General features: G+C 39.1%; 128 protein-coding genes, 1 tRNA gene, 2 other RNA genes and 1 riboswitch (1 of these 132 cut by a window edge). Of the genes, 78 read left to right on the forward strand and 53 right to left on the reverse strand.

All coding sequences use genetic code 11. The annotated features are described in order from the left end of the window. From priA to nadC, 4 genes are all read right to left on the reverse strand, one after another. Positions 1 to 1955, reverse strand: the 5' portion of a protein-coding gene (gene priA, locus GSF09_RS12840) for a primosomal protein N' (RefSeq protein WP_159802113.1). 493 nt of this gene lie to the left of the window's left edge; only the first 1955 of its 2448 coding nucleotides appear in the window; its start codon is at positions 1953 to 1955; the stop codon falls past the left edge of the window. Positions 1956 to 2058: 103 nt separating this feature from the next. After that, positions 2059 to 2490, reverse strand: a complete 432-nt coding sequence (locus GSF09_RS12845; RefSeq protein ID WP_159802115.1) for a DUF2147 domain-containing protein — start codon at positions 2488 to 2490, stop codon at positions 2059 to 2061. A gap of 18 nt (positions 2491 to 2508) precedes the next feature. After that, positions 2509 to 3435, reverse strand: a complete 927-nt coding sequence (locus GSF09_RS12850) for a YihY/virulence factor BrkB family protein (RefSeq protein WP_159802117.1) — start codon at positions 3433 to 3435, stop codon at positions 2509 to 2511. Next, positions 3435 to 4292 (reverse strand): carboxylating nicotinate-nucleotide diphosphorylase, encoded by an 858-nt coding sequence (nadC, locus tag GSF09_RS12855; RefSeq protein WP_159802119.1) that lies wholly within the window; start codon positions 4290 to 4292, stop codon positions 3435 to 3437. The genes GSF09_RS12850 and nadC overlap by 1 nt, the downstream gene beginning before the upstream one ends. A gap of 121 nt (positions 4293 to 4413) precedes the next feature. Here nadC and GSF09_RS12860 point away from each other — a divergent pair, with 121 nt between their 5' ends. Further along, positions 4414 to 4737: a hypothetical protein gene (locus GSF09_RS12860; RefSeq protein ID WP_159802121.1), complete on the forward strand. Its 324-nt coding sequence runs from the start codon at positions 4414 to 4416 to the stop codon at positions 4735 to 4737. 62 nt (positions 4738 to 4799) lie between these two features. Continuing rightward, the gene (gene rlmH / locus GSF09_RS12865; protein WP_159802123.1) at positions 4800 to 5273 is read left to right on the forward strand and encodes a 23S rRNA (pseudouridine(1915)-N(3))-methyltransferase RlmH; all 474 of its coding nucleotides are present in this window, start codon (positions 4800 to 4802) and stop codon (positions 5271 to 5273) included. Here the strand turns inward: rlmH and folP are convergent. After that, on the reverse strand, positions 5267 to 6094 hold the full coding sequence (gene folP, locus GSF09_RS12870; RefSeq protein ID WP_159802125.1) for a dihydropteroate synthase: 828 nt from the start codon (positions 6092 to 6094) through the stop codon (positions 5267 to 5269). The genes rlmH and folP overlap by 7 nt on opposite strands. A gap of 85 nt (positions 6095 to 6179) precedes the next feature. On the opposite strand from folP, the gene GSF09_RS12875 reads away from it, so the two are divergent. The 6 genes from GSF09_RS12875 (at position 6180) to GSF09_RS12900 (ending at position 11099) form a co-directional block, all read left to right on the forward strand. Continuing rightward, positions 6180 to 6716, forward strand: a complete 537-nt coding sequence (locus tag GSF09_RS12875) for a DUF1599 domain-containing protein (protein WP_159802127.1) — start codon at positions 6180 to 6182, stop codon at positions 6714 to 6716. Positions 6717 to 6742: 26 nt separating this feature from the next. Beyond that, complete coding sequence (locus tag GSF09_RS12880) at positions 6743 to 7840, forward strand: BT_3928 family protein (protein ID WP_159802129.1); 1098 nt, start codon at positions 6743 to 6745, stop codon at positions 7838 to 7840. A gap of 5 nt (positions 7841 to 7845) precedes the next feature. Further along, positions 7846 to 8922 (forward strand): ABC transporter permease, encoded by a 1077-nt coding sequence (locus GSF09_RS12885; RefSeq protein ID WP_159802131.1) that lies wholly within the window; start codon positions 7846 to 7848, stop codon positions 8920 to 8922. Between the two features lie 99 nt (positions 8923 to 9021). Then, entirely contained in the window at positions 9022 to 9522 is a 501-nt protein-coding gene (locus tag GSF09_RS12890) for a TlpA disulfide reductase family protein (RefSeq protein ID WP_159802133.1), read from the forward strand. Continuing rightward, the gene (tpiA, locus tag GSF09_RS12895; protein ID WP_159802135.1) at positions 9522 to 10277 is read left to right on the forward strand and encodes a triose-phosphate isomerase; all 756 of its coding nucleotides are present in this window, start codon (positions 9522 to 9524) and stop codon (positions 10275 to 10277) included. Before GSF09_RS12890 ends, tpiA begins: the two co-directional genes overlap by 1 nt. A gap of 162 nt (positions 10278 to 10439) precedes the next feature. Further along, entirely contained in the window at positions 10440 to 11099 is a 660-nt protein-coding gene (locus GSF09_RS12900) for an ElyC/SanA/YdcF family protein (RefSeq protein WP_159802137.1), read from the forward strand. A gap of 71 nt (positions 11100 to 11170) precedes the next feature. On the opposite strand, the gene glmM is transcribed toward GSF09_RS12900, so the two are convergent. Further along, entirely contained in the window at positions 11171 to 12562 is a 1392-nt protein-coding gene (gene glmM / locus GSF09_RS12905; protein WP_159802139.1) for a phosphoglucosamine mutase, read from the reverse strand. Positions 12563 to 12698: 136 nt separating this feature from the next. Here glmM and GSF09_RS12910 point away from each other — a divergent pair, with 136 nt between their 5' ends. The 3 genes from GSF09_RS12910 (at position 12699) to GSF09_RS12920 (ending at position 16195) form a co-directional block, all read left to right on the forward strand. Continuing rightward, the gene (locus GSF09_RS12910) at positions 12699 to 13298 is read left to right on the forward strand and encodes an ACP phosphodiesterase (protein ID WP_159802141.1); all 600 of its coding nucleotides are present in this window, start codon (positions 12699 to 12701) and stop codon (positions 13296 to 13298) included. A gap of 81 nt (positions 13299 to 13379) precedes the next feature. Then, complete coding sequence (locus tag GSF09_RS12915) at positions 13380 to 15200, forward strand: chloride channel protein (RefSeq protein WP_159802143.1); 1821 nt, start codon at positions 13380 to 13382, stop codon at positions 15198 to 15200. 83 nt (positions 15201 to 15283) lie between these two features. After that, complete coding sequence (locus tag GSF09_RS12920; RefSeq protein WP_159802145.1) at positions 15284 to 16195, forward strand: NAD(P)/FAD-dependent oxidoreductase; 912 nt, start codon at positions 15284 to 15286, stop codon at positions 16193 to 16195. Positions 16196 to 16292: 97 nt separating this feature from the next. Here GSF09_RS12920 and fsa read toward each other — a convergent pair whose 3' ends face one another. The 3 genes from fsa to ffs all read right to left on the reverse strand — a co-directional run bounded on the left by fsa (position 16293) and on the right by ffs (position 17966). Then, positions 16293 to 16949, reverse strand: coding sequence for a fructose-6-phosphate aldolase (gene fsa / locus GSF09_RS12925; protein WP_159802147.1), 657 nt, complete (start codon positions 16947 to 16949; stop codon positions 16293 to 16295). A gap of 46 nt (positions 16950 to 16995) precedes the next feature. Then, positions 16996 to 17802, reverse strand: coding sequence for an SDR family oxidoreductase (locus GSF09_RS12930; protein ID WP_159802149.1), 807 nt, complete (start codon positions 17800 to 17802; stop codon positions 16996 to 16998). A 65-nt stretch (positions 17803 to 17867) separates the two neighbouring features. Further along, positions 17868 to 17966, reverse strand: an RNA gene (ffs, locus tag GSF09_RS12935) — signal recognition particle sRNA small type. A 90-nt stretch (positions 17967 to 18056) separates the two neighbouring features. Here ffs and GSF09_RS12940 point away from each other — a divergent pair. Further along, a complete protein-coding gene (locus GSF09_RS12940; protein WP_159802151.1) occupies positions 18057 to 19109 on the forward strand; it encodes a glutaminyl-peptide cyclotransferase in 1053 nt (350 codons plus the stop codon). A gap of 44 nt (positions 19110 to 19153) precedes the next feature. On the opposite strand, the gene GSF09_RS12945 is transcribed toward GSF09_RS12940, so the two are convergent. Genes GSF09_RS12945 through GSF09_RS12965 form a run of 5 tightly spaced genes read right to left on the reverse strand, consistent with a single transcriptional unit; the run spans position 19154 to position 21685 of the window. Further along, positions 19154 to 19696, reverse strand: coding sequence for a DUF4252 domain-containing protein (locus tag GSF09_RS12945; protein ID WP_159802153.1), 543 nt, complete (start codon positions 19694 to 19696; stop codon positions 19154 to 19156). A 2-nt stretch (positions 19697 to 19698) separates the two neighbouring features. Continuing rightward, complete coding sequence (locus GSF09_RS12950; protein WP_159802155.1) at positions 19699 to 20223, reverse strand: DUF4252 domain-containing protein; 525 nt, start codon at positions 20221 to 20223, stop codon at positions 19699 to 19701. A 43-nt stretch (positions 20224 to 20266) separates the two neighbouring features. Further along, positions 20267 to 20740, reverse strand: a complete 474-nt coding sequence (locus GSF09_RS12955; protein WP_159802157.1) for a DUF4252 domain-containing protein — start codon at positions 20738 to 20740, stop codon at positions 20267 to 20269. Beyond that, positions 20737 to 21189 (reverse strand): hypothetical protein, encoded by a 453-nt coding sequence (locus GSF09_RS12960; protein WP_159802159.1) that lies wholly within the window; start codon positions 21187 to 21189, stop codon positions 20737 to 20739. The genes GSF09_RS12955 and GSF09_RS12960 overlap by 4 nt, the downstream gene beginning before the upstream one ends. Continuing rightward, a complete protein-coding gene (locus GSF09_RS12965; protein WP_159802161.1) occupies positions 21170 to 21685 on the reverse strand; it encodes an RNA polymerase sigma factor in 516 nt (171 codons plus the stop codon). Before GSF09_RS12965 ends, GSF09_RS12960 begins: the two co-directional genes overlap by 20 nt. A gap of 119 nt (positions 21686 to 21804) precedes the next feature. On the opposite strand from GSF09_RS12965, the gene GSF09_RS12970 reads away from it, so the two are divergent. Then, a complete protein-coding gene (locus GSF09_RS12970) occupies positions 21805 to 23256 on the forward strand; it encodes a S41 family peptidase (RefSeq protein WP_159802163.1) in 1452 nt (483 codons plus the stop codon). 71 nt (positions 23257 to 23327) lie between these two features. On the opposite strand, the gene GSF09_RS12975 is transcribed toward GSF09_RS12970, so the two are convergent. Then, positions 23328 to 24392 (reverse strand): YncE family protein, encoded by a 1065-nt coding sequence (locus GSF09_RS12975; RefSeq protein WP_159802165.1) that lies wholly within the window; start codon positions 24390 to 24392, stop codon positions 23328 to 23330. A 3-nt stretch (positions 24393 to 24395) separates the two neighbouring features. After that, entirely contained in the window at positions 24396 to 26231 is a 1836-nt protein-coding gene (locus tag GSF09_RS12980) for a TonB-dependent siderophore receptor (protein ID WP_159802167.1), read from the reverse strand. A gap of 30 nt (positions 26232 to 26261) precedes the next feature. Then, positions 26262 to 26472, reverse strand: a riboswitch (cobalamin riboswitch). Between the two features lie 54 nt (positions 26473 to 26526). On the opposite strand from GSF09_RS12980, the gene GSF09_RS12985 reads away from it, so the two are divergent. The 6 genes from GSF09_RS12985 (at position 26527) to GSF09_RS13010 (ending at position 30761) form a co-directional block, all read left to right on the forward strand. After that, a complete protein-coding gene (locus GSF09_RS12985; RefSeq protein WP_159802169.1) occupies positions 26527 to 27660 on the forward strand; it encodes an ABC transporter substrate-binding protein in 1134 nt (377 codons plus the stop codon). A 61-nt stretch (positions 27661 to 27721) separates the two neighbouring features. After that, positions 27722 to 28699, forward strand: coding sequence for an iron ABC transporter permease (locus GSF09_RS12990; RefSeq protein ID WP_159802370.1), 978 nt, complete (start codon positions 27722 to 27724; stop codon positions 28697 to 28699). A 1-nt stretch (position 28700) separates the two neighbouring features. Beyond that, a complete protein-coding gene (locus GSF09_RS12995; protein WP_159802171.1) occupies positions 28701 to 29486 on the forward strand; it encodes an ABC transporter ATP-binding protein in 786 nt (261 codons plus the stop codon). A gap of 66 nt (positions 29487 to 29552) precedes the next feature. Further along, complete coding sequence (locus GSF09_RS13000; protein WP_159802173.1) at positions 29553 to 29813, forward strand: hypothetical protein; 261 nt, start codon at positions 29553 to 29555, stop codon at positions 29811 to 29813. 1 nt (position 29814) lies between these two features. After that, a complete protein-coding gene (locus GSF09_RS13005; RefSeq protein ID WP_159802175.1) occupies positions 29815 to 30327 on the forward strand; it encodes a hypothetical protein in 513 nt (170 codons plus the stop codon). Positions 30328 to 30353: 26 nt separating this feature from the next. Further along, positions 30354 to 30761 (forward strand): hypothetical protein, encoded by a 408-nt coding sequence (locus GSF09_RS13010; protein WP_159802177.1) that lies wholly within the window; start codon positions 30354 to 30356, stop codon positions 30759 to 30761. 69 nt (positions 30762 to 30830) lie between these two features. Here GSF09_RS13010 and GSF09_RS13015 read toward each other — a convergent pair whose 3' ends face one another. Next, positions 30831 to 31367: a YceI family protein gene (locus tag GSF09_RS13015; protein ID WP_159802179.1), complete on the reverse strand. Its 537-nt coding sequence runs from the start codon at positions 31365 to 31367 to the stop codon at positions 30831 to 30833. Positions 31368 to 31641: 274 nt separating this feature from the next. Here GSF09_RS13015 and GSF09_RS13020 point away from each other — a divergent pair, with 274 nt between their 5' ends. Further along, entirely contained in the window at positions 31642 to 31779 is a 138-nt protein-coding gene (locus GSF09_RS13020; protein ID WP_159802181.1) for a hypothetical protein, read from the forward strand. 32 nt (positions 31780 to 31811) lie between these two features. Further along, positions 31812 to 32234 carry a hypothetical protein gene (locus tag GSF09_RS13025; RefSeq protein WP_159802183.1) on the forward strand — a complete coding sequence of 141 codons (423 nt, stop codon included), beginning with the start codon at positions 31812 to 31814 and terminating at the stop codon, positions 32232 to 32234. Between the two features lie 68 nt (positions 32235 to 32302). Here the strand turns inward: GSF09_RS13025 and GSF09_RS13030 are convergent, their stop codons facing one another. From GSF09_RS13030 to GSF09_RS13045, 4 genes are all read right to left on the reverse strand, one after another. Then, positions 32303 to 32743 (reverse strand): DUF6526 family protein, encoded by a 441-nt coding sequence (locus tag GSF09_RS13030; RefSeq protein ID WP_159802185.1) that lies wholly within the window; start codon positions 32741 to 32743, stop codon positions 32303 to 32305. A gap of 3 nt (positions 32744 to 32746) precedes the next feature. Next, the gene (locus GSF09_RS13035; RefSeq protein WP_159802187.1) at positions 32747 to 33364 is read right to left on the reverse strand and encodes an N-acetylmuramoyl-L-alanine amidase; all 618 of its coding nucleotides are present in this window, start codon (positions 33362 to 33364) and stop codon (positions 32747 to 32749) included. 70 nt (positions 33365 to 33434) lie between these two features. After that, positions 33435 to 34121 (reverse strand): HAD family hydrolase, encoded by a 687-nt coding sequence (locus GSF09_RS13040; RefSeq protein WP_159802189.1) that lies wholly within the window; start codon positions 34119 to 34121, stop codon positions 33435 to 33437. Positions 34122 to 34151: 30 nt separating this feature from the next. Beyond that, positions 34152 to 34523: a nuclear transport factor 2 family protein gene (locus GSF09_RS13045; protein WP_159802191.1), complete on the reverse strand. Its 372-nt coding sequence runs from the start codon at positions 34521 to 34523 to the stop codon at positions 34152 to 34154. 145 nt (positions 34524 to 34668) lie between these two features. Here GSF09_RS13045 and rmuC point away from each other — a divergent pair, with 145 nt between their 5' ends. From rmuC to GSF09_RS13060, 3 genes are all read left to right on the forward strand, one after another. Next, positions 34669 to 36072, forward strand: coding sequence for a DNA recombination protein RmuC (rmuC, locus tag GSF09_RS13050; protein ID WP_159802372.1), 1404 nt, complete (start codon positions 34669 to 34671; stop codon positions 36070 to 36072). After that, a complete protein-coding gene (locus GSF09_RS13055) occupies positions 36072 to 36623 on the forward strand; it encodes an acyl-CoA thioesterase (protein ID WP_159802193.1) in 552 nt (183 codons plus the stop codon). The genes rmuC and GSF09_RS13055 overlap by 1 nt, the downstream gene beginning before the upstream one ends. 127 nt (positions 36624 to 36750) lie before the next feature. After that, complete coding sequence (locus GSF09_RS13060; protein ID WP_159802195.1) at positions 36751 to 37323, forward strand: T9SS type A sorting domain-containing protein; 573 nt, start codon at positions 36751 to 36753, stop codon at positions 37321 to 37323. Between the two features lie 58 nt (positions 37324 to 37381). Here GSF09_RS13060 and GSF09_RS13065 read toward each other — a convergent pair whose 3' ends face one another. The 4 genes from GSF09_RS13065 to rpmH form a co-directional block, all read right to left on the reverse strand. Beyond that, entirely contained in the window at positions 37382 to 39394 is a 2013-nt protein-coding gene (locus tag GSF09_RS13065; protein ID WP_159802198.1) for an FG-GAP-like repeat-containing protein, read from the reverse strand. Positions 39395 to 39433: 39 nt separating this feature from the next. Continuing rightward, positions 39434 to 40522, reverse strand: coding sequence for a hypothetical protein (locus GSF09_RS13070; RefSeq protein WP_159802200.1), 1089 nt, complete (start codon positions 40520 to 40522; stop codon positions 39434 to 39436). A gap of 188 nt (positions 40523 to 40710) precedes the next feature. Beyond that, positions 40711 to 43563 (reverse strand): carbamoyl-phosphate synthase large subunit, encoded by a 2853-nt coding sequence (gene carB, locus GSF09_RS13075; protein ID WP_159802202.1) that lies wholly within the window; start codon positions 43561 to 43563, stop codon positions 40711 to 40713. Between the two features lie 152 nt (positions 43564 to 43715). After that, positions 43716 to 43877 (reverse strand): 50S ribosomal protein L34, encoded by a 162-nt coding sequence (rpmH, locus tag GSF09_RS13080; RefSeq protein ID WP_026979292.1) that lies wholly within the window; start codon positions 43875 to 43877, stop codon positions 43716 to 43718. 170 nt (positions 43878 to 44047) lie between these two features. Between rpmH and GSF09_RS13085 the strand changes: the two genes are divergently transcribed. Continuing rightward, positions 44048 to 44563 carry a DUF2892 domain-containing protein gene (locus GSF09_RS13085; RefSeq protein ID WP_159802204.1) on the forward strand — a complete coding sequence of 172 codons (516 nt, stop codon included), beginning with the start codon at positions 44048 to 44050 and terminating at the stop codon, positions 44561 to 44563. A gap of 161 nt (positions 44564 to 44724) precedes the next feature. After that, positions 44725 to 45423 (forward strand): redoxin domain-containing protein, encoded by a 699-nt coding sequence (locus GSF09_RS13090; RefSeq protein ID WP_159802206.1) that lies wholly within the window; start codon positions 44725 to 44727, stop codon positions 45421 to 45423. Positions 45424 to 45443: 20 nt separating this feature from the next. Here the strand turns inward: GSF09_RS13090 and GSF09_RS13095 are convergent, their stop codons facing one another. Next, on the reverse strand, positions 45444 to 46334 hold the full coding sequence (locus GSF09_RS13095) for a lytic transglycosylase domain-containing protein (RefSeq protein WP_159802208.1): 891 nt from the start codon (positions 46332 to 46334) through the stop codon (positions 45444 to 45446). Between the two features lie 55 nt (positions 46335 to 46389). Next, positions 46390 to 47052, reverse strand: coding sequence for an alpha/beta hydrolase (locus GSF09_RS13100; RefSeq protein WP_159802210.1), 663 nt, complete (start codon positions 47050 to 47052; stop codon positions 46390 to 46392). 117 nt (positions 47053 to 47169) lie between these two features. On the opposite strand from GSF09_RS13100, the gene GSF09_RS13105 reads away from it, so the two are divergent. From GSF09_RS13105 to GSF09_RS13115, 3 genes are read left to right on the forward strand one after another with little or no spacing between them, the layout of a single operon-like run. Then, on the forward strand, positions 47170 to 47892 hold the full coding sequence (locus GSF09_RS13105; RefSeq protein WP_159802212.1) for a pirin family protein: 723 nt from the start codon (positions 47170 to 47172) through the stop codon (positions 47890 to 47892). Positions 47893 to 47898: 6 nt separating this feature from the next. After that, positions 47899 to 48180: a GNAT family N-acetyltransferase gene (locus GSF09_RS13110; RefSeq protein WP_159802214.1), complete on the forward strand. Its 282-nt coding sequence runs from the start codon at positions 47899 to 47901 to the stop codon at positions 48178 to 48180. Further along, positions 48180 to 48815, forward strand: coding sequence for a class I SAM-dependent methyltransferase (locus tag GSF09_RS13115; RefSeq protein ID WP_159802216.1), 636 nt, complete (start codon positions 48180 to 48182; stop codon positions 48813 to 48815). The genes GSF09_RS13110 and GSF09_RS13115 overlap by 1 nt, the downstream gene beginning before the upstream one ends. Before the next feature lie 25 nt (positions 48816 to 48840). Here the strand turns inward: GSF09_RS13115 and mtaB are convergent, their stop codons facing one another. Next, the gene (mtaB, locus tag GSF09_RS13120; protein ID WP_159802218.1) at positions 48841 to 50193 is read right to left on the reverse strand and encodes a tRNA (N(6)-L-threonylcarbamoyladenosine(37)-C(2))-methylthiotransferase MtaB; all 1353 of its coding nucleotides are present in this window, start codon (positions 50191 to 50193) and stop codon (positions 48841 to 48843) included. An 86-nt stretch (positions 50194 to 50279) separates the two neighbouring features. Between mtaB and GSF09_RS13125 the strand changes: the two genes are divergently transcribed. From GSF09_RS13125 to GSF09_RS13145, 5 genes are all read left to right on the forward strand, one after another. Next, on the forward strand, positions 50280 to 51884 hold the full coding sequence (locus GSF09_RS13125; protein ID WP_159802220.1) for an ABC transporter substrate-binding protein: 1605 nt from the start codon (positions 50280 to 50282) through the stop codon (positions 51882 to 51884). A 76-nt stretch (positions 51885 to 51960) separates the two neighbouring features. Then, positions 51961 to 52383 carry a PepSY-like domain-containing protein gene (locus tag GSF09_RS13130; protein ID WP_159802222.1) on the forward strand — a complete coding sequence of 141 codons (423 nt, stop codon included), beginning with the start codon at positions 51961 to 51963 and terminating at the stop codon, positions 52381 to 52383. Positions 52384 to 52464: 81 nt separating this feature from the next. After that, positions 52465 to 53136, forward strand: a complete 672-nt coding sequence (locus tag GSF09_RS13135) for a response regulator transcription factor (protein WP_159802223.1) — start codon at positions 52465 to 52467, stop codon at positions 53134 to 53136. A gap of 2 nt (positions 53137 to 53138) precedes the next feature. Then, a complete protein-coding gene (locus GSF09_RS13140; RefSeq protein WP_159802224.1) occupies positions 53139 to 54407 on the forward strand; it encodes a sensor histidine kinase KdpD in 1269 nt (422 codons plus the stop codon). Positions 54408 to 54522: 115 nt separating this feature from the next. Further along, a complete protein-coding gene (locus GSF09_RS13145; protein WP_159802226.1) occupies positions 54523 to 54981 on the forward strand; it encodes a PepSY-like domain-containing protein in 459 nt (152 codons plus the stop codon). A gap of 33 nt (positions 54982 to 55014) precedes the next feature. Here the strand turns inward: GSF09_RS13145 and GSF09_RS13150 are convergent, their stop codons facing one another. The 3 genes from GSF09_RS13150 to GSF09_RS13160 all read right to left on the reverse strand — a co-directional run bounded on the left by GSF09_RS13150 (position 55015) and on the right by GSF09_RS13160 (position 57188). Further along, positions 55015 to 55659 carry a thermonuclease family protein gene (locus tag GSF09_RS13150; RefSeq protein WP_159802228.1) on the reverse strand — a complete coding sequence of 215 codons (645 nt, stop codon included), beginning with the start codon at positions 55657 to 55659 and terminating at the stop codon, positions 55015 to 55017. Continuing rightward, positions 55641 to 56819: a GlmU family protein gene (locus tag GSF09_RS13155; protein WP_159802230.1), complete on the reverse strand. Its 1179-nt coding sequence runs from the start codon at positions 56817 to 56819 to the stop codon at positions 55641 to 55643. Before GSF09_RS13155 ends, GSF09_RS13150 begins: the two co-directional genes overlap by 19 nt. A 114-nt stretch (positions 56820 to 56933) precedes the next feature. After that, entirely contained in the window at positions 56934 to 57188 is a 255-nt protein-coding gene (locus GSF09_RS13160; RefSeq protein ID WP_159802232.1) for a type B 50S ribosomal protein L31, read from the reverse strand. Positions 57189 to 57443: 255 nt separating this feature from the next. Between GSF09_RS13160 and GSF09_RS13165 the strand changes: the two genes are divergently transcribed. From GSF09_RS13165 to GSF09_RS13190, 6 genes are all read left to right on the forward strand, one after another. After that, the gene (locus GSF09_RS13165) at positions 57444 to 57974 is read left to right on the forward strand and encodes a DUF4199 domain-containing protein (protein WP_159802234.1); all 531 of its coding nucleotides are present in this window, start codon (positions 57444 to 57446) and stop codon (positions 57972 to 57974) included. A gap of 4 nt (positions 57975 to 57978) precedes the next feature. After that, positions 57979 to 58932 (forward strand): glycosyltransferase family 2 protein, encoded by a 954-nt coding sequence (locus GSF09_RS13170; protein ID WP_159802236.1) that lies wholly within the window; start codon positions 57979 to 57981, stop codon positions 58930 to 58932. Between the two features lie 60 nt (positions 58933 to 58992). Continuing rightward, positions 58993 to 60720, forward strand: a complete 1728-nt coding sequence (locus GSF09_RS13175) for a phospho-sugar mutase (protein WP_159802238.1) — start codon at positions 58993 to 58995, stop codon at positions 60718 to 60720. 4 nt (positions 60721 to 60724) lie between these two features. Continuing rightward, positions 60725 to 62560 carry an ABC transporter ATP-binding protein gene (locus GSF09_RS13180; protein WP_159802240.1) on the forward strand — a complete coding sequence of 612 codons (1836 nt, stop codon included), beginning with the start codon at positions 60725 to 60727 and terminating at the stop codon, positions 62558 to 62560. Positions 62561 to 62611: 51 nt separating this feature from the next. Continuing rightward, positions 62612 to 63241 carry an HAD family hydrolase gene (locus GSF09_RS13185; RefSeq protein WP_159802242.1) on the forward strand — a complete coding sequence of 210 codons (630 nt, stop codon included), beginning with the start codon at positions 62612 to 62614 and terminating at the stop codon, positions 63239 to 63241. Positions 63242 to 63312: 71 nt separating this feature from the next. Continuing rightward, positions 63313 to 64011 (forward strand): hypothetical protein, encoded by a 699-nt coding sequence (locus GSF09_RS13190; RefSeq protein ID WP_159802244.1) that lies wholly within the window; start codon positions 63313 to 63315, stop codon positions 64009 to 64011. On the opposite strand, the gene GSF09_RS13195 is transcribed toward GSF09_RS13190, so the two are convergent. The 3 genes from GSF09_RS13195 to GSF09_RS13205 are packed head-to-tail and all read right to left on the reverse strand — an operon-like array spanning position 64008 to position 68969. Continuing rightward, entirely contained in the window at positions 64008 to 64730 is a 723-nt protein-coding gene (locus GSF09_RS13195) for a hypothetical protein (RefSeq protein ID WP_159802246.1), read from the reverse strand. The two genes, GSF09_RS13190 and GSF09_RS13195, sit on opposite strands and share 4 nt — an antisense overlap. Before the next feature lie 47 nt (positions 64731 to 64777). Then, complete coding sequence (locus GSF09_RS13200; RefSeq protein WP_370516007.1) at positions 64778 to 67267, reverse strand: carboxypeptidase-like regulatory domain-containing protein; 2490 nt, start codon at positions 67265 to 67267, stop codon at positions 64778 to 64780. After that, positions 67251 to 68969: a M23 family metallopeptidase gene (locus tag GSF09_RS13205; RefSeq protein ID WP_159802248.1), complete on the reverse strand. Its 1719-nt coding sequence runs from the start codon at positions 68967 to 68969 to the stop codon at positions 67251 to 67253. The genes GSF09_RS13200 and GSF09_RS13205 overlap by 17 nt, the downstream gene beginning before the upstream one ends. A gap of 178 nt (positions 68970 to 69147) precedes the next feature. On the opposite strand from GSF09_RS13205, the gene GSF09_RS13210 reads away from it, so the two are divergent. The 4 genes from GSF09_RS13210 to rny all read left to right on the forward strand — a co-directional run bounded on the left by GSF09_RS13210 (position 69148) and on the right by rny (position 71520). After that, positions 69148 to 69438 carry a hypothetical protein gene (locus GSF09_RS13210; protein WP_159802250.1) on the forward strand — a complete coding sequence of 97 codons (291 nt, stop codon included), beginning with the start codon at positions 69148 to 69150 and terminating at the stop codon, positions 69436 to 69438. A 6-nt stretch (positions 69439 to 69444) separates the two neighbouring features. Next, on the forward strand, positions 69445 to 69741 hold the full coding sequence (locus tag GSF09_RS13215; protein WP_159802252.1) for a cell division protein ZapA: 297 nt from the start codon (positions 69445 to 69447) through the stop codon (positions 69739 to 69741). A 57-nt stretch (positions 69742 to 69798) separates the two neighbouring features. Next, positions 69799 to 69905, forward strand: a non-coding RNA gene (gene ssrS, locus GSF09_RS13220) — 6S RNA. 52 nt (positions 69906 to 69957) lie between these two features. Beyond that, the gene (gene rny / locus GSF09_RS13225) at positions 69958 to 71520 is read left to right on the forward strand and encodes a ribonuclease Y (protein WP_159802254.1); all 1563 of its coding nucleotides are present in this window, start codon (positions 69958 to 69960) and stop codon (positions 71518 to 71520) included. A 61-nt stretch (positions 71521 to 71581) separates the two neighbouring features. Here rny and GSF09_RS13230 read toward each other — a convergent pair whose 3' ends face one another. From GSF09_RS13230 to xerD, 3 genes are all read right to left on the reverse strand, one after another. Continuing rightward, positions 71582 to 71977, reverse strand: coding sequence for a response regulator (locus GSF09_RS13230; protein ID WP_159802256.1), 396 nt, complete (start codon positions 71975 to 71977; stop codon positions 71582 to 71584). Next, positions 71964 to 73475 (reverse strand): PAS domain-containing sensor histidine kinase, encoded by a 1512-nt coding sequence (locus tag GSF09_RS13235; protein ID WP_159802258.1) that lies wholly within the window; start codon positions 73473 to 73475, stop codon positions 71964 to 71966. The genes GSF09_RS13230 and GSF09_RS13235 overlap by 14 nt, the downstream gene beginning before the upstream one ends. Positions 73476 to 73551: 76 nt before the next feature. Continuing rightward, the gene (xerD, locus tag GSF09_RS13240) at positions 73552 to 74451 is read right to left on the reverse strand and encodes a site-specific tyrosine recombinase XerD (RefSeq protein WP_159802260.1); all 900 of its coding nucleotides are present in this window, start codon (positions 74449 to 74451) and stop codon (positions 73552 to 73554) included. 90 nt (positions 74452 to 74541) lie between these two features. Here xerD and GSF09_RS13245 point away from each other — a divergent pair, with 90 nt between their 5' ends. Next, the gene (locus tag GSF09_RS13245; protein ID WP_159802262.1) at positions 74542 to 75180 is read left to right on the forward strand and encodes a porin family protein; all 639 of its coding nucleotides are present in this window, start codon (positions 74542 to 74544) and stop codon (positions 75178 to 75180) included. 59 nt (positions 75181 to 75239) lie between these two features. On the opposite strand, the gene GSF09_RS13250 is transcribed toward GSF09_RS13245, so the two are convergent. Both GSF09_RS13250 and GSF09_RS13255 read right to left on the reverse strand, forming a co-directional pair. Continuing rightward, entirely contained in the window at positions 75240 to 75848 is a 609-nt protein-coding gene (locus GSF09_RS13250; RefSeq protein WP_159802264.1) for an outer membrane beta-barrel protein, read from the reverse strand. 155 nt (positions 75849 to 76003) lie between these two features. After that, positions 76004 to 76522, reverse strand: coding sequence for a porin family protein (locus GSF09_RS13255; RefSeq protein ID WP_159802266.1), 519 nt, complete (start codon positions 76520 to 76522; stop codon positions 76004 to 76006). Between the two features lie 257 nt (positions 76523 to 76779). Here GSF09_RS13255 and GSF09_RS13260 point away from each other — a divergent pair, with 257 nt between their 5' ends. From GSF09_RS13260 to GSF09_RS13275, 4 genes are all read left to right on the forward strand, one after another. Beyond that, a complete protein-coding gene (locus GSF09_RS13260) occupies positions 76780 to 77310 on the forward strand; it encodes a porin family protein (RefSeq protein ID WP_159802268.1) in 531 nt (176 codons plus the stop codon). A gap of 21 nt (positions 77311 to 77331) precedes the next feature. Beyond that, a complete protein-coding gene (locus GSF09_RS13265; protein ID WP_159802270.1) occupies positions 77332 to 77886 on the forward strand; it encodes a porin family protein in 555 nt (184 codons plus the stop codon). Positions 77887 to 78010: 124 nt separating this feature from the next. Next, positions 78011 to 78430, forward strand: coding sequence for a type II 3-dehydroquinate dehydratase (aroQ, locus tag GSF09_RS13270; RefSeq protein ID WP_159802272.1), 420 nt, complete (start codon positions 78011 to 78013; stop codon positions 78428 to 78430). A gap of 2 nt (positions 78431 to 78432) precedes the next feature. After that, complete coding sequence (locus GSF09_RS13275) at positions 78433 to 80880, forward strand: DUF5686 family protein (RefSeq protein WP_159802274.1); 2448 nt, start codon at positions 78433 to 78435, stop codon at positions 80878 to 80880. Between the two features lie 3 nt (positions 80881 to 80883). Here the strand turns inward: GSF09_RS13275 and GSF09_RS13280 are convergent, their stop codons facing one another. Both GSF09_RS13280 and GSF09_RS13285 read right to left on the reverse strand, forming a co-directional pair. Next, entirely contained in the window at positions 80884 to 81144 is a 261-nt protein-coding gene (locus GSF09_RS13280) for a hypothetical protein (protein WP_159802276.1), read from the reverse strand. 2 nt (positions 81145 to 81146) lie between these two features. Then, positions 81147 to 81932: an NYN domain-containing protein gene (locus tag GSF09_RS13285; RefSeq protein ID WP_159802278.1), complete on the reverse strand. Its 786-nt coding sequence runs from the start codon at positions 81930 to 81932 to the stop codon at positions 81147 to 81149. A gap of 111 nt (positions 81933 to 82043) precedes the next feature. Here GSF09_RS13285 and GSF09_RS13290 point away from each other — a divergent pair, with 111 nt between their 5' ends. Next, positions 82044 to 84518 (forward strand): DUF5686 and carboxypeptidase regulatory-like domain-containing protein, encoded by a 2475-nt coding sequence (locus GSF09_RS13290; RefSeq protein WP_159802280.1) that lies wholly within the window; start codon positions 82044 to 82046, stop codon positions 84516 to 84518. Between the two features lie 48 nt (positions 84519 to 84566). On the opposite strand, the gene murA is transcribed toward GSF09_RS13290, so the two are convergent. The 4 genes from murA to GSF09_RS13310 all read right to left on the reverse strand — a co-directional run bounded on the left by murA (position 84567) and on the right by GSF09_RS13310 (position 87290). Continuing rightward, positions 84567 to 85877 (reverse strand): UDP-N-acetylglucosamine 1-carboxyvinyltransferase, encoded by a 1311-nt coding sequence (murA, locus tag GSF09_RS13295; protein ID WP_159802282.1) that lies wholly within the window; start codon positions 85875 to 85877, stop codon positions 84567 to 84569. Between the two features lie 10 nt (positions 85878 to 85887). Continuing rightward, complete coding sequence (locus tag GSF09_RS13300) at positions 85888 to 86580, reverse strand: DUF4290 domain-containing protein (protein ID WP_159802284.1); 693 nt, start codon at positions 86578 to 86580, stop codon at positions 85888 to 85890. A gap of 9 nt (positions 86581 to 86589) precedes the next feature. Further along, positions 86590 to 86874: a DUF493 family protein gene (locus tag GSF09_RS13305; RefSeq protein ID WP_159802286.1), complete on the reverse strand. Its 285-nt coding sequence runs from the start codon at positions 86872 to 86874 to the stop codon at positions 86590 to 86592. 110 nt (positions 86875 to 86984) lie between these two features. Next, positions 86985 to 87290, reverse strand: a complete 306-nt coding sequence (locus tag GSF09_RS13310) for a hypothetical protein (protein WP_159802288.1) — start codon at positions 87288 to 87290, stop codon at positions 86985 to 86987. A 97-nt stretch (positions 87291 to 87387) separates the two neighbouring features. On the opposite strand from GSF09_RS13310, the gene GSF09_RS13315 reads away from it, so the two are divergent. From GSF09_RS13315 to GSF09_RS13330, 4 genes are all read left to right on the forward strand, one after another. After that, positions 87388 to 87996, forward strand: coding sequence for an alpha-ketoglutarate-dependent dioxygenase AlkB (locus GSF09_RS13315; protein WP_159802376.1), 609 nt, complete (start codon positions 87388 to 87390; stop codon positions 87994 to 87996). 137 nt (positions 87997 to 88133) lie between these two features. Further along, entirely contained in the window at positions 88134 to 88430 is a 297-nt protein-coding gene (locus GSF09_RS13320; RefSeq protein ID WP_159802290.1) for a hypothetical protein, read from the forward strand. Between the two features lie 81 nt (positions 88431 to 88511). Beyond that, the gene (locus tag GSF09_RS13325) at positions 88512 to 89456 is read left to right on the forward strand and encodes a 1-phosphofructokinase family hexose kinase (RefSeq protein WP_159802292.1); all 945 of its coding nucleotides are present in this window, start codon (positions 88512 to 88514) and stop codon (positions 89454 to 89456) included. 98 nt (positions 89457 to 89554) lie between these two features. Further along, the gene (locus GSF09_RS13330; RefSeq protein ID WP_159802294.1) at positions 89555 to 89785 is read left to right on the forward strand and encodes a hypothetical protein; all 231 of its coding nucleotides are present in this window, start codon (positions 89555 to 89557) and stop codon (positions 89783 to 89785) included. A gap of 63 nt (positions 89786 to 89848) precedes the next feature. On the opposite strand, the gene GSF09_RS13335 is transcribed toward GSF09_RS13330, so the two are convergent. Continuing rightward, entirely contained in the window at positions 89849 to 90343 is a 495-nt protein-coding gene (locus GSF09_RS13335; RefSeq protein WP_159802296.1) for a hypothetical protein, read from the reverse strand. Positions 90344 to 90578: 235 nt separating this feature from the next. On the opposite strand from GSF09_RS13335, the gene GSF09_RS13340 reads away from it, so the two are divergent. Beyond that, the gene (locus GSF09_RS13340; RefSeq protein ID WP_159802298.1) at positions 90579 to 91379 is read left to right on the forward strand and encodes an SRPBCC family protein; all 801 of its coding nucleotides are present in this window, start codon (positions 90579 to 90581) and stop codon (positions 91377 to 91379) included. A gap of 102 nt (positions 91380 to 91481) precedes the next feature. Here GSF09_RS13340 and GSF09_RS13345 read toward each other — a convergent pair whose 3' ends face one another. Continuing rightward, positions 91482 to 91622 (reverse strand): hypothetical protein, encoded by a 141-nt coding sequence (locus GSF09_RS13345; protein ID WP_159802300.1) that lies wholly within the window; start codon positions 91620 to 91622, stop codon positions 91482 to 91484. Between the two features lie 208 nt (positions 91623 to 91830). On the opposite strand from GSF09_RS13345, the gene GSF09_RS13350 reads away from it, so the two are divergent. From GSF09_RS13350 to GSF09_RS13370, 5 genes are all read left to right on the forward strand, one after another. Further along, complete coding sequence (locus tag GSF09_RS13350) at positions 91831 to 92370, forward strand: AAA family ATPase (protein WP_159802302.1); 540 nt, start codon at positions 91831 to 91833, stop codon at positions 92368 to 92370. A gap of 1 nt (position 92371) precedes the next feature. After that, on the forward strand, positions 92372 to 94264 hold the full coding sequence (locus GSF09_RS13355) for an ATP-dependent DNA helicase RecQ (RefSeq protein WP_159802304.1): 1893 nt from the start codon (positions 92372 to 92374) through the stop codon (positions 94262 to 94264). After that, a complete protein-coding gene (gene fmt, locus GSF09_RS13360) occupies positions 94264 to 95211 on the forward strand; it encodes a methionyl-tRNA formyltransferase (RefSeq protein ID WP_159802306.1) in 948 nt (315 codons plus the stop codon). The genes GSF09_RS13355 and fmt overlap by 1 nt, the downstream gene beginning before the upstream one ends. Before the next feature lie 188 nt (positions 95212 to 95399). Beyond that, positions 95400 to 95681, forward strand: a complete 282-nt coding sequence (locus tag GSF09_RS13365) for an HU family DNA-binding protein (protein ID WP_159802308.1) — start codon at positions 95400 to 95402, stop codon at positions 95679 to 95681. A gap of 113 nt (positions 95682 to 95794) precedes the next feature. After that, positions 95795 to 96355, forward strand: a complete 561-nt coding sequence (locus tag GSF09_RS13370; RefSeq protein WP_159802310.1) for a YqgE/AlgH family protein — start codon at positions 95795 to 95797, stop codon at positions 96353 to 96355. Here the strand turns inward: GSF09_RS13370 and GSF09_RS13375 are convergent. Together GSF09_RS13375 and GSF09_RS13380 are read right to left on the reverse strand one after the other, a co-directional pair. Next, the gene (locus GSF09_RS13375) at positions 96352 to 97191 is read right to left on the reverse strand and encodes an aminotransferase class IV (RefSeq protein ID WP_159802312.1); all 840 of its coding nucleotides are present in this window, start codon (positions 97189 to 97191) and stop codon (positions 96352 to 96354) included. The genes GSF09_RS13370 and GSF09_RS13375 overlap by 4 nt on opposite strands. A 54-nt stretch (positions 97192 to 97245) precedes the next feature. Then, positions 97246 to 97638, reverse strand: coding sequence for an START-like domain-containing protein (locus tag GSF09_RS13380; protein ID WP_159802314.1), 393 nt, complete (start codon positions 97636 to 97638; stop codon positions 97246 to 97248). Between the two features lie 151 nt (positions 97639 to 97789). On the opposite strand from GSF09_RS13380, the gene GSF09_RS13385 reads away from it, so the two are divergent. Both GSF09_RS13385 and GSF09_RS13390 read left to right on the forward strand, forming a co-directional pair. After that, positions 97790 to 97863 (forward strand) — tRNA-Met (locus GSF09_RS13385). 205 nt (positions 97864 to 98068) lie between these two features. After that, positions 98069 to 98287 carry a hypothetical protein gene (locus tag GSF09_RS13390; protein ID WP_159802316.1) on the forward strand — a complete coding sequence of 73 codons (219 nt, stop codon included), beginning with the start codon at positions 98069 to 98071 and terminating at the stop codon, positions 98285 to 98287. A 53-nt stretch (positions 98288 to 98340) separates the two neighbouring features. On the opposite strand, the gene GSF09_RS13395 is transcribed toward GSF09_RS13390, so the two are convergent. After that, on the reverse strand, positions 98341 to 98589 hold the full coding sequence (locus GSF09_RS13395) for a hypothetical protein (RefSeq protein WP_159802318.1): 249 nt from the start codon (positions 98587 to 98589) through the stop codon (positions 98341 to 98343). Between the two features lie 198 nt (positions 98590 to 98787). Between GSF09_RS13395 and GSF09_RS13400 the strand changes: the two genes are divergently transcribed. From GSF09_RS13400 to GSF09_RS13420, 5 genes are all read left to right on the forward strand, one after another. Then, entirely contained in the window at positions 98788 to 99045 is a 258-nt protein-coding gene (locus GSF09_RS13400) for a hypothetical protein (RefSeq protein WP_159802320.1), read from the forward strand. Between the two features lie 84 nt (positions 99046 to 99129). After that, complete coding sequence (locus tag GSF09_RS13405; protein WP_159802322.1) at positions 99130 to 99624, forward strand: lipocalin family protein; 495 nt, start codon at positions 99130 to 99132, stop codon at positions 99622 to 99624. Between the two features lie 89 nt (positions 99625 to 99713). Then, positions 99714 to 100169, forward strand: a complete 456-nt coding sequence (locus tag GSF09_RS13410; protein ID WP_159802324.1) for an NUDIX domain-containing protein — start codon at positions 99714 to 99716, stop codon at positions 100167 to 100169. A gap of 86 nt (positions 100170 to 100255) precedes the next feature. Beyond that, a complete protein-coding gene (locus GSF09_RS13415; protein WP_159802326.1) occupies positions 100256 to 100858 on the forward strand; it encodes a hypothetical protein in 603 nt (200 codons plus the stop codon). 223 nt (positions 100859 to 101081) lie between these two features. Continuing rightward, positions 101082 to 101312 carry a hypothetical protein gene (locus tag GSF09_RS13420; RefSeq protein ID WP_159802328.1) on the forward strand — a complete coding sequence of 77 codons (231 nt, stop codon included), beginning with the start codon at positions 101082 to 101084 and terminating at the stop codon, positions 101310 to 101312. Between the two features lie 58 nt (positions 101313 to 101370). Here GSF09_RS13420 and hisS read toward each other — a convergent pair whose 3' ends face one another. Next, a complete protein-coding gene (hisS, locus tag GSF09_RS13425; protein WP_159802330.1) occupies positions 101371 to 102738 on the reverse strand; it encodes a histidine--tRNA ligase in 1368 nt (455 codons plus the stop codon). Between the two features lie 120 nt (positions 102739 to 102858). On the opposite strand from hisS, the gene GSF09_RS13430 reads away from it, so the two are divergent. Further along, entirely contained in the window at positions 102859 to 104100 is a 1242-nt protein-coding gene (locus tag GSF09_RS13430; RefSeq protein ID WP_159802332.1) for an ABC transporter permease, read from the forward strand. A gap of 3 nt (positions 104101 to 104103) precedes the next feature. Here GSF09_RS13430 and prmC read toward each other — a convergent pair whose 3' ends face one another. After that, on the reverse strand, positions 104104 to 104949 hold the full coding sequence (gene prmC, locus GSF09_RS13435) for a peptide chain release factor N(5)-glutamine methyltransferase (RefSeq protein WP_159802334.1): 846 nt from the start codon (positions 104947 to 104949) through the stop codon (positions 104104 to 104106). A gap of 77 nt (positions 104950 to 105026) precedes the next feature. Here prmC and ribD point away from each other — a divergent pair, with 77 nt between their 5' ends. Both ribD and GSF09_RS13445 read left to right on the forward strand, forming a co-directional pair. Further along, the gene (gene ribD / locus GSF09_RS13440; protein WP_159802336.1) at positions 105027 to 106073 is read left to right on the forward strand and encodes a bifunctional diaminohydroxyphosphoribosylaminopyrimidine deaminase/5-amino-6-(5-phosphoribosylamino)uracil reductase RibD; all 1047 of its coding nucleotides are present in this window, start codon (positions 105027 to 105029) and stop codon (positions 106071 to 106073) included. Next, positions 106066 to 106683 (forward strand): HAD-IA family hydrolase, encoded by a 618-nt coding sequence (locus GSF09_RS13445; protein ID WP_159802338.1) that lies wholly within the window; start codon positions 106066 to 106068, stop codon positions 106681 to 106683. The genes ribD and GSF09_RS13445 overlap by 8 nt, the downstream gene beginning before the upstream one ends. Before the next feature lies 1 nt (position 106684). On the opposite strand, the gene GSF09_RS13450 is transcribed toward GSF09_RS13445, so the two are convergent. Then, positions 106685 to 107125, reverse strand: a complete 441-nt coding sequence (locus tag GSF09_RS13450; RefSeq protein ID WP_159802340.1) for a hypothetical protein — start codon at positions 107123 to 107125, stop codon at positions 106685 to 106687. A 93-nt stretch (positions 107126 to 107218) separates the two neighbouring features. On the opposite strand from GSF09_RS13450, the gene GSF09_RS13455 reads away from it, so the two are divergent. The 8 genes from GSF09_RS13455 (at position 107219) to GSF09_RS13490 (ending at position 113187) form a co-directional block, all read left to right on the forward strand. After that, positions 107219 to 107821: a YigZ family protein gene (locus GSF09_RS13455; RefSeq protein WP_159802342.1), complete on the forward strand. Its 603-nt coding sequence runs from the start codon at positions 107219 to 107221 to the stop codon at positions 107819 to 107821. Between the two features lie 37 nt (positions 107822 to 107858). Continuing rightward, positions 107859 to 108263, forward strand: coding sequence for a DUF2721 domain-containing protein (locus GSF09_RS13460; RefSeq protein WP_159802344.1), 405 nt, complete (start codon positions 107859 to 107861; stop codon positions 108261 to 108263). A gap of 78 nt (positions 108264 to 108341) precedes the next feature. Continuing rightward, the gene (locus GSF09_RS13465) at positions 108342 to 109247 is read left to right on the forward strand and encodes a DMT family transporter (protein ID WP_159802346.1); all 906 of its coding nucleotides are present in this window, start codon (positions 108342 to 108344) and stop codon (positions 109245 to 109247) included. Positions 109248 to 109267: 20 nt separating this feature from the next. Continuing rightward, entirely contained in the window at positions 109268 to 109621 is a 354-nt protein-coding gene (locus GSF09_RS13470; RefSeq protein ID WP_159802348.1) for a DoxX family membrane protein, read from the forward strand. A 114-nt stretch (positions 109622 to 109735) separates the two neighbouring features. After that, positions 109736 to 110008 carry a TIGR03643 family protein gene (locus GSF09_RS13475; RefSeq protein ID WP_159802350.1) on the forward strand — a complete coding sequence of 91 codons (273 nt, stop codon included), beginning with the start codon at positions 109736 to 109738 and terminating at the stop codon, positions 110006 to 110008. A 103-nt stretch (positions 110009 to 110111) separates the two neighbouring features. Beyond that, positions 110112 to 110408 (forward strand): hypothetical protein, encoded by a 297-nt coding sequence (locus GSF09_RS13480; RefSeq protein ID WP_159802352.1) that lies wholly within the window; start codon positions 110112 to 110114, stop codon positions 110406 to 110408. An 88-nt stretch (positions 110409 to 110496) separates the two neighbouring features. After that, a complete protein-coding gene (locus GSF09_RS13485; RefSeq protein WP_159802354.1) occupies positions 110497 to 112359 on the forward strand; it encodes a T9SS type A sorting domain-containing protein in 1863 nt (620 codons plus the stop codon). 99 nt (positions 112360 to 112458) lie between these two features. Next, complete coding sequence (locus GSF09_RS13490; protein WP_159802356.1) at positions 112459 to 113187, forward strand: DUF4369 domain-containing protein; 729 nt, start codon at positions 112459 to 112461, stop codon at positions 113185 to 113187. The last annotated feature ends 114 nt before the right edge of the window (positions 113188 to 113301 follow it).

Genomic DNA, 113301 nt, shown 5'->3' on the forward strand with positions numbered 1-113301 from the left:
GGCTGGTACAGCATATTGTCGGCATTCAATATGCCAACAAGCCCCACGTTATCAAAATGCAGCCCTTTGGCAAGCATTTGTGTACCAACTAATATAGCAACCTCCCTGTTTTTAAAGGCATCAATAATTTTTTCATAGCCAAATTTTCCTTTTGTGGTATCCTGGTCCATGCGCCAGGAATTTTTATCAGGGAACAGTTCCTTTAGCTCCAGTTCTATCTGCTCTGTCCCAAAACCTTTGGTTGAAAGGTCTGTTGAGTGGCACTGGTGGCAATGTGTGGGGTTGGCTATGGTATAGCCGCAATAATGGCAGCGTAACTGGCTTTTGTATTTATAATAGGTAAGGCTTACATCGCACTGCGGGCATTGCGGCACATGCCCGCACGTCATGCATTCCACCCAGGGGGAATACCCCCTCCTGTTCTGGAAAAGAATAATCTGCCTGCCTTCGCTTAAGGTTTCATTAATAGCATCAATCAAAGTATCGCTAAAATGCCCTGTCATGCGTTTACGCTTGTATTTATCCTTAAGGTCAACCAAAACAATTTCAGGCGGCATAACTTTGCCATAACGCTCCTTTAATTCTGCATAACCATATTTTCCATGTCCTGCATTGTAATATGATTCAATACTTGGTGTTGCAGAACCTAACAACACTTTGGCATCAAAAAAACCGGCAAGCACAATAGCAGCATCCCTCGCATGATAACGCGGTGCCGGGTCCTGCTGTTTAAAGGTCTGCTCATGTTCTTCATCAATAATAATAAGACCAAGATTATTAAAGGGTAAAAACAATGCCGACCGCGCACCAATGATAACCTTTGCTTTTTCGGAATTTTCAAGTACCTGCTGCCAGGTTTCCACCCGTTCGTTATTTGAATATTTGGAATGGAATACCGCCACCTGGTTACCAAAATAAGCAGTGAGCCGCACTACAAGTTGCGTAGTCAGTGCTATTTCGGGTAAAAGATACAACACCTGCTTTCCTTGCTTTATATATTCTTCTATAAGCCGTATATATATTTCGGTCTTTCCACTGGAGGTGATGCCATTAAACAAGGTAACCTGATGACTTTTAAAAGATGCTTTTATAGTTTCAAATGCTTCTTCCTGTTTCGTGCTTAAGCCAAAAGATGCCTGTTCCTCCTTCTCGAATTGCACGCGGTCTTCCTCAAGGTAATATTCCTCAAATATACCCTTATCAATCAGGGCTTTTATTACAGCGGCATTACTGCCTGAATCTGTCAAACGCTTTACAGTTACAGGCTTTTTTTCGGATGCCTGAAACTGGAAATACTGCAATACCGCTTCCCGCTGCTTTTGCGCACGGGATAGCATTTCCAGCAGGCTGTTAAGTTTTTCTTCCTGTAAAAATTCAGGCTGCAACCTTATGTAGCGTATTGTTTTAGGCCTGTATTTTTCATTTACCTCTTCCCTCAGGGCTATTGCTTTTTTATTTATCAGCCTGTTAATAACAGGTAATACTGTTTTTTTATTAAGCAGCGAAACTACTTCCTGTATGGTTAGCACCGGTTGTTTTTGCAATGCTTCATATACAAGGTATTCATCATCGGTAAACTGTGCTTCAACCGACTCAAAATCCTTTTGGGGTGTAATAACGGTTTCGCTTTCCAATAGCAATGCTGAAGGCAGTGCCGATTTATAAACCTCGCCAATAGTGCACATATAGTAAGAAGCTATCCATTCCCAATGCTGTAACTGCATAGGGGTTACTATTGGTTTTTCATCCAGTATCTGGTGGATTTCCTTAGCCTCATAAAGCTGCGGGGGATTGTGGTGCCTGCCCACTACAAGTGCAGTATATATTTTGTTTCGCCCAAAGGGTACTGCTACCCTCATCCCTTTTTCAAGCAGGTTGAACTCTGCCTCGTTTACGGCATAGGTAAACGGCTTTGGCAATGCTAAAGGAAGTATAACTTCTATAAAAAAGGGCATAACTATAATTTGAATTACAAAGATACTGTTTTGACAGCTATCCATTAAATAATAAAACACCCTGTACAGGGTGTTTTACCAGCTTGTTTGCTATATTTTAATATTATTTAACCCTGTACCAGGTTTGTGTCCTGCCCAGTAAAGATATGCCAAGATATCCCCTAACATTAAGCTTGTCCTTACCCTCCAGCTTAATGGTGCAGCTATACAGCTTGCCTTTATTTGGGTCAAGAATATCGCCATCGGTATATTCATCACCGTCTTTTGTCAGGCCTTTTATAATTACCAGCCCGTCAATTGGTTTGTCCTTGTCGGCACCTTTACACTTAGTGCACTTTGCGTTTTTCTTGGCCGGATTTAAAATTTCAACCACCTTGCCATACACTTTACCGTTTTGCTCATAAATCTCTACAATAGATTTAGCTTCCCCGGTTTCGTCGTCAATGGTTTTCCATTTTCCCGTAACATCCTGTGCCTGTGCCTGAACAATACCTGCAACGGCAACCATAAGCAGTGTTAAAAAATATTTCTTCATAATTAATTTGGTTTTTTGTTAAATATATAAATTTTTACGTTTCAATTTATGGATAAGTGCATTTAATTCGAATCCAAGTAATAAAATAAAACAGTTTATCCATATATATAACATTAATACAAGCAGCGTGCCAATTGAACCATACAGTTCATTATATTTTGAAAAACGCACTACATAAATACCAAAACCATAGGATGTTAAAGCAAACAATACCGTACTTAAAACCGACCCGTAACTGAAAAATGCAGCTTCGCTGGTTTCCTTTGCGGCAAATTTAAAAAGTATAGATGTACCTGTTAAAATCATGAGCACCAGGAACAGGTACCGTCCCCATTGCAGTAAATAAACATCGTCCCACAGGTAGCCCTTCTGGTTAAGGTTATGTATTATAACCTCAAAAACAACAATTGCGGCAACGGTTATTATCAGCAAAAGTGTAAACAGTAACGAAATACCAACCGATAATGCATACTGCCTTAAAAATGTGCGCTTAATGGTGATATGCATGCTGGACTGGAAACCGCTGAATATGGCGTTCATACCATTGGCCATTAAGAGCAAAGCCAAAAGGATACCCGTTGAAAGCAGGCTGCTGTTTTTATTTACCAATATATCGGCTATTATGCTGGCAATGGCATCATAGGTATTGGGTGGCACGTTATCGTGCACAAACTCCATAAAGTCATCCCTAAAGCCTTCCAGCGGGATATAAGGTATCAGGTTAAGCAGGAACAGCAGGAACGGGAACAGCGACATGAAAAAACTGAATGCAATAGCACCTGCCCTGTAAGAAACATCCCCTTTTACTATACCGGTAATATAAAGCTCGATAAGGTGGTATAAAGTAAGCCCTTCAGAATAAGGCAGCTTAATGCTTTTACCAAACCTTACAAGATATTTAATAACAGGTATCCGTTCCAGTTTATGTTCCAGTTCTGCCGGCATTAAAAGGCTTTTAAGCTTAAATCCATATTATAAACCGAATGTGTTACCGACCCTGAAGATATATAATCAACCCCGCACTCTGCATACTGGCGCATGTTGCTCTCATTAATACCTCCTGAAGATTCGGTAAGGCAAAAATCGCCTATCAAGGCTACTGCCTGCCGGGTTTGCTCATAATCAAAATTATCAAGCAGTATCCTGTAAACGCCCTGGTTTTTCATAATTTCCCGTACCTCATCAAGGCTGCGGGCCTCCACAATTATTTTCAGGTCCAGGTTGTTACCCTTTAAATAGCCAAGTGTTTGCTGAATGGCCTGTGTTATGCCTCCTGCAAAATCTATATGGTTATCCTTAAGCATAATCATATCATAAAGGGCAAAGCGGTGGTTTTCACCCCCGCCTATTTTTACCGCCCATTTTTCAAGCGCACGGATGCCGGGTGTTGTTTTGCGGGTATCCAGTATTTTAGTCCCGGTACCCTGCAAAATATCTACATACTTTTTCGTTTTTGTTGCAATGGCACTCATGCGCTGCATGGCATTGAGCACCAGCCTTTCGGATTTTAAGATACTTTGTGAGCTGCCTGAAACATGAAATGCTACATCACCATGTTTTACAGGCGAACCGTCTTCCATAAACACTTCAATTTTAAGGGCGGGGTCAACATAGTTAAAAACCTGCTTTGCAAAGTCAACACCGGCAAGTATTCCTTCGTCCTTTACCAGTAGTTTTGCCTTGCCTGTGGCATCGGCAGGGATGCAAGCCAGAGATGAGTGGTCGCCATCCCCAACGTCCTCACGTATGGCATTGGCTATAATTATATCAAGTTCTTTTTGAAATTGCTTTTCAGAAATCATTTATATGGCTTTTCGATAATATAAGCTAAGGTAGGGGATTTTTTTGGAAGAATAAAAATCCCTATTGTTGGGTATGGTTTAAAATACTTTATAAGGCTAATTTAATAGCAAATTTAAAACCATGAAAAATCTTAACTACCTCATTACTATGATTGTAATGTTATTTACAATTAATAGTTTTTGCCAAAGCGGATGGCAAAGCGGAAATTACTATTATGAAAGGGGTTCTTCTGAAATAATATGTGGAAATGCATACAGTGTTTACCGTACAAATGGAATAAATTACTGGTACGAATGGTGGAAAGACTGTCAGCAGCGGATGTGGCATCAACAGTATTATAGCGGCTATATATATTTGTGGGGATCACAAGGCTGGTATACACAATGGCAGGAAGGGTATTTTTGGTATTTTACCTGGAGAAACTTTTCTACGAGAATAAGCTGACTAATCTTTTATTCATTATTTAGCAGAGAATTGATACTTTTATCGTCTAACTTTTTTGCTTAATGAACATAAAACTACTCGCTATAGGAAAAACCGATAATAAAGCCCTGCAATCGCTTATGGACGATTACCAGAAAAGGCTTTCGCATTACATAAAGTTTGACCTTGAAATTATACCTGACATAAAAAATGTAAAAAACCTTAGCGAGGCACAGCAAAAAGAAAAAGAGGGCGAGCTGATACTCGCCAAGCTTACCCCTACTGACCAATTGATACTGCTTGATGAAAACGGTAAAAGTTACAGCAGTGTGGCATTTTCGGGAGAATTGCAGAAAAAAATGAATTCTGGTGTAAAGACGTTGGTGTATGTTATTGGCGGGCCTTATGGTTTTTCGGATGCTGTTTACAGCAAGGCACATGGAAAAGTGTCATTATCAGGCATGACCTTTTCGCACCAGATGGTACGCCTGTTTTTTATTGAGCAGTTGTACAGGGCTTTTACCATTTTAAGGAACGAACCCTACCACCATCAGTAATTGCTAAGGGCATTGTATATCTTTACAGCTTCTACTGCTTCCTTAACATCATGCACCCTTAAAATAGCTGCACCTTTGCTTAGAGCCAGTGTATTTAAAACTGTTGTACCGTTAAGTGCTTCATCCGGCGTTATGCCCAGCAGTTTGTATATCATTGATTTTCTGGATAGACCTGCCAGTATGGGCAATCCCGCTATTTTTAAAAGATCCAGCTTACCAAGCACCTCATAATTTTGCTGTAGTGTTTTGGCAAAGCCAAAACCGGGGTCTATTATTATATCATTAATTCCTGCTTCCCTTGCTGCACTTATCCTTTCCGAAAAATACAGCAGCATTTCCTTTACAATATCTTCATATTGCGTAAGTGTAACCATCGTTTGCGGTGTACCCCTCATATGCATCATGATATAAGGCACTTTAAACTTGCCCACTGCAGCCAGCATATTTTCGTCCAAAAGCCCCGCAGAAATATCGTTAATAATGGCAGCCCCTGCATCAATACAGGCTTTGGCAACATTTGCCCGAAAAGTATCTGCAGATATAATTGTATCAGGAAAATTTTTCAGTATGAGTTCTATAACAGGCGTTATACGTTTCAGCTCCTCTTCAGGGGTTACAAATTCAGCATTGGGTTTAGAGGAGTAGGCACCAACATCTATAAAAACAGCCCCTTCTGCAAGCATTTTCTCTGCCTGTTGCAGTAAAAGGCTTTCATTACTATGCCTGCCGCCATCATAAAAAGAATCGGGAGTGCAGTTCAATATCCCCATCACACGGGGTTGAGAGAGGTCAATAAGCGTGCCTTTGCAGTTAATAAGCATATAACCCAAATTTAAAAGCCCGCTTTGGTATAGGAGGCTTTTTTATTACATTTGAAAAAATTTCACTACAAAGATAGTATTTAGTATGGGTAATACCTCTCAGGAATATGACAATATAATTGCCACCTGCCGGCAGCTATACATCAACAAAATGAAAGATTACGGCAGTGCATGGCGCATTTTAAGGCTGCCCTCTTTAACCGACCAGATTTTTATTAAAGCGCAGCGCATACGCAGCCTTCAGGAAAACGATGTGCGTAAAATTGATGAAGATGAAACAGGGGAATTTATAGGTATTATCAATTATTCCATAATGGCACTTATACAGCTTGACAGGGGTGTTGCAGAACAGCCCGACCTTAACGTTGAGGAAGCCACACAATTATACGATGAAAAAGTGCGCATTACCAAAGAACTTATGGAGGCCAAAAACCATGATTATGGTGAGGCATGGCGCGATATGCGGGTAAGCTCATTAACCGACCTTATCCTTCAAAAAATACTGCGTGTAAAACAGATTGAAGATAATAAAGGCAAAACACTGGTATCGGAAGGTACAGGTGCCAATTACCAGGACATGATAAATTATTCCGTTTTTGCATTGATACTTATGGGTAAATAAATACAATAACATTCAACTAGAAATACATGAAAATAGTTACTACTATATGCCGCATACTTGTTGGTGTGCTGTTTATAATTTCAGGGCTTATAAAGCTTAATGACCCTGTAGGTTTCTCCTTTAAGCTGGAAGAATATTTTGGTGCAGATGTGCTTAACCTTGAATTTTTAATTCCCTATGCACTGGCACTGGCGGTCATCATAGTAATTTTTGAGGTACTGCTTGGTGTTATGCTGTTAACCGGTTATAAAAAAAGGTTTACCTTATGGAGCCTCTTGCTTATGATAGGCTTTTTTACATTCCTAACGTTTTACTCGGCTTATTTTAATAAAGTTACCGATTGCGGCTGTTTTGGAGATGCATTAAAACTAACCCCGTGGCAGTCCTTCACCAAAGATGTGGTATTGCTACTGCTTATACTTGTTCTGTTCTTTAACAAGCATCATATAAAAAGGCTTTTCAGTAAAATGGTAACCACTATTATAGTTTTTGCCAGCCTTGCATTATGCGCGCTGCTTGCCTACAGTGTACTGAACCACCTGCCGGTAATTGATTTCCGCGCCTATAAAACCGGTACTAATATCCGTGAGGGCATGACTATACCTGAAGGTGCGCCAAGAAGTGAATATGAAATTGTGTTTGTTTACAAGGTTAACGGTGTGGAAAAAGAATTTACCGACAAAGAGCTTGATAAAATTCCTGCCGATGCCGAATTTATAGACAGGAAAGATAAATTAATTAAACAGGGCTATATACCGCCAATACATGATTTTTCTATTGAAAGGGAGGGCGAAGATTATACCGATGCCATGCTTAATGAGCCTAAGCTTATTATGTTTACCTCCTATAACCTGAATAAAGCAAGTGATGAAGGCCTTGCTAAACTTGAAGCTTTTGCAAAAAAAGCACAGCGAAAAGGTTATAAGGTAATAGGTGTTACTGCTTCGGGTACTGATGTTATACAGCAAAAAAAGCAGCAGCACAACCTTACCTTTGATTATTATTTTTGCGATGCCACTACCCTTAAAACCATTGAAAGGGCAAATCCGAGTATTGTAATACTGGAAAACGGCACTATTGTACTTAAAGCCCATTGGAATGATATAGAGGATATAAAACTGTAGCTTTTTTGATTAAGTACCTGCTATATAAAACCGGCTATGCCCTGCTTACCTTATTTGGGGTAGTAACTGTTATATTCTTTTTATTTACAGTACTGCCCGGGGACCCTGCAAGGATGATGCTGGACCAGAATGAAAATTCTGAGCAGCTTGCCATGATTAAAAAAAAATATGGTTTTGATAAGCCCGTTTCAACACAGTACCTGTATTACGTTAACGACCTCTCCCCTGTTTCATTTCACAGCACGAATCCAGATGACTATACACACCTTTCAGAAGGTAAATACAATGCATTAAGACTGTTTACTATTGGCGGCATCACTACAGTAATAAAAACGCCTTATTTAAGGGAAAGTTTCCAGAAAAGCGGTAAAAAAGTAACCGAAATTATTGGCGACACACTTCCTAATACTATAGTACTGGCGTTTTTTGCCATTATTATTGCCATTGCCATAGGTATATTTCTGGGAGTTATTTCGGCTTTAAATAAGGATAAGTGGCCTGATAAAGCTATTGCTGTTATCAGTACACTGGGCATGAGCCTGCCCTCTTTTTTTGCAGCTATACTTTTTGCATGGATTTTTGGGTTTTTATTCCACAGGTACACACACCTTAACATGACGGGCAGCTTATATGAAGTAGATGATTTTGGCGAAGGCTCTTACATTCAATGGAAAAATTTAATATTGCCGGCTATAGTACTGGGCATACGTCCACTGGGCGTGGTAATACAGTTAATGCGCAATTCGCTGCTGGAAGTTTTAAGCCAGGATTACATACGCACGGCACGCGCCAAAGGGCTAAGCGAAATAAAAATCATAAAAAAGCATGCACTTAAAAATGCGTTAAACCCTGTAGTAACCGCTATTTCAGGTTGGTTTGCAAGCATGCTGGCGGGTGCAGTTTTTGTTGAATACATTTTTGGCTGGAACGGGCTGGGCAAGCAGGTGGTAGAGGCATTAAACACGCTTGACCTGCCTGTAATTATGGGATCGGTACTGGTAATAGCCACTACATTTGTAATAATAAATATTATTGTAGATATACTGTATGCCTACCTTGACCCAAGGATACGCCTTGAATAATTAAATCGTTATAGTTAAATAATTATACTGTTTGCTTATTCAGCATATTGATTTTAGCCAGTATATACCTAAATTTGTTACTCACTAATTAAAACCCGGATGAAAAAAATATTGTTATTACCACTGTTGCTGGTTAGCCTTGCTTCCTGCTCTCAGGATAGTCCAACCGCATTTACACCCGAAACCCTTGCCGCTAAAATGACATCGGTTGACGGCAAAGAACTTACTTTTAAAGAGGTGCTTGAAAAGCATAAAGGAAAAGTGGTGGTTATAGATGTTTGGGCCTCATGGTGCCCCGATTGCAAAAAGGGCATGCCTAAAGTGCACGACCTGCAAAAGCAGTTCCCCAATGTAGATTATGTTTTCCTTTCGTATGACCGGTATGATGATAAATGGAAACAGGGAATAGAGTCATTTGGTACTAAAGGTGATAATTACCACGTGGGTACCAACATGAAAAAAGGTGCATTTAGCGAAGGCATTAAGCTGGACTGGATACCACGGTATATGGTAGTTGACAAAAATGGTAAAATTGCCTTGTTTAAAGCCATAGAAGCAGACGACAAAAAACTGATAGCCACTTTAAAAAAATTACAATAATGAGAAAAAAGATTGTAGCCGGAAACTGGAAAATGAATAACGACAGCCAGCAGACAAAAGTATTACTGGATGAAATCCTTGCAAAAAAGCCGGGGTCAACACCTGTAAAAATTGTTGTTGCCCCAACTTTTGTAAACCTGCAGGCAGCCGTTAACCAAACAAACGGTTCAAATATAATTGTTGCCGCGCAAAACATGCACCAAGCCGAAAGCGGTGCTTATACAGGCGAGGTTTCGGTAGGCATGTTAAAAAGCATTAATGTGAATACTGTTATTTTAGGCCACTCTGAAAGGAGGGCTTATTTTGGCGAAACCAACAGCCTGCTTGCTGAAAAAGTAAATACGGCACTTAAACATAACCTTACTGTTATATTCTGCTTTGGCGAAGAACTGGCCGACAGGCAGTCTTCCAACCACTTTAATGTAGTGGAATCCCAGTTAAGGGAAGGGCTTTTCCATATTACTGAAAGTGACTGGCAGAATATAGTATTGGCTTATGAACCTGTATGGGCCATAGGTACTGGCGAAACAGCCACACCGGAACAGGCGCAGGAAATGCATGCTTTTATCCGTAATTTATTGCGCGAAAATGTAGGTGAGGCAATTGCCGGACAAACATCTATATTATACGGTGGCAGTGTTAAGCCTGATAATGCATCGGAAATTTTTTCTAAACCCGATGTTGACGGAGGGCTTATAGGCGGTGCATCCTTAAAAGCGGATGATTTTCTTGCTATTGTTAACGGAATGAAATAACTGTAAATTAATATACTATATTCAATCCTGCCTTAGGGCAGGATTTTTTTTATGTATTTTTATACCGTTAAGTTAATATTACAACTAATGCCAAACCTGATGATGTTATTCTGGCTTTTATGCGCAATTATTTACGTGCTATATAAGCTAAAGAAAAAGAAAATGGTAAAAGCCCTTTTTATTTTTACATTATTGTCAGCCTTTATTTTTTCTGTTTCTCCACTGCCTGTGTTCATGGTGCGTAACCTTGAACAGCAATACAAGCCATATAATGCTAAAAACACTTCCCAAAAATTACCCATACTGGTATTGGGAAGCGGTCATACAAACGACCCTGGAGTATATCCACTGCAAAGGCTTTCGGAAAGCTCCATTAAAAGGATGACAGAAGGCATACGCCAGTACAGGCTCCAAAATGGAGGGCCTGTAATTTTTTCGGGTTATTCCGCATCCAATAAAATGCCGCAGGGGGAAGTTATGGCAAGGGCTGCAGTTTCTTTAGGCATATGCCCGAAAGATACTTTAATGATGATACAGCCGGCCAGCACATGGGATGAGGCAGCGTGCTATAAAAAACGTTTCGGCACTAAAAAACCCTTTATTTTAGTAACAAGCGCACTGCACATGCCAAGGGCTATGAAGATATTTAAGCGTATGGGTATGCAGCCCATAGCTGCACCCACCCATTACCTTAGCCTGCATGATCCTGATAATATGACTTACAACTGGAAGCCTTCTGCTTCCAAAATAATATGTACAGATAAATCACTTCATGAATATATAGGTGCCATATATTACAATTGGAGAGATATCAGCAAATAAAAAACTGCCTAAACTTTCTGCACCTAAAATAAGGTGTAGTAAGTTTAAGCAGTCTATTACGTTCACAGGAATTAAATCCCTGCTACTTCTTTAATTTCTTTTATAATGCGTTCGGCAAGTGCATCTGCTTTTTGCTGCGTGTGCGCCTCAGTATAAATACGGATAATAGGCTCTGTATTCGATTTTCTCAAATGCACCCATTCTTCTGCAAAATCTATTTTTACACCATCAATGGTAGAAATATTTTCATGACTGTATTTACCAGCCATTCCTTCCAGTATGGCATCCACATCAATTTGCGGTGTAAGCTCAATTTTATTTTTACTCATGTAATACTGCGGGTACGAAGCCCTTAAAGCAGCAACCGAAGTTATATTTTGCTTTGCAAGATAGGTAAGGAACAGCGCCACCCCTACAAGCGCATCACGTCCGTAGTGTAGTTCAGGGTAAATAATACCACCGTTGCCTTCGCCGCCTATAATGGCATTATTCTTTTTCATAAGCTCCACTACATTAACCTCGCCAACGGCACTGGCTTCATAGTTCCCGTTATGCTTTTGTGTAATATCGCGCAGGGCGCGGGATGATGACATATTGCTGACAGTATTGCCGGGTGTCTGGCTCAATACATAATCGGCACAGGCTACAAGTGTATATTCTTCACCAAAGATTTCACCATCGTCAGAGATAAAGGCAAGTCGGTCAACATCCGGGTCAACCACAATACCAAAATCAGCTTTTTCTTTTATCACAAGCTCACAAATATCACCCAAATGTTCTTTAAGCGGTTCGGGGTTGTGCGGAAAATGGCCGTTGGGTTCGCAGTATAATTTCACTACCTCTACCCCCATTTGTTCCAACAGCTTCGGTATAATTATACCACCAGATGAGTTTACGCCATCTACCACCACTTTAAAGCCAGCCTTTTTCACAGCCTCGGCATCTACTAGCGGCAGGTTTAAAACCTCATCAATATGTATATCCATATAGGCATCATTAAAAGTTACCTCTCCCAGGTTGTCCACATCAGAGAAATCAAATGCCTCGCTTTCGGCAATTTCAAGTATTTTGGCACCATCTGCACCGCTTAAAAATTCGCCTTTTTCATTCAGCAGTTTTAAGGCATTCCACTGCTTGGGGTTGTGGCTTGCCGTTAGTATAATACCCCCGTCTGCCTTTTCAAGCGGCACGGCAACCTCTACAGTAGGTGTGGTAGAAAGCCCAAGGTCTATAACATTTATACCCAGCCCTATTAATGTATTTACAACAAGATTATGGATCATGGGGCCGGATATGCGTGCATCGCGCCCTATAACTATTGTAAGCTTTTCTTTTTTGGAATGGTTTTTAAGCCATGTGCCATAGGCAGATGCAAATTTAACAGCATCTACAGGTGTAAGGTTATCGCCGGTTTTACCGCCTATTGTTCCCCTTATTCCTGAAATTGATTTAATTAAGGTCATTTGTTAATTGTTTTGGTTAGCAAAGATATCTATTTGGGATGTATTGAATTTTAAGGCAATTTAAAATTTTTTAATTCTAAATCAAATTAACCATGGTGTGCATTGGCAGTCCAAAACTTATGGTTAAATTGTCCCTATGAATTTTTTAGCGCATATATACCTTTCGGGCGAGAATGATATGCTTAAGATAGGCAACTTCATGGCCGACAGCATTCACGGGCGAAAACCGGAAAGTTTCCCTGATGAAATATGCAAAGGTATAATGCTGCACAGGGCTATTGATACGTTTACTGACGCGCATCCTGTATTCCGGCAAAGTACACGGCGGCTGCACCCTTTTTACCATCATTACTCCGGCGTAATTGTAGATATTTTTTACGATCATTTCCTTGCCAGGGACTGGGATGAATACCATAGCCTGCCGCTTGCTACTTATGCCCGGCAATTTTACAGCCTGCTGGAAGACAACATGCACCTGCTTACCGAAAAAACCAAAAACATGATACCCTATATGGTAAAGCACGACTGGCTGGGCAGCTATGCAACCCTTGAGGGGATAGGCAGGACATTAGCCCAAATGGACAGGCGTACAAAAAATAAATCGGGAATGGCACAGGCTATAAACCAGCTTACAGCATTTACTACTGAATTTGAAGCTGAATTCAGGGCTTTCTTTCCTGAAGTACAGGAACATGTAAAACAAAAAATATCGGAGTTGCAGGGCAGTTTTAATTAAAAATTTGATAAAGCGGGGGTTATTTTTAACAAATGCAGTAAATTAGCGTTTTATTCAGAATTTTTAATTTCCACACAAAAAATGCCTAACCGAAAAGTTTCAAAGGTCCGATTATTTTTCAGGAATAATGTACGCCGTGTTGAAACCTTATTCTTTATTGCAAAAAGCCTTCTTTCCGAACGCCATTTTATATACCTGTCCTGTGTGCTGGTGGCTACTTCTACAGCTTTTGCAGTAATTATACTTAAAGGGTTTGCCCATAATGTTTACACATTTGCAACCTACATAAACGGTTATTTAAAACTGCCTTACATTAATAGTTTGCTTCCTATTGCCGGTATAATACTTACCGTTATTGTGGTGCGCCGTATACTGGATGGAAAAATTGAAAAAGGAAGCTCGCGCATTTTGTATGCCGTTGCCAAAAAAGGCGGCATTATGCCCCGCAAGCAAATGTATGCCCAGATAATAACCAGCTCATTAACCGTAGGGCTTGGGGGTTCAGCAGGTTTGGAGTCGCCTATTACAATTACAGGTGCTGCATTTGGCTCTAACTTTGCCCAAAAATACAAGTTATCGCAAAAGGACAGGATTTTGCTTTTAGCCTGTGGTGTGGCGGCAGGTATAGCGGCAGCATTTAACGCCCCCATAGCGGGAGTACTTTTTGCCATAGAAGTTGTACTGACTGATGTTACCATAACAGCCTTTATCCCTATAATGATATCGGCTGCAACAGGCGCAATTGTTTCTACCATTGTGCTTAATGAGGAAGTACTCCTTTCCTTTAGGCAGGAGCAGTTTTTTGATTACCATAATATACCTTACTATATTTTACTGGGAATACTTGGCGGCCTGGTATCAGTTTACCATGCCCGGAAGTTTCAGCAGATTGAGGCTTATTTTGAAAAATTCAGGGCCAACAGCTATAAGCGTGCATTATACGGCGCCCTGCCGCTTGCAGTACTGATATTTATTTTCCCCACACTTTTTGGTGAGGGGTATGAAAGCATAAAAATACTTTCCAACTCCAACCCGGAATCAATTCTAAACAATACTGTGCTGGATGATTTTAAGGAAAATGGATGGGTACTGCTTGTATTTACAGGAATAACCATGCTGGTAAAAGTATATGCCACAGGGCTAACCCTTGCAGGGGGCGGTAATGGCGGCAACTTTGCGCCTTCGCTGTTTGTGGGGTCATATCTTGGTTTTTTTGTTGCCAAGTTTTTTAACCTGCTCGGCTTTACAAGAGAGCTTCCGGTGGGCAATTTTACTATTGTAGGCATGGCAGGAATACTTAGCGGCCTTTTTCATGCACCGCTTACCGCTATATTCCTTATTGGCGAAATTACCGGTGGCTATAACCTTATGATACCGTTAATGATAGTTTCCTCTATCAGTTTTGCGGTATCAAAGCAGTTTGAAAAGCACTCTATGGATGTTAAGCACCTGGCTGACAAGGGGCAGGTTTTTACATCGGATAAGGATAAAAACATCCTTTCAACCATCGACCTGCTGAATGTTATTACAACCGATACAAAAACCATACAGAATACCCACAAGCCCGATGATATAATTAATTTTTTATCAACTACAGACCAAAGCGTATTTGCTGTTACCGATGAAAAAAATAAACTGGTGGGAATTGTTGATTTTAACAAGGTGCGCCATATAGTGTTTAGCCCTTTCAGGGTTAAATACAGTAAACTGGAAGAATTTATTATACCGCCAAAAGAAATAATATCCATTGAGGATTCCATTGAAACAATCATGGATAAATTTGAAGCGGCAAATGCTGAATACTTACCTATACTCAAAGACGAAAAATTTTATGGTTTTGTATATAAAACCCGCATACTTGAAGCTTACAGGGAAAAATTTAAGGAACTGGTTATAGAATAAGTGCTTAGGCAAAAGTTTAAGTTACGTTAAAGTACAATGGTTTACCCTTTGCGTTTGATAATTTTAATTATAAAACACACCAGATGCAAAGCCAGGAAATATTTGACGTAATTATAATCGGGGGGAGCTATGCAGGGCTTTCGGCTGCTTTATCATTAGGAAGGTCATTGCGCCGCGTGCTTGTTATTGATAACGGCAACCCCTGTAACCGCCAGGCTCCCTACTCCCATAATTTTTTGACCAACGATGGTATCAACCCTTTTGAAATAAGGAAGAAAGCAAAGGAACAACTGGCTAAGTATCCATCGGTACATTTCCTTGCAGATACCGTTGTAGATGTACAGCCTGAAAAAGATAATTTTACTGTTGTAACCAAAGAAGGAACAAAAATCAATGCAAAAAAACTGGTTTTTGCCACAGGTATTATTGATACAATACCAAATATAGAGGGCTTTGGCAAATGCTGGGGTATTTCTATATTCCATTGCCCGTATTGCCATGGCTATGAAGTTAAAAATAAAAAACTGGGTGTGCTTGGTAATGGCGACCTTGGGTTTGAGCTTGCCAAAACCATTTGCCACTGGGCCGATGGCCTAACCCTTTATACCAACGGTACAAGCACGCTTACCCCTGAAGAAGTATTGCTTTTAAACAAACACGGCATAACTGTAGTGGAAAATGAAATAACCGAGATACAGCATGAAAACGGTAATATAAAGCAAATACAATTTAAAGACACACAACCTGAACATGTTGATGCGCTTTTTACCCAACTGCCTTTTATACAGCAATGTGATATACCGGAAAAACTGGGGTGTGAATTTAATGAATATGGCTTTATACATATCGATAAAACCATGCAGGCGTCAGTGCCCGGCATTTATGCCGCAGGCGACTGCCTTACCTTGTTCCGTTCTGTTGCCAATGCGGTAGCAGCAGGAAATAAGGTGGGGGCTATGATAAATAAAAAATTTATAGAGGAAGCTTTTGCTTAAAACAAATAAAAGGCTGTTTTAAAACGGTCATTCTGAAAGAAACTAAGCAATAAAATCTTCAGGACAACAGCCTGTATTTAAAACAGCCTTTTTTATATTATTGATTTCCTTTCTGGTAGTCGGCAATAAATTGTGCCAATCCACTATCAGTAAGCGGGTGCTTTAACAGCCCTGTAATAGCAGACAGAGGCCCTGTCATAACATCGGCTCCTATTTTGGCACAGTTTACAATATGCATAGTATGGCGGACTGAAGCAGCAAGTATTTCAGTTTCAAAACCATAGTTGTCATAAATTTCGCGAATTTCCTGTATCAGGTTTAACCCGTCTGTAGATATATCATCCAAACGGCCTATAAAAGGTGATACATAAGTAGCACCTGCTTTTGCTGCAAGCAAAGCCTGCCCGGCAGAAAACACAAGTGTTACATTGGTTTTAATACCTTTATCACTAAAATATTTGGCAGCTTTTACACCGTCTTTTGTCATAGGCAGCTTTACCACTATCTGCTCATGCAGTTCAGCAAGTTCCTCACCCTCTCTAATCATTCCTTCAAGGTCGGTAGCATTAACCTCGGCACTAACATCGCCCTCTACAATATTGCAAATATCAACATAATGCTTCAGTATGTTATTTTTTCCTGTTATACCTTCCTTAGCCATTAATGACGGGTTTGTAGTAACTCCATCAAGAACGCCAAGCTCCTGTGCTTCCCTTATCTGGTCAAGGTTTGCCGTATCAATAAAAAATTTCATTTGTGTGTATATTTAATTTGTTGTGTTTAAAAATTTTGGTGCAAAACTACAACTTATAATGGTTCATCAGCAGCTTTTCATACATTTTATCAGGTAAAACCCTCTTGAGTACAATAGAGAATTTTTGCATAAATGCACCCACCTTATAATGCACATCAGGATTGGGGGTTTTCATTACAGCATATACTGCTTCTGCCATTTGCTGAGGGTTACTGCCGCTGTCAACATGGGTATTCATTAACTCAAGTGTTTTGCCGTAGGCCTTTTCGTAAGGCGAACCTTTTACCAATGGCGCATGGTACCGCCTGTCGGCAATGTTTGTGGCAAAATCGCCGGGAGCAATATTGGTAATGGTTATACCAAATTGTTTTACCTCCATGCGCATGGCTTCGGTTATCAGTTCCAGCGCGCCTTTCGAAGCAGAATATACACTGCGGTAAGGCAGCCCCATATATCCGGCAATGGAAGTTATGTTTATAATCAGCCCCCTGCCCTGCCCCCTCATATGCGGCAACACAGCTTTCATTACCTCAATGGGACCAAACAGGTTGGTTTCAAAATTATTTTTTATTTCTTCGGCAGGCATTTCTTCCAGCGGGCCTGTAATGCCCACACCGGCATTATTTACCAGTACATCAATTTTTCCCGAGCGCTGTATAACTTCTGCTACTGCCGCTTTTATGCTTTCTGTATTCCTTACATCAAGAGCAATTAACGGAAAAACCGAAGGCCCGGCATTTTGCGGGTTACGGCTGGTTCCATAAACTTCATAACCTTTATCTGTAAGGAAATTGCCTATTGCCTTTCCTATACCTGATGAACCTCCTGTTATTAAAACCACTTTTTTATCCATACCCAGTTTATTAACGTCCAAAAATAAAAAAATCTCCTTACGGAGACTTAACCAAATAAAATAAAAAAAGGCAAGCGACCTACATCGCACCGCTACAACCGCATACCTTTGCTGTGTTCCCACCCTGGAGGATTCTGCAGGAGCTGGTCGTGTAGGACTTGCCGGGTGTAAAGATACAACCTTTTTATATTTTTGCAAGGCAATTGCCCGTTATAAAATAGCGTTGTATATTGCCACTAATATTAATTTCCAATATGAAAACACATAAACTATTAGCTATCATATCTTTGGCTTTTGCATTACATTCCTGCGGAGATGACGAAAAAGATAAAAATAATTTATTCCGCATAGATACCTCTGCAATGAAACAGCAATATCACGCAGGTGAGTCGCTTTTACTATCGCTGGTGAATGAAAAAAATAAAGATATTGACTCTGTAGCTTATTATATTAATGATAAAAGGGTTGGTGCGGCCAAAGGCAATGAACAGTTTACCGTAAGCTTTGAAGGAGAGAAATTTGGTTATAAAAACATCAAAGCAGTAGCTTACTATGACGGCAATAATGCAGAAACTACAGGCCGTATTGAACTGGTATCCAACATTCAGCCGGAGCTTTTGCAATATGAAATAGTAAATACATACCCGCACGACATACATGCTTATACACAGGGACTTGAATTTTATCGTGATACCCTGATTGAAGGTACCGGGCGTTACAGGCAGTCAACCCTTCGTAAAGTGGATTATAAAACAGGGAAGGTATATGACCAGGTAAAACTGGATGACCGCTTTTTTGGAGAGGGCATAACTGTGCTGAATAACAAAATATATCAACTAACCTGGAGGGAAAATACCGGCTATGTTTATAATGCCGATAACCTTGAAAAGATAAAGGAATTTAAATATTTTAAGGATATTGAGGGATGGGGCTTTACCAATGACGGAAAAAATCTTTACCAGAGTGACGGCACCGAGAAAATATGGGTGCTGGATCCTGAAACCTTAAAAGAAACCGATTATATAAATGTTTATACCGCTAACAGCAAAATTAAAGCGGTAAATGAACTGGAATGGGTAGAAGGAAAAATATATGGCAACATATACCAGAAAGATGCTATTGCTATTATTGACCCTAAAACCGGTGCTGTGGAAAGTGTGCTTAACCTTACCGAACTTAAAAACAAAGTAACCATGCACCCTGAACTTGATGTGCTTAACGGCATTGCTTATAACCCTAAAACCAAAACACTTTTTATAACAGGTAAAAACTGGGATAAAATGTTTGAAATAAAAATAAAAAAATAAAAAAAGCTGCCTTTTCAGGCAGCTTTTTTTATTGTAATTGGTATTTATTTTTTACTATTCATAAGCTGTTGCAACGGTTTTAGCTGATCCATGTCAAGATTGCCTTTTTGCAGCAGCCCTGCTATAGTTAAAACATTATTAGGTGTCATATTATCGCCAAGTACACGCACAACACCAAAGCCGGGTTTTTCATGTACAAAAATTACAAACTCCTCAATGTGCTCCCCTTCGCCTTTTGTATTGATGGACGCCCCCATATCGCCATTATTAAATTTAATAAGCTCCTCATAGCTGTCCTGCTTTAAAATACTCTTTACAGCCTGCTGCTCTTTATCATACTCCTGTGTGCTTAAAGAATCAGCCTTATAAAGCAATACATTAAGTTTTTTCAGGGATTTGAGAGCATCCTGCTCCTGTTTCGAAAGTTCAAGGCTGTCGGTATTTATAAATGTAGGCGCAATATCTACTGTGGCATAATTCTTTTGGTCGGCATGATCAACAAAATATTTTTGAAGTGTGGGCTCTCCGCTGCAGGAAACCAAAACCCAAAACGCCATAACTACTACCGGATACAATACTTTTTTCATGCTTATGATTTTTTTGAAGCTTTTTTAAGCTCCCTGCCGCCCGGCAGGTTCATTTTATCTGTTAATACCGAAAGTTCGTTAAGGTCAAAATTACCTGTAAGCGACATTAATACGCTTTCCTCTTTGCCACCACCGTCAATAAACATAAGCAGTTCTTTTACCTGTGTAGAGGTGGCACCTGATTTTACATAAATTTTTATGCTTGTGCTCCCCTCATTTATACGCATCAACTCTTCAAGCGGGTACTTCCTGAGATAAGAATCCACCGTGCTTTTCATTTCAGCCGTATATTTTGTGTTTGCTGTTGTAAATACCTTAAGGTTATCCAGCTTTTTTATAAGGTTAATATACTGCTGTGCTTCTGCGTCTTTGGAGTCCATTTTAATGTTCCCCATAAGCTCAAACATTTTTTTGCTTACAATTACCGATGTAACACCTTCCCTGCCGTCAAACTTATCGAATGGCGACTGAGCAAAAATCAGTACCGGCATTAACATTATAAGCAACGTAACTATTATCTTTTTCATCTTGTTTGTATAATTAAATTCTGTTTATCCTGCCTGTACAGGTTTATTTACTGTTTACTTGTTCGCTGGCAAGGTCAATATTCCCTATAAAAGATACCAGCATTGTTTCATTATCCTTTTCATTATTGGTAAAAACAATTAACTCTTTTATTTCTGAAGCTGTTGCCCCATTTACCATATATATTTTAATAAGCGTGCCCTCCTCTTTTACTGTCATAAGTTCATCCATAGGGTGCTTTTTTAAATATCCCTCTACAGTATTCCTCATTTCCCGTGCATGTTTTTTATCGGATGTTGAAAATACCCTGAAACTTTCAAAACTCTTTACCTTTTTAAGGTATCCTTCTGCCTCCTGTGCTGCACCTGTTAGTTTTAGTCCGCCAAGCACATCAATAAGCTTTTCATTTATTATTACGCCATCTATGCCCTCCTGGTTTTCAAATTTATCAAAAGCCTGCTGCGCAAAGGTAAAAAAAGGCATTATAGCTAAAACGGAAGTAATTATTAGTTTTTTCATTTTTTGTTTGATTTAAAGATTGTGTTTTTTGATTTTTCATATTCGCCCAGGTACTCCACCCCTGCAACCCCAACATTTACATTTTGGGAAAGCATGTTAAGTGCTTTTTGCGTTTCCCTGAAAGCTACTTCAGGATCGTTATAAGTACCCAGTTCTTCGCTTGGGGCAGGTTCCCTGTTTATAAAGGTTACCACACCAAGCATAACTACAACGCTTGCCGCCACCGATAACCACGCCACATAATGCTGTTTCCTGGGTTTTAGTGGTATGGCTTTGTCAAACTGTTGTTCGCCCTCGCCTGAAAAATACCCGAACAATGGCCTGTACTGTTCCAGATGGGGCGCCACATCGGGTGAGGAAAAGTAAGCCTTAAGCTCCTTTTCTTCGGCAGTACTGGTTTCTGCTTCAAAGTATTTATCAAGTAGTTTTTCAATTGCTTTTAATTCCATAGCTGTGTTTTTTTATAAGTTCTTCCCTTATTGTTTTCCTTGCTCTTGAAAGGGCCACCCTTACGGCCGTTTCATTCATGTCCATCATTTTTGCTATCTCTTCAAACTCATATTCCTCTATATCGCGCATCTGCACTATAATCTTTTGCTGTTCGGGCAGGCTGTTTATAATTTTTTCCACCCAGTTCCAGCTGTCCCTGTCCTCTGCCTGTTGCTGCAACCCTGCCTGCCTGTCGGTATAATTAGAATGTACAAGCCGCATTTCGGTTGCCCTTTTCGATTTCAGCTGGTCAAGGCAATAATTTTTGGTTATGGTTATGGCAAGTGCCTCAACACTTGAATAGCCTCCCAGCTTTTCCTTATTGTTCCACAACCGCACCAGCACTTCCTGTGTAGCATCTTCTGCCTCCTCAGTGCTTACCAGCAGCCTTTTGGCTAACCGGAAAACCCTGTCCTTAAAAGGAGTGATGGTTTTTACAAACTCAGACTGGTTCATTTTTATGTTTGTTTGGTTGTTATTGGTTTATAAAAGGAAGACGAGCACCTATTATTTTTGTTACAATTAATTTTAAAAATATTAAATTTACCTTCTTATTTAAATAAAATTAGCTGTAAATGAAAAAGTTAAATATTTTACTTATTATCGCTCTCCTTACAGGTGCATTTACCTTTACAGGTTGTGAAGACGAGGATGACAAAGCTGTTCCTGTAAATGATTTTATATGGAAAGGGCTTAACCTGTATTATTTATGGAAAGCAGAAGTACCCGAACTTGCCGACGACCGCTTTTCAAGCCAGGCAGCACTTAACTCCTACCTGGAAGGTTTTTCAAGCCCACAGTCGCTTTTTAACAGTTTGCTGTACCAGCGTAATGTGGTTGACAGGTGGAGCGTACTGGTTCCGGACTTCAGGGTGCTTGAAAATTCTTTACAGGGAGTATATAAAAGTAATGGTGTGGAGTTTGGCCTTGTTTATAAAAACCCGAACAGCGGTGAAATTTTTGGGTATGTACGCTATATTTTACCCGGTTCGGATGCTGCCTCAAAAGATATACAGCGGGGCGATATTTTTTATGCTGTAAACGGAACGCCATTAACAGAAACAAACTATCAGGACCTTTTAAATAATGACAGTTATACCCTGAATCTTGCCGACTATGACGGTGGCAATATTACACCAAATGGAGATACAGTATCATTAACAAAGATGGAATATGCCGAAAACCCCATTTACACTGTTAATGTTATACAGGAAAGCTCACGCACTATTGGCTACATTATGTATAACGGCTTTTTCAGCGAATATGATTCGCAGCTTAACGACGCTTTCGGGCAGCTGGCTTCTGCCGGGGTTACAGATTTGGTGCTTGACCTGAGGTATAATTCAGGAGGTGCAGTACGCACTGCAACACGACTTGCCAGCATGATTACAGGACAGTTCACAGGCCAGCTATTTGCCAAATACAGGTGGAATGACAGGCTGCAAAATTATTATGAAAGCAATAACCCGGGTGTACTGGAAGAAAAATTTGTATCGCAGGCGTCAGGCGTGGGCAGTTTTAACAGCCTGCAGTTAAATAAAGTTTATATATTAACTACACGCTCCACAGCTTCTGCCAGCGAACTTGTTATAAACTGCCTTTCTCCTTATATAGATGTAGTTACTGTGGGCACAAAAACAACAGGAAAAAATGTTGCCAGCGTTACATTATACGACTCCCCGGACTTTACCAAGAATAACAGGGACGGCAGCCACCGCTATGCTATGCAGCCTATAGTGTCAAAACTGGTAAATAAGGAAAATTTCGGAGAATATACTGATGGGCTTTTACCGGATATTGAAGTTCCCGAAAACTATGGCAATTTAGGTGTACTTGGCGATAAAAACGAACCTTTGCTTGCAGCAGCAATAGCAGATATTACTTCGCAGGGAAGGCCGGGATGGAATATACCGCAAAAAGAGCACCGCTACTTTAAGGACTCTAAAAAAATGCATCGCTTTGGCAGTGAAATGTATATAGAGGAGTTTCCCGAAGGCAGCCAGGTACTGATAAAGGATTTACAGTAACTATAAAAGTAAAAAGTGGCACAAGTGCCACTTTTTTTATATCCGGCAGTGCCGGAAAACAAATCAAACAATTAATCGTTAAAGTAAAAACCGTTAGGGTTAACACCCACAGTAACCGTTTCCTGCAATGATCCTGAAAGCGAATATATGTATGCCCTTCCGGCAGCCGTATAATTACTTGCTGCATCAGCTATATAAATGCGGTTATCTTCTACTGCAAAACCATATAAAACACCCCAGTTATCTAAAGTAAACAAAGGTGTTTCCGGCAATGTATCGGCATTTAAAGGCATGCTGTACACACTCCTGCCCACAGTATAATATATCCTGTTGTTTTCCATATCAAACTTATCCGGGTGGGTTAACCCTGAAAAATTAAAAGTTTTAATAACTGTATTATTATCAAGGCTTATGACTTCCAGTTTACCGGCCGTTTCCGGGGCTGCATAACTCGGCCTGCCCTGGCTTAACACATATAGCTTGTTATCTTCAACATCAATGCCAGCAGGCACATCTCCTACATTAATTACAGTTTCTACAGTATTATTATTAAGGTTAATTACAGATATTGTACTCCCCTGGTTATACCCGCCTTTATGGGCTACATAAAGTTTATTGTCTTCTTCAACTAATTTTTCAGGCCCCTCACCTACAGGTATTTTTGCTGTTACAGTATAAGTATTAAGGTCTATTACAGCTACATAATCATCTGTAGCAACGCCACCGTTCCCCCAGTTTGTTACATATGCCTTGCCATTTTCAAATTCAATATAGCGTGGGCTTGACAAATCAGCATCTATAGTTGCCACATTTTTAAAAGTGTAGCGGTTTACCACTTCAATCTTATTGGATACATTTAATACTATAAAAGCCAAATCATCATGAAAGCCTATGCTTTGGGCTGTATCGCCTAATAACTTACCTGAGTTAACTCCCGAAAAAATATTATTTTCCACCTGAGAGCCATTAAAAATAAAGGATGCAGAAGCATTACCTGAATTATATCCTCCTTCATTAAGTACAATCACTCCATTGTCATAAGCACCGGAAACACGCCCGGAATCATCATCGCTGCTGCACGAGGCAAAAAATAAAGCACCTGCAATAGCTGTTAGTAATAATCTGTTGATTTTCATATATTAAAATTTAAAGTTAAGGTACATATTGTAATTTCTGCCGGGCATAGGCCTTACGGCTACATTCTGGTACTCTTCATCCCACACGTTGAGCACCTGAAAGCCGAGGCTTAGCCCTTGCAGTAGGTTAAATTGATATTCAGCCCCTACAGACGAAACATTGTAAGGGTCTAAATCTGTAAGGTTATCAGATGTTGTAAAAACTTTTCCGTTAAACAAGTGCCTGTAATAGGCAGTTATTTTTTTATGGCTGTAGGCGGCAGATACCGTTGCCTTATACAGCGGTACGTATAGTAACTGTTCGCTTTTTCCGGCCTCCTGAGAAACAGTATAAGCATAAGTACCCGACAATTTAAAATGGTTATTGCCAATGGCTTTTTCCCAGTTAAGTACTGCCTCTGCGCCATAGGTGTTTACTTTACCTACATTTTCAGGCATCCATATACTTCCAGATGGTACCCAGCGCAGCATATCGCTTAACTTTATATAATATCCGGTAACAGAAAGATGCAACCCCCTAAAAGTAAAATTGTTACCAATTTCAGCCTGATAGGAAGTTTCGGGTTTTAAATCCGGGTTACCGCTGCCCTGCCAGTATAAATCATTATATGTTGGTATCCTGAAATTGCGGGAAATATTAAACTTAAGTGTATAAAAATCGGTAAACCTGTATTTTGCCCCGGCTGAAAACAACAGTGGGCTTTGGTACACATCGGTCAGTTCATTGCGGATACCTGCCTCATAATAAAATTTTTGTGTGGCATAGTGCTTAAACAGCAGGCTTGCCGAACCGATATTCCTTTTTTTATTAAGTATATCAGAACCTGTCCCCCTGTTGTTGGTATAATCAATAATAGTGTTCAGCTTTGCGTTATCAGTTAAGTTATAGCTTAAATCATAGCGTGCTATATAAGTTTTTACATTACCAAATGTAAAATTGTCCTGCGTTTTATCCTCATAATATTTGTATTCCTCTTCAATGTAGGCCGCTTTTAATTTAGAGGTAAATCTGCCAAAAACAGATTCCCATTCTAAGAGGTTCCTGGTATTCCTGTCCTTATATTTACTTTTTGAGGGGGCGGCAAGCGTGCCGGAAAAATGCCTTTCGCCATCATATATATAACTGTAAAGGCGCAGCATGTTACTATTGTTTAATTTATAGGCAAAAGCTGCATTTATACCGGTATTATAATATTGCCCATTTTCGTTTTTCATATCCCACCCGGGGTATTCATAATCATTATCAGAGCTATTATGCGTTATGCTCAGGTTGGTGCTAAAATTCTTTCCGGCCGTTTGCAGGTTATAGTTTACAGATGCCGTATTAAAACTGCCATAGCTGGTGTTAAGTATATTTTGGATATGCGGCTCTGCCGAAAATAATAGCTCATTATCCAGATGGATGCTGCCCCCTATGGCGCTGCTTCCATAAATAACGCTGCCCCCACCCGGCCTTACGGAAACTGATGAAAAATTTTGGGCGTTCAGGATATTAAAGTCGGCCTGCCCGTTTAGCTGTGAATTTATAGTAAGCCCGTTCCATATTATTGCGGTTTGCTGGGCGGTAGTACCCCTGAAGGATGGCGATGATACCATACCCAGTCCATTTTCCTTAAAATAAATTACCGTATTATAGCTTAGCAGGGAGGTGAGCGACGCTGCACTGCGCCTGATTACCGAATCATTTAATTGCTGTACCTGCTGTGTGCCCGAATAGTCACGAAGCTGCGTATCTGAAATAATTACTTCACGTAGGCGTATAACAGAATCTGTTTGTGCAAGCGCAACAGTGCCGCACAACAACAGGAAGAAAGATAATAAAAGCTTTATATGTGCCATAAATCCGGAACCTTTTTTCCCGAAGGTTCGATATTTTATTACACTTAAGGCAGGTCTCCTGGCTTGCGTACTGTTGTTTACCTTCCCATAGCAATTGCTACAGTGGCTTGCAGTTAACAACAGCCTATCCTTATAAAAGGATATAAAGCTTACAGTTGCGGGAACAGCTCAGGAATTTAACCTGATTCCCTTTTAATGTACCATGCAAAAACACGGCACAACCTCAAGAAGGTGCAAATATAGGATTTATATTGAAATTTTTAATTTATACATTTGCAACATATCAACATCATTTATGAAAAAGCTTTTACCACTGTTTTTTTTCCTGCTGGCTTTAGCATCGTGCAAAAAAGAAAAGGAAGAAACCATTTCCGCAGCACCGCAGGTAGCTAATTCTGTTAAATATGCCAACGGACTTGAAATATACAGGCACAACGGCTACTCTATAGTTAAAGTTACCCAGCCATGGCCCGAAGCCAAAGAAGGCTTTACCTATATTATGCATAAAAAAGGCGCAGCAGTGCCCAATAGCCTTAAAAGTTTTACAAGCATTGAAATACCTGTAAAATCAATAGTGGTAACCTCAACAACACATATACCGGCACTTGAACTGCTGGGGGTTTCCGGTACTCTTACAGGTTTTCCGGGAACCGATTACATATCCTCGCCACGAACAAGGAGACACATTGATGAGGGAAAGGTTAAGGAAATAGGCGCTAATGAAAGCCTTAATACCGAGGTGGTGATTGACCTTGCACCGGACGCCATAGTGGGCTTTAGCATAAGCAATGATAATAAGGCACTTGCCAACCTGCAGCAAAGCGGGCTAAAGGTTTTGTATAATGGCGACTGGACGGAGCAGACACCACTTGGAAAAGCAGAATGGATTAAGTTTTTTGGCGAACTGTATGGGCTGGAAAAAAAAGCCGATGCTGCGTTTAATATGATTGAAAAAGAATATAAAGCAGCCATGTTGCTCGCTAAAAAAAGCGAAACATTGCCTACGGTTTTAAGCGGTGCCATATACCAGGAACACTGGTACCTGCCACAAGGCTCAAGCTGGGCTGCCCAATTTTTAAAAGATGCACACGCACAATATTTATGGGCAGAAAGCGAAGGTACAGGAAGCCTTAGCCTTTCATTTGAAACAGTGCTGGATAAGGCAAAAGATGCCGATTACTGGATTGGCCCAAGCCAGTTTACATCTTTGCAGGAAATGCTGTCCAGCAACCCGCATTATAAAGAGTTTAAGGCATTTCAAAACAAACAGGTATATTCCTTTAGCAGTAAAAAAGGGAAAACAGGAGGTATATTATATTATGAGCTGGCATCAAGCCGCCCGGATATTGTACTTAAAGACCTGATAAAGATATTTCACCCGGAATTGCTGCCGGAACATGAATTTACCTTTTTTGAAAAGCTGAAGTAAAATATTGTACCCTGCCAAAAAAAATACAGTTTTATTTGCAGTACTGGGCATTAGCCTGGCAATGCTTTTTGTAATCAATATCAGCTTTGGCTCTGTAAGCATTCCCTTTAAAGATGTGTTTACCAGCCTGGCAGGCAACGGCGCACAAAAAACCACATGGGAATATATTATACTTAATTACCGTCTGCCTAAAGCCATTACCGCTATAATAACGGGAATAGGGCTCTCTGTAAGCGGCCTGCTTATGCAAACCCTTTTCAGGAATCCGCTTGCCGGGCCTTATGTATTGGGGCTTAGCTCAGGTGCCAGCCTTGGCGTTGCATTTGTAATATTAGGGTCAGGGCTATTACCCGCTTTTCTGTCAGGATTCCTTCTTTCACCTTACGGTACTGTTATTGCTTCGGTAGCAGGAAGCTCTTTAGTATTACTGGCCGTTTTAGTAGTAGCCCAGCGCCTTAAAGATACCATGGCAATATTAATTGTAGGCCTTATGTTTGGCAGTTTTACAAGTGCTATTGTTGGCGTACTGACTTATTTCAGCACTGCAGAGCAGTTAAAAAAATATACATTTTGGTCACTAGGCAGCCTGGGCAACCTGCCCTGGCATAATATAGCACTACTTGGGGCAAGCTGCCTGGCAGGGTTAATTGTGGCCGCTATATGTATAAAGCCGCTTAATGCCTTATTGCTTGGGGAACGCTATGCCAAAAGCCTGGGTATAAACTTTAACCGTACACGCCTGCTTATTATTATAGCAACAAGCATAATGGCGGGAAGTATTACTGCCTTTACTGGGCCTGTTGCTTTTATAGGACTTGCAGTACCGCATATGGCAAAACTGATTTTTAAAACCAGCAACCACCTTATATTATTTTGGGGTACATTATTAACAGGAGCAGGAATTTTGCTATTATGCGATACCATAACACAACTGCCGGGCACCGACCTTACACTGCCCATTAATGCTGTAACCTCTATAGTTGGTGCGCCTGTAGTTATATGGCTTTTATTACGTAAACGAAAAGGAGTATATAGTTGACATGCAAACAGTACTGCAAGCACATAATATTAATATTGGCTATAGTGGAAGGATACCCGCAGGTATAGCCCGTAACATAAGCCTTAAGCTGAAAAAAGGCAGCCTTACTGCACTAATAGGGGCAAATGGTGTGGGTAAATCAACACTGTTGCGCACACTTACCGCCCTGCAAAAACCTTTAGCCGGACATATTGAATTAAACGGCAGGAACATTGAAACTTTTACGGCAAAGGAAATGGCGCAAAACCTCAGCATAGTATTAACAGAAAGCCTTCCGCCAAGCAACCTTACGGTTTTTGAACTGGTAGCTCTCGGCAGGCAGCCCTACACTAACTGGCTGGGCACAATTACCGCCGAAGACACCCAAAAAATTAATGAGGCCATGCAGCTAACCCAGGTGCAGCACCTTGCTGAAAAAAAGCATTATGAAATAAGTGACGGGCAACTGCAAAAAGTGCTTATTGCCCGTGCACTGGCGCAGGATACCCCACTAATAATACTGGACGAACCCACAACACACCTTGACCTTCTGCATAAGGTATCTTTATTAAGGCTGCTTAAACAACTATCGGAAAAAACAGGAAAGTGTATCCTTTACTCTACGCACGACCTTGACCTTGCACTACAGTTAAGCGACGAAATTATTGTTATGGCTAACGGCTCTGCTGTACAGGATACTGCCGAAAACCATATAAAGGCAAAAAACTTTGACAGCATTTTTGAAGGCAGCGGTATTGTTTTTAATCCCGATAAAGGAACTTTTACCATCATGCAGGATAAGCTTTAACAAAAGCTAAACACATAGTAGGCCGGGTATTAATTAAATTTACATATAACCTGAAAAAAATTTAATATGGATAACCAGTTTACAGTAAACTATCCCGGGGATAAAGGTGAATTGCTGGCCAAAATAAAAAATACCGTTGGCGATAAAGGCAAGCTTGCCGGAGATGAAACACAGGGTAATTTTGAAGGCAGCACACCTATTGGAAAATTTGAAGGCTCCTATCGCATAGAAGGCGACCAGATTACAATTACCATAGATAAAAAACCATTTTTGGTTTCTAACAGCAGGATAAAAGAAGAGTTTGAAAAAGCATTAAAAAAAGCCTGATATGAAAATTAGGGCAAGCATAGCTTTTCTGTTTTTATTTGTGCTGGCAAAAGCACAGCCACATCTCGAATTACAGCCAAATGGTTTTAACCCTGTAACTGTTGAAATACCTTCTACGCCTAACGATAAGCTGATTGAACTGACAAAGAACTGGGCTATGGAGTATAACCGTTCGGAACGTGAACGCTATGATATTACAGGAGAAACAGCAAATACATTAACGGTAACATCATTTAAAAAAAATGCTTTTTATTACCGTGACCGGGGCGAGGCTTACAGCCACAGGATAAAATATGAAATGGTTTTTACTTTTAACCAGTCGTCTTATACATTGGACTTCAGGGTAACTGAAATTTATGCAGAGAGGGATGTACTGCTGGAATATAAACTGCCCGATTACTTTACCCCTGAAGGGACAATAAAAGACGGCTATACCGGCCTTAAAACCTCAATAGAGGCAAACGTGAATAAAATTGCTTTATCACATTACAATTTTATAATAAACTTTCGCTAAACAGCAGCAACCTAAAACAATAAATTATGGCACAGGGAACCGATGACCCAAAAGACCTGGGTTCAAAAAAAATAAACAATCAGGAAAAACAAAGTCCTAAAAATGAAGGATTCAGCGGGGAAAACCTCCCTAAAAACTACGACCCCTCTTCCAACAAGCTAAAAACAGAACTTGAAAAAGATAAAAGCGGTGATGTGGAAACACACAAGCGCGCACGCGATGTAGATGAAAAAAAAGCACCACCTGTAAGCACAAGCGATAAAACTACCGAAGATGGCAGGGTAATTGATAAAAGCCGCGGCACGGCGAATGAAAGGGAAAATATGGAAACTGCAGAAAACAGGGATTTTAATTCGGATGTTGAAAAAGACCGCTATCCATCATCACACCCCGAAAATAAACGTGTGCGTGGCAATACCCATTTTGGCGAATAAACCCATTTACCTATAATACTTAGCATCCTGAATACAGCATAAAACTTTATTCAGGATGCTTTTTTATTATTACTCTTTATGGGTAAACTGTATGTTGGCATGCAGTTTTATTTCCTCCCCTATTACCAGCCCCCCTGTTTCGGTAACATCTTCGGCATGTATATTAAAGTCATTACGGTTTATTGTACCATTAATTTCAAAGCCTGCCCTGCTAATCCCGAAGCCGTCTTTTGCCTGTCCTCCAAAAAGTACATCAAAGGTTATTTCCCGTGTAACATCTTTAACGCTCAACATTCCCGTAAGTTTATAGTTATCTCCGTCAATATGGGTAAATAATGCAGAGCGGAATTTTATTTCCGGATACTTATCGGCATCAAAAAAATCTTCCGATTTCAGGTGTTCATCCCTCTCACTGTTATTAGTATCTATACTGTAAACATCTATATTTATCTCAAATTCGGCATTTTTAAAATTATCATGCACCGGTGTTACCATTGTGCCCGAAAAAATATTGAACGAACCTGTAATATTGGAAATTACCAAATGGCGTATTTTAAACTGAATTTCGGAGTGTGCGGGATCAATATCCCAGTGTTTTGATGACATAACTGAAATTTTAAAATTTATATAAGTAAAGTCTTATAATTCAGTAATAAAGTTAATGAGTAAAATAACTTACGGCAATAGTGAATCAGTAAATAATTTGTTAAACTTTGAAAGGTATTACTAATTAATTTTCATCTATTAACCCAATAAATAAAAGGTCTCCTGTTAATGTTAAGGTTTTTTATAACGTTTTAGCTAAAAAGCTGTGTTAATTGATTTATATACATGGGCTTAGTTACTGAAATTTGTACTATAACCTTTTAAATAATAAATTATGAGTACAGGTAAGCAAACTCCGGCACCAAAGGTATCAAGCGAAAGAAAATCGGAAGCATCAGAACTGGCCAAAAAAAATGACAGTAAAGATTCTTCCGGAAAAGAGGCTTATCCGAAGCCTTCGCAAAAAGACTAAATCTATTAATTAACAACTAAAAAATTATAATTATGCAAACGGACAGAAACAACGATTCCCGTAATGAAAACCGGGAAGCACAGGACAGGAACCAGAATACAGGCAACCTTGGCAATGAAAGGCAAAATATGGGCAGCCGTGGTAATGGGCTGAATGACCCGGGAATGGAGAACGACAATTATGCAGGAGCCGAAAGGGATATAAACGATTCTACAGAGGCGCAATCAAGAACCTTTAATGAAGATGAGGCTACTTTTGAAAATGAGCAAAGGATGACCGGTAACCAGGGAACACGAAATAATGACTGGGATGAAAATGACCAGATGCAGCGCAGCCCCGGCAGGAGCTATGATGAAGAAGACCTTGACGCATCATCAAGAGGCCGTTATAATGATGAAGAGCAAAACAGGTACGGCAGCGAAGAAAACAGAAGAAACAGAGAAGAGTTAGAGTAAGAATTTTTATAGTTCCGAACCTAATTCTAAAAAAAGAGGAGTAACTGTTCAGTTACTCCTCTTTTACTTTATACCCTTCGGTTATCTGCCTTCCAGTTTTTAACTGACTTCTTTATTTCATCACCCTTCAGGTTTTCATTTAAAGCCCGCTGCACAAGCTGCTCCAGTTCTTCATCGGGTGCAAAGCGCAGGGCAAAAAGCTGTCCGTCTGTTAATTTTGCCTCAACAGGTTCAAACCTTTTTCCCGTTACGGCAAGGTAGCGATAGCGCAATTCAAGCAAAACAATCCTGTTTTGCAGCGTTAATGCATAATGCTGGCGCAGCATAAATGCCACCCACGTAAGGCATACAAAACCTCCACCCATAAACAGCCATATAAGCTTGTTGCCTTTATCATTAAAGGAAAAATAGATACAGGCTGCTATAAGCAGCAACATTAATGGGTAAAATACAAAGTGGTGTGGCGGATAAAACCTTATATGGTTGTTATAATTTTGTTCTTTTGGCATGGGTTACTTAATTTCTTCAAGAAAATCTACTACAAGGGTTGCTATTTCGTTTTGTTTATCCTCATCGGTAATATATTTTCTGTCATTTTCATTGGATAAGAAGCCAATCTGGAAATTAACAGCAGGCACATCTGCTTTTCTTAACAGTAAAAAATTTGCTTCTTTTACACCTCTTACAGAATAGGATTTCTGTTCAAACTTGGCAGCAAGCTTCCTGGCATAATCTGCAGATTGCTCATACCTTGCAGAACTATTGCTCACAAAAAACTCCATGCCGCTTACTTCAGTATTTTTTGTACTGTTCAGGTGAAGTGAAAGTACAAGGTCAGGCTTAATTTCATTTATAGCCTCTATCCTGTCGTTTAGGGAAATATAGGTATCAGATGGCCTTGTAAGGTAAATTTCCACTTCTCCGTCAGTATTCATTGCCTTTATCTTCCCTGCAATACGGTCGGTAATCTCTTTTTCAGATAGCGCATTAAGCGTAGCGCCATAATCATGGCCGCCATGGCCTGCATCTATAACCACTTTAATTTTTCTGCTTTCTTTCCCGTAAGGAACTGCAAAAGCAAAGCAGGCCGCTATAGCCAGTACACCCAAAATTTTGATTGATTTTCTCATAGTCCGCGTTGGTTTAAGTTAACATGTATTTTATTCAAACTCTAATATAAGTAAAAATATTGCAGATGATTTAAGAAAGTATAGGTATAAGGTCGGTAATTTTAGTTAATTCCCTGAAATTTTCATGCTCAACATTATGGTCTATCATTTCGTGTGCCCATGTAGTGTGGTAAGGAATATGGCAGGCAAAACCTCCTATTTCCAATACCGGCAATACATCTGACCTAAGGGAATTACCAACCATAAAAAACTCCTGTGGCTCAATATCCAGCCTGTTTAAAAGTTTTTGGTAGTTAGGCTCCTGCTTGTCAGCCATAACCTCAATATGGTGAAAATAATGCCCCAGCCCTGAATCATGCAGCTTACGCTGTTGGTCTTTCAGGTCGCCTTTTGTGGCAACTATCAACTTGTATTTGCCATGAAGCGCCTTTAATGTTTCCTCAACCCCTTCCAGTAAAACAATCGGTTTTTGTATAAGCTCTTTACCCAGTTCTGTAATTTTCTCTATACATTTTATGCTCACCGTGCCTTTGGAAACTTTAATGGCCGTTTCAATCATGCTTAGCACATAACCTTTAATACCATAGCCATAAAGCGGCAGGTTGCTTATCTGCACTTTAAAAAGCTCCTGCGACAGCCCCTGATGGGAAAGATAGGCCTCCATTAGCCCGCAGAACTTTTTCTCTGTTTCTTCAAAATAAGGTTCGTTAATAAATAAGGTATCATCAGCATCAAATGCCACTACTTTTACATTCATTGATTTTGTTTTAACGGAGAAACCCTCCTGTTAATGGATAATACGTGTGGCGTGCCCTGCCACTATTTTCCATGAATCATTTTTTAAAGCCCACACCCGGGTATAACGAAAAATACCGGCTTCGGTTTTACCGAAAAATGAACCGCTTATTTCCTTTTTTACCGACACTATGGCAACATCGCCCAATAACTTAATAATACGGTCGGTTACATCTATACTAAATATTTTAATGTTGCCGGAACGGTGCGACTCTATATCGGCTTCCTTATTAAAAACCTGGCCGTTGTAGGCTGTAAATATAAGCCCGTCATCCAGCAGGGCATCCAGTTCCTTTATATCATTCTCTTTCATGGCTTCAATAAGCCTTGATTCAAGCGTTTCTATTTGTTGCAGCGTATCCATATAATATTTATTGTGCAAGTTAAAGTTAAGGCTATTTTTGTTAACTTTCTCTTACATTTTAAACATAATTTTGTGCACCATAAGGAAGCTGCACTCTTTATATTTTTCGCAGTTTTATTACTTTTACCAACTAAATGAATTTATGATGCCGGAAACCATTACCCTCCTGCTTGCTTTTATTGTTGCCCTTGCTATCGGGGTATTTATTGGCAAACTTTTATTTACCGCTAAATCAACATCCGAGAAAAAAATACTTGAAGAACGGTACAACAGCCTTTCACTGCAGATAGAGCAGTTAAAGGAGCAGTCGGCAACTGAAAGGAAGGCAACCGAAAAACAAATAGCACTTATACAGGAAGAGCGCAACAGCCTGCGCACCGAGAAAGATGCTTTAGCCATACAGCTTACCAAAAAGGAAACGGATTTTGACAACCTGCTGGAACGCATGAAGGAGCAGCGTGCCGAAGCGGAAGAACTGCGCGAAAAATTTACCAAGGAATTTGAAAACCTGGCCAACAAAATACTGGAGGAAAAATCGGTTAAGTTTACAGAGCAGAACCGCGAAAATTTAAAAACCATACTATCTCCCCTACAGGAAAAAATACACCTTTTTGAACGGAAGGTAGAAGATACACACAAAGAAAGTATAGACTACCATGCTGCCCTGCGCCAGCAGATAATCGGCCTGCGAGAAATGAACGAGCAGATGAGCCGCGAAACACTTAACCTTACCAAAGCACTTAAGGGCGACAGCAAGATGCAGGGCAACTGGGGCGAGCTTATTTTAGAACGTGTACTGGAAAAATCAGGACTGGAAAAAGAGCGCGAATATTTTGTGCAGCAAAGCCATGTAAATGATGAAGGCGCACGCATTCAGCCCGACGTTGTTATTAACCTGCCCGATGGCAAAAAAATGGTGGTGGACAGCAAGGTTTCGCTTGTGGCCTATGAGCGTTATGTTAATGAGGAGGACGACCCGCTTAGGCTGGCCCACTTAAAAGAACATGTTAACTCTGTAAAACGACATGTGGAGCAGCTAAGCGCGAAAAATTACCACGACCTTTATAAAATGGAAAGCCCTGATTTTGTGTTGCTTTTCATTCCTATAGAGGCTGCTTTTGCATCTGCATTAAATGAGGACAACAGCTTATATAACAAAGCCTTTGAAAAAAATATCGTTATAGTAACCCCAAGCACGCTGCTGGCTACACTGCGCACTATTGACAGTATGTGGACTAACCAGAAACAACAGGAAAATGCCTATGAAATTGCAAGGCAGGCAGGTGCTTTGTATGATAAGTTTGAGGGGTTTGTTTCAGACCTTATCATGGTGGGCAAACGAATGGACGAAGGAAAAAAGGCATATGAAGGCGCAATGGGCAAGCTTGTGGAGGGGCGTGGCAATATTATAACCAGTATAGAAAAACTGAAAAAAATGGGTGCCAAGGCAAAAAAATCGCTTCCTGAAAATATACTTACACGTGCCATGCTGAAAGAAGAAACCGATGAGGAAAATTTTGACGACACCAATATGCTAAACCTGCCGTAATGGAAAAAAAATATAAAAAGCTGAGCGCATCACGCATAACCATATCCGAGCTTATGCTGCCTTCTCACACCAACTTTAGCGGCAAAATACACGGAGGCTACATATTAATGCTTATGGACCAGATTGCTTTTGCGGCAGCTTCCAGGTACAGTGGCATGTATTGCGTTACTGCTTCTGTTGATACTGTTGATTTTTTAAACCCGATTGAAGTAGGCGAACTGGTAACCATGAAAGCTTCGGTAAATTATGTGGGCAAAAGCTCTATGGTGGTAGGCATAAGGGTAACCTCTGAAAATATACAGACAGGAAATATAAAACACTGCAATTCTTCCTACTTTACTATGGTGGCTAAAGATGAAAACGGCAATAATTCAGCCGTACCCCGCCCGGAAATTACATCGCTTGAAGAAGTGAGGAGGTTTCATAATGCCATAAAACGCATCCACCTGAAGCGGGAAAAGGACCACCATGAAGAAAATTTTGACCATACAACAACTGACGCGTTCCAGGCCCTTGTTGACATGAACATAAAAATAAGCCTGAAAGGCTGATGCCTTCTGTCGGATAATAATCCATATACCTGTTTTAATAAGTAGTTAAAGGCAAATACTCAATGGCTGTACTATATTAATATATATACACTTAACATTGTTATATATTAACTATAAAACTATAGCCATGGCAAAACTACTACTATTAACCTTCTTTGTTTTTGCAACTGCAGGGGCACAAACTACGCACCATGTTAACTGGGGTATTGGCGTGTCGCCAAGCCAAACTACCATTACTATTGAAAAAGGCGACACCGTTATGTGGATGTGGACATCAGCGCATCCGCACACCGTTACAAATAAACCCGGAAGTACTGAAATATTTGACAGTGGTACAATAACAGGTATTGGTCAAACCTATTCACATACATTTACTGAAGTAGGCGTAAATCCGTATGTATGTTTAATTCATGCCTCAATGCAGGGCACAATAACTGTAGAGGAAACAATGGGAACCAAAAACAACAAAGCCGATTTATTTGAATTTTACCCGAACCCTGTTACAGATGTAGTAACAATAAATGCCGAAAAAAACATTAATAATATTACTGTTTTTGACATGCAGGGCAGAAAAGTTATGGAAACAACAGGTGGCAACCCAACCAGCAAAATATATATGTCGGCTTACCCGGCCGGTACTTATATATTTAATGTAACTGCCGGAGAAGAAACGCAAACAATATCAGTCGTTAAAAAATAATTGGTTGTAATGGTTTGAATGTTAAAGGGCTATATTTAATTATATAGCCCTTTAAAAATTATTCTTTTATAAACTTATTAGAGTAGTATTTCCCTCCCTGTTCCTTAAGCATAAGGATATATACACCTTTTGAAAGGTTTTGAACATCTATTTTATCCTGCTCAACTGCAACTGTTTTTATAAGCCTGCCGTTAAGGTCATAAACTAAAGCATTCGCAAACGCAAGGTTATTGCTGTTGTTTATATGTATAAAATCACTGGCAGGATTAGGATACAGTTTAAATAAATTGCTGTTAAAAGATGTTCTGGATAATGTTTCCCCCTCTGTTACCAGCAGGGCTGCATTAATATCAGGATTTTCAATTATATCTATAGTTCCCGAAGGCCATTTTACAACTACCTGGTCAATCTCTTCGGCTTCACCTATACCAAAATGAGTGTTTAAAGTGCTCATAAATTCAAAGCCATCCCCACTGCGCACATCCCTTATCTGCATCCCCCAGTCGCCATGTATTTCTACACGTGCGCCAATACCGTTACTGTTACTTTCCATACCTTTCAGGTTTACTTTAATCCAGTTGTTATCACTTCCGGAATTAAAATATACCATACTGCCGTTTTGTATATCAAGATAGCCATCATTATTAAAGTCGCCCACAGGGCCGCTGCTGGCAGGTATGCTGGCTCCGCTAAAAGTCATATTCCCATTATTGAACATTATTTTATTACCGCCTCCCATTACATCTATAAAGCCATCGTTATTAAAATCATAAGCCACGTGTTCCCTGCTTAATGATGTATTGGTATCAAAACCGGAACCTGCCGTTACATCGGTAAATGTGCCGTCCCCGTTGTTCATCATAAGCTTATGCCCACCGTGTGAAGTTGAGTTTGCCCCTACCATTAAATCCATATCACCATCATTATCAAAATCTCCCCACGCAGAAGACCACGTTTGTATCATATCGGATAAGTTTGATTCTATACTTACATCCGTAAAAGTACCGTCGCCATTATTGCGGTGCATTTCATTAATTCCGGCAGAGCCGCCGCCGCCGCGACACTTGGCTATAAACAGGTCCTGGTCGCCGTCATTATCATAGTCAACCCATATAGAGCCATAATTCCCACCGCTTGGATGATTGCCCAGCCCGCCCTGGTAAAAGGTTCCCGTGCCGTTACCATTATTAAGGAAATACACATTGGGCTGAACATCATGGCATATAAAAGCATCAAGGTTGCCATCATTATTTATATCAACAAAATTAGTGCGCTGTGAAAAGACATAAACTGATGTTTCAATTTTTGAGGTAAACCCAGTACCGTCAGGGTTACTTAACAATACAACCGCGCCGCTGTTATTACCATAAAGCAGGTCGTTATAACCATCTTTATTATAATCGCCGGCTGCCATGCTCCAGCCCGGCAGATAATTTGTAGATGGAGCCGGTAACGATGCATATGTAAAGCCGGAGCCATTGGGCGACTGGTAAAGTATATTTACAGCGTTATTGCCGGGGCTTACAATATCATCAAGGTAATCACCGTTCATGTCAACTGCACATATACGGTAGCTCCCTCCAATATTTACCTGCTGCCCTGAAAAACTTATTCCGTAATCAATAGGCTCCACATAAGGTGTTTCTGTCAGGGAGAAAGAAAAATTGTTACTATTCCACTTATTGTCAAAAGCAATGTAATACGTTGTACCTGCTACCGCCGGAAATTCAACCAAGGATGAATAGTTATCACCGCTGTCATCATCTCCCGCATAACAGGTTAATGCCGAACAGCTTCCAGTATATACATGCAGGCGCGTATCAGGTGTGCCCTCAACATCTGTCCTTATTATAATATTATAATTATTCTGTGGAATATATTTAAACCAAATCCCCATAGTGGCACTGTTAGTCCCATTAAGGCATAAAGGCGCAGGAATCTGGCTGTTGGGTTCATAATTTGCCCCATGTACTCCAGCGGTTACCAAAACTGCTGTTGCGCAGTTTTTTTGTGCCCGCACTTGGGTAAGGGCTGCCACGGTAAAAAAAAGTAAAGTAAGGTGTTTTTTCATAATTAGGTTTAGTTAGTGTTGATGTTTTGAGTTATTTTGTTATGGGCAAGGGTTTTCCATAGAGGTTATCCATTGCTCTATAAGGTCAACCCCTTCCTCGTGTATTATAGTCCTGCCCATTAACGGCATTCGCTGCGATTCTTCATTGGTATTCATCCTGGCATGCATAGCAGATCTTTCTGTGCTTCCTGCTGCTACTATAAATGCCTGCGAAGACTGAAAAGGCTGTACGCAAACTCCCATATTTACAGGATTGGCAGTTTCGCTGAAAGCAAACCTGATAGGAACATAGTCGCAGTGGGCACCTTCACTGTGGCAATGGGCGCAGTTAATATCAAGATAGGAACGCACCCTTAACTCAAGCGGCTGGCTTTCATCAGCCCAATCTACTGCCGAATTTATGGTTTGCGGTGCAGTATTAAGATAACCTTCTTCAATCCATTTGGAAAGCTGGTTCCTGCTTCCATCACTATAGGTATATAGCCTATTAAGGTTTTGAGGCTTAGGCCCTATAGGCACTGCTTTTTCATTTTGTTTATGGCAAGTAAAACATTCTTCATGCGATGGAATGCGGTATGAAGTACTTTTTGTAACGCCATTTTCCACCCAGGTAACATCGGTAAACATCCCGTTCATATTAAGCTCGGCCTCAGTCTGTGCCTCATTCCATACATAATTGGCAAATATCCAGCCGTCAGCAGTATTAATAAGAAGCCTTGTTTCAATTATCCTTGTTGTATTGGCAGGCTGCACATTATCATAATAAAAGTTTTTAATTAAAACCGCACCTACCGGAAAGTCAAGTATTTTCCCATCTGCCGCATAGGTTGCGCTTGTGCCTTCGGGCATCCATACAAATCTTTTTTTATGTGCATAGTCGGTAAACAAAGGGGTGCTTAAATCATACGGCAGCACACCATAAGCCGGAGCAAGATTTTTCATGTCGCCCTCATAAAATTTATACTGCGATAAATTATCATAGGGCACCATGGCAAGGTCAACCACTACCGGAGATTGGGGTATTTCCTCATATTTATCAGGGTTAGAAGAATCATCAGATCCACATGATAAAAGTGCAGAGAATAAAAGTAAAAAAAATATACTCTTTAAAAAGTAATTGTTTTTCATGCTGTTTTATAGGTAAATTTTATAATTGATTAACAAATATAAAATAAAATACCATACCTCAAATTTTCTTTAAAGATAAATTCGATTTAATGTAATTTTTTAATTATCAACAGCTTGGTGGATTTACTGCAGGAATAAGCAAAACCGTATATATAATAAAAAAGCCCCTTTTACAAGGGGCTTTTTTATTATCGGCTTAAGTACATTTTCCTTCGGGAATATAATTCATAAAACTGGTCGTCTTTAAGGTCTTCAATAAACAAAATGCTCTCGCCGGTAGATTTCATTTCCGGGCCAAGCTTTTTATTAACACCCGGGAATTTATTAAATGAAAATACCGGTTGCTTAATAGCATATCCCTTAAGCTGCGGATTAAAAGTAAAATCTTTTACCTTCTTTTCTCCCAGCATAATCTTTGTGGCATAATTTACATAAGGCTCGCCATAAGCCTTAGCAATAAACGGTACGGTACGGGAAGCCCTGGGGTTAGCCTCAATAACATAAACAATATCATCCTTAATGGCGAACTGTATATTGATTAAACCCACCGTCCTTAAAGCCAGTGCTATTTTTTTGGTGTGGTCTTTTATCTGCTGCATTACAAACTCGCCAAGGTTAAAAGGCGGTAAAGTTGCATTACTATCACCCGAATGTACACCACAAGGTTCAATATGTTCCATTATACCTATTATATACACATCTTCACCATCGCAAATAGCATCTGCCTCGGCTTCTATTGCACCATCCAGGTAATGGTCAAGCAACAGCTTGTTATTAGGTATATGTTTCAGCAATTCAATAACATGCTCTTCCAGTTCTTGTTTGTTGATTACAATTTTCATGCCCTGCCCTCCAAGCACATACGATGGCCTTACAAGCAGTGGGAAATCAAGTTCATCAGCAAGCTTTACAGCCTCTTCGGCATTTTCAGCCACACCAAATTTAGGGAATGGTATGTGAAGTTCAGAAAGCAGTTCAGAGAACCTGCCCCTGTCCTCAGCAAGGTCAAGCGCGTCATAGCTTGTACCTAAAATTTTTATGCCGTAACGATCAAGCTTTTCAGCCAGCTTAAGGGCAGTCTGCCCGCCAAGCTGAACAATAACGCCCTCCGGTTTTTCATGCCTTATAATATCGTAAATATGCTCCCAGAAAACAGGTTCAAAATATAATTTATCGGCAGTGTCAAAATCTGTTGAAACCGTTTCAGGGTTACAGTTAATCATTATAGTTTCATAACCGCACTCCGAAGCAGCAAGCACACCGTGAACACACGAATAGTCAAACTCTATACCCTGCCCTATCCTGTTGGGGCCAGAGCCCAGTACAATTACTTTTTTCCTGTCGGAAACAACACTTTCATTGGCTACATAGCGCGTGCCGTCCGCCCTTTCAATTTCAGCTTCAAAGGTAGAGTAATAATAAGGTGTTTGTGCTTTAAACTCAGCAGCACACGTATCAACCAGCTTATAAACACGCTTAACGCCCATTTCTTCACGCTTATTATACACCTGGCTCTCCAGGCATCCCATCATGTGGGCAATCTGCCTGTCAGCAAAACCTTTTTGCTTGGCTTCCAAAAGCAATTCTTTAGGAAGGTTATCTATAGTATAGCCCGATATTTCTTTTTCAAGTGCATAAAGTTCTTCATACTGCTTTAAAAACCACATATCAATATTGGTAATTTCATGTATGCGGCTAAGCGGTATGCCCATCTGTATAGCATCATATATTACAAAAACCCTGTCCCAGCTTGCATTGGTGAGCTTCTCTATAATCTGCTCGTAATTCTTATAGCCTTTACCGTCGGCGCCAAGTCCGTTACGCTTAATTTCCAGTGATTGTGTAGCCTTGTGCAACGCCTCCTGAAACGACCTGCCTATACCCATAACCTCCCCTACAGATTTCATCTGAAGGCCAAGTGTCCTGTCTGCACCTTCAAACTTATCAAAGTTCCAGCGCGGTATTTTTACAATAACATAATCCAGTGTAGGCTCAAATAAAGCCGATGTAGATTTTGTTATCTGGTTTTGCAGTTCGTCAAGATTGTAACCTAATGCCAGTTTTGAAGCAATTTTTGCAATTGGGTAACCTGTTGCTTTAGATGCCAGTGCCGAAGAACGCGACACCCTTGGGTTAATTTCTATGGCAACAATATCTTCTTTTTCATCAGGGCTAACGGCAAACTGCACATTACACCCCCCGGCAAAGTTGCCTATGCTGCGCATCATCTTTATAGCCATGTCGCGCATCCTTTGATATGTAGTATCAGACAAGGTCATAGCCGGGGCAACAGTTATACTGTCGCCGGTATGGATTCCCATAGGGTCCATATTTTCTATAGAACAGATAATCACCACATTATCATTCTTGTCCCTCAGCAATTCCAATTCATATTCTTTCCATCCGAAAAGAGCCTTGTCAATCAGCACCTCATGTATTGGTGAAGCTTCCAGTCCACGGGTAAGAAGCTCATCAAAATCTTCTTTCCTGTGCACAAAAGCCGCCCCTGTTCCCCCAAGCGTAAATGATGGGCGTATAACGAGCGGAAAACCAAACTCCTGCGCTATTTCCTTTCCTTTTAAGAAAGAGTTTGCAATTTTAGCCGGTGCTGCGGGTATGCCAATGCGCTCCAGCAGCTGCTTAAACTGTTCCCTGTCTTCTGTAACATTAATTGCATTGATATCAACACCAATGAGCCTCACATTAAAATCGGCCCAAATACCTTTCTCTTCTGCTTCCAGGCAAAGGTTAAGTGCTGTCTGCCCGCCCATTGTGGGTAATACCGCATCAATTTCGGGATGGTCTTTCAGTATTTCAATAATAGATTTTGTGTTGAGCGGTTTCAGGTAAACATGGTCGGCCATGCTTGGGTCGGTCATTATGGTTGCAGGGTTGGAATTGATAAGTATAACTTTTATACCTTCTTCCCTAAGCGACCTGGCCGCCTGAGATCCTGAATAATCAAACTCACAGGCCTGCCCAATTATTATCGGGCCCGAGCCTATGATCAAAACAGATTTAATAGAATTGTCTTTCGGCATTGTATGTGTTGTAGTTGTTGTTTAGTGAGTTGCGCAAATTTACTATTTATTTTACAAAAACACCCCTTAGCTGCGGGGGTGGTTTTTACAGGATATAAAAAAAGGCGTTACTGAAATTAAGTAACACCTTTATATATGCTTTACAAAAAACATTATTTTTTATGTCTTGGTTCGCTGGAAACAGTTAATTTATGTCTTCCTTTAGCCCTTCTGCGAGCAAGCACTTTCCTGCCGTTGGCAGAAGCCATTCTTTCCATAAAGCCGTGCTTGTTTCTTCTTTTTCTTTTCGATGGTTGAAACGTTCTCTTACTCATTGCTTTGTATCTTTAAATCTTTATTGAATATCTTACTCCGGACTATCGGAATACCGTTATTCCAAAACCGAGTGCAAATATACAAAGCTTTTTTTCTTTCGCAAGTGGTTTTTCAAAAATATTTCTAATTGATTTTATTACCTTTGCTGGCGCAAATTAAAACAAAAACCATGTTCCATAAAAACATAAAGCTGGCATTGGCAGCACTTATTATTGCTGTGGCAGTGTGGCAATTTACGGATAAAAATATTGGCAACGGAATTTTTCTTTTACTGCTTGCGGGGCTTGTGGTACTGCTATATTTTAAAAATGAGTTTATAATACTGGCTTTCCTTAAATTAAGAAAACAGGATTTTGACGGTGCTAAAAAGTGGCTTGATAAAATAAAAAATCCCGAAGGGGCACTGGTGCGCAAGCAGCAAGGCTACTATAACTACCTTAACGGGCTAATGCTTTCGCAAACCAACCTTACACTGGCCGAAAAATACCTTAAAAAAGCAGTAGAGCTTGGGCTGAATATGGATCAGGATATGGCTATGGCTAAATTAAACCTTGCCGGTATAGCCATGACCAAAAGGCGCAAAATGGAAGCATCTAACCTGCTTAATGAAGCCAAAAAACTGGATAAGCACAATATGCTAAAAGACCAGATTACTATGATGAAGCAGCAATTAAAAAAGATATAACATTTTTAAATGATAAATAGAAAAACCGCCGATTGGCGGTTTTTCTATTATATTGGGTAGGGTTTATTTAAGTAATTATGTTCTATAAAGAGAATATAACGTGTAAATATTTAAAATATTATATTTTTTAAATATATTTACTTAAATAATTAACTAATAATATGAATAAATTATTAGTTGCCATATCACTTTACTTATTTCCGCTCTTACTTTTCAGCCAGGGCGACAGCCTTTATTTTTCCAATGCTGTCAGGATAAATTTAAAAAAATATAAAAAAGAAAGCAGCCTTGCTTTTCGTACCGGGAATGTTGAACGCGGCAAATACTTATTTGACTCGTTGGTTGACTACAGGCTTACCGGCACCAAAATGGATAATTTTACCTTTAAAAAAGTAAACCGCAAAAAAATAAAATTAAATAGTTTTAAAAAGCCCGTTGTGCTTATAACCTATGCTTCATGGTGTGTAATGAGCCCTGGCGAAATTCCTGCATTAAATAAAATCGCACAGAAGTATAAAGATGATGTTGCCATAGTAGTGCTTTTTTGGGACAGGAGAAATAAAATGAAACGGCTGGCACGCAAATTTAACCGCCATATAACCGTTTGCTATGCACACGAATCTTATAAAGGGGACTCTAATGCGGTTACTTCCTTAAAACACACATTAGGGCTTCCTACTTCTTTTTACCTTGACAGTAAATTACATATTGTGGATATAAAAAGGTGCGGAATGCAGCTTTGCCCTAAAAAAACACCTTATAATAAGGCTTATGCCCTTAACTATAATTCTTTTTTAGAAGGATTATCTACAATAATAATTGATAAAGAAGTTAAAAAAGATATGCTTGCCATAAAGTAGCTGCCTTTATGGCAAACATATTAATAGCCCGAAGTGGGTATTTCTATAGTATAAACCTTACCATCTGCCACATCCAGCTTTCTGTCCCTTAGCCACGGGTTGTGTATTTTCAGTATTTTATAATTAATACCCTGCTCCTTTGCAAAAACGGCCAGGTCAGGGATAGAGCTGTTAACCAACACTTTTTTTACGGGCAGCAAAGGATATAAATCTCCGGGCAGTAATGTAAAATTATACTTAAGCGGATGCTGCATTATTTCTTTTAGCGCGAGTATCCTGAAAACATAACGCGACGTTTCTTCTGTCAGCAGCAGGTCATAATAATTATCAACCCCCTGAAAAGTTATTTGCCTGTTTACCCCCGTAACACCACCATTATAAGATGCAGCCGCGAGTGTCCAGCTTCCAAACTTTTCTTTTGCACTCAGCAGGTATTTACACGCTGCTTCGGTAGATTTTTCAAGGTGGTAGCGTTCATCCACAATATCGTTTATCTCCATGCCATATTCCTTTCCTGTTTCAGGCATAAACTGCCATACGCCCCTTGCACCCGCAGGCGATACTGCATTTACAAGCCCGCTTTCAATTACGGCAAGGTATTTAAAATCATCAGGCACACCGTTGCGCTTTAAAATAGGCTCAATAACAGGGAAAGCCCTGTTTGCCCTCTTTATAACAAGCTGCGTGCTGGCATGCAGGTTGGCATTTACCAGCAGCTCCCTGTCCAGCCTTTCACGCACATCGGCAATTTGAAGCGGGGCTTTTTCTCCCGCAAAACTTATTTCTGATGGAAAGTAATTTTCCTTGGCAGTTTCCTGTCCTTCGCTAACATTGGTTGATACAGCATGTATCAATACCCCGCTTAACAGCACTACTGATGCTATAACACCAGCCTTTTTAATCCTTTTCATAATTATACAGTGTTAGTGATTTATTAATGTAAATTTACAAAAAACAGGTTCAAATTTAATCTCCCGTTATTATTGCAGGCAGATTTTGGTTAAACCATTTTGCCTTATTAATTATCATTATATGGGTACCGCCCTTTACAGGTATAAAATCCTTTAGGTAACGGGACGGAAAAACACCATCGGCATCTCCATGAATGTGCACTATGCCCGGTTCAGGCTTCTCCCTGTCCCATAGTATTATAGTTTTAAACGCCCAGTCCAGGTATTTCTTATCCCTTACCGAAAGATATTTTTCATAAAGCTTTAACCGCCTTGTAATAAAGTTATTGCCGAACGAAAAACGGTTCACCCACTCTACCCTTTCCATTAATGAAGTAGGGAAAACCCTGTAGGCCTGTACAAGTTTTGCAAAGCGCATACGCCTGGGGAATTCGGCATTGCATTTAACGCTGGAAATGATAATTACTTTCCTTGCCTTTATTATTTGTGCCATTTCCTGCACCAGCACGCCACCAAAAGAAACACCTATTAAAACCGGGTTATTGTGCTTTATACCTTTAACTATCCTTTGTGCATAATGTTTAAGGGCTTCATCAGGCTCCGGCATTTTCCATTCAAGGAAATAGGTTTCAAAAATATCAGGAGGTAATTTTATATGTTCAAAAATAACAGGGCTGGCAGCCAGGCCGGGCATAAAATATACAGGAATTTTCTCCATTTGTTCCATTTTAACGCTTTAATGACTGCTTTAGTCGAATTTTATTACGAAATTTGTATAAAATTAAATCTTTTATCCCAAACCAACTTTTCCTGTAACTTAATTTATTACTAAATTATGAAAACCAGAATTTTTCCTAAAAGCCAAAGGGGCACTGCGGATTATGGCTGGCTTAAAGCCAATTTCTCTTTTTCCTTCGGTAATTACCATAACCCGCAAATGGTTCAGTTTGGGATGCTGAGGGTTTTAAATGATGATACCATTGCAGGCGGCATGGGCTTTGGCACACACCCGCATGATAATATGGAAATAGTTACCATACCGCTGGAAGGCGGGCTTACCCACCGTGACAGTATGGGCAACCAGGCTACCGTAAGGTTTGGTGAAGTGCAGGTTATGAGCGCAGGTACAGGCATACAACATTCAGAAATGAATGCAAGCCAGACTGATATTGCAAAAACACTGCAAATATGGATATTCCCGGAAAAGGAGGATGTAAAACCGAGATACGACCAAAAAGGGTTTAACCTTGAAAATAACAGGAATTCGCTTATTACCGTAGTTTCACCTCATGATAATAATGATGGCAATGCACTATGGATATACCAACAGGCTTTTATGCACCTGGGTGTTTTTGATGCCGGCACAACGTTTAATTACGATGTTAGGATTAAAGATAATGGCATGTATCTTTTTCTTATAGAGGGGCAGATTGAAATAAACGGTGAAACTATAAATGAGCGCGATGCCTTTGGTGCTATTGAATTTGACTCAATAGCCATCACTGTTAATGCACCGTCAAAAATATTGATAATGGAAGTCCCTATGAAGTTTAATTAAACAGTTATGGAAATAAAAGACAACGAATTCTCCAGGCAGTTTGAAGCTGTTTCGGATGGAGAAAAAATATCGGTTGAATATTCTGTACAGGAAAGAAAGCTTTTTCTTACCAAGCTGAATACGCCTAATGATATTGATGAAAGTATAGTAAACGAATTTTTGGAAAGCATACTTGCATCTGCCGAAGAAAAAAGGTTAAGGGTAGTACCCACCCATCCTAAAATTGCCGATTTTTTCCGTAAAAATCCGCAGTATAAGGAAATGCTGCCACCAGGCATCAGGATTTAATGAACCTGCTACCCTGCCCGCTTTGCCAAGGAAATACCCAGCCGTTTTACAAACACGTTGAGCGTATTTTTATGCGGTGTGGCAATTGCCTTTCTGTTTTCCTGCATCCAGATTTTTACCTTACTGAACAACAGGAAACCGCTCATTATGCCTGCCATAATAATAAACCTGATGACATTGGTTATCAAAACTTTGTCCGCCCGATTGTAAACAGCATATTCGCAGACTTTACTAAACTGGACTCAGGATTAGACTTTGGTTCGGGAACCGGCTCGCCCATAGTTAAACTGCTTCAGGACGAGCAATACAACATACAGCAATTTGACCTCTATTTTTATAATGAAAAGCAAAGGCTTAAACAGCAATATAATTATATAGCCTGCTGCGAAACCGCAGAACATTTTAAAAACCCTGCGCAGGAATTCACCATGCTCCGGCAAATGCTGCTGCCAAAAGGTAAATTATATATTATGACCGAAAGGTATAATGATGATATTAATTTTGCTGACTGGTATTATAAAAATGACCCTACACATATCTTTCTATACCACAAAAAAGCCTTTGAATGGATAAAAGATACTTTTGGCTTTAGTAAGGTTGAATTTAAAAACCGCCTGACTATATTATCTGTTTAGTTATTGGGCAGAACAGAGAACTATATTACAAAAATGATTGACTTTCTGTAAGCACAGGCTCATTTACAAAGTCAAAACGAACCAGGCCGTCCTCATCAATTTTTGTTAGCTTTACTTCATGCAGCGTGTTAACAAGTTCAGGATTCCACGGTGCTTTTACCTTTACATAATTTTCAGTAAAACCTTGTATATACCCCTCCTTATTTTCACTTTCAAACAATACAGTTCGTGTAGTACCTAGTTGGCCTTCATAAAATGCCCTGCGCTTTTTCACAGAAAGCCCCCTTAGCATTTTACTGCGTTTGCTCCTAACATTTGCAGGCACAACACCCGGCATGGCTGCAGCAGGTGTATTGTCCCTTTCACTATAAGTAAATACATGCAGGTATGAAATATCAAGGCTGTTAAGGTAATTATAGGTTTCAAGGAAATGTTCATCGGTTTCTCCGGGAAAGCCTACAATAACATCTACACCAATACAGGCATGCGGCATCATTTCGCGTATTTTGCTTACCCTCTCGGTATATACTTCCCTTAGATAGCGCCTCCGCATCAACTTCAATATATCATCACTGCCCGATTGCAGCGGTATATGGAAGTGCGGCACAAAAGTACGGCTCCCTGAAACAAACTCAATGGTTTCATTCTTCAACAGGTTCGGCTCAATGGACGATATCCTTAACCGCTCTATACCTTCTACCTTATCCAGCGCCTGTACCAGTTCATAAAAAGTATGTTCGTGCTTTTTATTGCCAAATTCGCCTTTTCCGTAATCTCCTATATTAACACCGGTAAGTACAATTTCGCGTATATTTTGCGCCGAAATCTCTTTAGCGTTTTTAAGTACATTCTCTAAAGTGTCGCTTCGTGAAATGCCCCTTGCCAGCGGAATGGTACAATAGGTACATTTATAATCGCAGCCATCCTGTACTTTAAGGAAAGCACGGGTACGGTCGCCAATAGAGTAGCTGCCTACATAAAAATCAGCCTCCGAAATTTCGCAGGAATGAACCTCTCCCATATCATTTTTGGAAAGGTCGTTTATATAATCGGTAATCTTGAATTTTTCTGTTGCGCCAAGCACCAGGTCAACACCGTCAACAGCAGCAAGCTCTTCCGGCTTAAGCTGGGCATAGCAGCCCACAGCCGCCACAAAAGCCTTATCATTATTTTTAAGTGCCTTTTTTACAATCTGCTTAAACTGCTTGTCGGCATTTTCAGTAACCGAGCAGGTATTAATAACATATATATCAGCCACGTCTTCAAAATCCACACGGTCAAAACCATCATCTTGAAAACTGCGGGCTATAGTAGATGTTTCTGAAAAATTCAGTTTGCATCCTAAAGTATAAAAAGCGACTTTTTTCCTGTTTTCCATTATATAAACCTCCCCTTAAGCAGTAACTTTAATTATATTTACCTCTGCAAAAAGAGGATGCAAATTTACATACAAAAATCCACTTGATGAAATCAATAATATATTATATATCAATTTGTTGCCTGATATTATTTTTTACAGCGTGTAATAAATCCAACAAAGAAAACCAGGATTACCTTGTTTTCAGGTATAACGAAAATGCCGCTGTCAACTCGCTCGATCCTGCTTTTTCGCGCACACGCCCCTCTATATGGATTTGCAACCAGATGTATAACGGGCTTGTACAGCTTGATGACAGCCTGAAGATACAGCCTGACATTGCAAAATCCTGGGATATTTCGGCTGACGGGCTTACTTATACCTTTACCCTGCGAAGGGACGTTTACTTTCATAAAAGCCACCTGTTTGGCGCAGACAGCACAAGGGCTGTTACCGCACATGATTTTGAATACAGCCTTAACAGGCTGCAGGATGGGGATATTGCTTCACCCGGGGGCTGGATACTGCAAAATGTAAAGGATTTTTCAGCCGTAAACGATTCTGTTTTTACCATTCGCCTCAACAAGACCTTCCCTGCTTTTTTAGGATTGCTTACCATGAAATATGCATCGGTAGTACCACATGAGGCTTTTGAGGCAAAAGGATATGATTTCAGGGCTGGCCCTATAGGAACCGGCCCTTTCCATTTTAAAATATGGGAAGAAAATGTAAAGCTTGTGCTGCGCAAAAACAACCTTTACCATGAAAAAGATGAAAATGGTGTGCGGCTTCCATACCTTGAGGCTGTTGCCATAACTTTTTTACCCGATAAGCAAAGCGGTTTTTTACAGTTTGTGCAAGGCAAACTTGATTTTGTTTCAGGGTTAGACCCATCGTATAAAGATGAGATACTTACTCCATCCGGGCAGTTGCAGCCAAAATACAGGGACAGGGTAAAAATGATTACAGGCCCTTACCTTAATACTGAATATTTGGGTTTCCGCATGGACGGGAATAACAAAGCCGTTAAAGACAGGCGCATCCGCCAGGCATTAAATTATGGCTTTAACCGCAGTAAAATGATTATGTACCTGCGAAACGGTATGGGCACCCCGGCTACCAATGGAATGATACCAACGGGACTGGGTGGCCACGGTGCAAAAGGATATGAATACAACCCTGCCAAAGCAAGGGCACTTGTGGCTGAATATAAAAAAGCAACCGGCGACAATAATCCTGAAATTGAAATGAGCACCACAGCTTCATACCTTGACTTAGCCGAATACCCGCAACGCGAATGGCAAAAAATAGGGCTTAATGTTACTATTGATGTTACACCGCCCACTACACTTACACAAGCCATAGCTACAGGTAAAGTGCCTTTTTTTAAAGCCACCTGGATAGCCGACTACCCGGATGCCGAAAATTACCTGTCCTTATTTTACAGCAGGAACTTTTCGCCCGGCGGGCCTAATTATACCCATTTTAAAAATGAGGAGTTTGACAGGCTGTATGAAAAAGCCTTTTATATAACGGATGATACAGAGCGGCAGGCACTTTATAAAAAAATGGACTCCCTTGTTATGGATGAGGCTCCCGTAGTGCCTTTGTTTTATGACAAAGCTGCCCGATTTACAGGAACCAATGTTACCGGGCTGGGCATTAACCCGCTAAACCTGCTGGTGCTTAAAAGGGTAAAAAAAAGCAGATAGTCTTATTAAAGTAATCTTAAATACCTCAACAGCGATTATTTTGTTGCGTAACTTTAAGGGTATAAAACCCTTTAATATGAAAACAAAATTATTTTTCCTGTTCGCTTTTATAACCTTTAACTGTATGGCGCAGGAAGTGCCTGTTAAGTTTAATGAGCTGCCGCGCGTGGCACAGGATTTTATAAACAAATATTTTCCGGATAATTTTCATCATGGTATTAAGGAAGTGGAAAGCAGAAAGATAACCTATACGGTTTTTATGAATGATGATACCGAAATTGAATTTACTGAAGCAGGAAGATGGACAGAAATTGACGGGGGTAATAATAAAATACCTTATACATTTATACAAAAGCCTATACTTGACTATATAAAACAAAACTACCCCAAACAATTTATTACAAAAATTGAACTGGAACAAACAGGATATGATGTGGAGCTTGACAATGGTATAGACCTTGAGTTTGATGCATCGGGACTGTTTATAAAAGTAGATTAAACCTTTTACCAATTCTTTCCAGATTTAAAGCCTTTATTGCACGCTTAATGTATATTTGATATACCAAAAGCACCAGTAAACATGAAAATTTTAATTGTTGAAGATGAACCGGGACTAAGGGAAGTAGTACAGCAATCGCTGGAAAAGGAAAAATATATAGTGGAAACTGCTGCTGACTTTTTAACCGGGCTGGAAAAAATAGGTGTTTATGATTATGACTGTGTTTTAATAGACATAATGCTTCCAAATGGCAGCGGGCTGGACTTAGTAAGAGAAGTTAAAAGACTAAACAAACAGGAAGCCCTTATAATAATTTCCGCAAAAGATTCGGTAGATGACAAGGTAGCCGGGCTGGACCTGGGTGCCGATGATTATCTTGCCAAGCCTTTTCACCTTGCAGAACTGCATGCCCGCATTAAATCGGCTATACGCAGGAAAAGGCACAATGGCGAAAATTATATTATATGGAATAATATCTGTATTTCACCCGAACAGCGATCTGTACATATAAATAAAAAAGAACTCACCCTTAACCGCAAAGAGTTTGACCTGTTGTATTATTTCATGATAAACCCTAGCCGGCTGATTAATAAAACTGCTTTGGCAGAATCTGTTTGGGGCGACCATATAGACCAGTCCGACAATCTTGATTTTGTATATTCGCAGATAAAGAATTTAAGGAAAAAACTGAAGGACGCCGGTGCCGAAGCAGAAATACAGGCTGTTTACGGAATTGGCTATAAAATGAGCTGACCTTGAAACTTGAAAACTATACTTTAAAATACCTTACACTTACCTTGCTGGCCGTAATTCCCTTATGGGCAGGGCTTTTTTATGTAATTGTAATGGAGGAAGTATATGATAATATTGATGACGGGCTTAAAAATTCCAAAATACTCATTATACGCCAGGCTTATGCCGATAAAAATATTTTAGATACTCCACGGCTTGGCATAAACCGTTTTACTATAACACCCCTTCCACAAGGCAGCTATTCCTACAAAGAAGAAATTACTACTGCAAAGGAGTTTATGGAGTATGATAATGATTATGAACCGGTAAGAGTGCTTACTACTATATTTGATGATGCCGAAGGCAAGCCGCACAGGCTGGAAATACGCTCCTCTATGGTGGAGGAAGATGAACTTCTGGAAGACCTTGCCATAGCACTTTTCGGGTTATATATAATGCTGGTTTTAACCATACTTTTTTTTAACCGTATTATTTTAAGGCGCATATGGAAATCCTTTTATGCCACCCTTACCACACTTAAACAATACAAAGTGGGCAGCGGGGGAAATTTTACTCCTGTGGAAACAAATATTGATGAGTTTAAAACACTTGCCCGCGAAGTTAAGGAGATGCTGGTTCGTAATGAGGAAATATATTCCAGCCAAAAGCAATTTATAGAAAATGCAGCCCACGAATTGCAGACACCTTTAGCCATAAGCCTTAACAAACTTGAACTTCTTGCCGAAAATAACAGTAACCTTGATGAGCAGCAAATGAACGAAATCGGCAAAATAGCCGATACGCTCAACAGGCTGGTAAGGCTTAACAAATCGCTGCTCATGCTTTCTAAAATTGAAAACCGCCAGTTTGCCGAGGAGAAGGAAATTAATTTTAATGAACTTGCCAGGAAGCTGGTAAATGATTTTTATGACCTTGCCGATTATAAGAACATTTCCCTTTCTATAGAAGAAAGGGCACAACTGCTGCATAATATGAATGGCGGGCTTGCCATTACCCTGCTTAATAACCTTATTAAGAATGCCATTATCCATAACTACCCCAATGGTATGGTACATATAATTATAGACAGCACAAGTATAGCCGTAACTAATACAGGGATAGCACAGCCGTTAAATGAAAACTATATTTTTAACCGCTTTGCCCGAAATGTTTCAAGTGAGCAGTCCACTGGGCTGGGACTTTCCCTTGTGAAATCAATTACTGCTATTTATAGCCTAAAAATAAAATACAGTTTTGACGGCAATCATACCTTCACCGTTAATTTTTCTTAAAAAACTTAATTTTCCAAATTCTTTCCAATTTCTGTAAGTAAAATTGCCTTATAAAAACATGCAGGGATTTTACCTGCCTGTTTACAATATTTTTTAACCCTAAAATGAAATTACTATGAAAAAAATGTTTTTAGCCGCTATTGTAGCATTGGGAGCTTTTAATTTGTCATGCAGTGATGATGACAACGGAAGTACAGATAAAATAATTGAAGCATCAGAACTTCCTGCCGCAGCACGCACCTTTGTGGAAACTTATTTCCCTGCTGCAACCTATACCCGTATTGAAAAACAGTCGAGGGCTGATAGTGATGGTTCTGTTTATGATGTGCATTTATCCAATGGTTTTGAAATTGACTTTACTGCCGAAGGCGAATGGACAGATATAGATGGCGGTATGGCCGAAGTGCCGGCAGGTATTATACCTGCACCCATATCGGCCTATGTAGCTGAAAATTATTCGGGCAGCTTTATCACAACTATTGAAATTGAAAGATATGGTTATGATGTAGAACTCTCAAATGATTTGGATTTGGTATTTAATGCTGAAGGTGAATTTGTAAGGGTAGACAGATAACAAAGAAATAGCCTATAAAAAGAGGCAGCCCGTTCAGGCTGCCTCTTTTTTATTTTTAGCTGATTTATTTCGTTTATTTTTCCTCCACTTCCAGGGTGCTACCGGCCTTTTGTGCTGCCATAGTCCTTTTTTAGCTGTACGTGCCTGCTTTTCCAGTTCATCCAGTACCCTGCTTTTAGAATACTGCTTATAATGCCATGCAAGGCCTGCCTTAACCAGTTCCTCATTCACGTTAATGCCATCGGCGGTAACTACAGTACCCACTACCCTGCCGTAATAGTCGCGTCCTTCCGGTGCTGTAACAGTTACCGTTTGGCCAAAGCATAAGTCAGATGCATACTGTTTTGCTGCCTTGCCAAATGCCTGCGAGCTTTCGGGGCAGTCAATTTCTGCAAGCCTTACGCGCTCCGGCTGCCCGTTGTATAATATTTCAAAAGTATCACCATCTTTTATACCTATCACTTTACCTGTAAATACAGATATATCGTGATTTTTGTCAGGCTCCTTTTCAATATGCGGTTTTTCTATAAAACCGTCTTTAGGCTTGTTTGTGTTTTTACTATCATCATTACATGCATAGTAAATAATAAATATCAGCAACAGTATAAGGCTGCCGATACTGTATTTTGGCTGCCGTTTCCTACTTCCTTTTACAGGGTTTAATCGTCTTTTCGCCATTTTTTGGTTTCCTCAAACACGTGCTCCATAATGGCAGCATCCTGTTCGGTAAATTCAACATTTCTCCTGGACATTACTATTTGCGCCGTTTGGAAAGCCTTTTTTGTTATGTAGGTAGTAAAGCCGGAAGCCCCTCCCCATGAAAAACTCGGCACAAAATTACGCGGGAAACCGGCACCAAAAATATTGGCACTTACACCAACAACGGTTCCTGTATTAAACATGGTGTTTATCCCGCATTTACTGTGGTCACCCATCATAAGCCCGCAAAACTGCAAACCGGTTTTTACAAAACCTTCCTTCTCGTAGCTCCACAATTTTACTTCCTCATAATTATTTTTAAGGTTAGAGTTATTGGTATCGGCCCCGAGGTTGCACCATTCCCCTAAAACCGAATTGCCTAAAAAGCCATCATGCCCCTTATTGGAATAACCAAACAATACCGAGTTATTAACCTCGCCACCAATGCGTGAATGTGGCCCTACTGTTGTAGCGCCATATACTTTGGTAGCAAGTTTTACCTGTGCGCCTTCGCATAGTGCAAAAGGCCCGCGTATAACAGAGCATTCCATTATCTCGCTGTCCTTTCCTATATAAATAGGCCCTGTTAAAGCGTTAAGCGTTACAAAATGCATTTTTGCGCCTTCTTCAATAAAAATGTTTTCGGGGGCAATTACATTTACGCCGGCAGGGATTGGCTGAGATATTCTCCCTTCTGTCAGCAGTTCAAAATCCTCCCGTATGGCAGCATCATTTTTCTGGAATATATCCCACGGATTTTCAATCCTAAGGCAATCACCTGTATATTCAATAACATCATATAAATCAAAATCAACTTCCTCCTGGGTATCTTTGGTGTAAAAGGCTATAACCTCATCGCCCATAAAAATAGCCTGGTTTTCTTCCAGTGCCTGCACCATTTCGGCAAGGTCTTCAGCAGGAAGGAAAGAAGCATTTATCATAATATTTTCCTCCATTTCTACCATCGGGTATTTATCCATCAGGTATTCTTCGGTAAGGGTTGTGGTAGTGTAGCCTAAATATTTTTCCCATTTTTCACGTATGGTCAGTATGCCTACGCGTATATCGGCCACCGGCCTTGTAAAAGTAAACGGAAGCAGTGCGTTGCGCACAGGCCCGTCAAAAAGTATATAGTTCATTGGTTGCCTGTTTTAGGTTTTCAAAGTAAGGCAAAAAACAGTAAAGTAGCAAAGGGAAAAAGGCATAAAAAAAGCCTCCTGAAAGGGAGGCTTTTGTATTTATTGAAGCAAAAATTATTTTTTGCTGAATTTTGCATATTTGTTTTTAAACTTGTCAATACGTCCTGCAGTATCAATAAGTTTAGATTTACCTGTATAAAATGGGTGAGATGTTCTGGAAATCTCCATTTTTACCACCGGATATTCAACTCCGTCCACTTCAATTGTTTCTTTTGTATCAGCTGTAGATTTGGTAAGGAAAACTTCGTCGTTAGACATGTCTTTAAAAGCTACCAATCTGTAATTTTCTGGGTGAATACCTTTTTTCATCTTTACGTAAATTTATTTTTTAATGGCTGCAACCCGTTTTGCGGCTTTCTTTTTTTGCAGAAAGGTGTAAACGCAATTACAACTTTTTGTTTTTAAATATTTTATATTCGAGTGCGCAAAAGTACAACTATTTTTTTAATATCAAATTTTTATAATTGTTTTTTTCAGTGTAACACAACGGTAATTTTAACGACTGATAAGGGCGGAATTACTATATTTGTAAATTAAATTTAACCAAACCAAACAATTTGAATTATGGCAGACATTGTAAAAAAGAACGGTATTAACTTCGGTATTATTGTAGGTGTAGTAAGTATACTTTCCTCTGCAATTATTTATGCAGTAAACCTTGAGCTTATGGTAAACATATGGCTGGGTATTGTGTTATTCCTTGTAAACCTTGTAATAGGTATTGTGGCCGTAGCCAAAACTAAAAAGGCAATGGGTGGCATTATATCATTTAAGCAGGCTTTTTCTGTTTATTTCTTTACTATGGCTATAGGCTCGCTAATAGGCACATTATTTATGTATGTACTGTTTAACTTTGTTGATCCTGCCGCAAAAGAAACCCTTACACAACTTACTGTTGAAAAAACCGTTTCCATGATGCAGGGTGTGGGCGCTAAAACCGAAGATATAAGAAAAACAGCCGAGCAAATACAGGCAACTGATAATTTCAGCATAGGCTCATTAATAAAATCATACTTTTTCGGTTTAATATTCAGCATTATCATTGCGCTGATAGTTGGTGCTGCATTTAAAAACACATCGAAGTCTGCAGAATAATTAAATGGATATATCTATAGTTATCCCGCTTCTTAACGAAGAGGAATCATTAAAGGAATTGCACAACTGGATTGTAAGGGTAATGGCTGAAAATAAATTCAGTTATGAGGTTATCTTTATAGATGACGGCAGTACCGACAATTCCTGGCAAACCATACAGCAGCTATCTGCTGAAAATAACTGCGTGAAAGGCATACGGTTTTTCCGTAATTATGGGAAATCGCAAGCCTTGCACGCAGGATTTGCCAAAGCTCAGGGCAATGTGGTGATAACTATGGATGCCGACCTGCAGGACAGCCCGGAAGAAATTCCGCAACTGTACAGCATGATTATGACCGAAGGTTTCGACCTTGTATCTGGGTGGAAAAAAAAGCGGTATGATTCGGTAATATCTAAAAACCTGCCATCCAAACTTTTTAACTGGGCCGCAAGGCGCACATCCGGCGTTAAACTGCATGATTTTAACTGCGGGCTGAAGGCTTATAAAAACAGTGTTGTAAAAAACATTGAGGTTTCGGGCGAAATGCACCGGTATATCCCCGTACTGGCAAAAAATGCCGGCTTTGCCAAAATAGGCGAAAAAGCAGTAAAACACCAGGCACGAAAATTTGGCACCACCAAGTTTGGCATGGAACGTTTTATTAATGGTTTTCTTGACCTTATTACTATCTGGTTTCTTTCCCGTTTCGGCAAAAGGCCCATGCACCTTTTTGGCGCGCTTGGGGTAATTATGTTTATTATAGGTTTGTTTTCTGCACTTTTTATAGGCATTACAAAACTATATAAACTGTACCACCACCAGCAGGCAATACTGGTAACTGATAATCCCTGGTTTTATATCGCACTTACCACAATGATTATAGGAACCCAGCTTTTCCTTGCGGGATTTTTAGGTGAAATTATACTGCGCACAAAAAACAATGAAGAGCAATACAAAATCAGCGAACTGATAGAATAAAAAATAGTTGTACCTTCAATAGTTTAAATAGAGATTATTGAATTGCATAAAAATAAATGTATGGAAATTGAAAAATCAATACTTGATAAGGTAAATATATGGCTCACCTCGCCTTTTGATGCTGAAACACAGGAAGCTGTAAAGGAAATGATGGCATCATCGCCTAAAGACCTGGAAGAAAGCTTCTATAAAAACCTTGAGTTTGGCACCGGGGGCATGAGGGGCGTTATGGGGCCGGGCACTAACCGCATCAATAAATATACTTTAGGAAAGGCTACCCAGGGGCTTTCAGATTATATTAAAAAATCATTTCCCGGTGAGCAGGCCAAGGTTGCTATAGCTTATGACTGCCGTAATAACAGTAATACACTGGCTAAAGTGGTTGCCGATGTATTTTCTGCAAATGGAATAAAAGTGTATTTATTTGAGGATATGCGCCCTACACCGGAGCTTTCATTCGCAGTAAAAAAGCTTAAATGCCATGCAGGAGTGGTACTTACAGCTTCACACAATCCGCCGGAATATAACGGCTATAAGGTTTACTGGCAGGATGGCGGCCAGCTTGTGCCACCACAGGATGCCGAAATTATAAAAGTTATAGAAGAACTGGAATACAGCCAGGTAAACTTTAATGCCAATGAAAGCCTTATTGAATATATAGGCAGTGATATGGACAGGGCTTTTATACAAAACTCTCTGCTTACGGCTACGTTTAATACCTCTCCGGAAGCAAAAAGTAACTTAAAGATAGTTTACACACCGCTTCACGGCACTTCTGTAAAACTAATTCCGGATTTGCTTGAGGATGCAGGCTACAACAATGTGAGTATTGTTGCTGAACAGGCAAAGCCCGACGGAAATTTCCCTACTGTAAAATCACCAAATCCTGAAGAGCCGGAAGCCCTTACAATGGCCATAGAACTGGCAGACCATACTGATGCCGATGTGGTTATAGGAACTGACCCCGACAGCGACAGGCTTGGTGTAGCCGTTAGGAATGGTAATGGAATTATGACATTACTTAACGGTAACCAGACTATGGTACTGATGACGCATTTTCTTTTAGAACAATGGAAAAAACAGGGCAAATTAAAAGGCGATGAATTTATAGGCTCTACCATAGTTTCCACACCTATGATGATGGAACTGGCAACAGCTTATAATGTAGAATGTAAAGTGGGGCTTACTGGCTTTAAATGGATTGCAAAAATGATTAAGGATTTCCCGGAGCAGCAGTTTATTGGCGGTGGCGAGGAAAGCTTTGGCTACATGGTGGGCGATGCCGTTCGTGATAAGGATGCTGTTACCTCTACCCTGCTGCTGTGCGAAATGGCGGCACAGGCTAAGGAAAAAGCCAGCTCGCTATACCAGGAATTGCTTAAGCTGTATGTTGAATATGGGTTTTATAAAGAGTACCTTATATCAATTACCAAAAAGGGAATTGAAGGGGCGCAGCAGATAAAACAAATGATGGCCGGACTTAGGGAAAAACCACTAAAAGAAATAAACGGTCAAAGGGTAGTAATGGTGGAAGACTATCAGGCTTCAAAAGCCAAAAACCTTTTTACCGATGAAGAAGAGGAGCTGTACCTGCCAAAATCAAACGTGCTTATCTACTATCTTGAAGATGGCACTAAAATATGTGCAAGGCCAAGCGGTACAGAACCTAAAATAAAATTTTATTTCAGCGTTAATGATACGCTGGACGATGTTAAGAACTTTAAGCAGGTAGAAGCCCGTCTTGATGAAAAGATAAAAAACATCGTAAAAGAGATGAACCTTAATTAATTGAATGAGTAATTATAAAAAAATATACCGGTTTGCATTACCGTATAAAAAATATGCTGCATTAAACATTTTTTTTAATGTGTTTTATGCACTGTTCAGTACACTTTCATTTGCAGCATTAATACCGGTATTAAAAGTAATTTTTGATGATAAACGGGAGATATATAAAAAGCCCGTATATCACGATTTTGATGGGTTGAGTTCCTTTAAAGACTTCTGTGAGGACTACCTTAATTACCTGCTTACCACACTTATTGATAAGCATGGGGTTTTTATGGTATTACAATATATAATAGCAATAATAATAGCTTTATTCCTTCTTAAAAACCTGTGTAACTACCTTGCCCTCGTTTTTATAACCCGATTAAAAACAGCCGTGGTTAAAAACATAAGGGATACATTGTATGATAAAATAGTAAAACTGCCTTTTTCCTATTATTCCTCTACTTCAAAAGGGGAAGTAATAGCAAAGGTTACAACCGATGTAAATGAGATAAGCAACTCCTACCTCACTATCCTGGACATGATAGTAAAAGAGCCTTTAACCATTTTATTTGCTTTGGTAACCATGTTCTTTTTAAGCACCAAGTTAACGCTGTTTGTGCTTTTGTTTATACCTGTTTCCGGCTTTATAATTTCAAAAGTAGGCAAGTCGCTGAAAAAGAAATCGCACATGATGCAGCAGCAGCAGGGCAAAAACCTTTCCATCCTTGAAGAAACAATTGGCGGACTTAAAGTGATAAAATCGTTTACAGCCGAGGATAAGTTTAATGCTAAGTTCAGGGCAAACAGTAAGCGCCTGCATGATTATGCGGTAACAGTTGCCAACAGGCAAAACCTTGCATCGCCTTTAAGCGAATTACTGGGAATTATAGTAATAAGTATATTGCTGATGTATGGAGGCTACCTTGTATTTGTAGATAAAAATATGGAAGCAAGCTTTTTCCTTACTTATATATTGTTTGCTTATAATATCCTTACGCCTGCAAAAGATATATCAAAGGCGAGTTATAACCTAAAACGTGGTAATGCCTCGGCAGAAAGGATTATACAAGTGCTGGAAACCGACGACCTGATTAAAGATAAACCTGGCGCCGTTGAAAAAACAACTTTTGAAAACAGCATTACACTGGAAAACATAAACTTTGCCTATGAAAAGGAAAGTGTACTTAAAGATTTTTCCATTACTATTAATAAAGGTGAAACCGTTGCGCTTGTGGGGCAATCCGGCAGCGGTAAAAGTACTATTGCCAACCTGCTTACACGGTTTTATGATGTACAGGAAGGCAGTATAAAAATTGATGGGACTGACATCCGCGACTACAAGGTTAAATCTTTAAGGCAGCTAATGGGGCTTGTTACGCAGGACAGTATCCTGTTTAATGATACCATACGCAATAATGTAGCTTTAGGAAAGCCTGACGCTACGGATGCAGAAATAATTGATGCGCTGAAAATTGCAAATGCCTATGAATTTGTAAATGAACTTCCTGAAGGTATTGAAACCAATATTGGCGATAGCGGCAATAAGCTTTCAGGCGGGCAAAAACAAAGACTGAGCATAGCACGTGCCGTTTTAAAAAATCCGCCCATAATGATACTGGACGAAGCTACATCTGCACTTGATACCGAAAGTGAAAGACTGGTTCAGCAGGCTCTTGAAAACATGATGCAAAACCGCACATCGGTTGTTATTGCCCACAGGCTTTCAACCATACAAAAAGCAGATAAAATTGTGGTCATGAAAAAAGGCCGCATTGTAGAACAGGGAACGCATGATGAACTGATTGCACAGGACGGAACCTACAAAAAACTGGTAATGATGCAAAGTTTTGAATAATAGAATAGCTGCTAACGCAGCTATTCTTTTTTTAATATAAAAAATACCTATATGCCCAAAAAAGCAATTATATACGACCTTGACAATACTGTTTACCCTGTAAGCTCTATCGGCGAAAAACTTTTTGGCCCTTTATTCGCCATTATTGAAGAAAGCGGAAAACATAATGACGATATGGAAGCAATTAAAAAGGCAATTATGCGCACACCTTTTAAACTTGTGGCAAAGCGTTTTAATTTTAGTGATGAGCTTACACAAAAAGGGATTGAACTGCAAACTAACCTGGAGTATAAGGATGAAATAAAAACCTTTGACGATTATCCTGAAATCCTCAATATACCCGGAAACAGGTTTTTGGTAACAACAGGATTCCCTGTTATGCAGCACAGCAAAATAACCGCTATGAATATACGGGAAGATTTTAATGAAATCCATGTGGTTGACCCTGTTACAACCAACAATACCAAAAAAGATGTTTTTGCAGATATATTACAGCGTTATAATTACACTGCGGATGAAGTAATAGTTGTGGGTGATGACCCGGAGTCAGAAATAGCGGCAGCCAAAGCCCTTGGGATAACTACCGTATTGTATGACAAATACAGCCATCAGGAACAGGATTTGGCAGATTATACTATAAAACACTTTAAGGAACTAAAAGATATTTACCTTAATAGTTAAAAACTAATAACATATATTTAACCGGGTTACGTTTCAGGCTTTTGTAATTTTATAACTATAACAGGCATATTATGTTTATATCAAACAAACACATTACCCTGCCCGCCCCCGATACTATTGTATGGAAGTACCTGGATTTATCCAAGTTCCTTGACCTGCTGCTGTGCAGGCAGTTATTTATGTCGCGTTCGGATAAGTTTGAAGACCAGTATGAAGGAACCTTTAGCGAGCCTACATTTGAGGAGCTTAAAAAAATTTCGGAAAACAATCCTGAATTTTTAGACAATTATAAAACCCACCGCAAAAAAGTGGTTATCAGCAGCTGGCATATTAATGAGTATGAGTCGTATGCTATGTGGCAGATATTTACAAAAAATAATGAAGGGCTTGCCATACAATCTACCGTAGGAAGGGTGCAAAAAGCACTTGACCTGGAAAAATGCTATGAGCAGCATATTGGCGAGGTAAAATATATTGACTATAAAAAGGAATATATCCCTTTTGATAACAACTTTTTCCCTTTCCTGTTTAAAAGAAAAAGCTTTCAGTATGAGCGTGAAGTAAGGATTATTGCCGACTTAACACAACAAAATATTGAAATTGACGAAGGCGTTAAGGCAAATGTAGATATTAACCTGCTGATTGAAAAAATATATATACACCCCAAATCGGAAAACTGGTATAAAAACCTTGTTATAAAGCTAATGAATCAGTTAGGATTTGATTTTAGTATAGAAAAATCTGATTTAGAGAGCGATATACTTATTTAATTAACAGGCTCATATACGGAAACTGCCCAGTCAGGCGAAAGCAGGTCAACATAATGGTAATGCACCCTGTCATTTTTATCAAACGCACCATTTTTATTAATATCCTCAATCGTGCGGAAATAAATCCTGTTTTGTGCTTCCACCAAATTCCAGTCAATAAGTTCCTGTATATCCTGGGAAAGTTTTGTAAGCTTATTGCCGCTTATATCGCTTATGTATAATGACTTTATATCGTTAACATCAATTTTACCGTCCTGGTTGGTGTCAGAGTCTACCAGTGTATAAACCAATATCTGCTTTTTATTCCTCTCGGCAATAGTATTTAAAAACGTGGCTGTCTGTATCTGGATTTTTTTATCGGTAAGCGGCCTTAGCGAGGTAGAATCAATATGCTGAAATTTAAGATTATCAAAATAACCCGTTATTTCAAAACGGTTATAATTGGATATGGCATAGCTTACATTATTGGTGCGGCTGCTGCCATAGCTCCTGTTGTTATCTTCATAAACCCTTATTCCGCCTATGGGGTGTATAAGGTACTTTGTACCTTCCATAAGAACGGGAAGGTCAGCCACTTCAATTTGGGATGAGTCGGTGTTTTTTGGTGCGGCTTCTGCTTTCTTTTCCTTATAGATAACTTTTGGCTTAGGTTTTTGTTCCTTACAGCCAAAAACTGCAAAAGCAGAAAAGGCCAATAAAAGTAGTGCTGATTTTTTCATTTCCCTTTTAAAGATATATACCAAAAGTAAGCAAAATGTTTCAATAATTAAATCCTGACATTCAGCTTAAGGCTGAAAACACGGCTGGTAAGATAATTAGGTATGCCATACTGGCTCTTGGTGTACACATCCCTTACCCATGTATTGGTTATTGAGTTCTGGTTATTAAAAAGGTTGAAAATTTCCAGCCCCAGTGCAAGCTCGTTAAACATAGCGAGCCAATGCCCTTTTGGATATTGCTTGGTGCCATCGGTAAATACATAGGAAAAACCAATATCGGCGCGGCGGTAGTCGTTAAGCCTTGTCTGGTATTGGTACGGGTCGGCATAAGAAGGTGAGCCACCGGGCAGCCCTGTATTATAAACAAGGTTAAGGTACACCTTCATATTCGGTATGTTGCGCACATAGTCCTGGAAAAGCACACCAAACTTCAGCCTTTGGTCAGTTGGCCGCGCTATATACCCCCTGTTGTTTATATTTTCTTCGGTTTTTAAGTAACCAAAGGTAAGCCAGGATTCAGTACCCGGAACAAATTCGCCATTCATGCGCACATCAAGCCCGTAAGCATAAGCTACTGCATCATTATCGGCACGGTAACGGATACGCACATTTTCCAGCGTATAAGCATTAACATCATCCAGCTTTTTATAATAAGTCTCGGAAACAAGCTTAAATGGCCTTTCCCACATTTTAAAACTGTAATCATTAGCCAATACAATGTGTATGGAACGCTGTGCTTTTACATTTGGCCTTAAGGTTCCCGATGAATCCCTCAGTTCCCTGTAAAAAGGCGGCTGGTGGTAAAAACCTCCCGAAAGGCGGAAAAGCATATCGCGCTTCCATTGCGGCTTTATAGTAAATTGTGCACGCGGGCTGATAGTTACCTGGCTGTCGCCATTAGGCCCGTTATCTACAGATACCTGCCATTGGTGCGCCCTTACCCCTGCATTCATCCATATATCGCTTGTACCCAGCTTTGCCCTCCTGCTCCACTGCAAATAGCCTGAAAAACGGTTTATCTGTGCAAAATTGGTTGCCCTTACGTTTTGAAATGGCACCAGCGGCCCTGTGTAAGGGTTATAAGGCTGGTCGTTAACCGGCAGGTCAATCCTCGGCGGATTTATGGAAAACCCGGCTGAGTCAATAACCTCCCACTCCACAAGCCGGTCGCGTATATCTTCCCTGGTATATTTTATGCCCCATTCCACCAGGTTGCTTTTAATATCATGGTATCCCTTTACCTCGGTATTTACAATAAGGGCATCAAGGTCGTTACGGGCATGGTTTAGCTGTGCACCTGCGGCACGTGCAAACTTAATATCGCCGGTGTTGGCTCCTGTTTCAAGGCTGGTTTCCACCTCGCCCAGCGCATACTGTGCTAAAATATCAAAATGTTCCTGCTCCTGCGTGTGGTAAACGGAGCCAATTACTTTCAGCGTGAAATTGTCCGATACTTTGTACGTTGATTTCATAGCACCAAAATAGGTGCGGTATTCATCTTTTTCCTGCCCGTCATAAATAATCTGCAGGGCGATGGGATTATCGATAGTACCAAAATTTGTCTGCCTTGAAAGCGGCTGGTAATGGTATTTGTTTTGTGAAACATTACCTAAAAAACTGATTTCCCATTTTTCACTGGGATTAAAATTCACCATGGCCTGCACATCGGTAAATGTGGGCCTGAAATTGGTTTCCGTTTCCTGGCTGTTTACCAACAGGCTGTTGTCCCGGTAGCGTGCCCCAACTATGGCACTCCACTTTTTATTTTTAGATATACCTTCCAGTGTAAGGCTCCCTCCAAGAAAACTCGCTTCAAGCTCGGCAGCATAGCGCACCGGCCTTCTGTATGTGATATCAAGCACCGAGGAAAGCTTGTCGCCATACTTAGCCTGAAAGCCACCCGATGAAAAATCAACATTCTCCACCATAGTGGTGTTTGTAAAGCTAAGCCCCTCCTGCTGTCCGCTGCGTATAAGGAAAGGACGGTATATTTCAATATCCTCAACATATACCAGGTTCTCATCATAATTACCGCCACGTACTGCATACTGTGTGCTAAGCTCATTATTAGAGTTACCGCCAAAAAGCTTTATTATATTTTCAACCCCCGCATTGGCTCCGGGAATTTTACGTATAATATCCGGTGCTATCGCCGTTATGCCCTCTACCCGGCGCCTGCCTGTTTCGGCGTCAATAACCATTTCGGCCATCTGCTGTATGCCGGTACTCAGCATAAGGTTAAACTCAAAAGTGTCATTTGCTCCCATTTCCAGCACTATTGAGGAAAGTTTGAAGCTAATATGCGAAAACCACACCTCCACCTGCCTGTCGGCCGGGATTTTCAGTTTATAAAAACCTGTACGGTCTGATGTGGTTTGTTCCCGCCTGCCTGAGTTGTCGTAAAATATATTTACACCCTCTATGGGTTGGCGGTTTTCATCTAAAATGATGCCGTATAGCATTGGCCCCTGCTGTGCAAAAAGGGCGGCACTGAACAATAAAAAGCCCAGTGTTAGTATCTTATTTATTGTTTTCAACAGAAGCTTTATTTTGGGTCCTGAAAAAATGCGTTTCAAAGGTAGCAGAATTTCCTACATTATCGGTTACCACAATCTTTAAATCATTTCGTCCTTCATCAGCAATTCCATCACTAAAATTGTGGTATATAATCCTGGTTTTATAATCATAATGCATTAATATCCATTTACCATTCAGCCAGGCATCAAAAGTTGCTATGCCTGAAAGGTCATCACTTATTTTTACGCTGAATGTATCCTTTTCACTAAGCCACTGCCCTTCATTAAAGCTGGGGCTGTAAATAGTGGGTGCAGTATTATCCTGCTCAAGCCTGAAATTACCCATGTACCTAACCTGAGCCGTTAGCCTGCCCTCCTCCATATAGCTGTTATTATAACTTTTTCTTTTCCCGGTAACGCCGGCAATAAAGGTTTTTTGCAAAACTTCGGGCGACAGGTGCTTTACATCAAACGAAACAGTGAGCGGGGTATGAACCGGTACATTTTCAGGATGCATAATCAATGTAGAATCCTTAACGTCAAAATCCATATAAAAATCTTCGTAAAATGAATTGGCGGGAATAAATACCGAAATGCCGTTTTTGGTATAATTGTGGTCATTAGCCGCTTTTACAAAATAATTTGTGATGGTTTTAGGCTCCCTCACCCTTGCCGGGCTGTCGGAATATTCTACCGAACCCTGTATAACCGTTTTATTGTCATGAAAATCGGAAACCTCTATCCTGTAATTTTTAGTAGTGCCCGGCAGTATGTCATACTGGCCATTGAAAGTATTATCCTTAACAAGGGTTAAAGGATATGGGGTTTTTACAAAAAGCTTCTGGAAACGCTGCCCTGTTGCATAATATTTAGCATAATCAATAAAGTTGTTTATATATCTTGACTCGCTAAAGGCAAACGTGTTGAACGTATAATTATACCCGGGGCTTCCATTAAAATAGGTTTCAACCTTATAGATGCCGTTGTGCCCGGTACTCCCTGTGGACTTATCTGTTGTACTTATGGAAAAGCCTACTTTCCCTTTTGCCAATATTTTATCCGCCAGGTATGTACCGTCCTTCAGTTTTCTTAAGCCTACCAGCATAGGCGTTGCAGCCTCATTAATCACAGCATTATCATTTAATGGGTAAACCATAAGCCCATGTACTGCAGGGGGATAAGGGTCTTTCATTTTCTTATCGAAGCCGAACAGCAACGGGTTTAAAATCATTTCGGTTTTGGTATCCCTTATTTCAAAGTGCAGGTGTGGCCCGCCTGAACCTCCCGAATTACCCGAAAGCGCAATAAGCTCCCCACTCTCCACTGTTATTTCACCCGGCTTGGGCATCAGTTCAATATCAAATGATTTTTTTTCATATTGTTTTGCCCTTACATAATCCTCAATTTTCGGGGCATACTCCTGCAGGTGCCCATATACTGTTGTATAGCCATTAGGATGATCTATATACAAAGCTGTACCATAGCCGTATGCCGAAACTTTAATACGGGAAACATAGCCCTGTGCCGCTGCATAAACCGGATGGCCGGTTGCCTGTTTTGTCCTGAAATCAAGGCCCGAATGGAAATGATTGCTGCGAAGTTCGCCAAATGAACCTGAAAGGTGCGCAGGCAGCTTCATGGGCTTGCCAAAATAATCCTGAGGATACTGCACCTGTGCAAAAAAGCACGATGAAAACAGCAAAAATAAAGGTAAAAATCTCATAGGGCTAAAATATGAAAAGCAACCGAATAAATAGTAAATAACCTACTGAACAATATAACTGTATGCCAGGCAATTTATTACAGGCTTTTTAAATTATTATAACATTTTTTTATAAAACTATTGGAAGTAACTAAAGTAATATTAACTTTGTAGAATGATGTAATGAAAATTGACTGTTATGAGCGGATTATCCGAAATAGTTGATTCTCTTGAACTTAAATTTGAAAGGCTCGCCCAAAAAATAGAGGGTCTTGAAAAGGAAAAGCAAGAGCTGGAAAATAAAGTTTCCCAATCGGCTATGGTTATCAGCAGGCAGTCGGAGGAAATAGTTTTGCTTAAAGAGCAGAATGAAACTTTAAAAATGGCCAATTCATTACTGGGCAGTGACGAAAATAAGAGAGAAACAAAACTCAAAATAAATTCATTGATCCGTGAAATTGATTATTGCATAGCACAACTTTCTGATTAGAAAGCAATGGATGAAAAGCTTAAAATAAAAATATCAATTGCCGACAGGGTTTACCCGTTAACAGTGAACCCGGCACAGGAAGAAGGCCTTAGGAGCGCTTCCAAAAAAATTGATGCCACTATTAAGCAATTTGAAGAAAACTATGCAGTGAGGGATAAACAGGATGTTTTAGCCATGTGCGCGCTGCAATTTGCAGCACAGGCCGTACAAAAGCAGATTGACAATTCTACAGGGGTTGAGGATGCTTTTAACAGGCTGAAGGAAATGGATGAAAAATTGGGTATGCTTCTTGATAATAAATAAAAAAACGTTCTTAAACATACGTCAATAATACTGCCTACATTAGTACATATTTGATAAACTCAACGCCAATTCTTTAAAATGGGCGAATCTCCGCTACTAAAGCAAGCTGCCTCCGAGCAGATCCTTGAACAGCGGGTTAGCTCAAAACTTGTCTTTTCGAGTTTATACAATCATTCTAACGTAGGCTTTTTTATTTTATAAACACATAAAACAAAAATGGATATATTATTTATAATTATTGGAATTGCAGTGGGGTTCGGTATTGGCTTTGCCATAGCAAAATCTATGGAAAAGAAAAGTGCCGACAGTGTTATAGCCAATGCTAAAAAAGAAGCGGCAGCCATAATAAAGGATGCCACTAATGAAGGCGAAAATATTAAAAAGGATAAAATACTTCAGGCGAAGGAAAAATTCCTTGAATTAAAAGCAGAACACGAACAGGTTATTTTAGGGCGTGATAAAAAAATTGCTGAAGCGGAAAAAAGGACACGTGATAAAGAATCGCAGGTATCTAACGAGCTTTCCAAAGCCAAAAAGCTTAATGATGAAGTTGAGGCTAAAATTGCAGACTATAACAACCGTATAGACCACCTTGATAAAAGGCAGCAGGAAATTGACCGCCTGCATAAAAGCCAGGTGGAGCAGTTGGAGGTTATATCGGGCCTATCGGCAGATGAAGCTAAGGAACAGCTTATAGAAAGCCTTAAAGCCGAAGCTAAAACAACCGCCATGTCCTACATACAGGATACTGTTGAAGAAGCAAAGCTCACCGCACAGCAGGAAGCCAAGAAAATTATTATCAACACCATACAGCGCGTAGGTACAGAAGAGGCTGTTGAAAACTGTGTATCAGTATTCAACATAGAATCTGATGATGTTAAAGGCCGTATAATTGGCCGTGAGGGGCGTAATATACGTGCGCTTGAGGCTGCAACCGGTGTTGAGATTATTGTGGATGACACCCCGGAAGCAATCATACTTTCCTGTTTTGACCCTGTAAGGAGGGAAATTGCAAGGCTGGCACTGCACAAACTTGTTACCGATGGCAGGATTCACCCTGCACGTATTGAGGAAGTAGTTGCCAAAACAGCAAAACAAATTGAGGAAGAAATTGTAGAGGTAGGTAAACGTACGGTTATAGACCTTGGCATACACGGGCTTCACCCGGAACTTATAAAAATAGTGGGAAGGATGAAATACCGTTCTTCTTACGGGCAAAACCTGTTACAACACTCCCGCGAGGTTGCCAAGCTTTGCGGTATTATGGCTGCGGAACTGGGACTTAACGTTAAACTTGCCAAACGTGCAGGGCTTTTACACGATATTGGTAAAGTTCCTGATGCGGAAAGTGACCTTCCACACGCATTGCTGGGTATGCAGTGGGCTGAAAAATATGGTGAAAAAGAAGAAGTTTGCAACGCCATTGGTGCCCACCACGATGAAATAGAAATGAAATCAATGTTATCGCCAATTGTGCAGGTTTGTGATGCCATATCGGGCGCAAGGCCGGGTGCAAGAAGGCAGGTACTGGATTCTTACATACAAAGGCTTAAAGACCTTGAGGATATTGCCTATGGCTTTGGCGGTGTAAAAAGCGCTTATGCCATACAGGCAGGAAGGGAACTGCGTGTAATAGTGGAAAGTGAAAAAGTGAGCGATGAGATGGCTGCGAACCTTTCCTTTGAAATATCGCATAAAATACAAACTGAAATGACTTATCCCGGACAGGTTAAAATTACTGTTATAAGGGAAACCAGGGCGGTTAATATTGCAAAATAATTTTTCTATATATAAAAAAAAGGCTGCCATCAGGCAGCCTTTTTTTTATTACTTACTTAACTTATACAATAAATATTTTATCAAGGTCTTCCTTGCAAATAGGCTTTAAAAAATAATCGGCCACAATTTCCCCAAATTCTTTTGATTTATTGATATCCACATCATTATTAGATGAGCTGATCATATAAATCAATGTTTTTTTAGGCAGGTTTGTCTTTATTTTAGAGTACTCATCTAAAAACTGCCAGCCATTCATTATAGGCATATTAACATCCAAAAGGATTAAATCAGGCAGCATGCTTTCATCAGTAGTTTTTTTTATGGCCTCGATGGCATCCTGCCCGTTGCCAAAAAATGTTGTTTCTACATCTATACCGTTTTGCTTAAGAAGATTTCTAAACAGGAAATGGTATATTTTATCATCATCTATAACATATAATTTATTAATCTTCTTCATTAAAATAAATTTTAAAAGTAGTACCCTTATTCACTTCGCTAAGCACCTCGATTTTGCCGCCCATAGCCTCAATTTGGTTTTTGGTAATAAACAAGCCTATACCCCTTGAATTTTGGTGCTTATGAAAAGTTTTATACATACCAAAAAGAGAATTTTTATGCTTTTTTAAGTCAATCCCCAAACCATTATCTGAAATAGATAAAACCTTTTGCCCGTCAATTATCTCAAAGTCGTACGAAAGCATCGGCTTTCTTTCCGAACTTGAATATTTAATAGCATTTGTGGTAAAATTCAGTAAAATGCTTTCAAGGTAGGCAGGATTATAATTTACAGTTACATCCAGTGGTATATTAATTTCAATATTAACCCCATGCTTGGTAATTTCGTTGTGGAGTATAGTTAATATATTTTTTAAGTAATGCCTTAAATTTAATTTTTCCTTTACGGTTTTTATTTCAAACTGAATTTCAACCAGCTCTTTGAGGTGGCCTATTGTAACATACAGCCCATCGGATATAGCCTCCAGGTGTTCCAGCATTTGCTCTTTTTCATCCTCTTCAGCACTTTTAAAAAGGTCAAGCAGCATTTTAAGGTTACCGGCATGCGACCTTAGATTATGCGAAACGATGTGGGCAAAATTCAACAGCCTGTTATTTTGGTTGCCAATAATAGTTAATGTATCCCCCAGTTCTATTTCCTTTTCCTTTAACTGTGTTATATCTTTATGTGTACCTATACACCTTATCGCCTTACCCTTATTATCAAACTGCACTGCACGCCCACGGCTTAAAACCCACCTGTAATTTCCGCTATCGGTTTTTACACGGTAAATACATTCATAAAAAGGTGTTTTACCTTTTAAATGGGCATTTTTAGCAGCATTATATTGTTTTAAATCATCAGGATGTATCCTTTCCACCCAATATTCCAAAGGTACAGTAAGCTCTTCTTCTTCCTTACCTATAATTTTCATTGACTGCGCCGAAAAATAAATAGCATTTGAGGCTAAATCCCAATCCCATATACCTTCGGATGCTGCTTTTAAGGCATACCTGTAGCGTCCCTCAGAAATAAGGAGCTGGCTTTCCTGGTCTTTTTTATCAGTAATATCGGTAACACGCCCAAAAAGACATATTTTACCGTTTTCACTTTCTTCCGTTGAAGCATTTACACGCATCCAGCGTAACCCCTTTTTTGGCAATTGAACCCTGAACTCGTGATTCCAGGGCGTAAGCGTTGTCCTGGCACGATCAATTGATTGGAGCAGCGCCTCCTTATCTTCTGGAAAAATAATTTCCCTTAAAAACATTTCAGGATCGGCTTTAAATTCTTCTGCGGTTATTTCAAAAGTATCTTCAATAGCATCACTTACAAATATCCTGCATTCATCATCATCATACCCGTTTAGCCCTACCCTAAATATAAGGTCAGGCACCTGCGCCAGCAGTTTCCTGTAAAAAAGATTTAAATCTTCTGTATTATTAATCAATTCAGGCATACAGTATATCCATATTCTATAAACATACAAAGTTAATTTTAGTTTTAAAAATACTAAATCTAAATATTGTTAATATTTATTTCCTGGGATGAAATGTATTAATAACATTAGAAAGGAATTTCCTGTCCAAATGCATATAAATCTCGGTGGTTGTAATAGATTCATGCCCCAGCATTAATTGTATTGAACGCAAATCAGCACCGTTTTCAAGCAAATGCGTAGCAAAGGAATGCCGGAATGTATGGGGGCTTATAGTTTTATTTAACCCTATTTTTTTAGCAAGCTGCTTTATAATGGTAAAAACCATGGCCCGTGTAAGTATCCTGCCGCGCCTGTTTAAAAATAAAGTATCTTCAAACCCCTTTTGTATGGTTATCTTGTTCCTATCAGTGTTACAGTAAATGTTTATATATTTTTGCGTGTGGCTGCCTATGGGCACAAAACGCTGCTTATTGCCTTTGCCCGTAATTTTTATAAAGCCTTCTTCAAAAAACAGGTCAGAAAGTTTAAGATTAACAAGTTCAGATACACGAAGCCCGCAACTGTATAGTGTTTCTAGCATTGCGCGATTGCGTTCACCCTCGTTAGTGCTTAAATCTATAGCGGCAATAAGGCTGTCTATTTCTGAAGTTGACAAGGTATCGGGGAGTTTACGCCCAAGCTTTGGTACCTCTATAAGTTCAATCGGGCTGCTGCTGCGGTAATCTTCAAAAACAAGATAATTAAAAAAGCTCTTCAACCCTGAAATTAATCTTGCACGGGAACGTGGATTTAATTGCTCGGAAATATCATAAATAAATTGCTGTATAGTTTCTTCATTTACTTCCAACGGAGACACATCCATACTATTATCAAAAAAGTACCTCACCAGCCTGTTAATGTCAAACAGGTAATTTTCAATAGAATTATCTGCAAGCCCCCGTTCAATTTTCAGGTAGCTCTTATATTCCTTTATGTAACTACCCCATTTATCCATTCGGGTTAAAGTTATGTGAATTAAGAATTCTTTGACAATAGCGCTGTAAGTAATACAATACTTTTGAACTACAAAACTAAAACTTATTAAATGATGAAACTATTTAAATTTATTTCGGCAGGAGCATTAATGCTGGGTGCAGTAACTTTTACAAATGCACAGGATAATGCAAGTAACATGAATTCTATGGCTGTTAGCTTTGGTGTAAAAGGTGGTGTAAACTTTGCCACAATTACAGGTGATGATTTTGACAGCCCTGATTCAAGAACAAGCTTTCACGTGGGTGCGCTGGCTGAATTTCCGGTGGCTGAAATATTTTCAGTTCAGGTAGAAGCCTTGTATTCAGGCCAGGGTTTTGAAAGCGATATTGATGGAGACCTATTTGGAGGGGACGGCAAAATTGAGTATCAACTGGATTATATAAACGTGCCGGTTTTAGCTAAATTTTACCTTATTGAAGGCTTAAGTATTGAAGCAGGTCCACAGTTTAGCTTTAAAGTAAATGAGGAAATAGACATTAATCCTAATGGAGATGACGGTGATTTCCCTCTTGACGATACTGATTATGAAGCGAAAGATTTTGAATTTGGTATTGCAGCCGGACTTACTTTCCAAACTGACATGGGGCTATTTGCTACAGGCAGGTATAACCTGGGTGTAACTGATATTATTGAAGACAGTGATGCAAGGAATTCAGTTTTCCAGATAGGTATAGGATATAAGTTTTAATGAAATGCATAAAACAAAAAACCTCCCAAATGGGAGGTTTTTTTATATATACCTATAAATTAAAATTTATAAACTACACCAAAATTAATGTCGCTTAAATCTAAACCTATCTGGAAAGTATCTGTAGAATCAGCTCCATCAAAATCAGGCTTAACAGTAGTATAGCCTAATATTCCGAAAGTAGCCTCTAAAGCAAAATGGTCAGAAACAAAATAGCTAATACCAGGTGCCACACCTATATTTATTCCATTTACTTTTACTTCAGTATCAACTACATCAACTTCAGTTTTTGCAGTAGCGTAAGCTACATTTAACTGCCCGAAAAGTGAAAAATCATTAGCAGGAGTAAAGTAGTACCTACCAAAAGCACCTATTTCAAATGCAGTGGTTTTTACTTCAAATGTATCTCCTTCTTCTGTAACATCACCTTTGCTTGAAGCAAATCCTAAAGAAAGTCCAACAGCTATATTGTTATCAACAAAATAAGCTGCCCTTGGTGAAACAATAATACCATTAGTTTTAAAGTCACCGGTTTTTTCAGAAGTAAAATTTAAACTACCTGAAATAAAAACATCACCCTGAGAAAATCCTTTTCCTGTTGTTTCCTCCTGAGCGTTAGCAAAACCAAAAGCCATAAGAGCTACGGCAGATAATAAAATTTTTTTCATTGTTATTTAATTAATGATTTATGCTGCGAAAATAATAAAAAAACAAATCCAAAACTTAGTTCCTTTAACAAATAATCTAAGATTAATCCTTATAATATTTTGTTAAAGTAAAAAAGCCTCCCATTGGGAGGCTTTTTATTAAATTGGCTATATTATTAAAAACGATAACCTACACCTATTTGGAAACCGGTAGTATTACCATCTACACCATCAAAATCACTAATATTAGCTAAACCTGCGTTATACCTGGCATCAAAAAATACACCCATTGGTAGCTCATAACCAGCACCTATGCCTAAACCGAAGTCAAATGATTTTACATTATCATCAATTTCTTCATCAGCAGCAACTTTAAAACCAAAATGAGGACCAGCCTGAATGCTTAAACCTTCAATAACATAGTATTTAGCCATTACAGGTATCCTTATATAATCGATACTTGCATCCTCAGCACCTTCGTTAGAATATAGAAGTTCTGGTTGTACATGAAATTTTTCAGAAACACTAAAATCTGCAAGAGCGCCCACATAAAAACCTGTTTTTCCATCGGCGTCAAAATCACCACCAATATTGGTAAAGTTAGCACCAGCCTTAACACCAAAATTGATTTCCTGAGCTTGTGCAGCTGCACCGAAAGCCATAAGGGCAACAGCTGATAGTAATAATTTTTTCATTTGTGTTTAAATTTTTAATTGTTACGTAAGGCAAATGTATAAAAAATATTAATAGGAAAACTACCTAATATTAGGTATTTTTTAACTATTTGTTAGGAATAGCTTATCATATTGTAACGCTAATTGTAAAATGTAAGTAATTTATGAAACTTTTAACTTATCACATCTTTTTAATTATGTAATTTTTCACTGCAGTTATAAAGGGTTTGCTTTTTATATTTAATTTTGGGGCCACATAACAAAACATGAAATTAAATATGAAAAAATTATTACTTATTGCTGTTTTATTTTTTGCAGGGACTGTAGCATATTCCCAATCATACGGTATTAAGGCCGGAATGAATATTGCAACGCTGGATGGTGATGATGCGGATGCTTTAGATCCTGAAGCAATAATAGGCTATCATGTAGGATTTGTTGCTGAACTGAGGATATTTGACAACCTGACTTTGCAGCCTGAACTATTATATTCTATACAAGGTGCGGAACTGAATAATAAAAGATATGAGTTAGGGTATATATCATTGCCTGTAATGGCAAAATTTTACCTTAACGATAACCTGAACCTGCATTTAGGCCCACAGGTAGGCTTTTTGGTAAGCGAGTCTAACGAAATTGATGAAGACAATAGCAATACCCTGGATTTTGGACTTGCGGGAGGGCTTGAATTTTTTATAACTGACGGCCTTTTTATACAGGCACGTTACAGTGCAGGATTCAGTGAGATTGCCGAGGGCAGGGACATAACAAATTCTGTTTACCAGGTATCGCTGGGTTATATGTTTTAAACAACTTAAACTGATTATAATATGAAAAAGTTTTTTGTAGCAATGGTAATGTTTGCAGGTGCATATACAGCACAGGCACAAGGTATTGATTTTGGTATTAAGGCAGGTGCCAACTTTGCAAAATTCAATGGGGATTTGGATAGTGATGGTATCACCAGTTTTCATGCCGGGGCTGTACTTGAACTTAATATTGTGCCTAATTTTTCAGTACAGGCCGAAGGCCTTTTCTCATCTATGGGTGGTAAAGCAACTTTAGAAGCGGAAGGAGTTGAAGGCGTTGCTGAGGATATAAATTTAGATTACATATCTGTTCCTGTACTTGCAAAATTTTATGTATTACCCGAAACATTAAGCCTTATGGCCGGGCCGCAGTTTTCATTTTTAGTTAATGATGCTGATGACCTTGATGCTGAAAGCTTTGACCTTGCCCTATCCGGTGGTGCAGAGGTTAAAATTATAGGCGGGCTGTTTGCACAGGCAAGGTATAATATAGGCCTTACCAATGTGGTGGACAGCGAGCTTACAGGGGATGCAAAAAATGCTGTGTTCCAGCTATCTGTCGGCTATATGTTTTAAAATATAACAGTAGATTTTTAAACCTGCCCCCGGGCAGGTTTTTTTATGGTTATAAATGTTAAATTTTTTGTTATAGCCTATCAGCACCTGCTTTTGAATGATTATTTTTACAAAAAGATGACGAATGAATATTATAATAATAAATGGCCCAAACCTTAACCTTTTAGGAAAGCGTGAGCCTGATATATATGGCAGCCTTTCCTTTGAGGGCTATCTTGAAATGCTGAAGGAAAAGTTTCCGCAGGTAACCCTAGAATACTACCAGACAAATATTGAGGGAGAAATTATATCCAAAATACAGGAAACAGGTTTTGATTATAAAGGCATAATATTAAATGCAGGGGCTTATACACATACTTCCATAGGTATTGCCGATGCTATTAAAGCGGTTACCACACCAGTTGTGGAAGTCCATATATCCAATACATTTTCAAGGGAAACATTCAGGCACCAGTCTTATATCTCTCCTGTTGCGGCAGGTGTGGTTATAGGCTTCGGGCTTAAAGGTTATGAACTTGCCCTACAATCATTAATTTCCAAATGAATATGAAAAAAGCCTTTGTCCTGCTCTTTATACTAACCGGCCTTTGCAATTACGCTCAGGTTAAAGGACGTATAACTAACCCCACTGGAAAAGGCATACCCGAAGCGGTAATTCATATAAAAGGTACATACATAGGTTCACCGGCTAATGAAAACGGTTATTTTTATATCGATTTTAAGGAGAAAGGGGATTATACTTTTGTAATCAGGGCACTAGGGTACAAAACAAAAGAGGTAAAGGCTGACATAAACCGCTTTCCCCATGTATTTTATACATCGCTGGAAAAAGAAAACCTGCAAGCCACTACCCTGCCTGCAGACAGTATTGTTAATAAAGCTATAGCAAACCGTTTACAAAATCTTGAAAAGCAATCTAAATTTGAAGCTGACTTCTACTCAAAGGGAACGGTAGTAGTAAAAGACGTGCCAAAAGAAATATTATGGCAGGAAGTGGGAGATTTGGGAGGGGCTCTTGACTCAACCCGCAGTGGGATACTTTACCTTTCAGAAACATTGTCGCATATAAAACAGGAAAAGCCCGGCAAACTACACGAACACATTATTGCATCCAAAACCAGCGGAGAGGAAAATGAATACAGCTATAATAATGCCGAGGCTGCCGAGTTTAATTTTTACAGGAATATACTGCCTTTTGAGGTAAACGTGGTTTCACCTATTGCCGATAACGCCTTTAATTATTACAATTACACACAGGAAGGGACTTTTAAGGATGAAGGCTTCAACATACATAAAATAAAGGTAAGCCCTGCACGCGAAACCTCACCGGCTATGAAAGGCTATATATATGTAACCAGGGAAACAGGCGAACTTTATGCCGTAAACCTGAGCATAGCAGGAAGCCAGGTAAGGCAGGCATTACTGGACACACTCACTATACGCCAGAATTTTTCCTACAATCCTAAAAGTAAAATGTGGTTTAAAAATGTCCAGTCAATTAACTTTAAGGCAAGCCTGCTGGATGTAGATGCTTTAGGCAATTTTATATTTAGCTACAGCAATTATAACTACAACCCTGAATTTGAAAAACTAAGCAACGAAATATTATTTGTTGAACCGGAAGCCAACAAACGCCAGAATGAATTTTGGTATGAGAGGCGCCCCGTACCGCTTACCAGCTGGCAGATTGCAGATTATACAAAAAAAGACAGCATACAATGGCGGGAACAAACAACAACATATAAAGACTCTATAGACAGGCGGCGGAACAAACTTACTATTTTTGGTGCAGCACTGGGTTATACCTATTATAACACCGCCGAAAACTGGGATATTCATTTTTCAGGGCTTATACGCAGGCTGGGATTTAATACAGTACAGGCCTATAATACTGAACCTTCATTTACTTTTACAAAATATAATAGGGAAAAAGGCACTTATACTAAAATAGGCACTACCTTTAACTATGGCTATGCCGAAAACAGGTTTAGGGCAACAGGCAGCGTTTCCAGAAAGTACAACAGTTTTACTGATGCTATAATTACCCTATCGGGTGGCAGCAGTATAGAGCAATTTAATGCTGAAAAGCCTATAAACCGTATCGTAAATACCATAAGCACACTTTTTTTCAGGGAAAATTACATGAAACTATATGATAATAATTTCATCAGGCTAAGTTATCAGGAAGAGGTGGTTAATGGCATATATATTTACGGTAATGCGGAATATACAAGGCGCAGGGCAGTTTTCAATAATACTGATTTTTCAACCCTGAAAGATAAATATAAGCCTTATACATCCAACAATCCGTTATTGCCTTATGATTATGATACGCCTGCTTTTGAAAAGCACACTATGTACAAGGCTTCTATAGCAACACGGATAACATTCGGTCAAAAATACAGGACATTGCCTACCGGAAAAGAAAACCTGCCGGAAACTGATTTCCCGCGACTGTACCTTAAATATGAAAAAGGGTTTGCATCCAACATAGACGATTATAATTTCAACCATTTGTCCGCAAGGGTTACCTACACGGTTTCACCGGGTAATGTAGGTGAGTTTGGCACCAATTTAAGGGCAGGAAAATTTTTCGATTCAGAGAATATTGCCTTTACAGATTACAGGCATTTTAACGGAAATCAAACTCATATTGGCAAATCAGAACGGTACCTGAATGTATTTAATTTCCTTCCTTATTATACACACAGTACAAACGACCAGTACTTTGAAGGGCATGCAGAGCATAATTTTAAGGGATACCTTACCAACAAGATACCGCTGATAAACAAACTGAACTACCATCTGGTAGCAGGCTATCATTTTTTAAGCGTACCTGAACATAAGCCTTATATGGAATTCACAGTGGGGCTGGATAACCTGGGTTGGGGAAAATTCCGATTCCTGCGTGTAGATTATATCCGCTCTTACGAGAATGGTTTTATTGGCGATGGCGTTATTTTTGGGCTCACCTTCTTGGATATACTGGAATAATAATTATTTTTTTCTTGAAACACTGCCCTTAAAATCCTCCAGCGGCTCCTTGCGGCGTATGCGCTGTATATCTTCCCACGTGGCACACTTAACGGTAAACTTCACTCCGTCAATAAGTATCGGCAATGTTACATATTCAACACCTGTCAAGTCTTCATTAAGGTAGTCTTCCATATCTTTTACAGAATAAAACCATTCCTTATCAAACTGAACCTTATTAATAGTACTCTCTTTTATTAATAAAGCCTCACTAATCTTTTTCATTATTATTTATTCTTTACATACACGTGCTTTATATTGCCTTTACCAGTTTCCCTTTCATCCACTTCAAATGTTTTTATGCTCTTTATCAATTGCAGCATTTTAGAAAAACCATAATTCCTGGGGTCAAAATCAGGTTGCTTTTTTAAAATCAGGTTGCCCAGATCACCTAAAAAGGCCCATCCGTTCTCGTCGCCCAAATCATCAATACTTTGCCTTATAAGTTTAATAAGCCTATTATCTATTTTGCTAAGGGTTTCTTTATTTTTGGTCTTCACTTCAGCTACAACCGTGTCATCCTTTTTACTTTTTACCTTTGGTTTGCTTTCCTGAATCTTAATGTCTTCCTCATCGCCAAGAATTTCTATATAGATAAATTTATCGCAGGCGGTGATAAAAGGTGTCAGTGTCTTTTTTTCGCCAATACCTATTACTTTCATCCCTGCTTCCCTAAGCCGTGTAGCCAGCCTTGTAAAATCGCTGTCGCTTGATACAATACAAAAACCGTCAACCTTGCCTGAATAAAGTATGTCCATGGCGTCAATAATCATAGCACTGTCAGTAGCATTTTTTCCGGTTGAATAGCTGTATTGCTGTATAGGTGTTATAGCATTTTCAAGCAAAACCTTTTTCCATCCGGCTACTGTAGGCTTTGTCCAGTCGGCATATATTCTTTTAAATGTGGGAGTCCCGTATTTTGCTATTTCTTCAAACATAGCTTTTACATTAGAGTAAGGAACGTTATCCGCATCAATTATAACAGCAAGCCTTAAGTCCTGTATTGTATTCATAAAAATAAATTTTACTCAAATATACAATATTGATACAACCATTTATCCATACACTTCGTCTATATGTTATACCAATACATTATTGAATCCATTAATCAAATAAACCAACACATGTACAAAATTTTCACTTCTCTATTCCTGTTTGCTGTTCTTACAGCTCAGGCCCAGATAAAGGGTACAATAACTTCGGCTGACGGGCAGCCCGTACCTTTTGTAAGTATAACCATAGAAAACACCTATACCGGCACAACTGCCAATGAAGAAGGCAAATATGAATTGATGGTAAAAAAGACCGGCAGCTATACCCTGCTCTTCCAGTCAATAGGTTACAAACCCGCAAAAGTAACTTTAAATGTTACTTCTTTACCCTACACGCACAACATAACACTTCAGGATGAAAGCTACCAGCTTAATGAAGTGGTTATTTCCAACACAGAAGACCCTGCTTATGCTATTATAAGGCAGGCCATAGCACATAAAAAGGAAAACTCTGAAAAGGCAGGGCGCTTTGAAGCTGATTTTTATTCAAAAGGGCTTTTTAAAGTAAAAGATGTACCTAAAAAAATAATGGGAGTGGAAGTTGGCGATATGGATGGTACGCTGGATTCTACCGGTACCGGGATTATTTACCTTTCGGAAACAGTTTCAAAAATTACTTTTGAACAGCCTGATAACCTTAAAGAAAGGATTATTGCCTCAAAAGTGAGCGGCAACGACAAAGGTTTTAGTTATAATACTGCCATGGGCACACACTATAATTTTTATAATAACTACATAAAATTTAATATAAACATGGTGTCGCCTTTGGCTAACAATGCATTTAATTATTACAGGTTTAAGCTGGAAGGCAGCTTTTTTGATGAAAACAACAACCAGATAAACAAGATTAAAGTTATACCCCGCCGAGATAAAGAGCCGGTTTTTGAGGGTTATATTTATATAGTGGACGACAGTTGGGCTATTTATGCCATTGATTTTGATATTAAAGGCTACAGGACACAGCAGCCCATACTGGAAAACCTGAATTTGAAACAGAATTTCAGCTATAACAGCAATAACAGGATATGGGCAAAAAATTCGCAAACTTTTGACCTTAATGCGGGGCTGTTCGGTATAAAGTTCAATGGTAATTTTACCCATGTTTACACCAATTATGTATTTCATGATAGTTTTGATAAAAAGACATTCGGCAAGGAAATAGTTTACATTGAGGAAGAATCGAATAAAAAAGATTCTACATACTGGAATGTTGTAAGGCCTGTAACCTTAACCGATGAAGAAGCAAATGACTATGTAAAAAAAGACAGCCTCCAGGAATTAAGGAGTTCTAAAACTTACCTTGACTCAATTGACAGGAAACATAATAAATTTAAGGCTATTGATATACTTATGGGATATTCCTACTCGAATTCCTATAAAAAAACATATTTTAATTATAAAGGCCTTGCCGATATAACTTCTGCAGGCTTTAATACTGTACAGGGCTGGAACATGGGTACCGGGTTTTCATTAACTACACAAAACGAAGATAAAGGCACGGCTAATTTTGCAGGTGTTGACTTTAACTATGGCTTTGCCGAAGACCGCCTGCGTGTTACAGGGCGTATAGCCCGTAATTTTGGCAGGAATAAAGGCACACTGCACATATATGGCGGCAGCAAAGTGCAGCAGTTTAATCCATCCGAACCTATCACTCTTTTAATAAACACGGTAAGTACGCTTTTCTTTAAGGACAATTACATGAAGCTTTATGATAAAACATTTGCTGCCGCAACCTATGGGCGTGAGGTATTTACAGGCTTAAACATGCAGGGTACTGTTGAATATTCCAGAAGGAAGCCATTATTTAATAACACCGATTATGTATTAATAAAGCAGGATGATGAATACACCTCAAATAATCCGCTTGACCCTTATAATGAAGAATCTGTACCATTTGAAAAACACAACCTTGTTAAAGCTACTGTTGGTGCCCGCATTAATTTTGGGCAAAAATATATAACCCGCCCGGATGGTAAAATAAATGTAAGCACGGGCAACTATCCAAGCGTGTACTTACAGTATGAAAAAGCATTTGCCGGAAGCGAAAAGCAATATGAGTATGATTATATAGGCATGCAAACCAGCTATAATGCAACCCTTAGCAACAAAGGAGATTTAGGAATTAATTTAAAAGGAGGTAAATTCTTTAATGCAGAAAACATTTCCTTTGCTGATTATAAACATTTTAACGGCAACCAGACGCATATAGGAACCGGAGAACGTTACCTTAATGTTTTTAATTTACTGCCCTACTATTCACACAGTACAAACGACCAGTATTTTGAAGCACATGCCGAACACAACTTTAAAGGTTATATAATGAATAAAATTCCTTTACTGAATGAACTGCAATGGAACCTGGTTGTAGGCTACCACAATATTTCTACACCTGATTATAAGCCTTATCATGAATTTACTGTAGGCTTTGATAATATTGGCATTGGTAAATTCAGGTTTTTGCGGGTTGACTACATACGCGCCTACCAGGGAGGTTTCCAAACTGACGGAGTGGTATTCGGTATGAAGTTTTTAGATATACTATAATCAAATAAAAAGCCCGCTATAAGCGGGCTTTTTATTATTTAAAGGTGTTTAAGCTACCCTTTCTATTTTTGCTCCAAGTGCTTTAAGCCTTTCGTCTATCCTTTCATAACCACGGTCTATCTGGTCACTGTTCTGGATGATACTTGTTCCTTTTGCCGAAAGGGCAGCAATAAGTAACGACACACCAGCCCTTATATCAGGTGATGACATCATAATACCTTTAAGCTGAGATTTAAAATCAAGCCCGATTACAGTAGCCCTGTGCGGGTCGCAAAGTATAATTTTTGCTCCCATATCAATAAGCCTGTCAGTAAAAAACAAGCGGCTTTCAAACATCTTCTGGTGTATAAGTACACTTCCCCTGGCCTGTGTTGCCACTACAAGAACTATACTTAAAAGGTCAGGCGTAAAGCCGGGCCATGGTGCATCGGCAATGGTTAAAATAGAGCCGTCTATATAATTCTGTATTTCATAACCATCGGTATGGGCAGGTATATAAATATCATCTCCCCTGCGCTCCAGCGTAATACCAAGCTTGCGGAAGGTATTGGGAATGATACCCAGATTATCCCAGCTAACATTTTTAATGGTTATTTCACTGCGTGTCATGGCAGCAAGCCCAATCCAGCTGCCTATTTCAATCATATCCGGCAATATCCTGTGCTCACATCCGCCCAGTTTTTCAACGCCTTCAATTTCAATAAGGTTAGACCCCACACCTGTAATCTTTGCACCCATGCTGTTAAGCATATTGCATAATTGTTGCAGGTAAGGCTCGCATGCTGCATTATATATAGTGGTTTTGCCTTCTGCAAGTACTGCAGCCATAATAATATTGGCTGTACCGGTAACCGATGCTTCATCCAAGAGCATATAAGTACCTTTAAGCCTGTCGGCTTCCACACCATAAAAAGAATCTTCTTTATTGTAACGGAATTTAGCACCAAGGTTAATAAAGCCTTCAAAGTGGGTGTCCAGCCTCCTGCGCCCAATTTTGTCGCCTCCGGGCTTTGGTATATAACCTTTGCCAAACCTTGCAAGGAGGGGGCCTACAATCATAATGGAACCCCTTAACGATTTCCCTTCTTCCTTAAACCCTTCCGATTCCAGGTAACCCAGGTTTACCTCATCAGCCTGGAAGCTATAGGTGCCATGGGCCAGTTTTTCAACCTTAACACCCAAATTACGCAGCAGGTTGATAAGTTTATTTACATCAATAATATCGGGAATATTGGTAATGGTTACCTTTTCGGGCGTAAGCAGCACAGTACATAAAACCTGTAATGCTTCATTTTTTGCTCCCTGCGGAGTAATTTCACCTTTTAATTGTACTCCTCCTTCTATTTTAAATGTTCCCATACTGCAAGGGTTATTGTTTCCTGTTGTTTTTGTTATTACTGTTTTTATTTTGCCTGTGGGCTTTTTGCTTTTGCCCGCTATACTGCATTTTGTTAGACTGCTTTTTATTAATGCGCATCAGTTCGCTGGAATTGGAAAGCTCCTCATCCGTTTTAAGCAGGTTTATTTTTCCCCCGGAAAGTTCATATAAATGCTCAAATATAACCTCGTCCTTTACAGTATCTTTATTCCAACTCAGGTAGGATTTTTTCATGTGGTTGGCTATAACCATAATAAGCGCACTCTTTAACTCGCCATCCTGCCAGTCATTGGCCACATCAATCATGTATTTTATGTTGTTGCCATAAAAGCGGTATTTAGGGAAATTTTGTGGGTAACCAAGCCTTTCAGGCTTTTGTTCCAGCATTTCCCGCGATGGTATAGGGTAAGGCGAATCAACATCCAGCTTAAAATCAGACATGATAAAAATCTGGTCCCAAAGCTTGTGCTGAAAATCAGGCACATCGCGCAGGTGCGGGTTAAGGCTGCCCATTACCGAAATAATATATTTTGCAGCTTTGTTGCGTTCTTCCCTGTCTTCTATAGCCGTAGCCTGCTCTATAAGTTTTTGCAGGTGGCGCCCGTACTCCGGTATAATAAGGTGCGGACGCTCTGCATTATATTCAAGATGCACTATTGCTTCATTATTGTCGTATCTATGCATAATAATTTGTTATAAGGAAATAATACCTTCTACAGAGGAAAGCTCTTTATATTTTGCAACTATCTGCTCCGGGCCTTCCATCCTTACATTAATAGATACACTGGTATATTTCCCTGTTTTAGATTTTGTGGTTTCAATTACTGCACCCAGGTTATCAAAAGCTGCTTCAACTGCATTTATCTTTTCATCGCTGGTAGGTACAATAAATTTAAAAAGGTAAGGTGCGGGCCAGTCGGCAGAGCCGGCAAGCTCTTCGGTGAGCCTCCTGTAAAACTCTTCGGTATTTTTATCCATCTTCATTAAAATAAGGGCAAATATACAATATTAGGATAATGCCGTTAACAAACTTTATATTAATATTTAAGCTTACCCAATATAACAAAGTTTTTTGTTTATGCCAAACATTATGCCCTTGCACGGATAATAAAAACAGTTACCAGGGAACTCACTGCCAAAACCATGTAACTGTAATGCACTAACTTGGTAAGCAGCCCTTTTTCCCTGAACATTTTTATAACAATATACAGTGCCGTACCCATTATTAAATTAAAAAGTATTAATTGCAGGAATATGCTGCCAAGCTGCATTCCTGCTATTTGCACAACATTACTTAAAGCAGAAACCAGCAGAATAGCAAAAACCGTAAACCATATAAAATATAAAGCTATCAATATATGAAAGGCAAGGTGCCGGTAATCTAATTTTTTCATTCAGTAATTTTAATATTAGTTTGTGAGGTTTATATTATACTAACGCATATTTATATTCATTATTGAATGTTTGCCTGTTAAATAATACCTTAGCATGATGGATTTATTTAGCGACTATAACACCAACCTGCTACCTTATGACGGCACTGTTTTATATTTTGGCCCTGTGCTGGGTGCTGAGCAGGCATTGCAATATTATGAAAAACTATTGCATGATGTGCCCTGGCAGCACGACGAAGCCATTATATACGGCAAGAGGATAGTCACGAAACGGAAAGTAGCATGGTATGGTGATAAAAATTTTGCCTACACCTACTCCAACACTACCAAATATGCCCTGCCGTGGACGACTGAATTATTAGAACTGAAACAACTTGCCGAGCAGATTTCAGGCCATAAATTTAATTCATGCCTTTTAAACCTTTACCCAACCGGGCAGGAAGGCATGTCATGGCACAGCGATGATGAAAAAGCATTAGGCCAAAATACGGTTATAGCTTCTTTAAGCCTTGGCGCTGTAAGAAAATTCAGTTTTAAACATAAACATACAAAGGAGAAAAAAGACATTTTACTGGAAAACGGCAGCCTTTTAATAATGAAAGGCGAAACACAAACACATTGGCTTCACAGCCTGCCAAAGTCAGTAAAAGTAAGGCTTCCGCGTATCAACCTTACTTTTAGGACTATTATTTACAATCCTGCTTAAGCAAACTGTAAAACTTTTTTTACCAATAACTTATCCGGATTTGTAAAAAAAGCATATTTTTACCCTTGCTATTTTTTTGACGCTAAATAGTTTAGCACCCCCGCTAAAGCCCAATTAAAAATTAAATTACTATCAGGATGAAGTTAAAAGAATTAAAAAGCTGGATTAACAGGCTCCCGCAGGAGGAGCTTGAAAAAGACCTGTTATTTAACGCTATTGACTATGGTGTTTCAGGTACTATTTCCGAAATTAATAAAACCGACGAAAACCTTTATTACATAGGCGAAGACCCGGCGGTTTTGCATACCGAAGCTGAACTTAAAAAGCTTGGTTACAGCCAGGATGATATTGCTGAGCTTGATATCGAAATTCCGCAGGGCTGTTATTATGTAGAACTTAATAATGAATACAGCATCCTGGAAAGATTCCTGTAGCTGTTTACTTAACATTTAATTATACCGGCAGTAATTCTTTTTTGGTAAATTAGCTTTTACCAACATATTATTATTGCCTGTATGAAAAATGTACTTACCATAACACTTAACCCTACAGTAGATAAAAGCAGCACTGTAGAGGGTATAAAACCTGAAAAGAAATTACGGTGTTCCCCGCCCAATTATGAGCCCGGTGGGGGCGGCATAAATGTTTCGCGCGGACTTGTAAGGTTAGGCGTGCCATCGGTTGCACTTTTTACATCGGGCGGACGCACAGGTGAGTTGCTGGAAAAACTGCTGGAAAAAGAAAATGTAAATGTACTACCCGTAAAAGTACAGGGCGAAACACGTGAAAACTTTATAGTGGTTGACAGTTCCAGCAACGAGCAATATCGCTTTGGTATGCCCGGTGAGGCACTTTCTGAAAGTGAAATTGCAAACATAACCGAAAAAATAAATTCACTATCACCCTTTCCTGAATATGTTGTAATAAGCGGCAGCCTCCCTCCTGAGATGGATGCAGGAGTTTTGCAAAAACTGGTGCATGAAATAAAGCGGCAGGGTGCAAAGGTTATTGCCGACACATCGGGTGAGGCATTAACTAAAATACTTGATGAAGGGGTATTTCTTTTAAAGCCCAATATAGGCGAGCTTAGCCGCCTGGCTGGAAAACCGCATCTTGATAATGAAACAGCAGATGATGCCGCAAAGCAACTTATAAACCAGGGCAAGGCAGAGGTAGTAATTGTTTCAATGGGCCCGCAGGGTGCCTATTTGGTTACTAAAGACTTAAATATACACATACCCGCACCCAGTGTAAAAAAGTTAAGCACAGTTGGAGCCGGCGACAGTATGGTTGCAGGCATGGTTTCAGTTTTGGCAAAAGGCGGAAACGCTATTGAAATGGCCCGCATGGGTGTAGCCTGTGGTTCGGCTGCCACCATGAATCCCGGTACCGGCCTCTTTAATAAAGATGATGCGGAAAAGCTTTATAGTTGGCTTGAGCGTATGGGAAGTGTTAAGTAATTACCTAAACAATTAGGCTTTTATTGGCAATCCCTTACAAAAATTTTAAAGGTTTAAAGCCCATCTTTGTACTGCTAACCTTTAAACAAAATCTCACTATGAAAAAGAGTATCGATCTTGCCACCGTTAAAAAATTTATTTTAGCCAATGCTTTAGGAGAAAATGTAATGCTTATGCTTCACCCTTCTAATTTTGAAAGGATAGCTAAAGCAGCAAAAGCAAACAACACAAAAAACCTTTTATGCGTTTTAGGCATCAACGTTATAGCTGATGAAGAAAATGAAGTAACAGAAGATGAAATTGATGTACTTGAAGTAAAATTCAACTAAAAAAATCTACTAAATAAAAAAGCCACCTAAAATGGTGGCTTTTTTATTGTATCCTACTGTTAATTAATTTGAGGCAGTACCCAAACTGGCTGATTGCTGCACCGAAAAAATCCCTGTTAAAAAGTTATCGAGGCAGGAAAGGTCGTTTACAGATTTTTCGTCGTCTTTAAGGGCATGGTTATACAAAAAATATTTTTCACAACGGTTGGCCATCGTCCTTGCCTGCATTGGCCCATATTTTTCTAACAGCTTCAGGTTGCGCACTACCACTACATAATGATCAGGGTTAACCAGTACAATAAAATTAAATTTGCAGTTATTTTTCATTAACCCGGATCCACCCTCACATGTATTGGATATTTCACGCACGCTGCCCTTATAAGCATTATCTATAAATGAGCTTACTTTCAACTCCGGCTGCCTGTCCAGCAGTGCAACCACATCGGCATTATTTACAGGAAAGGTTTTTTCCCATATTATTTCACGTCCCTGCGCCTTAAAGCCATCCTGCGCCATTGCAGGAATACTAAACAATACTATGAGTAATAACTTTTTCATGACCCAAAATTTATATTTATACTCAAATTTAGGAATAGCTAAAAATTAATGGTTTCAATAAAAGGCTTTTATAAAATATTTAGTACAATCCGTTAAAGCACAGTTAATATTTAACATTAATGTAAATAGCTGGTTTTTATAACATTATTAAGAATAATTTATAAAATAATTACACTTACCCACTTATATAAATGGCTAATTTTATCTTACTTAATAACCTATTAAACTATTGACTATGGAAGCTAACAGCCTACTGGCACATGCCAAAGACAAAAAGAATTTTTCTAAATATGACCCTTCAGGTACCGACCCGAACAGGTATGCTTCTGTTTCCAATCCTAAAGAAGCCGACAACTATCTTCATAAAGGTAAAAAGAGTATTATACCAGGCTTAAGGGTAAATGTAAGTAAAACAGAAAGGATTTTAATGATAGCTGCAGGCTCCTACCTGCTATACCGGGCCCTAAAGAAAAAAGATGATAAAAAAGTGATGGAAGGTATAACCGCAGGCACTATGCTGTTTAGGGGAATAAGCGGTTACTGCCCTGCTTATGATGTTATTGACCGCACCAAAGTACTAAAATCTGGAGAAGCTGTAATCAATACATCACTTACAGTAAACAAACCGGTTAATGAAGTATATAATGCCTGGAGGAAACTTGAAAACCTGCCGCTTTTTATGGATCACTTAAAAAGTGTGGAACAATTGGATGAATACACTTCTGAATGGAAGGCAAAAGTACTGGGAGGATTAGGTACTGTAAGCTGGAAAGCCGAAATACTGATGGATGAGCCTAATGAGCTTTTAAGCTGGCATTCATTACCAAACTCTACTGTGCGCAATGCAGGTAAAGTGAGGTTTAAAGATAATGGCAACTCAACAGAAATTGATGTAACTATTTCTTACCATGCGCCAATGGGTAAAGCAGGCGAAGCAGTAGCAAAATTATTCAACCCGGCTTTTGAAAAAATTGTAAAATCAGACATTAAGGATTTTAAGCATTATATTGAAGAAACCAAAGCGCCCATGCCGTAAAAAGCATGATGCTATTTAAAATACCGGATAGTAATAAGCTATCCGGTATTTTTATATAAAAAAGGCTCCTGTAAAGGAGCCTTTTTATTAAACAATTACATATTACAATATTGTATACAGCCCTGCTGCCATAATACCTGCAACAGTAAGGGCAATAATAAACTCTATATTCCTGATAATATTATCTTTCTTTACAAATGAGAAATGGTGTATATAATAATTCCTCCGCTTCATGTTTTTCATAATGGCTAATTTTTAAAATCGTTGTAAATTACGCAATATAATTTACATAATAAACATTTTAACAATTTTCACTTATCAATTAGCAGTTTTTAACTCTTTTTGTTTAAAATATTTCATTTTAGTAATATTTTACAGCAATAATACCTTTGTAAACTTAACTTTCGATTTAAAAACCATTTAGTAAATTTGCCGCTTATTTCTAAAAAAAGTGGATAAAGAAATAGTAGTACTCATCGGCGGGCCGGGTTCAGGAAAAACTACGATTATAGACGAACTCAAACAAAAAGGATACACATGCTATCCGGAAATTTCGCGCGAAGTTACACTTGAAGCCCGAAAGCAGGGCATTGAGCAGTTATTTCTTGAAAAGCCGCTGCTTTTTAGCGAATTACTTTTAGAAGGAAGAAAAAAACAGTACAGGCAGGCACTGGAAGAAAAAACAGATATTGTTTTTATTGACCGTGGCATTCCCGATGTATTGGCCTATATGCATTATATAGGTGATGCCTACCCTGCTTTCTTTGATGAAGCCTGCCATGACCATAAATACACAAAAATATTTTTCCTGCCACCCTGGGAAGAAATATATACGGCCGATGAGGCACGCTATGAAAACTTTGAACAGGCAAAACTCATTGCCGACCATTTAATGGAAACCTATAAAAATTACGGCTACGAGCTAATTGAAGTCCCTAAAGACACCCTTGATAACAGAATTCTTTATATATTAGGGCATCTTTCAAAATAATATGCAGCAGCCGCTTGATATCCTTAAAAAATACTGGCAACACAACAGCTTTCGCGAACCGCAGGAGCAGATAATAAATTCAGTGCTTAATGGCACCGATACATTTGCCCTTATGCCTACTGGCGGCGGTAAATCGGTTTGCTTCCAAGTTCCGGCAATGATGCTTCCCGGCATTTGCCTTGTTATCTCTCCCTTAATTGCCCTTATGAAAGATCAGGTAGAAAACCTTGCCAAAAAGGGAATTAAAGCTATTGCCCTTACCGGCGGTATAACTACTGATGAAATAAGCGACCTTTTGGACAATTGCCGGTATGGCAATTATAAATTCCTGTATATGTCGCCCGAAAGGCTTCAGGCCGACTGGATACTGGAGAGGATAAAGGAACTGCCAATAAACCTTGTGGCTATAGATGAGGCACACTGTGTATCGCAATGGGGGCATGATTTTCGCCCTGCCTATTTAAAGATTGCAGGATTAAGGCAGGCATTGCCAAACATTCCGTTCATAGCACTCACAGCCTCGGCAACACAAAGGGTACAGCAGGACATTATACAGCAGTTGGAATTAAAAGAGCCTGCGTTATTTAAAAAATCTTTTGCACGGGAAAATTTAGCCTATATGGTTTTTGAAACCGAAGATAAATTATACCGTATGCAGCAAATACTCACCAAAAATCCTGAACCTGCTATTATATATGTTCGCAACAGGAAAGCCTGCCATGATGTTTCCCAACAGTTAAATGCCCTGGGTTTTAAAACCACCTTTTACCATGGGGGCTTAAAAACAGAAGAGAAAGAAAAAAATATGGGTTTGTGGCTGCAGGAAAAAGTACAGGCAATTGTGGCAACCAATGCTTTTGGTATGGGTATAGATAAGGCTAATGTAAAAACCATAATACACATACAATTACCTGAAAACCTTGAAAGTTATTACCAGGAAGCAGGGCGTGCAGGGCGTAACGGACAAAAAGCGTTTGCTGTAATGCTGGTTAACGCATCAGATACACTTACTGCTAAAAACCAGTTTATAGATGTACTTCCCGATAGAAGATTTCTTAAAGAGGTATATAATAAACTCAATAATTTTTTACAGATTGCCTACGGTGAAGGCATCAACCAAACTTTTGTTTTTAACCTGAACGATTTCTGCAGGCAATATAATTTCCCTGTAACCAAAACCTATAATGCCCTCCAGTTTTTAGACAGGCAGGGTATAGTAACGCTTTCTAAAGAATTTTCGCAGCAGGTAAGCCTGCAGTTCCTTATACCAAATAAGGAAGTAATAAGGTACATGAGCCTGAACCCCGCAGACGAGAAAATTTTACTTGCTTTTTTAAGGAGCTATGCCGGTATATTTGACATGGAAACGGCAATTAATACAGGACTGATTGTAAAAAAATCTAACACTACGGAGGAAAAATTGCTTAACCTACTGGGTAGGCTTAAACAAAAAGAAATAATCAGCCTTAAAACCGCAGGGAGCGACAGCCGCATTACCTCTAATGAAGTAAGGGATGACGAACATACTATTAACCGTATAGCCAAATACCTTGAAAAGCAAAACGAAATTAAACTGCGGCAATTTGATGCAGTAGTTGATTATGTAACCAATACAAAAACCTGCAAAAGCAAATTAATATTGCAGTATTTTGATGAGAATATCAGTTCAGACTGCGGCATATGTTCCTACTGTATTAATAAAAGCAAAAAACAGTTAAAGCCTGCCGACACAGCTATGGCAATACTGGAAGTGCTAAAAAAATCGCCTGCCACATCAAGGGATATAGAAAGCCGACTGGAACTTACACCGCAGGAAGTAACATTTGCGTTGCAGATGCTGCTGGAAAACAACAGGATAAAACTGAATATAAATAACCAATACGCATTAAAGTAATGGAAAAATTACGCATAGTTTTTATGGGTACGCCCGATTTTGCCGTTGGCATACTGGACACTATTTACCAAAACAATTATGATATAGCCGCTGTTATAACCGCACCCGATAAACCCGCCGGCAGGGGGCAAAAAATAAAATATTCGGCTGTAAAGGAATATGCATTGGAAAAAGGGTTAAAAATATTACAGCCCACCAATTTAAAGGATACTGCTTTTCTTGAGGAACTAAAAAGCCTTAATGCTAATTTGCAGGTGGTAGTGGCATTCCGCATGCTGCCCGAAGCCGTATGGAAAATGCCAAAATTGGGCACCTTTAACCTGCATGCTTCTTTATTGCCGCAGTACCGGGGTGCTGCACCAATCAACTGGGCTATAATAAATGGCGAAACTACGACTGGAGTAACCACTTTTTTTATAGATGAAAAAATTGATACCGGTGCTATACTATTAAAGGAAGAAATACCAATAGATGAAAATGAAAATGCAGGAGAGCTTCATGACCGGCTTATGGAACTGGGAAGCGATGCAGTGCTAAAAACCCTTACGCTGATAGCTACCGGCAACGTACAAACCACAATACAGCCTGCGGGTGAAGAACTTAAAACAGCTTACAAACTTAACCGCGATAACTGTAAAATAAGCTGGGATAAACCGGGAAGGGAAATTTACAACCTTATACGCGGCCTTAGCCCTTACCCCGCCGCCTGGTGTTATATGAAAGACAACGAACAGGAATGGAGTGTAAAAATATACAGCAGCAGTTTTATTGAAGAGAACCACAACTCGGCCCCGGGCACTATTATTACAGGCAGGAAAGAAATAAAAGTTACTGTTAAAGATGGGTACATAAAAATTAAAAGTATCCAGTTTCCAGGCAAGAAAAAAATGGAGGCTGCCGAACTATTAAACGGAATGTCATTTTCAGAAAACGCCATTGCATTTTAAGCCTTTAAATATGGGCAGTTACAAATATTTAAATTTTGCAAGGCTGCTTATTAACATTCAAACTAAAGTTATTAACAATTACAACGAAAACACACCGAAACACTTGTATAATATGCATTTCCTGCTAAATTTGTATAAGAGTTAAGTCGTAAAAACTTTTTTTAACCAAACAATTAATAACAATTATTATGAACAAATCAGAATTAATCGACGCAATGGCTGCAGATGCAGGAATTTCTAAAGGTGCAGCAAAAAAAGCATTAGAGTCTTTCATAAGTAATGTAGGCGGTGCGTTAAACAAAGGAAACAGGGTTTCTCTTGTAGGTTTTGGCTCATGGTCAGTTTCAAACAGGGCTGCAAGGGAAGGTAGAAATCCGCAAACAGGCAAAACAATAAACATTGCTGCTAAAAACGTAGTGAAATTTAAGCCGGGAGCAGAACTTGACGGAGCTGTAAATTCAAAAAAATAATTTTGATTAAATAAAAAAGCCTCTCAATTGAGAGGCTTTTTTATTTAAATGTTCCTAAAATTTTTGGAGGTATGTTTTTTTTCCTTTAAATTTATTAGCAAAATTGCAAGGATATGATTTCATTAAAGCCAAAAAAAGGCCACCTGCTTATAGCAGAGCCTTCTACAATAGGGGATCTTTCTTTCAACAGATCAGTAGTGTTGCTTGCAGACCATAATGACAGCGGTTCCGTAGGCTTTATATTAAATAAACCCCTGGGGTTTACCATTCGCGACCTTATTCCTGAAGTGGAAGGCAACTTCAAGATATATAACGGGGGCCCTGTAGAACAGGACAACCTTTACTTTATACATAACATTCCCGACCTGATACCCAACAGTATTGAAATATCTAATGGAATATACTGGGGCGGAGATTTTGAGCTTACCAAAGAGCTTATAAACAGCGGTGCAATAAAGAAAAATAATATCCGGTTCTTTTTGGGCTACACAGGCTGGGAAGCACACCAGCTTGAAGATGAACTGGAAGACAACTCATGGATTGTTTCCGAAAACCACCACAATAATAAAATTATAGGCAAATCCAGTGTTTCATTCTGGAAAGAAAAAATTATGGAACTGGGCGGTGAATACCTTATATGGTCTAATGCTCCCGAAAACCCTACCCTTAATTAACCCAGGCGCACTTTAGCATTTAGCTTTTTAGTCAATTCCTGCGAAAATTTAGTATCGTATATTTTTTTGCGGTATTTAGTTACAGGCCTTATTCCCATTATAACATTTGTAATAAACAGCTCATCTGCTTTTTGCAAGTCAAATGGTGAAATTGAAGCTTCCTGCAGTTCTATATTTTCCATATTACGGGCAATTGCCAAAACCTGCTTGCGCATTATCCCGTTAAGGCACCCGTCAGCAACAGGCGGAGTAACCAGTTTAGTACCGGTCAGCATAAAAATATTACCCTGCAAGGCTTCAGCCACGTTTTTTTCATCATTAAGCAAAATACAATTATCCAGTCCGTTTTCATCCGCATAAATACTTCCTGTAACCTGCACAAGCCTGTTAGCCGATTTTAAAGTGGACAGCAGTTGTTTTGTAACATAAAAATCTTTAAACAAGTCAACTTCATAGTCATTACTATATACAGGGTAAACCATGTCCTGTAAAGCTGTGGCTGTTATAATAAACTCAGCATTATTATCTTTAGGAAGATAATTACCCCCTTCCTTCCTGAAAAAAGAAAGGCGAACCCGGCAGGAATTGGCAATCCTCATCTCATTGGCCAGCCTGCTCACCTGCTCCTCCATATACTCCTGCGTAAAATGCATTGGTATTTCCATCCTTACAATGCGCATAGATGCCATGAGCCTGAAGTAATGGTCTTCAGCAAAAAGTATTTTACCATCAAGCACTTTCATGGTTTCAAAAATGGCATCCCCATATAAAAAAGCCCTGTTATCCTGTATGTTGACAGCCGCCTGGCTCACCAGGTTCCCGTTATAATTTATCATAAAAAAAGCCCTGAAAATTATCAGGGCAAATATAGTTTTAATAAAAACGAATTCCTAAACCGAGCCTAACACATGCTTTAAGTCGCTAATTTGGTTTTCCCAAAGCTGTTTGGCCTCCTGCATATCATCTTCCTCTGCAAAATCTACCACCATTAATGATACGTCTTTTGTTATTTCATCAACAAGTATGCGCAGTTCAAAATAATATTCGCTGTCTTTATCATTTTCATCAACCCATCTGAATTTTACCTTTTCACCTGACTTTTTAGACGACATTCTTGCCTTTTCTTCTGAATCATTCCAGATAAAGGTAAAAAATTCGCCTCGTGAGTTAACATTATCAGCAAACCATTCTGATAATCCTGAAGGTGTTGATATATATTGATATAGAAGTTGCGGGGATGATGTTATAGGGAATTCCAGTTCATATTTTAGTTTTTCTTCCATTGGTTAACTTGATTTTTGGTGAAATATATAATATTTAATACTTATAAAAAAGGTTTTTTATAAATAATTTTTTTTGAAAAAATATATTTGCAACCATTGAATTTAATGTTATATTTGCACCCGCGTTCAGGAAATAATAACCGGATGAAATGGCGAGGTAGCTCAGTCGGTTAGAGCGCAGGATTCATAACCCTGAGGTCACGGGTTCAACTCCCGTCTTCGCTACGAAAAAAAGGAAGTGTAAATACACTTCCTTTTTTATTTGGCACTCATTATATAATCTTTTTATAGGGGTGTTAATATTAATAAAATGTAATTTATTATTTATCATAGTATTAAGTATTGCCTTTTTTTTAAATTTATGTGAATTTACTTTTTTATTTAAAAATAAGCCTTTAATTTTGACCCGAATTAAAACCCCCTAAATATTATGACTAACAACGTATTAAAATTTTATTTCTTAGCTTTTTTGCTAGTTAGTGACTTTGTTGTATTTGCACAGGACACCGGGCCAACAGAAGACACCGGGGGGCCAGAAGATTCAGATCCGGCAGCACCAATTAATACAAAACTAATAGTATTGGCCTTGGCAGGCATTATGTTTGCTTACTACTATTTTATCAAAAAAAGAAAAGAACAGTTAAATTAAATAATAAAAAATCCCGCTAAAAGCGGGATTTTTTATTATTTAATCTGTTACAATCAATGCTCAATAACAAGCCCGGGATTGCTTTCTTCATATGTATCGGCAACAGGTGTTGATATTTTACTAATTTTAAACATTGAGCGCAATATCGCAATGATACAGCCTGCACTGAACATCATCATAAGTATATGCACTACTTTAAAGAATAAATAATTAGCTCCCTGCTGGGCGGCAAAATCGTTGGCAAGATTATAGCCCGAAATAAAAAGCAGTATAAACAACGGTATTAAAAGCAGCAATCTCATAGCAATTTTATTAACTGTTATTATTGTGCAAGTTCGTTTATTCAATTCTTAATTTTCGCCAAAGCACTGCTAATAAAAACTTAATTATTTTCTGTTCAGTACTTTATATTGCCTAACAATAACAATATTGCAGGTTACGTTTTAATTAATTAAAAACATGCTGTTTGATAAAATGCATAAGAATTGTAATTTAGGGATATGAAATTGGGAGAATATAAAAATCTGAATGAAAAGGAGCAATATACCATATTGTGGAATGATGGCATTTTAATAGATTCCTGTATTGAGGGCAATGTAAAAAAGCTATTGTATGCCATTAATAATTTTTATGTAGAATTATGGCTAAACTCTATTAACAATAAAGTTATTTGGAAACTAAGTTTTAAACAGGGAAAACTTTTAGAAAAGTATTTAGAAAAATACCCTTTTGAACTTCTTGATAACCTCAACAGCTAAATATCAGGGGTTAATTTACTGTTAACACATTAAGCATCTTTGCTATTCAAATCTTAACTTTGAGTATAACCAAAAAGTTAAGCTATGAAAAAATTAAAATACTTTATTATTTCAGCCATGGCTGCGGGCATTTTTGCAGGTTGTTCCAGCGATGACGACAATGGCTCACGCTCAATGGCAGGAACCTATGAATTAACTGCTGTAGATATTCCTAAGAACGTAGACTTTAACGGGGATGAAACCGCTTCTTCCAATCTTATAACGGAAAGTGTGTGTTATGAAAATTCATATATTGAACTTAATAGTGATAATACTTATTCTTCGGTGTACAATTATGTATTAATAACAACCGAAGTAGTGTGTGAGTCGGATGAATCGACCGGCACATGGGAAGTTTCGGGTGATAAGCTGATACTTACAAATACTATGATTGAGCCTCCTATTACTATTGAATATGATATACGTGAAAACGATGAAATTACATTAGCCCGTCCTAACAGTCCATATCCTGACAGAGATGCAGAAGGAAATGCCATATACAGCACAGGCAATGTTTCGCTCACTTATACAAAAATTTAATTATTGATTTATTTATAAATCATCCGGGAAAACTAATGGCAGTTTTTACCTTATGCAGGAAAAGCTGCCATATTTTATTAGATTTAACCATGAAAATAAGTACAGGTATTTTGTTATACCGAAAGATTAACAAAGAGACAGAGTTTTTATTAGTACATCCCGGAGGACCTTTTTTTACTAAAAAGGATGAAGGATGGTGGAGCATCCCAAAAGGAGAGCCAATGCCTGATGAAGAATTGCTTCATGCGGCTATACGTGAATTTAAAGAGGAAACAGGATATAATCCCACCGCTCCGTTCACTGAATTAAAACCTCTAACACAAAAAGGAGGTAAAAAAGTTTTATGCTGGCTTGCAGAAGGAACTTTTGATGCCGAAGCCATAACCTGCAATAATTTTCAGGTTGAATGGCCGCCCCGGTCAGGCAAAACGGCTTTTTTCCCAGAGGTTGACAAAGCAGGATGGTTTAGTTACACCGAAGCCTTAAAATTAATTAATGAAAGACAGGCTGCTTTTTTAGAGGAAGCTATGGCAATAATTGATTAACATGCTTAAGCCTTTTGTGTTAATTAGCAGTTATAAATATGCTTTACCAACAGTAATAGCTAATTTTACTGTAATAAATTAAAGCTATGAAATATTTTTTGTTACCTGTTTTGTTTATACTGTCTTCCTGCTCTTCATCCGGCGGCATAAATAAAGATTTTGTACCCTCAGCTCAAAAAGGGCTGGCTGTGGGAACCGTAACTTTTGAAGGCGATATACCTGTTAATGATATTTACCGCTTTTTTTACCAACCCGTTACAACAGATAAAAAAGAGAAGAGAAAGCATTCTGGAAAAATAGAAATAAAAGCACGAAAGGATAACCAAAGCGCTTTTAATGGTGATTTTAATAATGCTAAAACCTACCTGTTTATAATTGAGGCAGAACCCGGCAAATATGAATTTAACCAATATAACTACCTTGACCATATTGGCTATACGGGAATGGTTTATACCAGTAAAGAATTTTCTATACCTTTTGAAATTAAAAAGGGCGAGATAACCTATATTGGCGAACTTGCCTATAAAGATGCTGCCAGGCCCGGTGAAACAAGGATATATGTTTCAGGCTATTTTGAGAGGGATATTAACGAGTTTAAAAATAAATATCCATTCATCAAATGGGAAAAGGCTAAAAATGAAACTGTAAAAGAAGGTAATACAGGAGGTGGTATTGTAGACTTCAGATAGAATAAAAAATTTTACTTACCTCATTAACAATGACATATAATAAAATATACCTCTGAAGCTGTTAAAATAAATATTCTCAAAAACGCAACTACTTGTAAGTTTTATTGTGTTATTATTTATACTTCTACCTAAAGAGTATAAATTTTTCAACATTTAACACTTTTAACAATATTTTATTCATTCGGGTTTTATATATTTAACCAACTTTAAATTTTAAATGCTTATGGAAAAAATTACTTATGACGGGATGAGGAATTTCATTGTTGAAAATGAATTGACCGACAGCGTTGCAATATCATTGCATCCTGACAATTTTGATGAACTTGTAATGGATTACCTTGACATCAATGGCAATCAGATTGAAAGGCCTTTCGAAATTCTGGGTATTGAAATTATACAGGACAATTCGGGCGGAGTTCCAAAAAACAAGGTTAACATTTTAAATGCTGTATAACCGCAAATTGATTATCATCTTAACTAAAAAATAGAATCCCGCCATAAGGCGGGATTTTTTATTTTATCTTACTGATTAAATCTTCTAACGGCAGTGTTAGCTGTTCTCCTGTTTTAAGGTCTTTTATAGTAAATAAATTATTGCTAATTTCTTCATCGCCTGTAAGCACTGCAAAAGGAATACCTCTTTTATCCGCATGCTGAAATTGCTTTCCTATTTTGGCAGCGTCAGGATACAGTTCTGCCTTATAGCCAATGTTCCTCAGTTTTTGTATGGCTTTAAGGGCATATAATGATTCTTTATCTCCAAAATTTATAAAGAGTACTTTTGTATTCTCAGTAACCGTTTCAGGGAAAAGGCCCAGTTCCTCCAGCACCAGGTAAATCCTGTCCAGCCCGAAAGATATGCCAACGCCACTCATATTTTTAAGCCCGAATATACCGGTTAGGTCGTCATACCTTCCCCCGCCACCTACAGAGCCCATGGCAACACCTGGTGCCGTAACCTCAAAAATAGCTCCTGTATAATAATTAAGCCCCCGGGCAAGCGTAACATCAAGGTCAAGCACCGACTGGCCAAGCCCTGCAGCTTTTACATTTTCGCAAATAAAACGCAATTCCTGCACACCTTTCATACCCTCTGCCGAAGAGGCCAGCAGTTGTTCCAGCTTATCAAGTTTTTCCTCGGTACTGCCGGTAAAATTAAAAAGAGGCTGCACTTTATCAATCGCATCTGCAGTAATCCCTTTTTCCAGCATTTCATTTTTTACACCCTCCTCACCTATTTTGTCCAGTTTATCAAGCGCAACGGTAAAATCTATCAGTTTATCTTTAGCTCCTATCACTTCAGCTATGCCCGAAAGTACTTTCCTGTTGTTGATTTTTATAGCAGCGCCTTTTAAGCCAAGTGATGTAAATACACTGTCATAAAGCAATACAAGTTCTACCTCCTGCCATAAAGAAGCGGAACCTACCACATCTGCATCGCATTGGTAAAACTCCCTGAAACGTCCTTTCTGCGGCCTGTCGGCACGCCACACAGGCTGTATCTGGTAGCGCCTGAAAGGGAATTCAATCTCATTTTGGTGCTGCACTACATAACGTGCAAAGGGCACAGTAAGGTCATAACGAAGTGCCTTTTCAGATATATGCGGTATAAGCTTTTGGCTGTCTTTATTGGCAAGCAGTGTTTCATCAGCCTTGGCAAGATAGTCGCCTGAATTTAAAATTTTAAATATAAGCCTGTCTCCTTCCTCGCCATACTTGCCCATAAGGGTATCATAATTCTCAAATGAAGGGGTTTCAATAGGCTGAAAGCCAAAAGTTTCAAAATGATGCTTAATCGTAGAAATAATGTATTGACGCTTAGCCACCTCTGCTGGTGAAAAATCTCTTGTCCCTTTTGGTATTCCCGGTTTTTGTGCCATTTGTTATTCAACTTATATATTATAATGCAAATATAACAATACTTAAGCTTTAAAGTTGGCAGCCGGTAAAGCTATACTTAAAACAATTTATGTATTTTAGTGGCATAAAAATTTTATCTGATGTTTAACCTTTTCAGGGAGAATACCAAAATTGCTTTCGGCTCTATTAAAAGCCAGTTATTGCGCACCATACTAACAGTAATGATTATCGGTTTGGGAATATGGGCGCTTGTAGGTATACTGGCGGCTGTTGCTGTGCTGGAAAGCACTGTAACAGGAAATTTTGCCTCTATGGGAACCAACACTTTTTCCATAAGCAGGTATGATTTCTCCGAGCAGATAGGCCGCAACCGCAACACTGCTAAGGTTAACCCTGTTATAAGCTATCCGCAGGCAAGGGAGTTTCAGGAAAAATACAGCTTTCCTACATCAACAGTATCCTTATCATTTGTAGCGGCAAGCGGTGCCGAGGTAAAACATGAAGCAGAGAAAACAGATCCCGAAATAACCATATTGGGAGCCGATGAATATTTCATCCCCAATTCAGGGCTGGAAACTACCAAAGGGCGTAATTTTAATAATTTTGATGTAGATAACAATAATTATGTATGTGTTGTAGGTTCCGATTTTGAAAAAGGGCTGCTTAAAGACGTGAACCCTATAAACCAAACCATATCCATACGCGGGGCACGCTTTAAGGTGATAGGTGTTTTAAAAGAACAGGGGTCAACATTTGGCAACAGGCAGGATTTAAGGGTAATTATACCTATACAACTGGCACGCTCACTTTTTACCGCACCTAATATTGACTACGAAATAAAGGTTATGGTAGGTAACCGGGACATGTTTGATTCTGCCGTAGATGAGGCAATAATAACCATGCGCCGCGTGCGTGGGCTTAACCCGGTTGAAAAAGACAACTTCGGTATAGCCCGCAGTGATGAGCTGATAGAATCTTTATTATCACAAACGCAGACATTAGGTATTGCAGCGTGGGTTATAGGCATTATAACTGTATTTGGCTCCTCTATTGCCCTTATGAACATAATGCTTGTTTCCGTTACTGAAAGGACACGCGAAATTGGCGTGCGAAAATCGCTTGGCGCAAGGCGCGGCACCATAGCCATGCAGTTTTTTACCGAAACACTTATCATTAGTTTTATGGGTGGTTTGCTTGGGCTTATACTCGGTTTGCTGACAGGCTTTTTGGTTTCTGTACTTATGGGGGCAACCTTTCCAATACCCTGGGTGGCAATTTTTGCTGCGATGGCAACCACTATAATTGTAACCATATTTTCAGGCTCATACCCTGCAGTAAAGGCATCAAGGCTGGACCCTGTGGAAGCCTTGCGTTACGAATAAAGCCTACACAGAGCAGGAAATCATCCTGTAATTACCGAAAAGGTCTTTCTTTAGCGCTATATTTTTATAACCTAAATCTTCTAGCAACGCAGCAGTTTCATTACCCAAATATTGGTTAATTTCAAAATACAGCCTCCCGTTGCTGTTGAGTGCGCTTTTGCCCAACCCGGCTATTTTCCTGTAAAATAGCAAAGGATCGGTATCTTCCACAAAAAGTGCAAGATGTGGTTCGTGCTCCAGCACATTAGGCTTTATTTCCGCTTTTTCAACATGCCTTACATAAGGCGGGTTGGATACTATAACATCAAACTGAGTCGGCAGACTTTTTAAAGCAAGGATATCTTCTTGCCAAAAAGTAACCTCAACACTATTATGGGCAGCGTTTCTTTTTGCCGCTTCAAGTGCACCTGCCGATACATCAATAGCAAATACCTGTGCCGTCGGGAGGTTTTTGGCAAGCGAAACGGCTATGCATCCGCTTCCTGTTCCAATATCCAGTATTTTTATTTTTCCCTTCTGCCTGTTTTCATGCACTACCATCTCCACAAGCTCTTCCGTTTCAGGCCGCGGTATAAGCGTGGAAGGCGATACTTCAAACTCCATTCCATAAAAATGAGCCTTTCCAAAAATATACTGTATAGGCACCTGCTTTAATAACTGCTCTAAAACTAAGTCCCACTTTTGATGTTCAACTGTGGTTAGTGATACATCAGGATTCATGGCTAAATCAACCCTACCCCAGCCTTTTAACTCTTTTAATACTATTGAAAAAAGGCTTTCTGCCTCAACAATGTCATAAACTTCTGCAAGGCGGGAAATAAAACGGGTGCGGTACTCTTTAAGCTTCATATTGCAAAGCTATTACATTTGTGCGGGTTTGCTGCGGGTAAACCTGTAATTTGTAACTTTACAGCTTAAACCATACCATGAACCACGAAAAATACATGCTTCGCTGCCTGGAACTTGCAGAAAAAGGCTTAAGGGCTGCCATGCCCAATCCATCTGTAGGGGCTGTGCTGGTATATAATGACAGTATTATTGGTGAGGGTTTTACTTCGCCCTATGGGGGGCCACATGGGGAGGTAAACTGTATTAATTCTGTAACTGAGGAAAACAGGCATCTTATTCCAAACTCTACATTATACGTCAGCCTGGAACCCTGCAGCCACTATGGCAAAACACCGCCCTGCTGCGACCTTATTATACGCCAGCAAATACAAAATATTGTAATCGGCACTGCAGATACACACGAAAAGGTTGCCGGAAACGGAATAAAAAAATTGAGGGAAGCCGGGAAAAATGTTATTGTAGGCGTACTTGAAAAGGAGTGCCGCGAACTTAACAAAAGGTTTTTTACGTTTAACGAAAAAAAGCGTCCGTATATAATTTTAAAGTGGGCACAAAGTGCTGATGGTTTCATCAGCCCTGAAAGCAAACCGGACAACAGGCCAGTATGGATAACAAATCCCTATTCGCGCCAGCTTGTGCATAAATGGCGCAGCGAGGAAATGGCCATACTTGCAGGGACGCAAACTGTACTTAGCGACAACCCAGAACTAAATGTGCGCGACTGGAAAGGGCCCAACCCTGTAAGGGTTATAATTGACAGGGAAAACAAAATCGGGGACAATCATTCTGTTAAAAATCATAAAATAAAAACAATTGTCTTGACCGAAAAAGCCAATTTTCCTAATTTAGAGAACCTGGCTTATGAAGTTGTGCCACTTGATGACGGCTTTTTGCCTGCAGTTTGTAATGTGCTGCACCGCTACAACCTGCAATCTGTTATTGTGGAAGGTGGGCGCATAACCCTACAGGCATTTATTAATGCCGGCCTTTGGGATGAAGCGAGGGTTTTTAAAGGGCAGGCTGTTTTTACTAAGGGTACGGAAGCACCTAAATTTACTGCCGCCCCTATTAAAAGGCAGGAAATAATGAACGATGAACTTTTAATTTTCAGGAATTATGGTTAACACGATAGTATTTGATTTTGGCGATGTATTTATAAACAAAAACAAAGAGGCTAAAGATAATGCCCTGACTGCACTTGGCCTTAAAGACTGGAATACTGAACTGGAAGAACTTGAAAAGAAACTGGAAACCGGCCACATTAAAGAAGAGGAATTTTTAAAAGGAATCCAAATATATACAAACAATGCTTCGCTTGAGGCTATTAAAAAAGCATGGAATGCCGGGATTGAGGACTTCCCGTTGTACCGGCTTGAATTTTTACAGAAGTTAACCGAATCCTACCGCTTGTTCCTTTTAAGCAATACCGACCCAATACACATTGAAAAATTTGAACAGGATGCAGGAGCCTCCTTTTACAGTGATTTTTACCAATGTTTTGAAAAGGTATATTTTTCGCACGAAATAGGGGTGCGCAAGCCGGATGCCGGAGCTTATAATTACCTGGTTAATAACCACGACATACGGCCCAAGCGTACATTACTTGTTGACGATAAAAAATTTAATACCGACGCTGCCGAAGAACTTGGCTTTCAGGTATGGAACATCCAAAAAGGTGAAGAGGATGTAACGGAACTTTTCGATAAAAAAATCATTTCGCTGGACGAGGCTTAGGTTACTGCTTTTCCCTCGGTTTTGTTTTAATGGCAGCTACCAATGTATCATGTGCATCGGTATAAAATAAAAGCTTCCTGTTTTCAGGCAGCCTTCCGTTAAAAGTATTGGTTAAAATATGGCAGCTTATTTTCTCCACTACCTGCTGTTCATCAGGTGCCATAATATACATCCCGATTGTATCATCGGTTTTCATGAAGAAAATTACCTTTATATTTTTGGTATTGTCAAACAGTGCATTAAGTTCTGCTGTAAGGCCCCTTTCGGTGCTTCTGCCTTCTTCAGTATAATTAAACCCTTTATCTCCTATTGCCTTCAGGTCAATAACTTCAAAACCCGAAATTTCAATACCGCAGTATTTTTCTTTGGGTTCCTGTTTCTGTCCACAGTTTGTCAGTGTAAAAGCTATTAATAAAAGCAAGGCTGTTTTTATTGTTTTCATACTGTTTTACTATTGTATATTGCTATACAATAATACTCAATTTTTTCCATCTTTTAATAAGTTGCCTAACTTTGCAGGTGTAAACCCATTGCTTTGGATAAAGACATATATAAAACCCTCGCAGCCCCATCGGAAGAAACACTTTATAAGGAAAAGAACAGCAAATTTTTTGGGTATGCTTTTCCTGTAAAAGATGAGGACGAGGTTAAGGCAATACTGGAAGAGGTAAAAAAGAAACACCATTCTGCGCGGCACTGGTGCTATGCTTTCCAGTTAGGAACTGAACAGGTTTATTACCGGGCCAATGATGACGGCGAGCCTAATAATTCTGCAGGCATGCCTATATACGGGCAAATACAGTCATTTGAAGTTACCAATGTACTGGTAATTGTGGTACGTTATTTTGGAGGTGTAAAGCTAGGTGTGGGAGGGCTTATTTCCGCCTACAGGGCTTCCGCACAAATGGCATTGGAAGCTTCAGAAATTATAGAAAAAACCATTGATGTTTATTTTACGCTGAAATTTGGCTACCAAAATATGAATAAAGTAATGCGGGTAATTAAGGAAAAAAACCTTGAAATTATTTCCCAAAAAATGGAAATGGACTGCGAAATAACAATTAGTACCCGCAAAAAAAATGCTGAAGCAGTACTTGAAGTTTTAGAAAACCTGTATGAAGTAACTGTAAAGGTTTAAGTATTTTCTTTATACATTTACATTAAACACATTAACCATGATGCTTTCCCTCGAAACACCTGCCTTATTATTTTCGGCAACTTCTTTAATATTACTCGCCTATACCAACAGGTTCCTTACCATAGCCTCAATAGTGCGCGGGCTGAAAAAAAACTATGAGCAGGACAAAACCAAAAGCATATTACTGGAAATTAAAAACCTTAACCTAAGGCTCACCCTTATACGCCACATGCAGATGTATGGTGTGCTTAGCCTTTTCTTTTCGGTATTTTCTATGGCATTGCTGTTTTTTGAAATTACAGACTGGGGAGCCTATATGTTTGGCGCAAGCCTATTGCTTATGCTGGCATCGCTGGCTATTTCCTTTTGGGAAATAACCATTTCGGTTACTGCTTTGCGTGTACATTTAAGCGACCTTTTAGAGGAAGCCAAAAAAAGTTAACCCTTATTTATATATAAACAAAGGTACAGTAATAGCAAACAATGCCTTATCTTTGCCCGCTTTTTAAAATTTAAGGGAATGAATGAAAACAATATATTAAAGGGAGTAATTTTAGTTGGGCTGGGCGCTACAAGTTATGGTATGCTTGCTACATTTGTAAAGCTTGCCTATGGCGAAGGCTACACTACGGCCGAAGTTACCTCATCTCAATTTATATTAGGCATTATTGGCATTTTGCTAATAAATGCCTTCCAAAGGAAGAAAAAGGGTGCTGCGGTTGTAAAGGCATCACGGAAAAGTATAACGGAGTTAATGCTTGCCGGGACATCTTTAGGGCTTACCAGTATTTTTTATTACCTGGCAGTTAAGTATATCCCTGTTTCCATAGGCATAGTGCTGCTTATGCAAACCGTGTGGATGGGCGTGGTGCTTGAAGCCATTTTAACAAAATCATTCCCTTCGGGAAGAAAAATAATAGCAGTACTTATAGTATTATCAGGTACCGCGCTGGCTACCAACCTTATTGAAAGCACAACCTTTCCCGACTGGCGTGGAATTGGCTGGGGGCTATTGGCCGCTGCCTCTTTCACTACCACAATGTTTACCTCAAACAGGATAGCCACACACCTATCCTCTGCACAACGCAGCCTTTTTATGCTCTTGGGTGGTGCGGTTATTGTATTTGGCTTTGCCCTTTTTACCTGGACAGGTACTTATAATGTTGACATCTTTTTAAAGTGGGGTATACTACTTTCCCTTTTCGGCACAATAATACCACCCATGCTGCTTAATGCAGGCTTTCCATATACCGGTATCGGGCTGGGCAGTATTGTATCATCTTTGGAACTTCCGGTATCTGTAATGATGGCTTTTGTTATACTGGATGAAAAAGTTACTGCCCTGCAATGGTGCGGCATAGCCCTCATCATTACGGCAATAGTTATAATGAATTTAAAAAATAAAAGCAAAGGGCAGAATCACTAACTTTGGTAAAAACACTTTTCATGAATTTACCATGGCACCTTTATGTAATGGCCCTGCTATACATTTTAGCGGGCATTAACCATTTCAGGGTGCCTAAAATGTATGAGCGTATTATACCGCCGGCCTTCCCTGCACGCAGGGCACTTGTAATTTTAAGCGGCGTGGCAGAAGTGGTTTTGGGGGTTATGCTTTTATTTCCTGCCTTAACAAAATGGGCTGCTGTTGGAATAATTATTTTACTTATTGTTGTATTTCCGGCCAATGTATATATGCTGACAAATACTAAAGCAGGAATGAAGATACCCAAATGGATACTGGTTGCAAGGCTTCCTTTGCAACTGGCTTTAATTTACTGGGCATGGCTTTATATCTAATATTTTTAAAAAAATATTAAAAAATGCTGCGACACTTTAAATCAAATGATTTTTTTTATTAATATTGGTTTACTAATCTTAAATAAAAATAAAATCTGATTAATTTTTCAGTAGATGAAAAAGAGTAACCGCATGGAACTGGACAGAGAAGCGCTTGACAGGATTGTGACGCTGGCTCAGGAAGAAAGAAAGCCTTTTGAAGAAATAAAAAAAGAATTTGGCTTATCTGAAAAAGAAGTAACCGAAATTATGCGAAAAAAATTGTCGGCTGACAATTTTGAAATGTGGAAGAAAAAAGTGGCGGCACGAAAGCCAAAACCTAAGCCCATTAATAATTTTGATGATGATGATTTAGACTCAAAGTATTATATTAAAAATAAATTTTAAACAGGCTCCCGCAATAAAAGCGGGAGTTTTTGTTAATTTTTTGATTTTGCCTGTAACAAAAAGCTCATTCACTCTACTTATATGTAACTATAAAACCATCCATATGAAAAAACTATTTTTACTTATATGTATAGCCTGTGGAGCCACAGCTATGGCAAAAGGCAGTGATAAGGCTGCCACACCGGCCCAGGAAGCAAAAATGCATATTGCCATCATTGAAAAAAACAATAATGATAATTCGGTTAAAAGTGATACCATAAAGCACAAAAAACAACAGATACCTGTTACAGAAAGGCTTTCGGGAAAAAACAATAATCCCCAGTTTAACATAAGTGTTTTTATTGTTGACTTTATTAATAAAAGCAACTTAAAGATTGCTAAAAGGTTGCTGGAAGATTAAATTATAGGATAATTCCTAATTAAAGGTTGCTTTATACGCAACCTTTTTTTTATTATGCCATCATTAATAAAACCAAACCTTTTATTATATGAAAAAGAAATTACTTTTATTAGCCTTTATTATTTTTTGCCTGAAGGGGTTTTCCCAAAATACAACCTGCGAACAGGCAGTTTCACTATGTGGTTCTTTAGGGCAGCCTTTCAGTAATACTGTAAATGTTTATCCTGAAGAAAATGACGAAAGAAATTATGGATGCTTTGGACAATGGAGAAACCCTTTTTGGTTTTATCTGCCTGTAAGCCAAAGTGGAGATTTAAATTTTATAATTGAGCAGCACTCATTAACAGGAAATGAAATAGATGTAGATTATATTTGTTATGGCCCATTCAATTCAGTGGAAGATGGATGCAATGATATGGGTGCTACCGTTTTTGACTGCAGCTATTCCCCTTACCCTACCGAAACTTTAAGCATACCCAATGCACAGGCGGGGGAGTATTATTTGTTATTGGTTACAAATTATGAAAATGTAGAAGGATATATAACTATTAACGATGCTGCCAGTGAAGGAATAATGGAATGTTCGGGTATCAGGCTTAACGCATTTTTAGATTCAAATAACAACAATATTTTAGATGCCGGTGAAAAAGGCTTTAATTTAGGGGAGTTTGTTTACGAGCAAAACCTGGGCGGAATAACCCGTAACGGTTATGCGCCCAATGGCATTTTTACTATTTATGATGAGGACATAAATAATACCTATAACATAACCTATCAATTATTACCGGAGTATGCACCCTATTATTCTGTTTCTGTTCCCTCCTATTCTAATATCCAAATTTCTGGCAATATAGCTTCTGAAACCTATTATTTCCCTGTTACGGTAGCACAGGATTATAATGACTTGAGTGTAACCATTATTCCGGCAGAGCCTCCCCTTGCAGGATTCGATAATAAAATTGTACTGCATTATATTAACAAAGGCAGCCAGCCCATATCGGGAACTATAACTTTTGAAAAAGACCCTGTATTATCAATATCATCCATATCACAAACCGGGGCTACCATTACACCAACCGGCTTTGAATATAATTTTTCAAACCTTGAGCCTTACAACCCGCAGCAAATAATTATAGATTTATATACTCCGGCAATACCTACTGTAAATCTTGGCGATAGCGTAACCAATAGTGCTTTAATAACGTTGAATAATGATATATTCCCGCTTGACAATACCTCTGAACTTACACAAATAATTGTCGGCTCTTATGACCCTAATGATAAGTTTGAATCACACGGTAAACAGATTAATATAGACGAATTTAACCCTGATGATTATTTGTACTACACCATACGTTTTCAAAATACAGGAACTGCCAATGCACGAACAGTGGTAATTCAGGATGAATTAGCAGATAAGTTGGTATACGAAAGTGTAGAAATGATAAGAAGCAGCCATAGTTATGTAATGGAAAGAATGGGTAATAATCTCACATGGACGTTTAGCAATATACAATTACCTCCCGAAGGAACTGACCCTGAAGGGAGCAATGGCTATGTACATTTTCGCGTGAAGCCCGTAGCAGGCATAACAGCAGGTGATGAAATACAAAATACCGCTTATATATATTTTGATTTTAACCCGGCAATTGTAACTAATACCTTTATTACTCAATTTGTAGATGCACTAAGTATAAATGATGTAAAAAACAATGCTTTTACTGTTTATCCAAACCCCGCAGATAATATAATCACTGTAAATTTAATGGATGGCAGCCTTTTAAAAGCATTAAAAATATATGACATTACAGGTAAACTGCTAATAGATAAAACAGATATACCCGCTAATAATTTTAATATTGATGTTTCGGGTTTATCTCCCGGGACATACCTGATTGAAGCAGCCGGCAGCAATAGCAAAAAGGTTGTAAAAAAACTTATTGTGAATTAATAACAAAAACTGCCTTTACGGCAGTTTTTGTTTTATACAGCTTAAACCATAAACTTTAATTTTATTACTTTGCGGAAATTTTTTAACGCTTTACTATTTATGAAAAGACTGATTTCTGCACTATTGGTTATTGCTGTTTTTACGGCATGTAACAAAAAAGATTATGGCGATGCCAACCTGCACATTACCGGTAATATAAAAGGGCTTAAAAAGGGCAAATTATATATACAAAAAGTAGTAGATACAGCACTGGTTGCCATTGACACTATAATTATAAACGGTAAATCATCTTTTGAAAGCCATATAAAACTGGATTCACCGGAAATGCTGTACCTGTTTTTAGACAGGGGGCAAACCAACTCTATTGATAATAACCTGCCTTTTTTTGCCGAACCGGGCAATATGAGGATAGAAAGCAGTAATGAGGAGTTTTTTGCCAAGGCAAAAATAACGGGTTCCGAAAACCAAAAGGTTTATGAGGATTATGTAAAGATAAGGAACCGTTTTAACGGCGATAAACTCGACCTGATAGAGAAGAGCCTTGAAGCTGCAAAAAAGGGTGATGTAAAGATGCTGGACAGCATTGAGCAAAAAGCTGACCACCTTTTAAAAAGGCGTTACCTTTATACTGCCAACTTTGCGCTTAACAATTCAAAATATGAGGTGGCACCTTACCTGGCACTATCCGAAATTTATGATGCCAATATAAAATACCTGGACACCATTCGTAAAAGCATGAGTCCTGAGGTGGCCAAATCACATTACGGAAAAATGCTTACAAAATATGTTGAGGACAGGAAAAAAAGCGAAGCCGAAAACATGAAATAAAAAAGGCCTGAAAAAATAAAAACCGCTTAGTTTCCTAAGCGGTTTTTTTATTGAGCCGATGGAGGGACTCGAACCCACGACCTGCTGATTACAAATCAGCTGCTCTAGCCAGCT

The sequence above is a fragment of the Flavobacterium sp. MK4S-17 genome (assembly GCF_009848495.1).
In the GTDB taxonomy this organism is placed as follows: domain Bacteria; phylum Bacteroidota; class Bacteroidia; order Flavobacteriales; family Flavobacteriaceae; genus Flavobacterium.

Bases quoted from the DNA above. Each gene is read 5' to 3' on its own strand.
- GSF09_RS12845 (WP_159802115.1), bottom strand. From the start codon at position 2,490: ATGAAGAAATATTTTTTAACACTGCTTATGGTTGCCGTTGCAGGTATT.
- GSF09_RS12850 (WP_159802117.1), bottom strand. From the start codon at position 3,435: ATGCCGGCAGAACTGGAACATAAACTGGAACGGATACCTGTTATTAAA.
- nadC (WP_159802119.1), bottom strand. From the start codon at position 4,292: ATGATTTCTGAAAAGCAATTTCAAAAAGAACTTGATATAATTATAGCC.
- GSF09_RS12860 (WP_159802121.1), top strand. From the start codon at position 4,414: ATGAAAAATCTTAACTACCTCATTACTATGATTGTAATGTTATTTACA.
- rlmH (WP_159802123.1), top strand. From the start codon at position 4,800: ATGAACATAAAACTACTCGCTATAGGAAAAACCGATAATAAAGCCCTG.
- folP (WP_159802125.1), bottom strand. From the start codon at position 6,094: ATGCTTATTAACTGCAAAGGCACGCTTATTGACCTCTCTCAACCCCGT.
- GSF09_RS12875 (WP_159802127.1), top strand. From the start codon at position 6,180: ATGGGTAATACCTCTCAGGAATATGACAATATAATTGCCACCTGCCGG.
- GSF09_RS12880 (WP_159802129.1), top strand. From the start codon at position 6,743: ATGAAAATAGTTACTACTATATGCCGCATACTTGTTGGTGTGCTGTTT.
- GSF09_RS12890 (WP_159802133.1), top strand. From the start codon at position 9,022: ATGAAAAAAATATTGTTATTACCACTGTTGCTGGTTAGCCTTGCTTCC.
- tpiA (WP_159802135.1), top strand. From the start codon at position 9,522: ATGAGAAAAAAGATTGTAGCCGGAAACTGGAAAATGAATAACGACAGC.
- GSF09_RS12900 (WP_159802137.1), top strand. From the start codon at position 10,440: ATGGTAAAAGCCCTTTTTATTTTTACATTATTGTCAGCCTTTATTTTT.
- glmM (WP_159802139.1), bottom strand. From the start codon at position 12,562: ATGACCTTAATTAAATCAATTTCAGGAATAAGGGGAACAATAGGCGGT.
- GSF09_RS12910 (WP_159802141.1), top strand. From the start codon at position 12,699: ATGAATTTTTTAGCGCATATATACCTTTCGGGCGAGAATGATATGCTT.
- GSF09_RS12915 (WP_159802143.1), top strand. From the start codon at position 13,380: ATGCCTAACCGAAAAGTTTCAAAGGTCCGATTATTTTTCAGGAATAAT.
- GSF09_RS12920 (WP_159802145.1), top strand. From the start codon at position 15,284: ATGCAAAGCCAGGAAATATTTGACGTAATTATAATCGGGGGGAGCTAT.
- fsa (WP_159802147.1), bottom strand. From the start codon at position 16,949: ATGAAATTTTTTATTGATACGGCAAACCTTGACCAGATAAGGGAAGCA.
- GSF09_RS12930 (WP_159802149.1), bottom strand. From the start codon at position 17,802: ATGGATAAAAAAGTGGTTTTAATAACAGGAGGTTCATCAGGTATAGGA.
- GSF09_RS12940 (WP_159802151.1), top strand. From the start codon at position 18,057: ATGAAAACACATAAACTATTAGCTATCATATCTTTGGCTTTTGCATTA.
- GSF09_RS12945 (WP_159802153.1), bottom strand. From the start codon at position 19,696: ATGAAAAAAGTATTGTATCCGGTAGTAGTTATGGCGTTTTGGGTTTTG.
- GSF09_RS12950 (WP_159802155.1), bottom strand. From the start codon at position 20,223: ATGAAAAAGATAATAGTTACGTTGCTTATAATGTTAATGCCGGTACTG.
- GSF09_RS12955 (WP_159802157.1), bottom strand. From the start codon at position 20,740: ATGAAAAAACTAATAATTACTTCCGTTTTAGCTATAATGCCTTTTTTT.
- GSF09_RS12960 (WP_159802159.1), bottom strand. From the start codon at position 21,189: ATGGAATTAAAAGCAATTGAAAAACTACTTGATAAATACTTTGAAGCA.
- GSF09_RS12965 (WP_159802161.1), bottom strand. From the start codon at position 21,685: ATGAACCAGTCTGAGTTTGTAAAAACCATCACTCCTTTTAAGGACAGG.
- GSF09_RS12970 (WP_159802163.1), top strand. From the start codon at position 21,805: ATGAAAAAGTTAAATATTTTACTTATTATCGCTCTCCTTACAGGTGCA.
- GSF09_RS12975 (WP_159802165.1), bottom strand. From the start codon at position 24,392: ATGAAAATCAACAGATTATTACTAACAGCTATTGCAGGTGCTTTATTT.
- GSF09_RS12980 (WP_159802167.1), bottom strand. From the start codon at position 26,231: ATGGCACATATAAAGCTTTTATTATCTTTCTTCCTGTTGTTGTGCGGC.
- GSF09_RS12985 (WP_159802169.1), top strand. From the start codon at position 26,527: ATGAAAAAGCTTTTACCACTGTTTTTTTTCCTGCTGGCTTTAGCATCG.
- GSF09_RS12990 (WP_159802370.1), top strand. From the start codon at position 27,722: ATGCTTTTTGTAATCAATATCAGCTTTGGCTCTGTAAGCATTCCCTTT.
- GSF09_RS12995 (WP_159802171.1), top strand. From the start codon at position 28,701: ATGCAAACAGTACTGCAAGCACATAATATTAATATTGGCTATAGTGGA.
- GSF09_RS13000 (WP_159802173.1), top strand. From the start codon at position 29,553: ATGGATAACCAGTTTACAGTAAACTATCCCGGGGATAAAGGTGAATTG.
- GSF09_RS13005 (WP_159802175.1), top strand. From the start codon at position 29,815: ATGAAAATTAGGGCAAGCATAGCTTTTCTGTTTTTATTTGTGCTGGCA.
- GSF09_RS13010 (WP_159802177.1), top strand. From the start codon at position 30,354: ATGGCACAGGGAACCGATGACCCAAAAGACCTGGGTTCAAAAAAAATA.
- GSF09_RS13015 (WP_159802179.1), bottom strand. From the start codon at position 31,367: ATGTCATCAAAACACTGGGATATTGATCCCGCACACTCCGAAATTCAG.
- GSF09_RS13020 (WP_159802181.1), top strand. From the start codon at position 31,642: ATGAGTACAGGTAAGCAAACTCCGGCACCAAAGGTATCAAGCGAAAGA.
- GSF09_RS13025 (WP_159802183.1), top strand. From the start codon at position 31,812: ATGCAAACGGACAGAAACAACGATTCCCGTAATGAAAACCGGGAAGCA.
- GSF09_RS13030 (WP_159802185.1), bottom strand. From the start codon at position 32,743: ATGCCAAAAGAACAAAATTATAACAACCATATAAGGTTTTATCCGCCA.
- GSF09_RS13035 (WP_159802187.1), bottom strand. From the start codon at position 33,364: ATGAGAAAATCAATCAAAATTTTGGGTGTACTGGCTATAGCGGCCTGC.
- GSF09_RS13040 (WP_159802189.1), bottom strand. From the start codon at position 34,121: ATGAATGTAAAAGTAGTGGCATTTGATGCTGATGATACCTTATTTATT.
- GSF09_RS13045 (WP_159802191.1), bottom strand. From the start codon at position 34,523: ATGGATACGCTGCAACAAATAGAAACGCTTGAATCAAGGCTTATTGAA.
- rmuC (WP_159802372.1), top strand. From the start codon at position 34,669: ATGCCGGAAACCATTACCCTCCTGCTTGCTTTTATTGTTGCCCTTGCT.
- GSF09_RS13055 (WP_159802193.1), top strand. From the start codon at position 36,072: ATGGAAAAAAAATATAAAAAGCTGAGCGCATCACGCATAACCATATCC.
- GSF09_RS13060 (WP_159802195.1), top strand. From the start codon at position 36,751: ATGGCAAAACTACTACTATTAACCTTCTTTGTTTTTGCAACTGCAGGG.
- GSF09_RS13065 (WP_159802198.1), bottom strand. From the start codon at position 39,394: ATGAAAAAACACCTTACTTTACTTTTTTTTACCGTGGCAGCCCTTACC.
- GSF09_RS13070 (WP_159802200.1), bottom strand. From the start codon at position 40,522: ATGAAAAACAATTACTTTTTAAAGAGTATATTTTTTTTACTTTTATTC.
- carB (WP_159802202.1), bottom strand. From the start codon at position 43,563: ATGCCGAAAGACAATTCTATTAAATCTGTTTTGATCATAGGCTCGGGC.
- rpmH (WP_026979292.1), bottom strand. From the start codon at position 43,877: ATGAGTAAGAGAACGTTTCAACCATCGAAAAGAAAAAGAAGAAACAAG.
- GSF09_RS13085 (WP_159802204.1), top strand. From the start codon at position 44,048: ATGTTCCATAAAAACATAAAGCTGGCATTGGCAGCACTTATTATTGCT.
- GSF09_RS13090 (WP_159802206.1), top strand. From the start codon at position 44,725: ATGAATAAATTATTAGTTGCCATATCACTTTACTTATTTCCGCTCTTA.
- GSF09_RS13095 (WP_159802208.1), bottom strand. From the start codon at position 46,334: ATGAAAAGGATTAAAAAGGCTGGTGTTATAGCATCAGTAGTGCTGTTA.
- GSF09_RS13100 (WP_159802210.1), bottom strand. From the start codon at position 47,052: ATGGAGAAAATTCCTGTATATTTTATGCCCGGCCTGGCTGCCAGCCCT.
- GSF09_RS13105 (WP_159802212.1), top strand. From the start codon at position 47,170: ATGAAAACCAGAATTTTTCCTAAAAGCCAAAGGGGCACTGCGGATTAT.
- GSF09_RS13110 (WP_159802214.1), top strand. From the start codon at position 47,899: ATGGAAATAAAAGACAACGAATTCTCCAGGCAGTTTGAAGCTGTTTCG.
- GSF09_RS13115 (WP_159802216.1), top strand. From the start codon at position 48,180: ATGAACCTGCTACCCTGCCCGCTTTGCCAAGGAAATACCCAGCCGTTT.
- mtaB (WP_159802218.1), bottom strand. From the start codon at position 50,193: ATGGAAAACAGGAAAAAAGTCGCTTTTTATACTTTAGGATGCAAACTG.
- GSF09_RS13125 (WP_159802220.1), top strand. From the start codon at position 50,280: ATGAAATCAATAATATATTATATATCAATTTGTTGCCTGATATTATTT.
- GSF09_RS13130 (WP_159802222.1), top strand. From the start codon at position 51,961: ATGAAAACAAAATTATTTTTCCTGTTCGCTTTTATAACCTTTAACTGT.
- GSF09_RS13135 (WP_159802223.1), top strand. From the start codon at position 52,465: ATGAAAATTTTAATTGTTGAAGATGAACCGGGACTAAGGGAAGTAGTA.
- GSF09_RS13145 (WP_159802226.1), top strand. From the start codon at position 54,523: ATGAAAAAAATGTTTTTAGCCGCTATTGTAGCATTGGGAGCTTTTAAT.
- GSF09_RS13150 (WP_159802228.1), bottom strand. From the start codon at position 55,659: ATGGCGAAAAGACGATTAAACCCTGTAAAAGGAAGTAGGAAACGGCAG.
- GSF09_RS13155 (WP_159802230.1), bottom strand. From the start codon at position 56,819: ATGAACTATATACTTTTTGACGGGCCTGTGCGCAACGCACTGCTTCCG.
- GSF09_RS13160 (WP_159802232.1), bottom strand. From the start codon at position 57,188: ATGAAAAAAGGTATTCACCCAGAAAATTACAGATTGGTAGCTTTTAAA.
- GSF09_RS13165 (WP_159802234.1), top strand. From the start codon at position 57,444: ATGGCAGACATTGTAAAAAAGAACGGTATTAACTTCGGTATTATTGTA.
- GSF09_RS13170 (WP_159802236.1), top strand. From the start codon at position 57,979: ATGGATATATCTATAGTTATCCCGCTTCTTAACGAAGAGGAATCATTA.
- GSF09_RS13175 (WP_159802238.1), top strand. From the start codon at position 58,993: ATGGAAATTGAAAAATCAATACTTGATAAGGTAAATATATGGCTCACC.
- GSF09_RS13180 (WP_159802240.1), top strand. From the start codon at position 60,725: ATGAGTAATTATAAAAAAATATACCGGTTTGCATTACCGTATAAAAAA.
- GSF09_RS13185 (WP_159802242.1), top strand. From the start codon at position 62,612: ATGCCCAAAAAAGCAATTATATACGACCTTGACAATACTGTTTACCCT.
- GSF09_RS13190 (WP_159802244.1), top strand. From the start codon at position 63,313: ATGTTTATATCAAACAAACACATTACCCTGCCCGCCCCCGATACTATT.
- GSF09_RS13195 (WP_159802246.1), bottom strand. From the start codon at position 64,730: ATGAAAAAATCAGCACTACTTTTATTGGCCTTTTCTGCTTTTGCAGTT.
- GSF09_RS13205 (WP_159802248.1), bottom strand. From the start codon at position 68,969: ATGAGATTTTTACCTTTATTTTTGCTGTTTTCATCGTGCTTTTTTGCA.
- GSF09_RS13210 (WP_159802250.1), top strand. From the start codon at position 69,148: ATGAGCGGATTATCCGAAATAGTTGATTCTCTTGAACTTAAATTTGAA.
- GSF09_RS13215 (WP_159802252.1), top strand. From the start codon at position 69,445: ATGGATGAAAAGCTTAAAATAAAAATATCAATTGCCGACAGGGTTTAC.
- rny (WP_159802254.1), top strand. From the start codon at position 69,958: ATGGATATATTATTTATAATTATTGGAATTGCAGTGGGGTTCGGTATT.
- GSF09_RS13230 (WP_159802256.1), bottom strand. From the start codon at position 71,977: ATGAAGAAGATTAATAAATTATATGTTATAGATGATGATAAAATATAC.
- GSF09_RS13235 (WP_159802258.1), bottom strand. From the start codon at position 73,475: ATGCCTGAATTGATTAATAATACAGAAGATTTAAATCTTTTTTACAGG.
- xerD (WP_159802260.1), bottom strand. From the start codon at position 74,451: ATGGATAAATGGGGTAGTTACATAAAGGAATATAAGAGCTACCTGAAA.
- GSF09_RS13245 (WP_159802262.1), top strand. From the start codon at position 74,542: ATGATGAAACTATTTAAATTTATTTCGGCAGGAGCATTAATGCTGGGT.
- GSF09_RS13250 (WP_159802264.1), bottom strand. From the start codon at position 75,848: ATGAAAAAAATTTTATTATCTGCCGTAGCTCTTATGGCTTTTGGTTTT.
- GSF09_RS13255 (WP_159802266.1), bottom strand. From the start codon at position 76,522: ATGAAAAAATTATTACTATCAGCTGTTGCCCTTATGGCTTTCGGTGCA.
- GSF09_RS13260 (WP_159802268.1), top strand. From the start codon at position 76,780: ATGAAAAAATTATTACTTATTGCTGTTTTATTTTTTGCAGGGACTGTA.
- GSF09_RS13265 (WP_159802270.1), top strand. From the start codon at position 77,332: ATGAAAAAGTTTTTTGTAGCAATGGTAATGTTTGCAGGTGCATATACA.
- aroQ (WP_159802272.1), top strand. From the start codon at position 78,011: ATGAATATTATAATAATAAATGGCCCAAACCTTAACCTTTTAGGAAAG.
- GSF09_RS13275 (WP_159802274.1), top strand. From the start codon at position 78,433: ATGAAAAAAGCCTTTGTCCTGCTCTTTATACTAACCGGCCTTTGCAAT.
- GSF09_RS13280 (WP_159802276.1), bottom strand. From the start codon at position 81,144: ATGAAAAAGATTAGTGAGGCTTTATTAATAAAAGAGAGTACTATTAAT.
- GSF09_RS13285 (WP_159802278.1), bottom strand. From the start codon at position 81,932: ATGAATACAATACAGGACTTAAGGCTTGCTGTTATAATTGATGCGGAT.
- GSF09_RS13290 (WP_159802280.1), top strand. From the start codon at position 82,044: ATGTACAAAATTTTCACTTCTCTATTCCTGTTTGCTGTTCTTACAGCT.
- murA (WP_159802282.1), bottom strand. From the start codon at position 85,877: ATGGGAACATTTAAAATAGAAGGAGGAGTACAATTAAAAGGTGAAATT.
- GSF09_RS13300 (WP_159802284.1), bottom strand. From the start codon at position 86,580: ATGCATAGATACGACAATAATGAAGCAATAGTGCATCTTGAATATAAT.
- GSF09_RS13305 (WP_159802286.1), bottom strand. From the start codon at position 86,874: ATGGATAAAAATACCGAAGAGTTTTACAGGAGGCTCACCGAAGAGCTT.
- GSF09_RS13310 (WP_159802288.1), bottom strand. From the start codon at position 87,290: ATGAAAAAATTAGATTACCGGCACCTTGCCTTTCATATATTGATAGCT.
- GSF09_RS13315 (WP_159802376.1), top strand. From the start codon at position 87,388: ATGGATTTATTTAGCGACTATAACACCAACCTGCTACCTTATGACGGC.
- GSF09_RS13320 (WP_159802290.1), top strand. From the start codon at position 88,134: ATGAAGTTAAAAGAATTAAAAAGCTGGATTAACAGGCTCCCGCAGGAG.
- GSF09_RS13325 (WP_159802292.1), top strand. From the start codon at position 88,512: ATGAAAAATGTACTTACCATAACACTTAACCCTACAGTAGATAAAAGC.
- GSF09_RS13330 (WP_159802294.1), top strand. From the start codon at position 89,555: ATGAAAAAGAGTATCGATCTTGCCACCGTTAAAAAATTTATTTTAGCC.
- GSF09_RS13335 (WP_159802296.1), bottom strand. From the start codon at position 90,343: ATGAAAAAGTTATTACTCATAGTATTGTTTAGTATTCCTGCAATGGCG.
- GSF09_RS13340 (WP_159802298.1), top strand. From the start codon at position 90,579: ATGGAAGCTAACAGCCTACTGGCACATGCCAAAGACAAAAAGAATTTT.
- GSF09_RS13345 (WP_159802300.1), bottom strand. From the start codon at position 91,622: ATGAAAAACATGAAGCGGAGGAATTATTATATACACCATTTCTCATTT.
- GSF09_RS13355 (WP_159802304.1), top strand. From the start codon at position 92,372: ATGCAGCAGCCGCTTGATATCCTTAAAAAATACTGGCAACACAACAGC.
- fmt (WP_159802306.1), top strand. From the start codon at position 94,264: ATGGAAAAATTACGCATAGTTTTTATGGGTACGCCCGATTTTGCCGTT.
- GSF09_RS13365 (WP_159802308.1), top strand. From the start codon at position 95,400: ATGAACAAATCAGAATTAATCGACGCAATGGCTGCAGATGCAGGAATT.
- GSF09_RS13370 (WP_159802310.1), top strand. From the start codon at position 95,795: ATGATTTCATTAAAGCCAAAAAAAGGCCACCTGCTTATAGCAGAGCCT.
- GSF09_RS13375 (WP_159802312.1), bottom strand. From the start codon at position 97,191: ATGATAAATTATAACGGGAACCTGGTGAGCCAGGCGGCTGTCAACATA.
- GSF09_RS13380 (WP_159802314.1), bottom strand. From the start codon at position 97,638: ATGGAAGAAAAACTAAAATATGAACTGGAATTCCCTATAACATCATCC.
- GSF09_RS13390 (WP_159802316.1), top strand. From the start codon at position 98,069: ATGACTAACAACGTATTAAAATTTTATTTCTTAGCTTTTTTGCTAGTT.
- GSF09_RS13395 (WP_159802318.1), bottom strand. From the start codon at position 98,589: ATGAGATTGCTGCTTTTAATACCGTTGTTTATACTGCTTTTTATTTCG.
- GSF09_RS13400 (WP_159802320.1), top strand. From the start codon at position 98,788: ATGAAATTGGGAGAATATAAAAATCTGAATGAAAAGGAGCAATATACC.
- GSF09_RS13405 (WP_159802322.1), top strand. From the start codon at position 99,130: ATGAAAAAATTAAAATACTTTATTATTTCAGCCATGGCTGCGGGCATT.
- GSF09_RS13410 (WP_159802324.1), top strand. From the start codon at position 99,714: ATGAAAATAAGTACAGGTATTTTGTTATACCGAAAGATTAACAAAGAG.
- GSF09_RS13415 (WP_159802326.1), top strand. From the start codon at position 100,256: ATGAAATATTTTTTGTTACCTGTTTTGTTTATACTGTCTTCCTGCTCT.
- GSF09_RS13420 (WP_159802328.1), top strand. From the start codon at position 101,082: ATGGAAAAAATTACTTATGACGGGATGAGGAATTTCATTGTTGAAAAT.
- hisS (WP_159802330.1), bottom strand. From the start codon at position 102,738: ATGGCACAAAAACCGGGAATACCAAAAGGGACAAGAGATTTTTCACCA.
- GSF09_RS13430 (WP_159802332.1), top strand. From the start codon at position 102,859: ATGTTTAACCTTTTCAGGGAGAATACCAAAATTGCTTTCGGCTCTATT.
- prmC (WP_159802334.1), bottom strand. From the start codon at position 104,949: ATGAAGCTTAAAGAGTACCGCACCCGTTTTATTTCCCGCCTTGCAGAA.
- ribD (WP_159802336.1), top strand. From the start codon at position 105,027: ATGAACCACGAAAAATACATGCTTCGCTGCCTGGAACTTGCAGAAAAA.
- GSF09_RS13445 (WP_159802338.1), top strand. From the start codon at position 106,066: ATGGTTAACACGATAGTATTTGATTTTGGCGATGTATTTATAAACAAA.
- GSF09_RS13450 (WP_159802340.1), bottom strand. From the start codon at position 107,125: ATGAAAACAATAAAAACAGCCTTGCTTTTATTAATAGCTTTTACACTG.
- GSF09_RS13460 (WP_159802344.1), top strand. From the start codon at position 107,859: ATGATGCTTTCCCTCGAAACACCTGCCTTATTATTTTCGGCAACTTCT.
- GSF09_RS13465 (WP_159802346.1), top strand. From the start codon at position 108,342: ATGAATGAAAACAATATATTAAAGGGAGTAATTTTAGTTGGGCTGGGC.
- GSF09_RS13470 (WP_159802348.1), top strand. From the start codon at position 109,268: ATGAATTTACCATGGCACCTTTATGTAATGGCCCTGCTATACATTTTA.
- GSF09_RS13475 (WP_159802350.1), top strand. From the start codon at position 109,736: ATGAAAAAGAGTAACCGCATGGAACTGGACAGAGAAGCGCTTGACAGG.
- GSF09_RS13480 (WP_159802352.1), top strand. From the start codon at position 110,112: ATGAAAAAACTATTTTTACTTATATGTATAGCCTGTGGAGCCACAGCT.
- GSF09_RS13485 (WP_159802354.1), top strand. From the start codon at position 110,497: ATGAAAAAGAAATTACTTTTATTAGCCTTTATTATTTTTTGCCTGAAG.
- GSF09_RS13490 (WP_159802356.1), top strand. From the start codon at position 112,459: ATGAAAAGACTGATTTCTGCACTATTGGTTATTGCTGTTTTTACGGCA.